At 28.4% G+C, this 115,343-nt stretch carries 121 protein-coding genes, 1 pseudogene and 2 riboswitches (2 of these 124 only partly in view); of the genes and pseudogenes, 15 read left to right on the top strand and 107 right to left on the bottom strand.

The window, feature by feature from the left end; all coding sequences use genetic code 11:
- The 3 genes from ACI48P_RS03615 to ACI48P_RS03625 all read right to left on the bottom strand — a co-directional run.
- Nucleotides 1-547: the 5' portion of a class I SAM-dependent methyltransferase gene (locus ACI48P_RS03615; RefSeq protein WP_475213536.1), read on the bottom strand. Its footprint begins 224 nt before the window's first position; 547 of the gene's 771 nt are visible here — the first part of the coding sequence; the start codon lies at nt 545-547; the stop codon falls past the left edge of the window.
- Between the two features lie 405 nt (nt 548-952).
- Nucleotides 953-1,615 (bottom strand): ABC transporter ATP-binding protein, encoded by a 663-nt coding sequence (locus tag ACI48P_RS03620; protein WP_475213538.1) that lies wholly within the window; start codon nt 1,613-1,615, stop codon nt 953-955.
- Nucleotides 1,616-1,625: 10 nt separating this feature from the next.
- Nucleotides 1,626-4,196, bottom strand: a complete 2,571-nt coding sequence (locus ACI48P_RS03625) for an ABC transporter permease (protein WP_475213540.1) — start codon at nt 4,194-4,196, stop codon at nt 1,626-1,628.
- 208 nt (nt 4,197-4,404) lie between these two features.
- Between ACI48P_RS03625 and ACI48P_RS03630 the strand changes: the two genes are divergently transcribed.
- Nucleotides 4,405-5,319 carry a sensor histidine kinase gene (locus ACI48P_RS03630; protein WP_475213542.1) on the top strand — a complete coding sequence of 305 codons (915 nt, stop codon included), beginning with the start codon at nt 4,405-4,407 and terminating at the stop codon, nt 5,317-5,319.
- Nucleotides 5,320-5,390: 71 nt separating this feature from the next.
- A complete protein-coding gene (locus tag ACI48P_RS03635) occupies nt 5,391-6,128 on the top strand; it encodes a LytR/AlgR family response regulator transcription factor (protein WP_475213544.1) in 738 nt (245 codons plus the stop codon).
- Between the two features lie 134 nt (nt 6,129-6,262).
- Here ACI48P_RS03635 and ACI48P_RS03640 read toward each other — a convergent pair whose 3' ends face one another.
- The 12 genes from ACI48P_RS03640 to ACI48P_RS03695 all read right to left on the bottom strand — a co-directional run bounded on the left by ACI48P_RS03640 (nt 6,263) and on the right by ACI48P_RS03695 (nt 16,118).
- Nucleotides 6,263-7,003, bottom strand: a complete 741-nt coding sequence (locus ACI48P_RS03640) for a YfjL-like protein (RefSeq protein WP_475213546.1) — start codon at nt 7,001-7,003, stop codon at nt 6,263-6,265.
- Nucleotide 7,004: 1 nt separating this feature from the next.
- On the bottom strand, nt 7,005-7,553 hold the full coding sequence (locus tag ACI48P_RS03645) for a zf-HC2 domain-containing protein (RefSeq protein ID WP_475213548.1): 549 nt from the start codon (nt 7,551-7,553) through the stop codon (nt 7,005-7,007).
- Entirely contained in the window at nt 7,546-8,010 is a 465-nt protein-coding gene (locus ACI48P_RS03650) for an RNA polymerase sigma factor (protein WP_475213550.1), read from the bottom strand. Before ACI48P_RS03650 ends, ACI48P_RS03645 begins: the two co-directional genes overlap by 8 nt.
- Before the next feature lie 266 nt (nt 8,011-8,276).
- Nucleotides 8,277-8,591 (bottom strand): DUF3784 domain-containing protein, encoded by a 315-nt coding sequence (locus tag ACI48P_RS03655; RefSeq protein WP_475213552.1) that lies wholly within the window; start codon nt 8,589-8,591, stop codon nt 8,277-8,279.
- Nucleotides 8,592-8,962: 371 nt separating this feature from the next.
- Nucleotides 8,963-10,159 (bottom strand): sodium ion-translocating decarboxylase subunit beta, encoded by a 1,197-nt coding sequence (locus tag ACI48P_RS03660; RefSeq protein WP_475213554.1) that lies wholly within the window; start codon nt 10,157-10,159, stop codon nt 8,963-8,965.
- A 28-nt stretch (nt 10,160-10,187) separates the two neighbouring features.
- Nucleotides 10,188-10,571: a biotin/lipoyl-containing protein gene (locus tag ACI48P_RS03665; RefSeq protein ID WP_475213556.1), complete on the bottom strand. Its 384-nt coding sequence runs from the start codon at nt 10,569-10,571 to the stop codon at nt 10,188-10,190.
- Between the two features lie 86 nt (nt 10,572-10,657).
- Nucleotides 10,658-11,035 carry an OadG family protein gene (locus ACI48P_RS03670; RefSeq protein WP_475213558.1) on the bottom strand — a complete coding sequence of 126 codons (378 nt, stop codon included), beginning with the start codon at nt 11,033-11,035 and terminating at the stop codon, nt 10,658-10,660.
- Between the two features lie 13 nt (nt 11,036-11,048).
- On the bottom strand, nt 11,049-12,596 hold the full coding sequence (mmdA, locus tag ACI48P_RS03675; protein WP_475213560.1) for a methylmalonyl-CoA decarboxylase subunit alpha: 1,548 nt from the start codon (nt 12,594-12,596) through the stop codon (nt 11,049-11,051).
- Nucleotides 12,597-12,613: 17 nt separating this feature from the next.
- On the bottom strand, nt 12,614-13,024 hold the full coding sequence (mce, locus tag ACI48P_RS03680; protein WP_475213563.1) for a methylmalonyl-CoA epimerase: 411 nt from the start codon (nt 13,022-13,024) through the stop codon (nt 12,614-12,616).
- A gap of 12 nt (nt 13,025-13,036) precedes the next feature.
- The gene (gene meaB, locus ACI48P_RS03685) at nt 13,037-13,972 is read right to left on the bottom strand and encodes a methylmalonyl Co-A mutase-associated GTPase MeaB (protein WP_475213565.1); all 936 of its coding nucleotides are present in this window, start codon (nt 13,970-13,972) and stop codon (nt 13,037-13,039) included.
- A 55-nt stretch (nt 13,973-14,027) separates the two neighbouring features.
- Entirely contained in the window at nt 14,028-14,438 is a 411-nt protein-coding gene (locus tag ACI48P_RS03690; RefSeq protein ID WP_475213568.1) for a cobalamin B12-binding domain-containing protein, read from the bottom strand.
- Nucleotides 14,439-14,453: 15 nt separating this feature from the next.
- A complete protein-coding gene (locus ACI48P_RS03695) occupies nt 14,454-16,118 on the bottom strand; it encodes an acyl-CoA mutase large subunit family protein (RefSeq protein ID WP_475213570.1) in 1,665 nt (554 codons plus the stop codon).
- A gap of 490 nt (nt 16,119-16,608) precedes the next feature.
- Here ACI48P_RS03695 and ACI48P_RS03700 point away from each other — a divergent pair, with 490 nt between their 5' ends.
- Nucleotides 16,609-16,950: a DUF1622 domain-containing protein gene (locus ACI48P_RS03700; protein WP_475213572.1), complete on the top strand. Its 342-nt coding sequence runs from the start codon at nt 16,609-16,611 to the stop codon at nt 16,948-16,950.
- Between the two features lie 300 nt (nt 16,951-17,250).
- Here the strand turns inward: ACI48P_RS03700 and arsM are convergent, their stop codons facing one another.
- The 9 genes from arsM to ACI48P_RS03745 form a co-directional block, all read right to left on the bottom strand.
- Complete coding sequence (gene arsM / locus ACI48P_RS03705; protein ID WP_475213574.1) at nt 17,251-17,838, bottom strand: arsenite methyltransferase; 588 nt, start codon at nt 17,836-17,838, stop codon at nt 17,251-17,253.
- Between the two features lie 242 nt (nt 17,839-18,080).
- Nucleotides 18,081-18,449, bottom strand: coding sequence for an ArsR/SmtB family transcription factor (locus ACI48P_RS03710; RefSeq protein WP_475213576.1), 369 nt, complete (start codon nt 18,447-18,449; stop codon nt 18,081-18,083).
- Between the two features lie 154 nt (nt 18,450-18,603).
- Nucleotides 18,604-18,906, bottom strand: a complete 303-nt coding sequence (locus ACI48P_RS03715; RefSeq protein ID WP_475213578.1) for a hypothetical protein — start codon at nt 18,904-18,906, stop codon at nt 18,604-18,606.
- Between the two features lie 106 nt (nt 18,907-19,012).
- On the bottom strand, nt 19,013-20,389 hold the full coding sequence (locus ACI48P_RS03720) for a glycosyltransferase family 2 protein (protein ID WP_475213580.1): 1,377 nt from the start codon (nt 20,387-20,389) through the stop codon (nt 19,013-19,015).
- An 86-nt stretch (nt 20,390-20,475) separates the two neighbouring features.
- Complete coding sequence (locus ACI48P_RS03725) at nt 20,476-21,588, bottom strand: HEAT repeat domain-containing protein (RefSeq protein WP_475213582.1); 1,113 nt, start codon at nt 21,586-21,588, stop codon at nt 20,476-20,478.
- A 13-nt stretch (nt 21,589-21,601) separates the two neighbouring features.
- Complete coding sequence (locus ACI48P_RS03730) at nt 21,602-23,746, bottom strand: hypothetical protein (protein ID WP_475213584.1); 2,145 nt, start codon at nt 23,744-23,746, stop codon at nt 21,602-21,604.
- A 14-nt stretch (nt 23,747-23,760) separates the two neighbouring features.
- Nucleotides 23,761-25,266 (bottom strand): CotH kinase family protein, encoded by a 1,506-nt coding sequence (locus ACI48P_RS03735; RefSeq protein ID WP_475213586.1) that lies wholly within the window; start codon nt 25,264-25,266, stop codon nt 23,761-23,763.
- Between the two features lie 10 nt (nt 25,267-25,276).
- Complete coding sequence (locus tag ACI48P_RS03740) at nt 25,277-25,945, bottom strand: DUF4956 domain-containing protein (RefSeq protein WP_475213588.1); 669 nt, start codon at nt 25,943-25,945, stop codon at nt 25,277-25,279.
- Between the two features lie 15 nt (nt 25,946-25,960).
- Nucleotides 25,961-26,653, bottom strand: coding sequence for a polyphosphate polymerase domain-containing protein (locus ACI48P_RS03745; protein ID WP_475213590.1), 693 nt, complete (start codon nt 26,651-26,653; stop codon nt 25,961-25,963).
- A gap of 251 nt (nt 26,654-26,904) precedes the next feature.
- Between ACI48P_RS03745 and ACI48P_RS03750 the strand changes: the two genes are divergently transcribed.
- Entirely contained in the window at nt 26,905-27,630 is a 726-nt protein-coding gene (locus ACI48P_RS03750; protein ID WP_475213592.1) for a TraX family protein, read from the top strand.
- Nucleotides 27,631-27,794: 164 nt separating this feature from the next.
- On the opposite strand, the gene ACI48P_RS03755 is transcribed toward ACI48P_RS03750, so the two are convergent.
- Nucleotides 27,795-28,688 carry a hypothetical protein gene (locus ACI48P_RS03755; protein WP_475213594.1) on the bottom strand — a complete coding sequence of 298 codons (894 nt, stop codon included), beginning with the start codon at nt 28,686-28,688 and terminating at the stop codon, nt 27,795-27,797.
- A 281-nt stretch (nt 28,689-28,969) separates the two neighbouring features.
- On the opposite strand from ACI48P_RS03755, the gene add reads away from it, so the two are divergent.
- Nucleotides 28,970-29,965, top strand: a complete 996-nt coding sequence (add, locus tag ACI48P_RS03760) for an adenosine deaminase (protein ID WP_475213596.1) — start codon at nt 28,970-28,972, stop codon at nt 29,963-29,965.
- A 65-nt stretch (nt 29,966-30,030) separates the two neighbouring features.
- Here the strand turns inward: add and ACI48P_RS03765 are convergent, their stop codons facing one another.
- From ACI48P_RS03765 to ACI48P_RS03780, 4 genes are all read right to left on the bottom strand, one after another.
- The gene (locus tag ACI48P_RS03765; protein WP_475213598.1) at nt 30,031-30,669 is read right to left on the bottom strand and encodes a nitroreductase family protein; all 639 of its coding nucleotides are present in this window, start codon (nt 30,667-30,669) and stop codon (nt 30,031-30,033) included.
- An 84-nt stretch (nt 30,670-30,753) separates the two neighbouring features.
- Entirely contained in the window at nt 30,754-31,923 is a 1,170-nt protein-coding gene (locus tag ACI48P_RS03770; protein WP_475213600.1) for an ABC transporter permease, read from the bottom strand.
- Complete coding sequence (locus ACI48P_RS03775) at nt 31,910-33,055, bottom strand: ABC transporter permease (protein WP_475213602.1); 1,146 nt, start codon at nt 33,053-33,055, stop codon at nt 31,910-31,912. Before ACI48P_RS03775 ends, ACI48P_RS03770 begins: the two co-directional genes overlap by 14 nt.
- An 11-nt stretch (nt 33,056-33,066) precedes the next feature.
- Complete coding sequence (locus ACI48P_RS03780) at nt 33,067-33,999, bottom strand: ABC transporter ATP-binding protein (protein ID WP_475213604.1); 933 nt, start codon at nt 33,997-33,999, stop codon at nt 33,067-33,069.
- Nucleotides 34,000-34,205: 206 nt separating this feature from the next.
- Between ACI48P_RS03780 and ACI48P_RS03785 the strand changes: the two genes are divergently transcribed.
- Nucleotides 34,206-35,270 carry a sensor histidine kinase gene (locus ACI48P_RS03785; RefSeq protein ID WP_475213606.1) on the top strand — a complete coding sequence of 355 codons (1,065 nt, stop codon included), beginning with the start codon at nt 34,206-34,208 and terminating at the stop codon, nt 35,268-35,270.
- Between the two features lie 29 nt (nt 35,271-35,299).
- Nucleotides 35,300-35,914, top strand: a complete 615-nt coding sequence (locus tag ACI48P_RS03790; protein ID WP_475213608.1) for a response regulator transcription factor — start codon at nt 35,300-35,302, stop codon at nt 35,912-35,914.
- Between the two features lie 56 nt (nt 35,915-35,970).
- On the opposite strand, the gene ACI48P_RS03795 is transcribed toward ACI48P_RS03790, so the two are convergent.
- The 6 genes from ACI48P_RS03795 to nhaA form a co-directional block, all read right to left on the bottom strand.
- Nucleotides 35,971-36,825 (bottom strand): hypothetical protein, encoded by an 855-nt coding sequence (locus ACI48P_RS03795; RefSeq protein ID WP_475213610.1) that lies wholly within the window; start codon nt 36,823-36,825, stop codon nt 35,971-35,973.
- A 71-nt stretch (nt 36,826-36,896) separates the two neighbouring features.
- Nucleotides 36,897-37,655: an AAA family ATPase gene (locus ACI48P_RS03800; protein ID WP_475213613.1), complete on the bottom strand. Its 759-nt coding sequence runs from the start codon at nt 37,653-37,655 to the stop codon at nt 36,897-36,899.
- 213 nt (nt 37,656-37,868) lie between these two features.
- The gene (locus tag ACI48P_RS03805) at nt 37,869-38,207 is read right to left on the bottom strand and encodes a rhodanese-like domain-containing protein (protein ID WP_475213615.1); all 339 of its coding nucleotides are present in this window, start codon (nt 38,205-38,207) and stop codon (nt 37,869-37,871) included.
- 32 nt (nt 38,208-38,239) lie between these two features.
- Nucleotides 38,240-38,602 carry a C-GCAxxG-C-C family (seleno)protein gene (locus ACI48P_RS03810; RefSeq protein ID WP_475213616.1) on the bottom strand — a complete coding sequence of 121 codons (363 nt, stop codon included), beginning with the start codon at nt 38,600-38,602 and terminating at the stop codon, nt 38,240-38,242.
- Between the two features lie 280 nt (nt 38,603-38,882).
- On the bottom strand, nt 38,883-41,378 hold the full coding sequence (cdr, locus tag ACI48P_RS03815; RefSeq protein WP_475213618.1) for a CoA-disulfide reductase: 2,496 nt from the start codon (nt 41,376-41,378) through the stop codon (nt 38,883-38,885).
- Nucleotides 41,379-41,610: 232 nt separating this feature from the next.
- A complete protein-coding gene (gene nhaA / locus ACI48P_RS03820) occupies nt 41,611-42,801 on the bottom strand; it encodes a Na+/H+ antiporter NhaA (protein ID WP_475213620.1) in 1,191 nt (396 codons plus the stop codon).
- Between the two features lie 155 nt (nt 42,802-42,956).
- Here nhaA and ACI48P_RS03825 point away from each other — a divergent pair, with 155 nt between their 5' ends.
- A complete protein-coding gene (locus ACI48P_RS03825) occupies nt 42,957-43,631 on the top strand; it encodes a Crp/Fnr family transcriptional regulator (protein ID WP_475213622.1) in 675 nt (224 codons plus the stop codon).
- A gap of 194 nt (nt 43,632-43,825) precedes the next feature.
- Here ACI48P_RS03825 and ACI48P_RS03830 read toward each other — a convergent pair whose 3' ends face one another.
- The 26 genes from ACI48P_RS03830 to ACI48P_RS03955 all read right to left on the bottom strand — a co-directional run bounded on the left by ACI48P_RS03830 (nt 43,826) and on the right by ACI48P_RS03955 (nt 66,812).
- Entirely contained in the window at nt 43,826-44,572 is a 747-nt protein-coding gene (locus ACI48P_RS03830) for an ABC transporter permease (protein WP_475213624.1), read from the bottom strand.
- Entirely contained in the window at nt 44,572-45,228 is a 657-nt protein-coding gene (locus tag ACI48P_RS03835) for an ABC transporter ATP-binding protein (protein WP_475213626.1), read from the bottom strand. Before ACI48P_RS03835 ends, ACI48P_RS03830 begins: the two co-directional genes overlap by 1 nt.
- A gap of 20 nt (nt 45,229-45,248) precedes the next feature.
- On the bottom strand, nt 45,249-45,749 hold the full coding sequence (locus ACI48P_RS03840) for a nitroreductase family protein (RefSeq protein ID WP_475213628.1): 501 nt from the start codon (nt 45,747-45,749) through the stop codon (nt 45,249-45,251).
- A 106-nt stretch (nt 45,750-45,855) separates the two neighbouring features.
- The gene (locus ACI48P_RS03845; protein ID WP_475213630.1) at nt 45,856-46,167 is read right to left on the bottom strand and encodes a PadR family transcriptional regulator; all 312 of its coding nucleotides are present in this window, start codon (nt 46,165-46,167) and stop codon (nt 45,856-45,858) included.
- A 209-nt stretch (nt 46,168-46,376) separates the two neighbouring features.
- Nucleotides 46,377-46,763, bottom strand: coding sequence for a DUF1667 domain-containing protein (locus tag ACI48P_RS03850; protein ID WP_475213632.1), 387 nt, complete (start codon nt 46,761-46,763; stop codon nt 46,377-46,379).
- 1 nt (nt 46,764) lies between these two features.
- Complete coding sequence (locus ACI48P_RS03855) at nt 46,765-48,009, bottom strand: NAD(P)/FAD-dependent oxidoreductase (RefSeq protein ID WP_475213634.1); 1,245 nt, start codon at nt 48,007-48,009, stop codon at nt 46,765-46,767.
- Entirely contained in the window at nt 47,999-49,459 is a 1,461-nt protein-coding gene (locus ACI48P_RS03860; protein WP_475213636.1) for an FAD-dependent oxidoreductase, read from the bottom strand. The genes ACI48P_RS03855 and ACI48P_RS03860 overlap by 11 nt, the downstream gene beginning before the upstream one ends.
- Nucleotides 49,460-49,670: 211 nt before the next feature.
- The gene (gene glpK / locus ACI48P_RS03865; RefSeq protein ID WP_475213638.1) at nt 49,671-51,209 is read right to left on the bottom strand and encodes a glycerol kinase GlpK; all 1,539 of its coding nucleotides are present in this window, start codon (nt 51,207-51,209) and stop codon (nt 49,671-49,673) included.
- Nucleotides 51,210-51,401: 192 nt separating this feature from the next.
- Complete coding sequence (locus ACI48P_RS03870) at nt 51,402-52,205, bottom strand: MIP/aquaporin family protein (protein ID WP_475213640.1); 804 nt, start codon at nt 52,203-52,205, stop codon at nt 51,402-51,404.
- Between the two features lie 177 nt (nt 52,206-52,382).
- A complete protein-coding gene (locus ACI48P_RS03875) occupies nt 52,383-52,934 on the bottom strand; it encodes a glycerol-3-phosphate responsive antiterminator (protein WP_475213642.1) in 552 nt (183 codons plus the stop codon).
- A 212-nt stretch (nt 52,935-53,146) separates the two neighbouring features.
- Nucleotides 53,147-53,443, bottom strand: a complete 297-nt coding sequence (locus ACI48P_RS03880) for a YciI family protein (protein WP_475213644.1) — start codon at nt 53,441-53,443, stop codon at nt 53,147-53,149.
- Nucleotides 53,444-53,588: 145 nt separating this feature from the next.
- On the bottom strand, nt 53,589-53,993 hold the full coding sequence (locus ACI48P_RS03885; RefSeq protein WP_475213647.1) for a hypothetical protein: 405 nt from the start codon (nt 53,991-53,993) through the stop codon (nt 53,589-53,591).
- Between the two features lie 105 nt (nt 53,994-54,098).
- Nucleotides 54,099-54,965 carry a hypothetical protein gene (locus tag ACI48P_RS03890; RefSeq protein WP_475213649.1) on the bottom strand — a complete coding sequence of 289 codons (867 nt, stop codon included), beginning with the start codon at nt 54,963-54,965 and terminating at the stop codon, nt 54,099-54,101.
- 234 nt (nt 54,966-55,199) lie between these two features.
- Nucleotides 55,200-55,382, bottom strand: a complete 183-nt coding sequence (locus ACI48P_RS03895; RefSeq protein WP_475213651.1) for a (2Fe-2S)-binding protein — start codon at nt 55,380-55,382, stop codon at nt 55,200-55,202.
- A gap of 11 nt (nt 55,383-55,393) precedes the next feature.
- Nucleotides 55,394-55,711, bottom strand: a complete 318-nt coding sequence (locus ACI48P_RS03900; RefSeq protein WP_475213653.1) for a DUF1540 domain-containing protein — start codon at nt 55,709-55,711, stop codon at nt 55,394-55,396.
- A 29-nt stretch (nt 55,712-55,740) separates the two neighbouring features.
- Nucleotides 55,741-56,286 carry an NADH peroxidase gene (locus ACI48P_RS03905; protein WP_475213655.1) on the bottom strand — a complete coding sequence of 182 codons (546 nt, stop codon included), beginning with the start codon at nt 56,284-56,286 and terminating at the stop codon, nt 55,741-55,743.
- 302 nt (nt 56,287-56,588) lie between these two features.
- Entirely contained in the window at nt 56,589-57,911 is a 1,323-nt protein-coding gene (locus ACI48P_RS03910; RefSeq protein ID WP_475213657.1) for a D-alanyl-D-alanine carboxypeptidase family protein, read from the bottom strand.
- A 152-nt stretch (nt 57,912-58,063) separates the two neighbouring features.
- Entirely contained in the window at nt 58,064-58,375 is a 312-nt protein-coding gene (locus tag ACI48P_RS03915; protein WP_475213659.1) for a hypothetical protein, read from the bottom strand.
- 25 nt (nt 58,376-58,400) lie between these two features.
- Nucleotides 58,401-58,646: a hypothetical protein gene (locus ACI48P_RS03920; protein ID WP_475213660.1), complete on the bottom strand. Its 246-nt coding sequence runs from the start codon at nt 58,644-58,646 to the stop codon at nt 58,401-58,403.
- A gap of 105 nt (nt 58,647-58,751) precedes the next feature.
- Nucleotides 58,752-59,267 carry a hypothetical protein gene (locus ACI48P_RS03925; protein WP_475213662.1) on the bottom strand — a complete coding sequence of 172 codons (516 nt, stop codon included), beginning with the start codon at nt 59,265-59,267 and terminating at the stop codon, nt 58,752-58,754.
- A 157-nt stretch (nt 59,268-59,424) separates the two neighbouring features.
- A complete protein-coding gene (locus ACI48P_RS03930; RefSeq protein ID WP_475213663.1) occupies nt 59,425-60,252 on the bottom strand; it encodes a metal ABC transporter permease in 828 nt (275 codons plus the stop codon).
- A gap of 18 nt (nt 60,253-60,270) precedes the next feature.
- Entirely contained in the window at nt 60,271-60,990 is a 720-nt protein-coding gene (locus ACI48P_RS03935) for a metal ABC transporter ATP-binding protein (protein WP_475213665.1), read from the bottom strand.
- Nucleotides 60,991-60,999: 9 nt separating this feature from the next.
- Nucleotides 61,000-61,971 (bottom strand): metal ABC transporter solute-binding protein, Zn/Mn family, encoded by a 972-nt coding sequence (locus tag ACI48P_RS03940; RefSeq protein WP_475213667.1) that lies wholly within the window; start codon nt 61,969-61,971, stop codon nt 61,000-61,002.
- A gap of 273 nt (nt 61,972-62,244) precedes the next feature.
- Nucleotides 62,245-63,708, bottom strand: a complete 1,464-nt coding sequence (locus ACI48P_RS03945; RefSeq protein WP_475213669.1) for a SulP family inorganic anion transporter — start codon at nt 63,706-63,708, stop codon at nt 62,245-62,247.
- 203 nt (nt 63,709-63,911) lie between these two features.
- Nucleotides 63,912-63,995: riboswitch (cyclic di-GMP riboswitch) on the bottom strand.
- 217 nt (nt 63,996-64,212) lie between these two features.
- Nucleotides 64,213-65,022: a response regulator gene (locus ACI48P_RS03950; RefSeq protein WP_475213671.1), complete on the bottom strand. Its 810-nt coding sequence runs from the start codon at nt 65,020-65,022 to the stop codon at nt 64,213-64,215.
- The gene (locus ACI48P_RS03955; protein ID WP_475213673.1) at nt 65,019-66,812 is read right to left on the bottom strand and encodes a sensor histidine kinase; all 1,794 of its coding nucleotides are present in this window, start codon (nt 66,810-66,812) and stop codon (nt 65,019-65,021) included. Before ACI48P_RS03955 ends, ACI48P_RS03950 begins: the two co-directional genes overlap by 4 nt.
- Before the next feature lie 207 nt (nt 66,813-67,019).
- Between ACI48P_RS03955 and srtB the strand changes: the two genes are divergently transcribed.
- The gene (gene srtB / locus ACI48P_RS03960; RefSeq protein ID WP_475213675.1) at nt 67,020-67,715 is read left to right on the top strand and encodes a class B sortase; all 696 of its coding nucleotides are present in this window, start codon (nt 67,020-67,022) and stop codon (nt 67,713-67,715) included.
- 111 nt (nt 67,716-67,826) lie between these two features.
- On the opposite strand, the gene ACI48P_RS03965 is transcribed toward srtB, so the two are convergent.
- The 8 genes from ACI48P_RS03965 to ACI48P_RS04000 all read right to left on the bottom strand — a co-directional run bounded on the left by ACI48P_RS03965 (nt 67,827) and on the right by ACI48P_RS04000 (nt 76,679).
- Entirely contained in the window at nt 67,827-67,979 is a 153-nt protein-coding gene (locus ACI48P_RS03965) for a hypothetical protein (protein ID WP_475213677.1), read from the bottom strand.
- A 20-nt stretch (nt 67,980-67,999) separates the two neighbouring features.
- On the bottom strand, nt 68,000-69,973 hold the full coding sequence (feoB, locus tag ACI48P_RS03970) for a ferrous iron transporter B (RefSeq protein ID WP_475213679.1): 1,974 nt from the start codon (nt 69,971-69,973) through the stop codon (nt 68,000-68,002).
- 21 nt (nt 69,974-69,994) lie between these two features.
- A complete protein-coding gene (locus tag ACI48P_RS03975; RefSeq protein WP_475213681.1) occupies nt 69,995-70,207 on the bottom strand; it encodes a FeoA family protein in 213 nt (70 codons plus the stop codon).
- A gap of 312 nt (nt 70,208-70,519) precedes the next feature.
- Nucleotides 70,520-71,620 carry a M24 family metallopeptidase gene (locus tag ACI48P_RS03980; RefSeq protein ID WP_475213683.1) on the bottom strand — a complete coding sequence of 367 codons (1,101 nt, stop codon included), beginning with the start codon at nt 71,618-71,620 and terminating at the stop codon, nt 70,520-70,522.
- A gap of 21 nt (nt 71,621-71,641) precedes the next feature.
- Nucleotides 71,642-73,015: a peptide MFS transporter gene (locus tag ACI48P_RS03985; protein WP_475213685.1), complete on the bottom strand. Its 1,374-nt coding sequence runs from the start codon at nt 73,013-73,015 to the stop codon at nt 71,642-71,644.
- Between the two features lie 306 nt (nt 73,016-73,321).
- Complete coding sequence (locus ACI48P_RS03990; RefSeq protein WP_475213688.1) at nt 73,322-75,271, bottom strand: sensor histidine kinase; 1,950 nt, start codon at nt 75,269-75,271, stop codon at nt 73,322-73,324.
- Nucleotides 75,243-75,941 (bottom strand): response regulator transcription factor, encoded by a 699-nt coding sequence (locus ACI48P_RS03995; protein ID WP_475213690.1) that lies wholly within the window; start codon nt 75,939-75,941, stop codon nt 75,243-75,245. Before ACI48P_RS03995 ends, ACI48P_RS03990 begins: the two co-directional genes overlap by 29 nt.
- Nucleotides 75,942-76,133: 192 nt before the next feature.
- Complete coding sequence (locus ACI48P_RS04000; protein ID WP_475213692.1) at nt 76,134-76,679, bottom strand: NADH peroxidase; 546 nt, start codon at nt 76,677-76,679, stop codon at nt 76,134-76,136.
- A gap of 300 nt (nt 76,680-76,979) precedes the next feature.
- On the opposite strand from ACI48P_RS04000, the gene ACI48P_RS04005 reads away from it, so the two are divergent.
- Nucleotides 76,980-78,164, top strand: coding sequence for a dicarboxylate/amino acid:cation symporter (locus ACI48P_RS04005; protein ID WP_475213694.1), 1,185 nt, complete (start codon nt 76,980-76,982; stop codon nt 78,162-78,164).
- An 80-nt stretch (nt 78,165-78,244) separates the two neighbouring features.
- Here ACI48P_RS04005 and ACI48P_RS04010 read toward each other — a convergent pair whose 3' ends face one another.
- The 5 genes from ACI48P_RS04010 to nhaC form a co-directional block, all read right to left on the bottom strand.
- Nucleotides 78,245-78,790, bottom strand: coding sequence for an NADH peroxidase (locus ACI48P_RS04010; protein ID WP_475213696.1), 546 nt, complete (start codon nt 78,788-78,790; stop codon nt 78,245-78,247).
- A 175-nt stretch (nt 78,791-78,965) separates the two neighbouring features.
- Nucleotides 78,966-79,622 carry a pentapeptide repeat-containing protein gene (locus ACI48P_RS04015; protein ID WP_475213698.1) on the bottom strand — a complete coding sequence of 219 codons (657 nt, stop codon included), beginning with the start codon at nt 79,620-79,622 and terminating at the stop codon, nt 78,966-78,968.
- Between the two features lie 154 nt (nt 79,623-79,776).
- Nucleotides 79,777-80,412, bottom strand: coding sequence for a hypothetical protein (locus ACI48P_RS04020; RefSeq protein WP_475213700.1), 636 nt, complete (start codon nt 80,410-80,412; stop codon nt 79,777-79,779).
- A 321-nt stretch (nt 80,413-80,733) separates the two neighbouring features.
- Nucleotides 80,734-81,744 (bottom strand): asparaginase, encoded by a 1,011-nt coding sequence (locus ACI48P_RS04025; RefSeq protein WP_475213703.1) that lies wholly within the window; start codon nt 81,742-81,744, stop codon nt 80,734-80,736.
- Nucleotides 81,745-81,788: 44 nt separating this feature from the next.
- Entirely contained in the window at nt 81,789-83,201 is a 1,413-nt protein-coding gene (gene nhaC / locus ACI48P_RS04030) for a Na+/H+ antiporter NhaC (RefSeq protein WP_475213706.1), read from the bottom strand.
- Between the two features lie 229 nt (nt 83,202-83,430).
- On the opposite strand from nhaC, the gene ACI48P_RS04035 reads away from it, so the two are divergent.
- Nucleotides 83,431-84,243, top strand: coding sequence for a MurR/RpiR family transcriptional regulator (locus ACI48P_RS04035; RefSeq protein WP_475213708.1), 813 nt, complete (start codon nt 83,431-83,433; stop codon nt 84,241-84,243).
- A gap of 104 nt (nt 84,244-84,347) precedes the next feature.
- Here the strand turns inward: ACI48P_RS04035 and ACI48P_RS04040 are convergent, their stop codons facing one another.
- Nucleotides 84,348-87,494, bottom strand: coding sequence for a DUF3427 domain-containing protein (locus ACI48P_RS04040; RefSeq protein WP_475213710.1), 3,147 nt, complete (start codon nt 87,492-87,494; stop codon nt 84,348-84,350).
- A 196-nt stretch (nt 87,495-87,690) separates the two neighbouring features.
- On the opposite strand from ACI48P_RS04040, the gene ACI48P_RS04045 reads away from it, so the two are divergent.
- Nucleotides 87,691-88,425, top strand: coding sequence for a DUF5714 domain-containing protein (locus ACI48P_RS04045; RefSeq protein WP_475213712.1), 735 nt, complete (start codon nt 87,691-87,693; stop codon nt 88,423-88,425).
- 74 nt (nt 88,426-88,499) lie between these two features.
- Here ACI48P_RS04045 and ACI48P_RS04050 read toward each other — a convergent pair whose 3' ends face one another.
- The 22 genes and pseudogenes from ACI48P_RS04050 to ACI48P_RS04155 all read right to left on the bottom strand — a co-directional run bounded on the left by ACI48P_RS04050 (nt 88,500) and on the right by ACI48P_RS04155 (nt 104,153).
- Nucleotides 88,500-88,838 (bottom strand): hypothetical protein, encoded by a 339-nt coding sequence (locus ACI48P_RS04050; protein WP_475213714.1) that lies wholly within the window; start codon nt 88,836-88,838, stop codon nt 88,500-88,502.
- A 290-nt stretch (nt 88,839-89,128) separates the two neighbouring features.
- Complete coding sequence (locus tag ACI48P_RS04055) at nt 89,129-90,193, bottom strand: DUF4097 family beta strand repeat-containing protein (RefSeq protein WP_475213716.1); 1,065 nt, start codon at nt 90,191-90,193, stop codon at nt 89,129-89,131.
- Nucleotides 90,194-90,805: 612 nt separating this feature from the next.
- Nucleotides 90,806-90,989: pseudogene (locus ACI48P_RS04060) on the bottom strand (DUF1700 domain-containing protein); the annotation flags it as partial.
- A gap of 14 nt (nt 90,990-91,003) precedes the next feature.
- Nucleotides 91,004-91,312 (bottom strand): PadR family transcriptional regulator, encoded by a 309-nt coding sequence (locus tag ACI48P_RS04065; protein ID WP_475213718.1) that lies wholly within the window; start codon nt 91,310-91,312, stop codon nt 91,004-91,006.
- Between the two features lie 239 nt (nt 91,313-91,551).
- A complete protein-coding gene (locus ACI48P_RS04070; RefSeq protein WP_475213720.1) occupies nt 91,552-91,869 on the bottom strand; it encodes a Fe-S cluster assembly protein HesB in 318 nt (105 codons plus the stop codon).
- A 229-nt stretch (nt 91,870-92,098) separates the two neighbouring features.
- Nucleotides 92,099-92,674, bottom strand: coding sequence for a hypothetical protein (locus ACI48P_RS04075; RefSeq protein ID WP_475213722.1), 576 nt, complete (start codon nt 92,672-92,674; stop codon nt 92,099-92,101).
- Between the two features lie 164 nt (nt 92,675-92,838).
- Nucleotides 92,839-93,078 (bottom strand): hypothetical protein, encoded by a 240-nt coding sequence (locus tag ACI48P_RS04080; protein ID WP_475213724.1) that lies wholly within the window; start codon nt 93,076-93,078, stop codon nt 92,839-92,841.
- Between the two features lie 40 nt (nt 93,079-93,118).
- Nucleotides 93,119-94,348, bottom strand: coding sequence for a hypothetical protein (locus ACI48P_RS04085; RefSeq protein ID WP_475213726.1), 1,230 nt, complete (start codon nt 94,346-94,348; stop codon nt 93,119-93,121).
- A gap of 29 nt (nt 94,349-94,377) precedes the next feature.
- Nucleotides 94,378-94,809 (bottom strand): hypothetical protein, encoded by a 432-nt coding sequence (locus ACI48P_RS04090; RefSeq protein ID WP_475213728.1) that lies wholly within the window; start codon nt 94,807-94,809, stop codon nt 94,378-94,380.
- A gap of 87 nt (nt 94,810-94,896) precedes the next feature.
- On the bottom strand, nt 94,897-95,439 hold the full coding sequence (locus tag ACI48P_RS04095) for a GNAT family N-acetyltransferase (protein WP_475213730.1): 543 nt from the start codon (nt 95,437-95,439) through the stop codon (nt 94,897-94,899).
- Nucleotides 95,420-96,514 (bottom strand): radical SAM family protein, encoded by a 1,095-nt coding sequence (locus ACI48P_RS04100; RefSeq protein WP_475213732.1) that lies wholly within the window; start codon nt 96,512-96,514, stop codon nt 95,420-95,422. The genes ACI48P_RS04095 and ACI48P_RS04100 overlap by 20 nt, the downstream gene beginning before the upstream one ends.
- Nucleotides 96,515-96,633: 119 nt before the next feature.
- A complete protein-coding gene (locus ACI48P_RS04105) occupies nt 96,634-97,515 on the bottom strand; it encodes an aminoglycoside 6-adenylyltransferase (RefSeq protein ID WP_475213734.1) in 882 nt (293 codons plus the stop codon).
- A gap of 61 nt (nt 97,516-97,576) precedes the next feature.
- On the bottom strand, nt 97,577-97,834 hold the full coding sequence (locus ACI48P_RS04110) for a hypothetical protein (protein ID WP_475213736.1): 258 nt from the start codon (nt 97,832-97,834) through the stop codon (nt 97,577-97,579).
- Nucleotides 97,835-97,903: 69 nt separating this feature from the next.
- Entirely contained in the window at nt 97,904-98,551 is a 648-nt protein-coding gene (locus ACI48P_RS04115; RefSeq protein WP_475213738.1) for a hypothetical protein, read from the bottom strand.
- Nucleotides 98,552-99,143: 592 nt separating this feature from the next.
- Complete coding sequence (locus ACI48P_RS04120; protein WP_475213740.1) at nt 99,144-99,320, bottom strand: hypothetical protein; 177 nt, start codon at nt 99,318-99,320, stop codon at nt 99,144-99,146.
- A 110-nt stretch (nt 99,321-99,430) separates the two neighbouring features.
- Complete coding sequence (locus ACI48P_RS04125) at nt 99,431-99,952, bottom strand: LURP-one-related family protein (protein WP_475213742.1); 522 nt, start codon at nt 99,950-99,952, stop codon at nt 99,431-99,433.
- 186 nt (nt 99,953-100,138) lie between these two features.
- On the bottom strand, nt 100,139-101,014 hold the full coding sequence (locus ACI48P_RS04130) for a DUF4346 domain-containing protein (protein WP_475214147.1): 876 nt from the start codon (nt 101,012-101,014) through the stop codon (nt 100,139-100,141).
- Nucleotides 101,015-101,044: 30 nt separating this feature from the next.
- On the bottom strand, nt 101,045-101,251 hold the full coding sequence (locus tag ACI48P_RS04135; protein ID WP_475213744.1) for a hypothetical protein: 207 nt from the start codon (nt 101,249-101,251) through the stop codon (nt 101,045-101,047).
- 243 nt (nt 101,252-101,494) lie between these two features.
- Nucleotides 101,495-102,550, bottom strand: a complete 1,056-nt coding sequence (locus tag ACI48P_RS04140) for a DUF4179 domain-containing protein (RefSeq protein ID WP_475213746.1) — start codon at nt 102,548-102,550, stop codon at nt 101,495-101,497.
- On the bottom strand, nt 102,543-103,115 hold the full coding sequence (locus ACI48P_RS04145) for a sigma-70 family RNA polymerase sigma factor (protein WP_475213747.1): 573 nt from the start codon (nt 103,113-103,115) through the stop codon (nt 102,543-102,545). Before ACI48P_RS04145 ends, ACI48P_RS04140 begins: the two co-directional genes overlap by 8 nt.
- A gap of 278 nt (nt 103,116-103,393) precedes the next feature.
- Nucleotides 103,394-103,675 carry an Rpo12/RPC10 RNA polymerase subunit family protein gene (locus tag ACI48P_RS04150; RefSeq protein WP_475213749.1) on the bottom strand — a complete coding sequence of 94 codons (282 nt, stop codon included), beginning with the start codon at nt 103,673-103,675 and terminating at the stop codon, nt 103,394-103,396.
- A gap of 52 nt (nt 103,676-103,727) precedes the next feature.
- Nucleotides 103,728-104,153 (bottom strand): hypothetical protein, encoded by a 426-nt coding sequence (locus tag ACI48P_RS04155; RefSeq protein WP_475213751.1) that lies wholly within the window; start codon nt 104,151-104,153, stop codon nt 103,728-103,730.
- Between the two features lie 399 nt (nt 104,154-104,552).
- On the opposite strand from ACI48P_RS04155, the gene ACI48P_RS04160 reads away from it, so the two are divergent.
- Nucleotides 104,553-104,825 carry a hypothetical protein gene (locus tag ACI48P_RS04160; protein ID WP_475213753.1) on the top strand — a complete coding sequence of 91 codons (273 nt, stop codon included), beginning with the start codon at nt 104,553-104,555 and terminating at the stop codon, nt 104,823-104,825.
- A gap of 118 nt (nt 104,826-104,943) precedes the next feature.
- On the opposite strand, the gene ACI48P_RS04165 is transcribed toward ACI48P_RS04160, so the two are convergent.
- Nucleotides 104,944-106,167, bottom strand: a complete 1,224-nt coding sequence (locus tag ACI48P_RS04165) for a voltage-gated chloride channel family protein (protein ID WP_475213755.1) — start codon at nt 106,165-106,167, stop codon at nt 104,944-104,946.
- A 99-nt stretch (nt 106,168-106,266) separates the two neighbouring features.
- Nucleotides 106,267-106,327, bottom strand: a riboswitch (Fluoride riboswitch).
- A gap of 126 nt (nt 106,328-106,453) precedes the next feature.
- On the opposite strand from ACI48P_RS04165, the gene ACI48P_RS04170 reads away from it, so the two are divergent.
- Entirely contained in the window at nt 106,454-107,134 is a 681-nt protein-coding gene (locus ACI48P_RS04170; protein ID WP_475213757.1) for a hypothetical protein, read from the top strand.
- 201 nt (nt 107,135-107,335) lie between these two features.
- On the opposite strand, the gene ACI48P_RS04175 is transcribed toward ACI48P_RS04170, so the two are convergent.
- The 4 genes from ACI48P_RS04175 to ACI48P_RS04190 all read right to left on the bottom strand — a co-directional run bounded on the left by ACI48P_RS04175 (nt 107,336) and on the right by ACI48P_RS04190 (nt 109,975).
- The gene (locus tag ACI48P_RS04175) at nt 107,336-107,704 is read right to left on the bottom strand and encodes a hypothetical protein (RefSeq protein ID WP_475213759.1); all 369 of its coding nucleotides are present in this window, start codon (nt 107,702-107,704) and stop codon (nt 107,336-107,338) included.
- Between the two features lie 22 nt (nt 107,705-107,726).
- A complete protein-coding gene (locus tag ACI48P_RS04180; protein WP_475213761.1) occupies nt 107,727-108,686 on the bottom strand; it encodes an anti sigma factor C-terminal domain-containing protein in 960 nt (319 codons plus the stop codon).
- Nucleotides 108,676-109,185, bottom strand: a complete 510-nt coding sequence (locus tag ACI48P_RS04185; protein WP_475213763.1) for an RNA polymerase sigma factor — start codon at nt 109,183-109,185, stop codon at nt 108,676-108,678. Before ACI48P_RS04185 ends, ACI48P_RS04180 begins: the two co-directional genes overlap by 11 nt.
- Before the next feature lie 133 nt (nt 109,186-109,318).
- Nucleotides 109,319-109,975, bottom strand: a complete 657-nt coding sequence (locus tag ACI48P_RS04190) for a TIGR00266 family protein (protein ID WP_475213765.1) — start codon at nt 109,973-109,975, stop codon at nt 109,319-109,321.
- Nucleotides 109,976-110,657: 682 nt separating this feature from the next.
- Between ACI48P_RS04190 and ACI48P_RS04195 the strand changes: the two genes are divergently transcribed.
- Nucleotides 110,658-111,776, top strand: coding sequence for a sensor histidine kinase (locus tag ACI48P_RS04195; protein ID WP_475213767.1), 1,119 nt, complete (start codon nt 110,658-110,660; stop codon nt 111,774-111,776).
- Between the two features lie 166 nt (nt 111,777-111,942).
- Here ACI48P_RS04195 and ACI48P_RS04200 read toward each other — a convergent pair whose 3' ends face one another.
- The 5 genes from ACI48P_RS04200 to ACI48P_RS04220 all read right to left on the bottom strand — a co-directional run.
- The gene (locus ACI48P_RS04200) at nt 111,943-112,293 is read right to left on the bottom strand and encodes a hypothetical protein (RefSeq protein WP_475213769.1); all 351 of its coding nucleotides are present in this window, start codon (nt 112,291-112,293) and stop codon (nt 111,943-111,945) included.
- Nucleotides 112,280-113,554, bottom strand: a complete 1,275-nt coding sequence (locus ACI48P_RS04205) for an MFS transporter (protein ID WP_475213770.1) — start codon at nt 113,552-113,554, stop codon at nt 112,280-112,282. Before ACI48P_RS04205 ends, ACI48P_RS04200 begins: the two co-directional genes overlap by 14 nt.
- 104 nt (nt 113,555-113,658) lie before the next feature.
- Entirely contained in the window at nt 113,659-114,315 is a 657-nt protein-coding gene (locus tag ACI48P_RS04210; protein WP_475213772.1) for a TetR/AcrR family transcriptional regulator, read from the bottom strand.
- A gap of 102 nt (nt 114,316-114,417) precedes the next feature.
- Complete coding sequence (locus ACI48P_RS04215) at nt 114,418-114,933, bottom strand: helix-turn-helix domain-containing protein (RefSeq protein WP_475213774.1); 516 nt, start codon at nt 114,931-114,933, stop codon at nt 114,418-114,420.
- A 229-nt stretch (nt 114,934-115,162) separates the two neighbouring features.
- Nucleotides 115,163-115,343: the 3' portion of a hypothetical protein gene (locus tag ACI48P_RS04220; protein ID WP_475213776.1), read on the bottom strand. Its footprint extends 89 nt past the window's final position; the window shows 181 of its 270 coding nt (coding positions 90-270); its start codon lies beyond the right edge, outside the window — the gene reads right to left on this strand; the stop codon is at nt 115,163-115,165.

Consider the following 115,343-nt stretch of genomic DNA (forward strand, 5'->3'; position numbering starts at 1 on the left):
TTTTTACTACTAATTGATTATTTTTTTCCCACTCATATAAATCAAATATGTATGTAAGTGGATTGCAAAAACCTGATATTAAAGTTCCACCATGCTTTAATACTCTATAACATTCTTTCCATACTTTCTCTACATTATCAATAAATAAATTTGATACTGGATGGAATATAAAATCAAAGTATTCATCTTCAAATCTTGATAAATCTCTCATATCACCTTGTTCTATATTTATTAATAAGTTGTCTCTTTCTGATACTATCTTATCTTTTGAAAGTTGTTCACTGCTGTTATCAAATACTGTTACTTCTGCTCCTAGTGCTGAAAATATTGGACCTTGTTGACCTCCTCCAGAAGCAAGGCATAATACGTTTTTGCCTTTTATATCTCCTATCCAACCTTTAGGTACATCCTTTGTTGGAGTAAGCAATAGTTTATATTCTCCGTGTCTTGCCAAGTCTACTTCTTCTGAACTAACAGGAACTGTCCATTTATTTCCCGATTTCACTTCATTATCCCAAGCCTTTTCATTATGCTTTCTTATATCCATATCTCTATTCCCCCTATGAAACAAAATACTATATAGTAAATTGTATCATAATCATAAATAATTTCTTTAATATATTATTTATATCCACGCCATATTCCTTTTTAAGCATATTTTTAGAATTCAAATATCTAAAACTTTTTTAACTTAATTACGGTCTAACATGTAAAGCATAGAATAATTGTCTTATTTTAATTACAATAATGCAATTATTCTATGATAAAGGTGAGGGTTATATTTATGAAAAAATTTATATTTACTCTATGTTTAATTTTACTAACACTCATTACATCTACATGTTCTAGTCAAAATATCCATGAGTACAATTACAGCACAATATTAAAATAGACTATATGCCATTCTACATTTTGTAGCTATGGTATATAGTCTATTTTATTTCTATTTATATTATTTTAAATTACCATCAACTATGGTTATTATTCTATTAGCCTTTTTTGCTATATTTTCATTATGAGTTATCATAATTAATGTTTGGTTATATTTTTTAATTGATTCTTTAAGTAGCTCCATAACTTCCTCAGTTGTTTTTGTATCTAAATTTCCTGTAGGTTCATCTGCAAGAATAATACTAGGCTTTGCTGATAATGCCCTTGCTATAGCTACTCTTTGTTGTTGACCACCTGATAATTGATTAGGAAGATGATCTTTCCTATCATATATACCTAGTAATTTCATAAGGTCATTTATGTAACTTTCATCTACTTTTTCATTATCTAGTTTTAATGGAAGCTCAACATTTTCTTTAACATTTAAAACGGGTATTAAGTTATATTGTTGAAATACAAAGCCAACTTTTTGTCTTCTATATCTAGCTAATTCTTTGTCACTTAGACAACATATATCTTTTCCATCTACTTTTATTGTTCCACTACTTGGTCTTTCTAGGCCTCCTACCAGATGAAGAAATGTACTTTTACCACTTCCACTAGGTCCAACTATTGCTACAAATTCCCCTTTATTTATTTTTAAGTTTGCATCTTTTAGTGCATTTACGCTTGTTTCTTTTTTACCATATATTTTACCTAAGTTTATAGTCTCAAGTATTACCATAATCTCCACCCTATTCTATTATATTTATAGCTTCTACTATATTACTTTCTTTTATTTTTCTTGCCGGAATATATGTTGATATTATCCCTATTAGTATGTTTGTAATTGTTATTAGTAAGTAATATCCATATGATATTGTAAACTCCATACCATATCCTTCAAATCCAAAAGTATCATACATTCTAATTTGCAATAAAATACCTAAAATAAGGACTATTACACTTGATACTATTCCGTACAATATACCTTCATAAACTATCATATTTTTAAAATCCTCATCAGTTATACCAACGGCTCTTAATATCCCAAACTCACTAGTTCTTGATGATATATTATAGCTTACATTGTTGAATATATTAAATGCACTAATTATAAATATAACTAATACAACACCATAGCTAATCATAAGCCTTTGATCATTCATCTTTTCAGTAGCAATTTTTTCTTCAACCATATCTGTAGTTATAGTTCCCGGAATTTCACTTCCTATTTTGCCCAACTCTTTATTTATTAACTTGTGATCTGCACCTTCTTTTATATCTGCAAATACTAAATTATAGGTATCTATTCCTGTTGTATTTTTTAAATATTCACTACTTGCTATAACATCTATTCCTGTATTATAAGAATATGTAGCATCATCAGCATATGAGTAATTAACTATTCCCCCCACCTTAAATTCATAATACTCATAGTCATAATCATCCTTATCTCTCATTTCCCAATAAGTTTCTACATCTACTTTTTCTTTTGGTATTTTTACCTTCACAGTATCTCCTACCTTTATATCTACTACTGGTTCTCCTCCTCCAACAACCACATCTCTATGGCCTTCATATTCATCATAAGTATGAGGCACATATAATATTGCTGTATTGGTATTTTTCATTTTATCTATATCTATTTCTCCGCTAACTAAATACTCATTTAGAGAGTTTAACATCTCTTCATTATAGCCTTTTAATTGTTGCTTTACTGTGTATCCATCTATATGATTGCTTTCTATTATTTCATAGCCTCTATCGTTATGTTTATTTTTCTCATTAAGTTGTTCATAGTAGTCTATATCTAACATTTTTTCTTTTGGTATATCCATTCTGGTTCTTAGAATACTTGTAGTTTTTACGGTTTCTATTCCATCTATTTTTTTTACAGCATTTATTTGTTCATCTGTCATCACATTCTCACCACTATAGTATCCATTATTCATCATAATGAAATCCCCATTGCTATAAGTTTCTCTCTTCAAACTTTTGAACATTTCATCTCCTACTGAGAATCCATAACTAGTCTTAATGACCATAATCCCACCTATACTCATAGATGCAATAATCATAATAAAACCTTTTTTACTTCTAAGCATATTTTTCATAGAAATACTTTTTGTTATATTTATATAACTAGCCAATCTATTTACTAAAAAGTTATTTTTATTTATTTTTTTACTTGTTCCTATGTTTCTTCTTATAGCATCCATAGGTGCTAATTTTCTTATTTTTATGTAAGTAAAAATACTTATTATTAAAGCCACTAATAAAGTACAAACTATTGCCAGTATTATTATATTAGTAGGTATTACAAATGGTGTTTCTATACCTTGAATCTCACCACTCATATTTCCTACAAGTTTATTTAAGATTTGAGCCCCTCCCATCCCAATAATAATACCTACAGGAAGCGCTACTACACTTAAAATTAATAACTCATACAACATAAGATTAAAAATTTTAAAATTAGTACTACCTAATGCTTTTAAAACACCATACTCTCTTATTCTTTGATATACTGATATGCTATATATACTATACATTACAAGTCCTGCAAAAAAACTCATTGTTAAAGCTGTTACCTTACTTTCTATATCCAATCTACCATTTGCCATAACCGAATCTATAAGCATATTGTTTCTTCTAATATTATCTTTTCTATTTAAATTTGCTGTTTCTGCTATTTCATCTATATTTTTATCTATTTCACTGCCTTCATTAAACTCTACATATGCATCGAATTTATTAAGCTTTTCTTCATCGAAATTTAAAAACATTTCACATATGCCTGATCCTTTTTCTCTATACCTATCGCTAAGTATACCTACTACTTTAAAAGTTTCTGGCTCTTCTTTTTCATATAATTTAAATGTTATTTCTTGATTTAGATTAGGTTCTAATCCCATACTATTTAAAACCCATTCTTCAACCACTACTTCCTTACTTTCTTTTGGGTATCTCCCTTTTATAAGTTCTGAAGATTCCTCTAAGTAATTTTTTGTTGCATAGTTTATATTTATTGGTAATTTTTCCCCAATATCAGTTGAAGCATAATAGGATGTTATTCTTAAATCCTTTATGTCATTTCCATTTTTAACTACTTCTAACTGTTCTTTGTTTATATCCTTAAAATTCACATGATGTGTCCCAAGGTCTCTCTTCATCATTTCTAAATCGGCCTGCTGAGCACTTCTTGACATGGTCCCTACTCCAACTATAAGTGCCGTACCTAATACTACACTAAGTACTATTGCCAATGATCTTGCTTTATAGCTTTTTATATATTTTAATACTATAGTAAAGTCATTTTTCATAATTCCCACTTCCTTCCTTTTGAATAACTTAATTATACATTCATTAAAAAAATGTATCAAATTGCACTTTTTCAAGTTTTTAGTGGTTGTTTGCATAAAATCATGATCCTTAATTCAAAATTATACTTCCTTTATGCAATTTTCCACTTTTTACATATTTTTTTATGAATGTTATAATAATCCTATGATATTTATGTAGGGGTGAATTATGGAATATGTTTTAATAATATTTATAGGTCTTAATTTTTTTCTTAATAGATTTATGTTTTGGGGTAAATTATCATTAACAAAAAAAAGTATAATTACAATACTATTATCCATCATGCTTTCATTGTTCTTAGATAAAAGTTTATATTTTATATTAAGTAAGCTTGATTCTAATTTGCTATACAAAGGATTATTTAAAGTCCTATTATCTTTTTTATGGATTACTATATGTTTTTATATAGGCTATGTCTTACTTAAGTTAATAGATAATAGAAATTTAAACGAAATAGAAATTAAAAATCAAAATAGTAAAATTGAACACAAAGACAATATAATAGCAAAGTTAAGAAGCCAAAAGCATGATTATTTAAAACACTTGCAGGTTGTATATTCTCTACTTAACACAGGGCTTAATGATGATGCTAAAAATTATATAACCAATATATCTAACAGCTTTAGATCTAAAACTTCTAGATATAGTAAAGTCTCTTATTTAGACGCTATTGCTTCTTTGAAATATGAAGAGTGTCTTATGAAAAACATATCTTTTGATGTTTATATACAAGATTTTATAGATAACTTAGTAATTGAGCCTAATGAAATGAGTTCTGTTTTACTTAATATAATAGACAATGGTATTGAATCTTTATCTTCTATTAATAAAGATAATAAGTATATAAAACTATTTGTATATGAAGATGAATTCCAGTATGTTATATCTATAAAAAATAACGGTCCAAGGATATACTATACTGAAACTATTTTTGATGAGGGCTATTCTACTAAAGCTGGTGATAACCGAGGCTATGGTCTTTATTTAGTTAAAAATATTTTAGATAAATATGGATATCATATATTTGCAAGTAGTGATGAGTTTATAACTGAGTTTACAATTTTAATACCAAAGTACTGTTAATTAACCTATTTTCACTGGGGTAGGAAGATATTTGGTATAGTATATTATAATTTTATGGAGAGATTTTGACTATGATAAAAATTTTAATTTGTGATGATGATAAAGCTGTAAGAGATGATATTGAAAAAATCATTAAAGACTGTGGTTTTGTTGATTGTGTAAAAAAAGTTAATAATGGTGTAGAAGCCATTGAATTTATAAAAAAAGAAAAAATAGATTTACTTATTATAGATATTGATATGCCTTATAAAAATGGGATTGAATGCGCCAAAGAAATAAGTGGCATTGATAAAGATGTTCATATAATCTTTGTGACTGGTTTTGCTGATTATAGCTTGGAGAGTTTTAAAGTTCATCCTGTAGATTTTATTGTTAAGCCATTTACTTCTGATAAGATTTTAAGCTCTTTAAATATCGCTATTGACCATATTAATTCTCACAAATTAGCTAATAAGAATTTTATTGAAGATACACTATTTTTATATAAAATAAGAAAGCAAACTCATATGATAAATTTCGATGATATTGTTATGTTTGAGAAAAATTCTAGAGCAGTTAATTTATATACGAAAGATCATGATGTTATTAAGTTTTATGAGAACTTTGAGGATCTGGAAAAAAGGCTTCCTCCTAATTTTTTTGCTTCTCATAAAAGTTATATAGTTAATTTAAAACTTATTCATAAGGTAATTCCTATAAGCAAATCATCACTACAAATTAAGTTTATTAACTTTCAAGAAAGTGCGACTCTTAGTAAATCCTTAGAGAAGGATTTTCTTTATAGATTTTATAGAACTAAAAAGTTTTAGATTAATTTATTTTAGTTATTCAATAAATAGCAAATTAAAAGCCTAATTAAGTATATTAGTAATATACACTTAATTAGGCTTCTTTATTTTCAAATGAAAGTACTTTTCTCCTGTCTTCAAAATGGAGTTTATATCTATTTTTCCTTCTCTTTTTCTCCCTCTGCAATAGATACGCTTCTGTTTATATCATCTGCTGATTTTATTTTATCTTTCATATTGGTTTTGAATCTGTAATTGGAATTTCCGTCTTCTCTATAAGAATATATTTCAATATTATCAAAGTTATAGTTTGTACCTTCAAGTACTTTAACAATATTATATACATCTTTACTAAAATCATCTTTATTTTTATAAAGTGCTACGTCTTTATTAGGGTCATGTTTTTCATCATAAGAAATAGATGGATGTAACTGCATCTGTAAATTAATAGCCTCTTCTCCTGAGTATTTGTCATTTAATTTGTACTTAAATTCTTCTATATTTATAGACGGATCTATATTCATATTACTTCTATCTAAATTTGTACCTTGGTTTATTAATGATTCTAGAGTATTTCTAACTTCATCTTCCATCTTAATTTTTACATCAAACTGATATCCATCATTAATATATCCGGTATTGTAGTACTCAATATATGAAGAATATCTATTATCATTTTCGTAATTTACAATAGCACTATATCCATTAGTTTTAAAGCTATAAAACAATCGTTGAATTTCTAATTTATTATCATAATTTTTATCTATATAAGAACTTATTTCATTTTTAGCTTTTATATATGATATGGGATTTCCAAAGGTTGAACTATATGCAATTACTGATATTACTACTAATACCCCGCTTATTATTAATTTGGTTATATTTTTACGATTCATATTATTTCTCCTCCTTAATTGCTTTTACTGACCATCCAAACCATGCACCTGAAATTACTGCTACTAACAATAATGGAGTTGAAATTATACCTAATTCTATGTTTTCTGTTGCTAAAGCTAATATTATATTTGCACATATAGCAGTTATTAATATTACCTTAGTTTCTTTAAAGAATAAATTTAGCATAAAAGGAATTATGATTATTAAGGGTATTGTACTCATGAAGCCTTTGCTTAACCAAGTGTTGCTTACAGCTACAATCATTGCAAATATTACAAATGTATATTTAATTCTATCTTGATATCTTTTAATCTCTGTTACTAATTTTTCTCCACCTTTATCTAATTCACTTTTATCAATATTTATTGTAAAATTATTTTCTATATTTTCATTTTCACCCATTGATTTCATATATTTAGAGCAGCCATCGCATTTATCTAAATGATTTTCTACTATTACTTTTGACTCCTCGCTAACTAAATCATCTAAATATAGCGGTATTAAGTCTTTTACTATGCAACAATCTACATTTAAGTTTATATCACTCACTTTTTAGCACCTCCCATAATTTTTGCTTTTCCCTAAAAAATGTAACTCTACAATAGTTCTCACTTCTGTCTACTATGCTACCTATTTCTTTAAAAGAAAGCTCATTTATTAACCTTAATATTACTATTTGTTTTTGAGGCTCTTGTAGTTTTTGAACTTCTTCCATAATACTTATATGAGTTTCTCTTTTATCTTGGTTATATGATATTTCCCCTATTTCTTCTAGCTGTATATTTATAGGATTTTTTCTTATGTATGTATAATATTCATTCTTAGCAATACCAAGAAGCCAGGTTTTTACTGAAGAGTTGCCTTTAAATGTTTTTAGACTTTTTATTGCACTTACAAAAGTATTTTGCATAATATCTTCAGATGCTTCATGATTTAGGGTAAGAGAGATTACAAATTTATATATGTCTTTTGAGTATAAGTCGTAAAGCTTTCTAATATCCTCCAACCTCACCCCTCCTTATTTGTTTCTACATATATAAGTGTATTTTATTTAGTATTTCGTTACAAACTTTTTCAAATTATTTTTTAGTGTGATGTAGTTACATTTAGTAAATATACAAATTAAGATATTATAAAAGCTGATATCATTTTTAGATATCAGCTTTTTTGTTACTCCTATACAATTTAAAACTAATTATTATACTTTTTTCCTCTTCCCTAAGATTTCCACCTTAATCTTTAAAGCTTATTTATATTTTATATCTTTAATTTTTACTTATTTATTGAGTTTTTTATTGAAACTGTAAATGTATAGATAACAGTAATAAATAAAATCACCATTGCAATTTTTACAGTCCCTTTAACATCAAATATATATCCAAATGACATAACTGCAACAGCAATTGATAATAATAGATATGTTTTTGCCATAAAATGATATTCCTTTTTGGTTTTCATTTTAGCACGTTCCTCTGCATTTGCAATATAGTACATAGTTGTTAATAATGGCCCCTTTTGATTAAATGCAAATATTGAATAAACAAAAAATACAACTGAAATAATTAAACATATAATTCCTTCTAACATAAATAGCCCCCCTACTTTCTTTACATTATTATATCACTTGTTATATATAGAGCATAAGAAAAAGTGAGCATTTGCATAACATACAGAAAAAGCATCATAATGTATAGAATTCATGTTAGGTATAGTATTTCTATAACAATTTATTCTGTGACTTTCATAATTTTTTATAAAATAAAACCTTCGGTTAAATATAAAATTTAAATAGATTTTCCCATGTGGCTAACGCCATTTTTTGGGATAATACCTTGATTTCACAATATAACCAGCGAAGGGGGGAGTATGTGGTCAATGGTCATTTGCAGGCGCGATTTTTACCTGCATGACGCTGAACACATACTCCCCCCGAAGCGGTATATATCCGAAATCATCAATTATCCAAATAAACTAAGTAGTATTCCAGCTGCTACTGCTGAACCTATAACTCCAGCTACATTAGGCCCCATAGCATGCATCAACACAAAGTTTCCTGGACACTCTTGTTGTGCAACCTTTTGAGATACTCTTGCTGCCATAGGTACTGCTGAAACCCCTGCAGAACCTATTAATGGATTTATCTTATCTTTACATACTAAGTTCATTATTTTTGCAAATATTATTCCTGCAGCTGTTCCCACTGCAAAAGCAAGTATTCCAAGTCCAAATATCATAAGTGTTTGAGCACTTAAGAATATTTCAGCCTCTGCAGATGCACCAACTGATATTCCTAAGAATATTGTTACTATATTCATAAGAGTATTAGATGCTGTATCTGATAATCTATCTGTAACTCCACTTTCCTTAAGTAAGTTACCAAACATAAGCATACCTATAAGTGTAGCTGCTGCTGGTAGTATTAATGATACAACTATTGTAACTACTATTGGGAATACTATCTTCGCCTTCTTTGATACTGGCTTAGATTGATTCATTACTATACTTCTTTCTTCTTTTGTAGTTAAAGCTTTCATTATAGGTGGCTGTATTATTGGAACTAAAGCCATGTATGAATAAGCTGCTACTGCTATTGGTGCAAGTAGTTCTGGTGCAAGTTTTGTAGCTAAATATATAGCGGTCGGACCATCTGCTCCACCTATTATACCTATAGCTGAAGCTGCTTGAGCTCCAAATCCTAATAATAATGCACCTAAAAATGTTGTAAATATGCCAAATTGAGCTGCTGCTCCTAATAATATACTTTTTGGATTTGCTATTAATGGACCGAAATCTGTCATGGCTCCTACCCCTAAGAAAATCAGTGGTGGGAATATTCCAAGTTCATCTCCCATAAATAGATAATATAAAAGTCCCCCTGGTTGTGCTGTACCAATGTGTGCTGTACCTTCCTTGAAGGCTTCTGCTCCTTCTTTGCTTATCATTGATATAGAAGATACTGCTTCATTCATAACTCCTGTTAAAGGAAGATTTGAAAGTAACATACCAAAGGCTATTGGTATTAATAGTAGTGGTTCAAATCCTTTTGCTATAGCCAAATATAACAATAAACAAGATACAGTTATCATTACAGCTTGTTGCCATGTTATATTAACGATCCCCATAGTTTGAATAAAATCTAAAATAACCTCTCCCACGGGTGGTTCCCCCTTTTTCTGTATTTACTTATCCTAGTGTAACTAGTGGATCTCCTGAACTTACAGAAGCACCTTTTGAAACATGTATGTGAGAAACTACTCCATCATGAGGAGCCATTATTTCATTTTCCATTTTCATAGCTTCAAGTATTAAAAGTACATCTCCTTTTTTAACTTGTTGCCCAACATTTGCTTTTACTTCAAATATTGTTCCTGGCATTGGAGCACTTACGTCCCCTCCTCCACTTGGAGCAGGTGCACTAGCAGGTTGTTGAGCTTGTTTAGGTTGTGGAGATGGTGCTGCAGTTTGGATAGGTGCCGTTCTAGTATTGTTAGATGCTACTGCTCCTACTTCTTCAACTTCAACTTCATATGTATTTCCATTAACTGTTATGTTATATTTTTTTATCATATTTGCTACCTCCTAATTGACTTTAATATTTTTAAAGTTAACTCTAATCTATATATTTTTATTAATTAATAGCTTCTATTAACTTATTAGTTTGACGTTTTTTCCCAGTTACTTTTGTTATTATTTGTTCTAGTTATTCTTCTCACCACTATATTTTTTCCACTTGCGGCTACTATAGCTCCTGTTATTGCAGCTATTAGCTCTGTGTTATTTGAAAGATCTTCTTCTGCTTTTTGTGCTATTGCTTCTCTAATAGCATCATCTTCTTTAGTAGTATTTGAAGCTTGCGCGTCTTCTTTAGGCTGAGTATTTATAACTCTTATCATTAAAGATATTAATACTAGTATTGTGAAAACAACAAGCATTGATAGTAATGCTGTTGCAAGGCCTCCTAGCAATATATCTCCCATACTCATAGTGTCTATGTTAGTCTTTAAATTCTCTAATAATCCACTAATATTCATTTAGGTCACCTTCCTATAAAGGTATATTTCCATGTTTTTTATACGGTCTAGTTTCTCTCTTAGAAGCTAACATATCAAAGGCATCAGCTAATCTTATTCTAGTTAAAGATGGCTCGATTACATCATCAACGTATCCTCTTTCCGCTGCTTTATATGGAGTTGCGAATTCATCTGTATACTCTTTTATTTTTTCTGCTCTCATAGCATTTTGATCTTCTGCTTGAGATATTTCTTTCTTAAATATTATGTTTGCTGCACCTTGTGGTCCCATAACTGCTACTTCTGCAGTAGGCCAAGCAAGAACTACATCTGCACCTAAGTCTTTTGAACACATTGCAAGGTAAGATCCACCATAAGCTTTTCTTGTTATAAGTGTTACCTTTGGAACAGTTGCTTCACTATATGCATAAAGCATCTTAGCTCCATGTCTTATTATTCCTCCGTATTCTTGAGATGTTCCTGGTAAGAATCCTGGTACATCTACTAAGCTTAATATTGGAATATTGTAGCAGTCACATGTTCTTATAAATCTTGATGCTTTATCTGAAGCATTTATATCTAAACTTCCAGCCATTACCTTTGGTTGGTTAGCTATTATTCCTATACTTTCTCCGTTGATTCTTCCAAATCCAACTATCATATTTCTAGCAAAGAAAGGTTGAACTTCGTAAAAATCACCATTATCAACTATTTTAGTTATAATATCTTTCATATCGTAGGCTTTATTAGAGCCATCAGGTATAATTTCATCAAATTCTATAATTTCTTCATTTACAGAATCCTCACATTCAACTAATGGAGTTTTTTCTGTGTTGTTTGATGGTAAAAAACTTAATAATTTTCTTATTTGAGCTATACAATCTTCATCATTTGCAGCCATAAAATGAGCAACTCCTGATGTTGTATTATGAGTAGAAGCACCACCTAAATCTTCAGCACTTATTTCTTCTCCAGTAACTGTTTTTATTACTTGAGGCCCAGTTATAAACATTTGGCTTGTTTTATCAACCATGTATATAAAATCTGTAAGAGCCGGCGAATAAACTGCACCACCTGCACAAGGTCCCATTATAGCACTTATTTGAGGTATTACCCCTGATGCTATAGTGTTTTTATAGAAGATTTCTCCATATCCTGCAAGAGCATCAACACCTTCTTGAATTCTTGCACCTCCAGAATCATTAAGCCCTACTACTGGAGCTCCCATCTTCATCGCTAAATCCATTATTTTACCCATTTTCTTAGCATGCATCTCTCCTAAAGATCCACCAAGAACAGTAAAATCTTGCGCAAAAGCGTATACTAGTCTTCCCTCTACTTTTCCATAACCACATACTACACCTTCACCTGGAGCTTCACTTTTCTCCATACCAAAGTTTGTGCATCTATGCTTTACAAAAGCATCAACTTCTACAAATGTACTTTCATCGAATAAAAGGTTTAATCTTTCTCTACAAGTAAGCTTGCCAGATTTATGTTGCTTATCAATTCTAGCTTGCCCTCCTCCAAGTTCTATTTTTTCTCTTTTTTGCTTAAGTAAATTTAACTTTTCTACAGACATCTCATTTCCCCCAAGTCTTATATTCTTTCACTTAGTTCTATAAGTATTCCATTAGTACTCTTTGGATGGCAGAATGCAATACTTGCGTTTCCTGCGCCATATCTTGGCTTTTCATCTATCATTTTGTATCCTTTTGACTTTATTTCTTCTATTGCATCTTCTATGTTGTCTACTCTTAGAGCTATATGTTGGATTCCACCTCTACCGCCATTTTTTTCAATAAACTTCGCTATTGGTCCATCTTCGCTTGTTGATTCTAGTAGTTCAAGTTCTGTATCACCTACTGGTAAAAATGCTACCTTAACTTTTTGTTCTTCTACTACTTCAGTCCCTTGGCACTTAAACCCAAGTACTTCTTCATAAAATCGTAAAGCTTCTTCTAAATTTGGTACCGCTAAGCCTATGTGGTCCACGTTTTTAATATCCATGGTACATCCCCCTTATTTTATTACACTTTCATATATAGTTTCCCCTATTGTATAAGGGTCACTTTCCCTTGTAATTGTTTGTGATAGTAAATGGTCTACTTCTTTAGTCGACTCTACTTTCATTACCACCTTTTCTATTTTTCTGTGAACAATTTCTTTTACTTCAAGCTTTGTTCTCTCAAGTCTTTTATTGTACAGTTCTTTACTTTCTTCTAAATATTTTCTGTGATTAGAAATACTTTCAAAAGCTTCTTCTATTCCCTTACCTGTTTCTGATATTACAAGATTTACAGGTGGTCTAAAATCCCAATCCTTTTTAAAGTCTAGCATCATATCTATTTCTAAAGATGTTTTTTTAGCACCATCTTTATCAGCTTTATTTACTACAAATACATCTGCAATCTCCATAACTCCTGCTTTTATTGCTTGTATATCATCACCAAGACCTGGCACCATAACAATTACTGTAGTATCGGCAGTTTTTACTATATCAACTTCTGATTGACCTACTCCAACTGTTTCTATAAAAATATAATCACAACCATAAGCATCAAGTACTTTTATTGCAGATGAGGTAGAATTTGAAAGACCCCCAAGACTACCTCTAGTTCCCATTGAACGAATAAATACATTTTTATCTACACTTAAATCGTTCATTCTAATTCTATCTCCAAGTATTGCCCCTTTTGTAAAAGGACTTGTTGGGTCAATTGCTATTATCCCAACTTTTTTATTCATACTTCTCAGGTGTTTTACCATCTTATCAGTAAAAGTAGATTTACCAGCACCAGGAGGTCCTGTTACACCTACCACATATGCATTTCCTGTATGTTTATATATTTCTTTTAAAAGTTCTTCATAGCCATCAAGCTCGTTTTCTATCATTGTAATAAGCTTTGCACAGGCTCTTTTATTTCCTTCTAAAAGTTTTTCTACTATATTATCCATAATTTCTCCTATGCATTTTTAAATTTACTTACCTTGAACTTAAATAAAAATCCTTCTATGCTTGAGACTCTTGTCTTTTAAGGTTCGCTTTTATAAATTCTATAGTTACAGTTGTTGGAGTTCCTGGAGTAAATATTTCTGCTACTCCTCTTTCCTTTAAGAATGGTATATCTTCATCTGGAATAACCCCTCCACCTATTACTAATACATCTTCATAAGCACCTTCTTCTTTAAGAAGTTCTACAACCTTAGGTAATAAATAATTGTGAGCTCCCGATAATATACTCATAGCTACTACATCAACGTCTTCTTGAATAGCCGCTTGAACTATTTGATCTGGTGTTTGTCTAAGACCTGTATATATAACTTCCATACCTGCATCTCTAAGTGCTCTAGCTATTACCTTTGCACCTCTATCATGTCCATCAAGACCTGGCTTTGCAACTAATACTCTTATTGGCTTCATAATCTTTCCCCCACTTTATATCATTACAGTTTGTTTGTATTCTCCAAATACTTCTCTCATAACACCACATACTTCTCCTAACGTTGAATAACTTTCTACTGCTTCTATTATGTATGGCATTACATTTTCATCAGATTCACAAGCTTTTCTTAAAGATTCTAAAGTAACTTTTACTTTTTCATTATCTCTTCTTTCTTTAAGTTCACCTATCTTACCTTTTTGTCTTTCTCCAACCTCAGGGTCAACTCTTAATAATCCCTTCATTGGTTCCTCTTCTATCTTAAACTTGTTAACTCCAACGATTACTCTTTCTTCATTTTCTATTTCTTTTTGATACTTGTAAGCACTATCCATTATTTCTTGTTGGATGTATCCTTTTTCTATTGCTAGTGGAGCTCCTCCAAGTTCATCTATTTTGTTTATTAATTTTAGTGCTTCCTCTTCTATTTGGTTAGTTAATCTTTCTATATAGAATGATCCTGCTAATGGGTCTATAGAATCAGCTACACCACTTTCATATCCTACTATTTGTTGAGTTCTTAAAGCTGTTCTCACAGAATCTTCTGTTGGAAGAGCTAGTGCCTCATCCTTTGAGTTAGTATGTAGTGATTGTGTTCCACCAAGTACCGCAGCTAATGTTTGTATCGCAACTCTTACTATATTGTTTTCTGGTTGTTGAGCTGTTAGTGTACATCCAGCAGTTTGAGTATGGAATTTTAATGCTTGTGACTTTGGATCTTTTGCATCAAATCTATCTCGCATAACGTTTGCCCATATTCTCCTTGCAGCCCTAAACTTAGCAATCTCCTCTAATAAGTTGTTATGTGCATTGAAGAAGAATGATAATCTTGGTGCAAATTCATCAATATTAAGACCTGCTTTTAACGCTGCTTCAACATAGGCTATACCATCAGCTAAAGTAAATGCTACTTCTTGAACAGCATTAGCTCCTGCTTCTCTTATATGGTAACCAGATATACTTATTGTGTTCCACTTAGGTACTTCTTTTGAACAGAAGTCAAATATATCAGTTATAAGTCTCATTGATGGCTTAACTGGGAATATGTATGTTCCTCTTGCTACATATTCTTTTAATATATCATTTTGAATAGTTCCTCTTATTTTATCTAAAGTTACACCTTGCTTTTTAGCAACTGCTATGTACATTGCAAGTAATACTGATGCTGGTGCATTTATAGTCATTGATGTAGATACTTTATCTAGTGGTATTCCATCAAATAATATTTCCATATCTGCTAATGAATCTATAGCAACCCCAACTTTTCCTACTTCACCTTGAGCTATATCATCATCTGAGTCATAACCCATTTGTGTTGGTAAGTCGAAAGCTACTGATAATCCCATCGAACCTTGTTCTATAAGGTATTTATATCTTTGGTTAGACTCTTCAGCCGTAGCAAAGCCAGCGTACATTCTCATTGTCCAAAGTTTACCTCTATACATTGTAGGTTGTACACCTCTTGTAAATGGAAATTGACCTGGGTATCCTAGATCATTTTCATAATCTATATGAGCATCTAGTGGAGTATATAATCTTTTAACTTCTTCACCAGTGTCAAATTTAAATTCTTCTTTTCTTTCTGGAAATCTTGCTAGACTTTTGTTTACTTTGTTTTCTTCCCATTTCTGATATGACTCTTTAATAGTAGTTTTTTCCATAAGTTTTCCCCCTTAACTTTACGTATGCTTATACTCACTTCGTTAATATATTCAACTTAAGCCTAAAATATTTGCTTATGTTGTTGAAACTTAATTAATTATTACTATAAATTATGTATTTTGCTTTATGTCTTATAACTCCTTTTTTTATGCTTGTCTGATATGATTTATGTTAAGTTTTTTAAGAAATCTAATTTATTTTTTAAGTTTAATAAAGTTGTAGACGATAGTCTACACACTTGAATTGTAGCAGATTTTAGTATATTTCGCCTTAATATTTCATAAATGACTGTAGAATTTTAGTTCTTTCATATTTGACTTTATAAGAAAAAATTTTTATATAAATTTAATACAATAATGAAATATTTTAAGTATTATATTTCAGTTTTTTGAGCTTTAAGCTGTTAAAAATTTATTCTCCCAAAATATATAGTTTAGAATTTCTTGCACATAATATTAATTAATTGATTTATTCTAGGAGGATTATATTATGGAGCATTTTATAAATATTATAATACCCGTTTTAGTTCATATACTTGAGTTAATGGGTATTATTGTAATCACTATGGGATCATTTAAAGCTTTTTATCATATATGTATGCAAGCATTGTTTAAAAGAAATTATGAAGTTAAGCACCAGTTTGCAACTGCTTTAGCTACTGGTCTTGAATTTAAGTTAGCGGCTGAGATATTAAAAACTGTTTTAATAAGAACTTTAGATGAATTAGTTATACTTGGAGCGGTATTTTTATTAAGGGTTCTTATGACTATTGTTATAGATTGGGAAATTAAGCAAGGAAGTAATTTAGATATTCAGACAGAAAAAAAGTAAATAAACCATTGTATTTTTTTGAATGCAAAAATAAGCCTTCCGTTAAAATACTAAGTAAGGCTTATTTTTATGATATCTATAATATTCATATTTTTAATTATTATATTTTTTATTAGTATGACGCCTGTTTTATTTATTAGCAGTTACTGAAGCAGACATAATATATTCACCTACATTTAGATTATGTCCCCATTTTTCTTCATACTCTTTTGATACAGGTTTTACATCAATATTTATATTTTTAAATCCTGATTTAGATAAATAAGCTTCTAACTCTTCAACTGAAGAGGCACCTGTAACTCAGCCACAGTATAGTTTTTCATCTTGCTTCATCTCTTGAGTTAAATCTTTCATAAGTACTATATCAGATATAGATAATCTACCACCTGATTTTAATACACGATATGCTTCATCATAAACTCTTTGCTTATTAGGCGATAAATTTATTACACAGTTAGATATTATTACATCTACTAGATTGTCCCCTACAGGTAGGTTTTCTATTTCTCCAAGTCTAAAGTCTACATTTTGGTAGTTATTACTTACAGCATTATTTCTTGCTTGGCTTAACATTTCTGGAGTCATATCAACACCTATAACTAGTCCATTTTTTCCTACTTTTTTTGATGCTAAAAAACAGTCAAACCCTGCTCCACTACCTAAGTCTAGTACAGTTTCCCCTTCTATAATATTTGCTACTAAATGAGGATTTCCACACCCTAAACCTAAATTTGAATTTTCTGGAACTGTATTCATATCCTCGTTAGTATATCCTATACTTTTAGATATTTCTTCTCCACAACAGCTAAGTTTTTCCTCTTCTGTTACAATTTTTTTATAGCTATCTCTAACTATGTTCTTTATATTTCCATTAGTAATGTCCTTCATTAATTTCCACTCTCTCTCTTATAATTCTTGTAAAACAATTTAGTAATATATTATTTTCTTCTATTTCAATCATTACTTCTTTTTCACCATTAGAATTTTTTTCAGATACTCATTAATTAACCCTACTACTTACATGAACAAATCTTATTGTTTTACTTATTTAATTTTAGAATAGCTTCTTCTGATAAATTTCATAACTATACTCTATCTTATCCTTCATAAAGTTTGTAAGTAATTACTGACTATTTAGTTGTTACTTTTGATTTTTCTATATATTCACAAGAAAAACCATCTTCCTTAGATGACTTAGTATTTAAATAATCTTCTCTATATCGATCATATTTATCTAATTCATTATCTAATAGTTCTTTCACAAATGGATGTGATACTAGTGTTTCCTGATCTAATTTGTAATAAACGTATTTCGCATCTTTATAGTAAGTAACTAACTTTACATTCATTAATTTATTTAAATGTCTTGATGCATTTGATTGACTTAGTTGAAGAATTTCCTCTATTTCACAAACACATAATGCCCCAAATCTAAGTATACTTAGTATTCTTAGTCGATTTTCATCAGCTAATGCTTTTATTATTTGTACTAACTCCAAATAATCACCTCCATGAAATTATATCAATATTTATATTAACATATTCAATTATACTCATATGATAATTCATTTCTTTTTATTTGTAAATTATTTTCATAAATTACATAAAATAAAGCTACACAACCATATCTTGTTAGTTGCATAGCTTTGATTTTTAAGCAGCCTTCTTCTTATCTTTAATTTTACTTGAAATAGTTGTATAAGCCCATAAGTAAATTATACTTAAACCTCCAACTACAACCTCTCCTATAAAAATTAACGATTGATTATTAATAAAATACACCACTGCATAAGGTATGTATGTCCAAGGAAGCAATTTATCTATATTTTTATATATAAAAAGTTCAAAAGCACTAAGCCTATCCATTGGAAGTTTTTTCTTAGTGTTTGCTTCAAAGTACCTTATGTTATCAAATGATATGTGCAATAATACCCCAATAACCATAATAAGTGCCATATCTATTCCCCCTACGAAAAATTTCTGACATATATATCCTACCATTGTATGTTGAGTACATCAATATCTCTCACTGTATATTTTTTTGTTTTCAATATATATTTAGTTATATTGTAGAAACACCCTTAGCTTCCTTCTCTTCTGTTCCATCTTTTATATCATCAATATCATAAACTGTATTTTGTTTTTTTCTACTAATTTTACTCCATTGATGCTTTCTTTTTTTATATCCAATGAATCCTGTTATTCTAAAATACGAAGATAATTGTCTATATCCAAAGCTCTCAAGTATTGAAAATATCATTAGTTTAATCATTGTCCATGGGCTTGTCTTGTATTTAAATACATAATTTTCAAGGACAATAGAGGTTACTGATATTACTATTCCATAAAAAATATATATTAGTAAAAATGTAACTAAAAAGTCTACATTTAAAAATCCTAGGAAATAAGACAATATTATCATTCCTAATCCTAGTATATCTATTAAACAAGAGAATAGCTCATATACTACAAAGTATAAAAATGAGAATATACCTACTATACCATATTTAGGATTCAAGAAAATGTATTTGTGAGTGAATAAACTACTCATAAGACCTATATGCCAACGTCTTCTTTGACCTTTTAAATCCTTTAATTTTTCTGGAACTTGGGACCAACATATAGCATCATGAACATACTGAATTTTGTATGGTATTTTATTTTTTCTATAGAAAGAATGTAGCTTAACTACAAGCTCCATATCTTCACCTATAGTATTGGTATCATATCCTCCAATATTTACTACAGAGCTTTTCTTAAATAACCCGAAAGCCCCTGAGATTATTAAATTTCCATTAAACTTGTTAAACCAAACTCTTGTAGTTAAAAATACTCTATAATACTCTATAGCTTGAAAAATTACTAATAGCTTCTTTGTAGGTAATACTTTTACAACTTCACCCTTATCTAAAACAACTTGATTGGCTACTTTTATATTTCCTCCAGCAGCAATAGTTGTACTGTCTTCATTAAAAGGCATTACTATTCTTTTTAATGAATCTTTTTGAAGTATCGAATCTGCATCAAGTGATGTAAATAAAGGATAACTGGAAAGATTTATTCCCATATTTAAAGCGTCAGCTTTTCCACCATTTTCTTTTCTTACTAATGTAAGCTTTACATCATTTTCTAGTATTCTTTCATATATAAATTCTTCTTTATTACTTTTTACTAATTTTCTTATTGGCCTATCTATCTTTTTTAAGTTAAACTCATCTATTACTATTTTTGAAGTATTATCCGTTGATCCATCATCTATTACTATTATTTCATAATTAGGATAGTCTAAGTATAATAAAGAATTTATACAATCAGTAACAGTTTCTTCTTCGTTATATGCCGGAACCAAAACAGATATAGGGGTAAGATTTTGCTCATCTTCTAAATTTGTAGTAGTATAAAATCGTTCTTTCTTCTTACGTTCATCTAATTCTAACATTGCAAATATCGTTGAAATAAAAAATATCACTGCATATATAAAGACGTAATACATAAAAAATATATTTAGATAATCAATTAGTAATTCTAACATAGGTTCTGTACTTTCGCCTTTCTATTTTTTTGATTTGTATTCATAACATAAGTTAATATGTCTTTTGAATATTTATCATCTTTTTCTAGGACTTTTTGTATAATATTATTATCATTAAAGCTTAATAATGATAGTGCCGAATTATATCTTACATGCCAATTTTTATCACTGATGCTTTTTAAAAGTGCATTAATACTTTCTTCATCATCATAGTTTTTTAGTGCAGTTGCAGATATTGCTCTAAAGTCCCAGTCTTCTGTTTCTATAATATTTATTATTTCAGACTTTGCATCTTGATACTTTACTCTTATAAAGTACCTTATTATACTTATTTTAACTTCTTTATGTGTTTTTTCATCTTTTAGTAGTCTTAATAGCTTTTCTTTGGCTGATTCTATTCTATCATGGCTCAAGTCTTCTACTATTGATTTTTGAATCTCAACATTTAAATCACTAAATACATCTAACAATTTATCACTTAAAAAATTTCTATCTCCATAAAATTGGCTTAAAATATCTTTCAATACCTTATTATTTATATACTTATCCTCCGACGATAAATACTTTATACCATTTACTAGATTATTAGCATTACCGATTTTAGATAGCGCTCTTAATGATATAGTTCTTAAATCTAAATTCTTACTTTTAAGATTATTTAATAAAAATTCATTTACTTCAAAGTTATCAACCTTATATTCACCTAGATACATTGCAATATATCCTTTAGATATATTATCTTTTAGTTTTCCATACTTTGTATTAAGATGTATGAATTCTTCAAAGTTACTCATATATTCTCTTGTTATTATATAATTTTCTGTATCTTTATTAAAAATTGATATGCTTTCATTAAATACTCTAATATATTGTCTTTTTTTTACTCTTCCTTTTATATAATTAATATCTAAAGTTGATATATTTTCATCTGATTTTAAAGAATTCAGCTGCTTTAATACTTCTTTTCCAAAAGTACTTCGTAACTTTTCTGCTTTTTTATCAAACATTTTTATACACATATCTTTGTATATTAAGTAAAGGATAGAACAAGCAATTATATATATAAAGAATATTAACATCATAAAAATACCGCTTATATTCTTCATAGTACCTTCCCCTTTAATTTTTATTTAATTCTTCTTTAATAACAAAGTAAGATTTCTTTAGCCTCTCATGATATGTTGGCATTATCCATCCATCTAAATCATATGGTCTACTGGTTAATCTACTAGTGTTTTCATTATTCTCTTTTACAGTCACCCCAACTTTAATATCGTTAATAGCTATAGGTACAGTATCCAATACTTCATAAAAATCATCCTGTATTGCTTTTGTTGATGGATCCATAAAATTTAATATACCATAAGGTATTCTTATTTCTAGATAGTTATCTCCCACATAATAATCTGATGTAGATTTATAATCTTGGTTACTTGGATTACCATTTCCATGAACTAACTTACCTGTTTCATATATTAGCTTTTCTGCAAACTTATTTAATGATTCTATATACATTTTAGGTCTTGCCTCAATATATATCGGTGAAAAATTATCCATATCTTTAGTATGACTCATTAAATCTGGTCTTTTTAGATTCTGTGATTTATTTTCATAGAAACTAAATCTATTGTAGTATTCATGAACTAATACTGAAGCATCATTTTTATTATTAACTTTTATAATAAAGTCGATTGGGCTATCAAATTCTAAGTTGAACTGAGAACTTATACTTGAGCCTGACTTTGGTGTTATATCTAAATCAACATATATGTCTTGATTTTCTAAGTTTATATTATTTTTTGATTTAATCATAAAATAAAGATATTTTTCATCACTTTTCATAGATAAGCTATAGTCATCATTATTGGATAAAATATCTTTATCACTCCACTCATCAATACTACTATCAGGGTAACTAACACTTTTTCCTTCACCTGGATCAAATGCCATAAGCCCAAAGTTTTGTCCATAGGTTTGTGCATCACTCCAGTATGGTGTTCTATCTAATATTTTACTATCCTTAGTATTAAAAGATGAATTGTGCCATCCATCTGTAAACTCAAAGATAAAGCTTCCTGCACATCCTGAATTTTCTATAGCGTTATATGCGCTAACCAAAGCTTGTCCTTGTTCTTCTTCTGTTATATATCCTTTTTCATTACTACTATTAAAATCTCCAACAGTCCTTGATGAAGGCACTCCAAACTCTCCAATAACCACAGGGATTTTATGGTATCCATTTATTTGTTCAAAATAACTTTGCATATCATCTTCATATTCTTTAATATTAGAATAAGATGGATATACATTGTAGGAGACAAATATACCTGTTTTAAAACTATTTTTTAATTTTATATTTTCAATATCTATATAATCTTTAAGGCTACTTTTGTATAGATTTTCATTGTTGCCAGTATTTTCATCTTCTATTGTTTCTACATTAGAATTTAGTTTCGCATTATTGTTTTGCTCTGGCTTTGTATTACTTACTATCTTGTAATGAGAAGAACCCACAAAGCCAATAATTTTTTGAGTATTATACTCTTCCATTTCGTAATCTGCTAAGTAATCCCCTAACATAGCTAAATATGATTCAAAAGAAGATGCTTCTTCATTTGTGTATAGATATTTTCCTTTATAAGGATTTTCTTTGTTTATTATTTCTGTATAAATAATATCATTTGAACCAAACTCTATACCTAGTGTATATCCAATTACATAATCTGATATATCAATTTTGTATTGATTAGATAAATCAATATTATTAGAATTTAGTGGATTTCCGTGAACAGAATCTACTATATATTTAATATTTTCTTTGTATAAATCTTCAAGCTTTGCAGATTTTGCATCATATCCATCTTTTAAAAGTACTTCATCAAAATATACACCTTGAATTAAATACATTGGTTCTTCTTTATCCTTATTAAACTTCTCAAGAGCATCATAAAACTCATGTCCCATAAGATTAGGTACTTTTATACAGTTTGCTCCCATTTGATATATATAACTTAAATATCTTAAATATTCTTCTTCCTCTACTTTATATTCACTAGGAAAATAGCCCGGTTTTGAAGAAGTTAAATTGACACCAATTAAGTCTATATTTTTCCATTTTCCATCTTTTGAAATATAAAAATCCTTATCTTCAACTTTAGAAAAATAAGTGTCATTTAATGGTGCTAATTTATTAGTCGTAATATCAATCACGTAATTTATTATAAATAAAAATCCTATGATTGCTACAATTATTACTTTTTTCAAGTTTATCACTCCTACTATTTTGCCCAGTTTGTAAGACTGTCTATATTCTCATCCATCCATTGCCCTCTTTGAATAATAAAATCTTTCATACGAGTTATTTCTTCCTCATATGAAGTAGATCTTCCATTTGTACTCCTTAAAAATTCAGGGTTTTGTTGTAGATATTTATCTAGTGCTTGAGGATTATTTTCATATTGTTTAAATATTCCTTTACTTACTTTAAACATGTCTGGTTGATTACACATGTATATAGGCCAAGTAGTAAAATTACGCTCAATAGCATCTCCTAAATGTAATACCGTTTCATCAATTAAATCTATTAAAAATTCATCACTTAAGTATGTTTTTCTTAGGTACTTATATCTTTCTTCAACATTTTTAGCAAAAGTTATATCTTCCATAAGTCTTCCAAACCATGTTTTCTCTATCATATAAAATCCCGTATAATCAAATGCTGGTCCTATGAGTTTACTATGATTTCCTAAAGAACTATTAAAGTCCCAAACGGGTCCAGCTTTTATTTTTTCATTATAATCTTTGTATATATTTGTACTTAATATTCCAGCATCAGTATTTTTAAAGAATTCATTTATGATATAATAATCTACAAAAGTGTCCACATCTATATATTTATTATATCCCTCATATGGATCATTAAATTTGTAAGAATAAAGAACTCTCTCAAACTCGCTTATATGCTTATTAATATATTCATATTTTTCTTTTGTCAAATTTTTAGTAGGATATTCAATATTTATTCCATAATCATATAAGCTTGTTTCATATCCATAGTTACCTAAAGTAATGTCTCCTTCTTTTTGAGAATTTTTTGAGACTATAAAGCTGGTCTCATCATTGGCACTTTGAGATTTCGAAATATCGACTCTATTTTCGCCTCTTTTAATTTTTTCAATTAATATATAAACACCTTTATAATGAGACTTTTTTATAGTATCACTCCCATCATCGATTACTATCACTTCACAAAATTTAGCATCTGAAGCATACTCCATTATATTTCTTGATGTTTTATAAACTAAATAATTCCTCATAAGAGACTTATCTGCAAAAGGTCCATTTAAAACCCAGTCTGACTCTTTATTCATTCCAAGCAATTTTTCTTTTCTTTCTTGATTATTTTTTTTGGCTAGTTCAATACTATATTGTTTTTTTGGAAATGCTCTAGTAGAATTCCCTCTTATCTTAATATTTATATCGCTAGTTATTACAGGGTCATCCGCTATATAGTTAAGCTTATTTTCTGAGTCATATACTTGCAAATAAGCTTTTAGCTTTTCTGAATCACTTACTTTGTTACCTTTAGTGTCTATTATTAATAGTGGAAGATTAAAACCAAAATCATGTGACCCATCATCATAGTTCTTGCTCATTTCTTCTTTTTTCTTAGCTTTAGCTTCTTCCTTTGCACCACTTTTCATATCATGTAAAATTGAAGCACATAATAGTGAAATAAATACAAAACTTATTGCTATAATAGACTTTAGAATATCTTTATTCATATATTCTCACCTATCCTATTGTTTCTCCATTTTGAGCAACTATATTTACAGCGTTTACGCCTTCTATTTTGTACAAGCTATCAAGTATATTTTTATCGTCACTATTTTTTATTTTTATTTGATAAATTATTTCTAAATTATCTCCAACTGAATTTTTAGCTCTTAATTGACATCCTTTAAATACATTAAATACGCATCTCATTATTTCTTCTTCTCTATTTTTCTTACCTCTTATTATAAGAATGTATCTTTCTTCTCTACCAAATCCACTAAAGCTAAACATAGCTAGTACAACAAATAAGAATAAAGAACCAACAGTAGCAATCATGTAGTTTCCACTACCAACACTTAGCCCTATCGCTATACACCAGAATATATATCCTGTATCCCTTGGATCTTTTATTGCTGTTCTAAAACGAACTATAGATAATGCCCCTACCATACCTAGAGATAAGGCTATGTCACTACCTATAACTATCATTACCATTGTAGTTACTAATGTTAGCATTACTAATGATACATTGAACTTTCTATTGTACATAACTCCACTAAAAGTGATTTTATAAGTCCAAAATATTATCATTGATAACAATAATGCCATAGTCATCATTTCTAGTGCAGAAAAAACTGTAATTGTTCCATTTGGTGCTGTTAAATATTGATATAATACTTCTTTCAAAATAAAACTTCCTTTCTATAACATATAATTTTCAAAAAATCGTCTAGAACTACAATATTTACTTAATGACTGATTAGTAGTATCTAATCCTGTTAGAGCTTGAGATATCCAACAGAATAACTCTCCATCAAACTTAACTTCTAAGAGAGCATTATAATAATCTACTATAGGAGTCATAAGAACATCATCACTAAACATATCAAAATCAAATTCATTTGATCTAATATCACTATCTAAAGTAACTCTAATGTTATTTTCGTTGTGAATATATGCCTTTCTATAGTAGTCTACTAATACTACCGGTCTGTACTGTCCAGTAGTCATTATGTTGTAAGCTGATTTAGCTGTATTGTTGTCATATTTTAATAAAACGCTGTAGTCTTTGTTTATTAGTTTTATTGCATCCTCTTTGGTTATTGTTATTGTTTCTTTGATTTGATTTATATTAATTTTTCTTTTTATTTCTAGTTTTACTGAATTGTTTTTTGTATCATAGATTCTAAGTCTTATCTTCTTCCTAATTTCTTCTCCATCCATTTTTGAATGATAGTCATCATTGTTTAATCCATCAAAGTATAAGCTTCTTATTTTATAGCCATATTCTTTGTTGTTTTTATCCGAAGTTAAAACTTGTTTGAATAGATTATCTACTTTATAGTAGTCTTGCTCCCCTATGAGGTATTTAAGCTCTCTTCTTGTTACAATCATTTTTTCCCTCCCCATAACTATCCATATATTTTGATACCCACATAATCTGATTTCAAACCATTAGTGTTCAATATTATAGTCGAAATACGTCGAATAATCAATACATATAGTGTGTATTATTAGTTTACATCGTAAATTTTTCACTAGCTCTATCTTACAAATATGTAATCTAGTTGTAATGCAAATAGATGGTTATTGTATTAGTTCAGTTTTATAATTAGATCATAGTTAATTGAGGAGAATAAAATTTTATGAAAAAATTAAATGCGTTTCAAATAAAATGTTTTGCACTATTTATTATGTTATTGGATCACTTGTTCTTTGCATTTCCACAAGTTTTCCCACTATGGTTACACCCATTATCTAGACTGGTATCACCTATATTTGCTTATCTAATGGTAGAAGGATTTTATCATACTAGAAATAGATTAAAATATAATGGCAGATTATTTGGTTGGGCAATATTTATGCAGGCTGGTAATTATTTATTAAATATGACTTTGGCTTCAAAAGATGTTTCCGTTCACAATAATATATTTATGACTTTAGCATTTGGACTTGCTATAATAAACTTATTTGAATATAGTAAGAAGAAGATAGGCATTCCTAAGATATTATTAATAGTAATAGGTATATTATCAATACCTGTTGGGTTAATGTTTGAAGGTGGACAGGTTGTTATACTAGTTATATTAGTATCTTATTTCTTTAGAGAAAAACTAAAATTACAAGGTATAATCTATGTTACATTCTCTATAATATTATTATTTATGAGTTATGTACCATATGAAACTATTGACATGACTATTAATATGTTAGTGTACAACTGTGATTTCTTATTTATATTCTTCTTCCCATTTGTACTTATGTACAATGGTGAAAGAGGTATGAACAACAAGTTTAGTAAGTATTTATTCTATGTATTTTACCCAATGCACTTATGGTTACTTGCTGTAAGTGAATTTATGCTAAAATAAAAAATAATTTATTTTTAGGCTATTTTTATAACTTTATAATAAATGTGCATTACAAATAACTGTATCTTTATTATTTCAATACTTTGAATTATAAGATACAGTTATTTGTTAAACTTTACATCAGTTAGTTCCTAATATATTATAGATAATACAATCTATATTTATTACTTATTCCTTACAACATGTAATAGCTTATCTACATATATTTTATCCATTTGTACATACTCTGAGCCTTTTTCACTAGAATCCTTTTTAGCTCCACTATTCATAATATATTTATCTATATCAACATACTCTTGCCATGAGTCATCATTATATTTTTCTGAAGGCTGAGCCATAGATGGATGTGCTAATTTTAACTTCATACCATTTTTTAGCTCAATATTATAGAAAAATTCACCCTTATTTTTCCCACTATCATCGAACCCAGTATTTACATAATCTACATCATTAAAGCTATATTTATTTCCCTTTAAGTTGTAAAAACTATAATCATAAATACCCTCTTCTGTAACTACCACTACACTAGTTATTATTATGTATACAAGTGGAATTATTGTTAGTATAAGATATTTATCAACCCTTGACCTCTGAAATAAACTTTTCTTCTTATATGAAAATATTTCTTCTCTTGTAAATATCATTCCTATTCTGCTAGCTACTATTATCAGTATTACAAATAATAAATATGAATATGGACTTTTTATAAGATAAATTAAATATTCCCCTTTTATAAATAGTTTTTGTTGTATAAATGCAATTCCTATATAGAATCCTATAAAAGCGATTACCATTACTGCTATTAATAAAATATACAGAATAAAAGATACTATGTGGCTTAGAAGTTCTAAGGTAACATTACTTTTTTTGTTGTATACCTTTAAATAATTTCTGAGATTGTAGAATACTAAAGTTATTCCAAGTATAACAAAAGCTATGTTAAATACTATAGATTCATAATTTTTATGGTATATATTTATGAATAGCCATAGTATTGGACCTAAAGCTATAAGTATGGATGATAATAATCCATATTTAATATATTTAATATCTTTCATGTATATTTCCCCCCTTAAAATTTAATGATTTAAATTGATTTAGAAATTTATGATATAAATAAACTATAAAATTAGTTTTCAACATATAGCAATTATGAAATTTAATTATATCATACATAATATTGTAAATATATTCCAATTATAATTTTATTTCACTTACCAAATTTGATTATAACTATTTTCCTATTATTCATTAATTTGTATTTATCTATCTAATAAATCATTTTTTAATGAAATATAGAATATAAGTAAGTAACATATGAATTATGAGGTGATATTGTATGTATAATATTAAAACACTTCCTAAAATTGATTTACACTGCCATTTAGATGGAAGTGTTAGACCTAGTACTATAGTTGATATTGCTATTAAAGATAGTATAAAGCTCCCATCTTATGATATTAATGTTATTTCAAAACTTGTAAAAGTTGATGAAAATACTACTTCTCTTAATGACTATTTGACCAAATTTGAAATACCAATAAAAGTAATGCAAAACGAAGAAAGTTTAGAAAGAATAGCGTTCGAGGTTTATGAAGATGCCGCCCTTGAAAATATAAAATATATGGAAGTTAGATTTGCACCTGTTTTTCACACTAAAAATGGATTATCTCTCAATAAAATAATTAGTAGTGTTCTAAAAGGTATAAAAAGAGCCGAATGTACTTATCCAATTAAAGGTAATTTGATATTAACTTGTCTTAGAAATATGCCACAGGAGGCAGGTTATGAAGTAATAGAAGCTGGTAGGACTTTTTTAAACAATGGTGTTGTAGCTGTGGATTTAGCAGGTCCAGAATATGAAGGATTTGCAATTGATTATAAATGCTTAATAGATAAGGCTAGAAGTTATGGCTATAAGGTAACTATTCATGCAGGTGAGTCTGCTAGTTATCAAAATGTTATTGATGCCATATGTTTGCTTCATGCTAATAGAATCGGTCATGGGGTTAATATAAGATACTCAAAATATGCTAGAGAGTTTGTAAAAAGCAATAATATAACTCTCGAAATGTGTCCAACAAGTAATCTCCAAACAAAGTCTGTGGATAATATTTGCAATTATCCTTTATATGATTTTTATAAAGAAGGACTTCTAGTAACTATAAATACTGACAATAGAACTGTCTCAGATGCTAGTATGACTGAAGAGATAAGTTTAATATTTTGCAACTTTAACTTGAATATATGGGATTATAAAAATATTTATCTAAATTCTGTAGAAGGCGCTTTTTGTAATGATAGAATCAAAAGATGGCTAAAATGTTTAATATAAAAAACCTACCTAATAATTACTAGGTAGGTTTTTGTTATATTAACTAATGATGGTTATCATTATAATTAGTCTATAAAAGTAACTACTTCTTCTAATGGTTTACGAGGTGGTTGGTTTGGAGTATCGTCTTCTCCTACACCTAATGAAATCATAGACATTAACTCGTATCCTTCTTTGTTAAATCCTATAAGCTCTTCTATTTCAGTTTTTGCATGAGTAGGACCTGTCATGTAACAAGTGTCGTATCCCATAGCTTTTGCAGCTAATAATATATTTTCTACTGCTGCACCTATTCCTTGAGCTGCTGATTGAGGTGATACTAGTACATCTAACACTTCTTTAGGAGCGTTATTTTGCTTAAGTATCTTGTACTCTATCATTTTGTATTCGCAAGAGTATACTAATATTACTACTGGTGCATGCTTGAAGCAAGTGTAGTATTTTATTACGCTCATATGTCTCTTAAAGTCTTTTTCATCTTTAGCTAATTGACCTATTTTTTCATGGCTTTCAGTAACTATATCTGCCATTTTATTTATTATATCTCTGTTTTGTAAAACTACAAAGTGCCAGTTTTGTTGGTGCTTTGGTGATGGAGCATAAGTACCAGCTTTTATTAATTCTAAAATATCTTCTCTAGGTACTTCTATGTCTTTAAATTGTCTTACACTTTTTCTATTGTAAATAAAATCTAAGTTTGCCATTATGTTATCTCCTATAATTATTTAGTTTGATGTCGAACCAATTATATAATTTAAATTGGCTCTCAGTCAAATTTTTTCCTTATTTTAGTTACTTATACGTTTTTGTTTAATAATTACAAGAGTTACTCCAAAGATTGCTATAGAAAAACCAAGTACAATAAACATACTCATAAATATAGGTGTAAGATTTTCTTTACTATAATTAACCAAAGTTGCTATTTCATTATTTGCTTTTACATACCAGTAAGTAGGATTAAAACTAGCTATTTTAATAACAGCATCTCCTAAATATTTTTGCGGTACAAATACTCCACTTATAAAACAACTGCCCAGTGATACTACGTTTGCCGCTGCTGACATTGCATTCTTACTGTTGACTAAATTCCCAATTAAAAGGCTTATACTTAATGCTACCATTGTGAATACAAAAGAGTTTAGAAGGAGTAATAATCCATTTAGAGTAAACATATATCCTTTATACATTATAAAACTAGCAAATACCATTATAATCCAAACCCCTATAGCAAAAGTAATATTTCCTAGTATCATTTGAAAACTCATACTTCTTAAAGTTAATGCTGACGATGAATTTCTCATTTTTAGATCCTTCTTATTAAAGGTAACCATAACTGATGATACTCCTAGTATTAGTATTGCAAACATTGAATAAGCTAAATAATTATAATAATTTTTAGAATAACTGTTATAATTGTAATTATTATCATAAGTACTTACTTCTACTTCTGTATCATAGGATAAATCCTTATTTACATATTTTACAAGCTCTTCTTGAGATATATTATCTATGGATAAAGTGTACATTTTTACAGTATTTAAATATCTGTTGATGATATTATCCATATAAACTTCACTTACTGAGTTTGGTATTGTGTTTTTTTCTATATTAATATTTTTATCTCCACTTAATAGCTTACTGGTAAATTCTTTAGGTATTCTTATTATATACTCTGCTTCTCTAAAGAATAGTGCATCTTGTAATTCAGTTTTCTTATCTTCAAGTTCTATTATATTTGCACTTTTACTAATATAATTTCTCAATCCATCTACAAGCTCTGATTCTTCATCTTCATTTATAAAAGCAACATTTATTTTAGTTTCTTTAAAATCTGTGTCTTCTGGATTAGATGCAGTGTTGCCAAGGACAACAGCAAAGAATAAAAACACTCCAATATATATTAATATTTCAGCTAAATTTCTACGAATAACCTTAAAAAAAGCTTTATAAACTTGCATATTTTTGCCTCCTTAAAACCAAGTAAGTAATGACACTAAATACTATAGATAATGCACAAAGTATTTCTATATTTATAAAATATTTGGTAGTAGTGTCATAGTAATACAAGGAGTAAAATGAGTCCGCTATTAAATTTATAGGATTGATATAATTTAAAATAGGCATTTTAGAGTTTACGATGTACTTCATTTTGTCATACATCATACCTGCTAGATATGACATTGTCATTGTACTACAAATTAATATACCAATCTTTATTCCTTCTTTCTTTTTCAATATTACTCCCAAACAAGTACCATAAGTTACTCCAGTTATAACTCCTACTATACATGCTAAAATTATATCTCCTAATTGATTTGCAAAGCTTATTTTTAGTACGAAGCATATATAAGCTATCAATAATCCTATGTCAAAAAGTTGAACTGTAGTAGCAGCTGCCATAGATGCCATAGCCACTTTTAATTTGTGAACTGGTGCTACGCTAATTCTTGCTCCTTGATATGACTGATTTCCTTGTATATATGCTACCTCTTTCAAACCAAAGAATCCACCATATAAACATGCCATTGCAATAAGTGTATAAAAATAATTTGCAATTATATCAGGTGAAGCATTACTAATAGCTACTTCTTTAATGTAATTTGTTCTCTCTAATAAATTATTAATATCTATTTTTGAAGCAACTGCATGATTTTTCTCTATTATTGTTGTGATTGTGGAAATAGTTTGTTTGTATTCATCTACAAAGCTTTTTATTATAGTTTGATTTATTCCTGATTTCTTAACTACAACATTTATATCTTTATCAAAATATATATATCCTTCAATATTATTATCATCTAAAAGTTCTTGAGCCTTATCCTTGGTCGTGTTTTCTACCTTAAATAAATCGTCATCATTTTTTCCATCTGAAACTAAGTTTATGGTATCTATAAATTCTTTGTAATCATTATATTTTGAATCTTTTACTATAGCTATATTTATAGTAGAAAAGTCTTCAGCACTTGATAAATTAGTAAGAGCCAAATTAAACAGTGTCGCCAATATTATTGGAAATATTAAAGTCCAAAACATCATCTGTTTGTCTCTCACTATACATTTAATCCTATATTTATAATTATGGTAAAACACTTTACTCCCCCCTAATCCCTAAGTTCTTTCCCTGTTATTTCTAAAAATACATCATTTAATGTAGGTGGTTCTGAGTAAATCCTCCCTATATGAACATTTTTATTTTTCAGATAATCAATTAAGCTAACTAAATTATTTTTACCTTTACTAGATTTTGCTACAAGATAATTATCTTTGTACTGGGCTGATACTATATGAGGAAGATTTCTTATATCCTCTAAAACATTATTGTCTAACTTAAATACTTCTACTGTAATTTTTTCACCACAGTTTATCATTCCTTTTAATTCTTCACTACTTCCAATCGCTATTATTTTTCCTTTATCCATAATGGCAATTTTAGTACAAATCTGCTCAACTTCTTCCATATAATGAGAAGTATAAACTATTGTAGCCCCTTCTTTATTAAGCTTTTGTATTCCTTCAAGTATGTTGTTTCTACTTTGAGGATCTACTGCTACTGTTGGTTCATCTAAAATAATTAACTTTGGCTTATGAGCAATTCCGCAGGCAATATTTAATCTTCTTAATAAACCTCCACTTAGCTTTTTAGGGTAAAACTTTTTGTATTCACCAAGACCTACAAAGTCTATGGCTTCTTCTACAAGTTTTTTACGACTATTTTTATCTAAAATGTAAAGTCCACAGAAATAATCAATATTTTCATAAACTGTAAGTTCCTCAAACACTGCTACATTCTGCATTATTACTCCAATATTTCTTTTTATATCATAAGCTTCTGGTTTCATTTCTTTGCCATAAACTTCTATATTTCCCTTATCAAACTCTAGTAAGGATAAAATACAGTTTATTGCGGTACTTTTACCAGAGCCATTAGGACCTAAAAGCCCAAAAATTTCACCTTCTTTAACTTCTAGATTTAGGTGATCTAGTGCTAATAAATCATCATACCTTTTAACTAAATTTCTAACTTTTATAATCATAAAATCTCCTCCAACTAATAAAGTGTTCTATATTTTAATGGTTAATTATTTATTTCTTTATTTTTATTGTATTAAATTACATCCTTAAAATTAAGTGACTAGACTCCAAAACTGCTATGACAAATGTAACTATCTAATGCTTAAGGTTAAGTATAATGCTAAAATTAATATATAATTATTGATATAAAGTCTGAGGTGATTTAAGTATGAATGGTTTAATTGATAAGATTATTATTTTTATAATCTGTGTTGCAGTTTATATACATAATATTAAAGATAGCTATATGGTTATCCCAATTCTTATAGCTATCTTTTTAAGTTCCATACTAAGTTACAAAGAAAATAAAAAAGTTTTATTACTAGTCTTTTATGCATTTTTTAGTTTTTGCTTTTTTGAGCCAGCTTTCTTATTTTTTATTCCTCTTATATGTTATGATTTATTCTTTTATAAAATCAAATGGTTGTGGACAATGTTTCTTATACCACTTGCTATAAACTATTATGAAATATCATCGTTCTCAGTTATTTTGATAATTGCTTATATTTTAATTGGATATATATTGAAAAAGCGTAGTATCTCCTTTGAAAATGTAAAAAAGAATTATTACACAGTAAGCGATAATGCCAAGGAATTATCTATAAGATTCGAAAAAAAGAATAGAGATTTTTTAGAAAAACAAGACTATGAAATAAATCTGGCTACTTTAAGGGAGCGTAATAGAATAGCTAGAGATATTCATGATAATGTTGGTCATCTTCTTTCAAGATCTATCCTTCAAGTTGGGGCTTTGCTTTCTATTAGTAAAGATGAAAATACTTCTGAAAATCTTAGTATTATAAAAGAAACTCTTTCAGAGGCAATGGATAGTATTAGAAGTAGTGTTCACGATTTACATGAGGATGCTATTGACCTTCAAATTGAGATACAACAGTTAATAGACAACTTTAAGTTTTGTTATATTAAATTAGAGTATGATGTTGATTCTTCTCCTAAAAAGAATATAAAATATTGCTTTATGACTATAACCAAAGAAGCTTTGTCAAATATTATAAAACACTCTAATGCTACTGATGTTTTGGTTTTAGTCAGGGAACACCCTGCCCTTTTCCAACTTGTGATTAAAGATAATGGTAGTAATATAAATTATAATATTGAAAATGGAATTGGCATAAAAAATATTATTGATAGAGTTTCCTCTTTAGGTGGCAGCATTAATATCAGTAGTGATAATGGTTTTAGGATATTTATTTCTATACCTAAAATAGATTAAAAATAACTTGAAAGGATTTGTAAAATATAATGCGTGTATTGGTAATAGATGATGATAGATTGGTATGTGTTTCGCTTAAGACAATACTTGAATCAGATAGCGATATAAATGTTGTAGGTACTGGTAATAGTGGTAATGAAGCTATTAAAATGTATGAAGATTTAAAACCAGACATACTTTTAATGGATATTAGAATGGAAGGTATGACAGGGCTTGAAGCTAGCGAGGTTATTTTCAAGAAGGATAATAATGCAAAAATTCTTTTTCTGACTACTTTTTCTGATGATGATTACATAGCCAATGCCTTAAGAATAGGTGCTAAGGGATATATTATTAAGCAGAATTTTGAGTGTATAAATCCTTCTTTAAAAGCTGTATATACTGGTCAAAATGTTTTTGGTGATGATATTATTTCTAAGATACCATCATTAATTAATAATAAAACAGATTTTTCTTCTTTTGAAATTACAAACAAGGAATTAGATATTATTATTCTTGTAGCTGAAGGTCTTAGTAATAAAGAAATAGCAACTAATCTATATCTAAGCGAAGGTACTGTTAGAAATACAATCACAAATATTCTTCAGAAATTGGAACTTAGAGATAGGACTCAACTTGCAATATTTTATTATAAAAATAGGTAATAGTGAGGATAACCCTCACTATTTTTTATTTAAATTAATGATTTTAAAATTTAGTTTTATTCAAAAATAAGATTTAGCAATTTCTCTTGTTTTGCTAAGCTATCTACATCCATGCTTATATTTAGTAATGCTTCTTCTCTTCCCTCAAAATAACCTTTACTAAAGGCACCTTTCATAAAGTTTACAGTTTTTGAATTCATCAAGTCCTTTAACGATTCTGGTTCATTATTTGTCAAAAAAGAAACTCTACTAACTTTATCTTCTCCTTTTAAACAATATACTTCCATTACATCATTTCCTTTTGTAAATGTATAGTACGTAACCTCTTTTGATATAGTATCATCAAAAGTATCTTCTTTAGCAGGTTTTATATCCGTCATTTTTTCTATATCACTTATAGTTATATCTTTATTATTTCCTATATTTTTGCTTATTTTGTTATATGTGTTTAAAAGCTTAGAGCCTTTCTTATCTAACATATTAGACATTTCTTCATATAAATTTATATCGCTTACACCTCCATAAAGATAAAATCTTTGAGCTTTACTACTTGGTGTATAGGAAATAGAAGCGGACTCTAGCTCACCAATTAATAAATAATATAGCTCTAAACTTTTCTCTCCCCCATATGTAGCATCAGATATTATTAATTTTTCCTTATCCTTAGTAAAGGTGTGCATTTCATAGCCTAGGTAGCCTTTTTCATTATCCACTGTGTCACCTTTTTCATAATCATAATCCTTTAATAATTCTTTTACATACTCTACTGTTACTTCTTCCTTTTTTTCTAACTTTTTCCCAATGTTAAAGTAAGCATCTTTTAAAGACCCTACTTTTTCTTCTTTTGCGCTAGTACACCCCAATGTAAAAGCACAAATCAAAGATGCTAATAATACAATACCTTTTTTCATATATTCTCCCCTTTATATATAGATGCATTTTACATTATTAAAAAATTTTAATAGATATTTATCTATTTTATTTACCCCATTAATATATCCAAAAACTTGTCTTTATTATTTAGAAAAGACTGTGTTATTTGAAAATGCTCTGTTTCTTCATAACTCACTTCATTTAATTTTTCATCTTTAATTTCATAAATAGTAGCTCTCGGATATGCCATAAGTATTGGTGAATGAGTAGCTATTATAAATTGGCATCCTTCTTTTACTAGTTCGTCCATTCTTGTTATCATTGACATTTGTCTTGATGGTGATAATGCCGCTTCTGGTTCGTCTAAGATATATATTCCCTTAGGTCCAAAGCGATTTAAAAATATTGCAAAAAAAGATTCTCCATGTGATTGTTGGTGAAGAGATTTGCCTCCGTAAGAGTCTATAATTCTAGCTCCCATTTGTTCTGGATCTTCGTCTCTTTCATCAATGTCAGTAGCTAGGTTGTAGGTAGTTTCTGCTCTAAGGAAAAATCCATTTTGAGGTACCTTTATTCCCTTGGTTATGTTTATATAATCGTGTAAATCTGAGTGGCTATCTCTTGTTTGGAAGGTAAAATTTTTTGTTCCTCCTTCTGGGTTAAATCCGCAAGCTACTGCTATTGCTTCTAATAAAGTTGATTTGCCACTACCATTTTCTCCAACTATGAAAGTTACCTTTGGATGAAAATCTAAAGTTTCTAGATTTTTTAGAACTGGTAGATTAAATGGATATTGGCTTGGGTTATCTATTTTAACTTTGTTAAGACTTATACTTCTTATGTATTGTTTAATTTTATCTGAATCCAAGTTTTTCACTTCCTCATTATAATAATATTTTTTATCATAGTATTTCTTATATTATTATATTCCATAATTATACTTTTTGTAATGTTATAGACATTAGTTTGATAAATCTACTATAGAAAGTTTATATCACGTACTTATATTTTTCTAAAAAAAAGAGAGATTAATAATCTCTCTTTTTATAACTATATATTAGGTTCAATATTAAATAGTAAATTATTTTAATTTTCCTTTATAATTACCTATTCCACCTAGGTTATATATTTTAGTGAATCCATTTTTAGCTAAAATATTAGCTGCACTTGAACTTCTTGCCCCAGATGCACAGTAAACTATTATATCATCCTCTTTATATGATTCTAAAGTAGGTACTTTTGAGCTTAATTCTTGCACTGGTATGTTTTTCGACTTTGGAATATGACCGTTTCTAAATTCGCCTACACTTCTAACATCTAATATCAAAGCATCTTTATTACTTTTTATTATTTGTTGTAATTCTTCATTATTTATATTTTTATACTTTTTACTTCCAAACATGCTTGATAAAAATCCCATAACTTTTTCCTCCAATATTTATATAAGTCACATTATTTGTCTAGTATTTCATTTAAAGCGTCATATGAAAAATCTATTATTTCTGAACAGCTTATTTTATTCCTTTTCAAATTAGCACATATTTCTGTATCGTATTTTTCTCTTACTTTAGTCATTAATTCTCTTGCATAGCTTCTAGCTTCATTGGCTTCACTATTACTTTCTCTACCTTTTATATATCCTACTACCATTGCAGCAGCATTTACTGCTCCACATATACTTCCAACTGTTAATCCAACCCCCATACCACTACCAAGTGCAACTGGTATATCTGTGTTATGTTCTTCGTTGTATGATTTTATTATAGATTCTGCACAAGTGTATCCTTCTTTATGATGTACTGATGGCTTTGTCATTTTTAATTACCTCTCTTATATCGAAATTATGATTGATTTTTTATTAGTTATTATTACTTTCTAATTGTTTGTTGCTTCTTTTTTGTTTTTTATTAACTTATCTATGTATATATAATACTATTTTGATTAGTTATTTTCTGTAACTTTATCACACTAATTTGCTTAAAATAAGAAAATATATCGTTGATTGATTTGAAAAAGTTGGGATTATATTTTATTATAACAAAAAAAGGAAAATATAATCATTATGACTATATTTTCCCCCACTAATCAATTTATATTATATGAATAAGTTTAATCCAGAATCTTCTGTTGCACCTAAGTATGCTGCAACTCCACCTAAATCAACGCCATCAATAAATTCTTCTTTCTTTATTCCCATTAATTCCATACTCATAGAACAAGCTACTACTTTAACTCCCATATCCATAGCATTCTTTATTAATGTATCTAAATCATCAACGTTGTGCTTTTTCATTATTTGGTTTATCATCTTTGGTCCCATACCTGCCATGTTCATTTGAGATAATGGAAGTTTTCCAGTGTGAGATGGTAACATTACATCAAACATTTTTTCCATAGTATCTTTCTTAACACCTGGCTTATCTTTTCTCTTAAGTATGTTTAGTCCCCAGAATGTGAAGAACATAGTTACTTCTTTACCCATTGATGCCGCTCCTGTTGCTATTATAAATGAAGCTATAGCTTTATCTAAGTCACCACTGAATACTACCATTGTTGCTCCATTTTTATCATTTTGACTAATTGAACAACTTGGATTAGTTAATACGTTATTAGCACCTTTTCTTATTATTGCTATAAATGCTTTTTGATTTTTATCAAACTCAGCTTTTAATAAAGTATTTCCTGTTTTTTCGCACCAAGCACTTATATCTTTGCTAAATCCTGGATCACTTGCCTTAACTAATAATACTTGCCCTTCTTCCATTTTGTTTATTTCTTCAAATACTCTTCTTATTGGACCTGGACATTGAAGACCACATGCATCTAAAGTAACATGTGCATTTATTTCAGTTATATCTAAATCTTCTAATTTCATAGTTGATTCCTCACTCTTTATTTCTAATTTAGCACTACTATTTTTATTTAATTTAGCTAAGCTTTCTTCTGCTCTTTTTACAAATTGATATGTTTTTACTCCACCATCAATATTTGTGCACTTAAATCCATGTTGTTCTAATAATCTACAAGCAATATATCCTCTTAATCCAACTTGGCAAGTAGCATATAATTTTTTATCTCTTGGTATTTCATTTAATCTATCTCTTAATTGTCCAAGAGGTATATGAATAGTTCCTGGCATACCACCTGTAACTAACTCAAATTCTTCTCTAACATCTATTATTACCCCACCATTTTTAACTATGTCGTCAACTTCATGCCATTGTACAATGTCTGTCATTTCTTCTATTATATTAGAAGCATAGTATCCTAACATATTTACTGGGTCTTTAGCTGAGTTGTATGGTGGTGCATAACAAGGTTCTACGTCTTGTAAGTCAAATACTGTAAGACCTGCTTTTATAGCTGTTGCCATTACATCTATTCTTTTTTCAACTCCATCAATACCTACACCTTGAGCTCCAAATATCTTTCCTGTCTTTTTATCAAAAGTCATCTTCATAGCTATAGGGAATGAACCTGGGTAGTATCCTGCATGTGAACCTGGATGTATATGAATTACTTCATAATCTATTCCTAATCTTTTTAATGTTTTTTCATTGTTTCCTGTTGTAGCTACTGTATAATCAAATACTTTTGCTACTGAAGAACCTAATGTTCCTTTGTATTTTTCTTCTCTTCCACAGATGTTATTTGCTACTATTCTACCTTGTCTGTTTGCTGGCCAAGCAAGAGGTATCATTGTTGGCTTTTTATTTACAAAGTCCATTATCTCAACAGCATCACCTAATGCGTATATGCTTTCGTCTGATGTCTTCATATACTCATCTACTACTATTGCTCCTCTTTCATTTAGCTTTATTCCTGCGTCTTTTGCAATAGTTGTTTCTGGCTTAACTCCTATTGATAATATTATCATATCAGTGTTTATTTCTTTTCCACTTGCTAATATTACTTTTTTACCATTGTTTGCAAAAGACTTAACTCCATCTTTTAGTATTAATTCTACTCCTTTATCTATTAGATGGTCGTGTACTATACTTACCATTTCTAGATCAAGTGGTGCCATTACTTGGTCACTTGCTTCTACTAATGTAAGCTCTATTCCTCTGTCATGAAGGTTTTCTGCCATTTCAAGCCCTATAAATCCTCCACCTATTACTACTGCATGCTTTGGATTTTTGTTATCTACATATTCTTTAACCTTATCTGTATCAGGTATATTTCTTAATGTAAATAGATTATCACATTCCTTTATTCCTTCTATTGGAGGAGTTAGAGGATTTGCACCTGGAGATAAAACTAATGTGTCATAAGTTTCTTCGTATGTTTCCCCTGTTTTGTGATTTTTTACAGTTACTTTTTTAGCTTCTTTATCTATTTTTACAACTTCACTTAAGTTTCTTATATCTAAATTGAATTTTGAGCTCATAGCTTCAACAGTTTGAACTATTAGCTTTTCTCTTTCATTTATTGTTCCACCTATATAATATGGAAGCCCACAGTTTGCAAAAGATATATACTCGCCTTTTTCAAACATTATTATGTTAGCGTTCTCATCTAGTCTTCTAAGTCTTGCAGCAGTTGATGCTCCACCAGCTACTCCACCTACTATAATAATTTTCTTAGACATTTCTATTCTCCTATTCTAAATTAAAATATATTGCTATATGGATAATTAATTCTTTAACATATTTATATTATATTCATAAGTTAGCAATAGTTCTGTGACTTTGTCACGTAAGTGTTAAAATAATAATAATTTTTTTCATAAAATATTTTTAATACATTTTTTATTAATAATACAAAAAGTAGTTACCATTATTTTGGTAACTACTTTGGTTAATTATTCAGTGATTATTATATTAGTGGTGAATTATTTTTTTTAACTTAAGACATATAACACATCTTTTCTTAAGCTCTGGTAAAACCATTATTACTAAATAACTTGTGGCTATTGATATTACCGATGCTCTTAATATAGATATTTTTGCTACATTGATTAAGTTGTGATTATAACTAAATGCTAATTCCGATACAAATATAGACATAGTAAATCCAATACCAGCTAGCATTGAAACTTTAAATAAAGATCCCCAACTAACCCCCTCTGGCTTCTCTGTTATATTTAACTTAGTTGCTATATAACTAAATAGCATTACTCCTAATGGCTTACCTATTACTAGTCCAAATATAATCCCATTAACAAGTGTACCTACTTGGTTAAAGTTAATACTTGCATCTAAATTTATAGCTGTATTTGCAAATGCAAATAATGGTAATATAGCTAAATTACATATTATTGATAACTTGTGCTCTATTTTATAAGCTGTACTTTCTTCATTTAGATTTTTATATTTTGTTGGAATAGTAAATGCAAGAATTACCCCACTTATAGTTGCATGTACTCCACTTTTATAAACAAAATACCAAAGTATCATACCTAATATCATATATGGATAAATTTTTTCTACTTTTAATACTTTATTTAATACTAACAATAATCCTATTGCGCCTATAGCTAGTAAAATGTTAGTGTAATCTACATGTGATGAATATAATACTCCTATTGCAAGTATTGATATTAAGTCATCAACAACTGCAAGAGATAATAAAAATATTTTTAAAGATGGGTTTAGTTTTTTTCTAAAAATCATAAACATTGCTACTGCAAAAGCAATATCTGTAGAAATAGGAACTCCTACACCACGGGAAAACTCAGTGTTAAGATTTAAAATCAAAAATATTATAGCCGGTACAATTACTCCCCCTAATGCTGATATAACTGGAAATGAAGCTTTCTTAAGTGAAGATAAATTTCCATATAATATTTCATTTTTTATTTCTATTCCTACTACTAAAAAGAATATAGCCATAAGAAAATCATTTATTATCATGTGTAAATTAAATTCTCCTATGATATTTATTCCACTTAATAAGTGGTGATATGCATCCTCCATTGGACTATTAGCGATAATAAGTGCTATGACTGTAGCAAACATTAGTAGTATTCCTGTAGACAAATCTGATTTTAATAGCTTTCTTATATTATTCATTAGTCTCGTTCCCTTTCTATATTTTTCATTAAAATATATTACAACAATAAAAAATATCTATCTGTGATATAATCACATACTATAATATATTTATAGGCAATAATATTAATATTGCTTAAAATAAAATTTATAATTTTTGTGGGAGGGGAAAAAATATGAGCGTTTGGAATGAATTATTGGAAATATATCCATTTTTTAAAACACTAGATGAAAATACTAAAGATTTAATAAGTTCTTCACTAATAATAAAAAATTTTGAAATAGGCAATACACTAATGAATGAAGGTGCTTCCTGCCTTGGATTTTCTCTTATACTAAAAGGGGCTATAAGAGTTTATAAGTTATCTGATAAAGGAAGAGAAGTTACTTTATATAAACTTACTTCTGGAGATACTTGCTACTTATCTATGTCTTGTATGTTAAGTAATCAAAATTATCCTGCTTTTGCTGAAATTGTAGAGCCTGCAAAAGTAGCTTTTATACCTAGCAATATATTTAATAACTATGTTTATAATACTGTTGAGTTTCAAAAGTATATATTTGCTAATCTTTATAATAAATTTAATGATGTTATTGATGTTTTAGAAGAGGTTGCTTTTGAAAGTATTGATACTAGAATTGCTAAGTACTTATTACAAACTTCTCAAAACTCTAATAATAGTATGTACTTATATTTAACTCAGGAAAAAATAGCACAAGAGGTTGGTACTAGTAGAGAGGTGGTAAGTAGAATGCTTACTAACTTTAAAAATAAAGATATTTTAACTTCTGTTAGGGGAAAAATAACTATCTTAGATTTTGATAAACTAAATTCATTAACTAAGTTATAGTAACTTTATAAAAGTGACAAAGTTACATAAGATTTGTATATATGTGGTATCATATTTATAAAACATAATACATTAAATATCTTATAATAACCTTATTTGCTGGCAACTAACCGTTGCCAGTTTTTTTCATATATCGATTAAAGTATTTTTTCCTTAATCTAATAGATAATTACTTATTTTACATCCACCCACACTTAAATTGAAAGTTGATGTCTTTTATTATAAAAGCTTTTGTATGCTAAGTAAGTAGACATTAGTGTTGCTATTGATGAAGAAGATATTATCATAAATGTAACCATTATTTGGAATTTAACTGCAGTTATAGGAGATACACCTCCTAATATTAATCCTGTCATCATCCCAGGAAGTGATACTATCCCTAGGGTTTTGGCTGAGTCTATAGTTGGTGTTATGGCAACTTTAATACTTTCTCTTAATATATCTTTTGATGATTCTTTAATAGAAGCACCCAGTGATAATTTAGTTTCAATTTCTGCTCTTCTTAATTCAAAAGATGTACTTAAACTGTTGTAACTTAATGCTATCGCTACCATTGAATTACTAATTATCATTCCTGATATTGGTATTATTTCATCTGGGCTAAAGTTTATAACTCCTGAAAAAATCAAAATAGATATAGTTATAATTGATCCTGTACATATTGATACAAAAGATATAAGAAATACATTTTTTATATTTTTACCTCTTTCTATAATGTTTAGTGATGCATTTACACACATTACTAAAATTAAAATCATCATAACTATTGGATTGTTTATCCCAAATACTATATCAAGTATGTATCCAACAGCTACTAATTGAACTATTGCTCTTAATATACTTACTATTATTTCTTTTTCTAAACCTAACTTTTCCTTGCGGGATATTAATATAGGTATAATCATTAAGCATGATGCTATTATCAAAGATGTTGTACTCATTATATTATTTCCTCCATTTTGCTAAGTCGTCCTTCAGATATTACTATCCTTTTATTGAAAATAGATTTGCTTTGTTCTTCATTATGAGTTATCCATAATACTGTAACTCCATTTTTATTAAGATCTTCAATATAGTTTTCTACTATTGACGCATTTTCTTTATCTAGGGATGCTGTTGCTTCATCTAATAATAAAATTTCAGGTGTATATATTAAGTTTCTTATAAGTGCTATTCTTTGCTTTTCTCCTCCAGATAAAGAGTTTATATCTTTTTCTAAATAGCTTTCATCTAAGTTGAATTTGTTTAAAAGCATTTTTAGTCTATTTTTATCTACCTTCTCATTTCTTACTTTAAAAGGAAATTCTAAATTATCATAAACTGTGTTTCCAAATAAATATGGTATTTGAACACAGTAGCTTACAAGTTTCCTAAGCTCTATTGGGTTATAGCTTGTGTAGCATTTATCTTTGAAGTAAATTTGACCACTTGTTATAGGAATTAAGTCTGCACATAGTTTTAGTAATGTACTTTTACCACTTCCCGATTTCCCAACTATTGATATACAGTCACCTTTTTTTACATCAAAAGATATTCCTTTTAAAATTTGATCATTTCCTGAGTTATAATTTACTTCTTTTATGCTAAGTATGTTCATAATATTTCCCCCTTTCTAAATTACCATTTATTGTAATGTATTTTATTTGTGTCAACTTCTCTTAATTTTTCTTTAATATGATCATAGTATCCTATTGCTACTAAAGATATTGGAATAATGTTTTTTGGTATGTTTAATTTTTCTATTGTGTAATCTGACCTAATATTGTCAGGATATAGACCTAACCAAACAGCTCCAAGGTCTAACTCAACACATTTTAAAAGTATATTTTGAGTAGCTGATGAACAAGCCATTAGTACGTGTTTTTCTCTTTCATCACTGTTTAAATCACCGCATACAATAATTACCTTGTTGGTATTTTTTAAAATCTTCCAGTTTGCGTGTGCTTGTGAAAATTCATTAATAATATTTTTATCTTCTAATACAATAAACTGCCAAGGTTTTTTATTTTTTGATGATGGTGCTGTCATTGCAGATTCTATAATTATATTTATTTTTTCTTTTTCAACTTCTTTTTCATTGAAGTTTCTTATGCTTTGTCTATTATTTATTATGCTCATTAATTTACCTTTCTTAATTATCCATTTTCGATATCGTAATTCGATAGTATCATTTTTAATAAATTTTATCAACAAAAAAGGTTAAGTAAAATTAAATTTACTTAACCTAATTCATTGCTATATCATGAAATAGCTCTTTTAAATTGTTTTTTAATTCAAATAAAAGTCCATTTCCTTTTTCCGTAGTTTTATAATATTTTCTTATTCTACCTTTTACGTTTTTTTCTTCTTTTTCTAATAATTCTTCTTCTACCATGGATTTTAATATAGGATATAGTGTTCCAGGGCTAATATTGTATCCATGTTCTTTTAATTCTTCAATCATCCAAGATCCATAAAATGGCTCTATATTACCATGATGAAGTATATGAACATATATTAATCCGTTAAATATTTTTCTAGTAATCTGTTCTCTCAATACCGTTCACCTCTATAGTTTATAATGCTATATGAATTATAACATTAATCAATCAAATCTAACAATTGCTACTTAAATTATAGCATTAATATACGCTTATCTAAAATAAATTATGTCATTTAAAAATTTAATTTTCACAAAAAATAAACTGTTGCTTATGATTATCACAAGCAACAGTTTATTAATTTATATACAATATTAAAAATAATTTATATGCAGTGTTTTAATTCATTTTTAAAATGAATGTTTTCCATACTCTTTGCACTTACAACATCTACACCTGTACCTAAGATATTTTTTACTATTATATCTCCTACATGAACTGGTGCAGTTATTTCTATTTTATCTAAAACGTCCATTATTTCAAACATCATTCCTTTTGGTATTGAGTCTGATGTTTTTACTGGAAGTAGATTTAAGTAACTTCCTTTTAATTTAACAGTAGTAGTAATTACTCTTCTTGGATCAGTTAATTCTTCTACTCCATACTTTGCTCCTCTTTTACATGTATTACCTTCTACTTTATACTCTCCATCTATCTTTTCAACTACTAAAGAGCATCCCATTGGACATACTGTACAAGTTATATTAGCCATTTTATATCTCCTCCACGCTTATAGTTATACTATCAGTTATTTTTTCTAATAAATCTTTTCCAATTTTAATATTTTCCATTTCTGACGGTATCATATGAGGTCTTCTTTTTTCCAAAATTATTTCGTCTCCACATCTTACAACAAGCTTTTTGTTAGTGTATATGTTTCTAACTCTCATAAATAAGTTAACATCTTCACCACAGTTAGTATCAATATTTTGAGGAACTATGTATCCTATTCCTTCATTTGCTAATGTAGATACAGTAGTGTTTTTATCTAATTTATTTAAAGCATATAGTGCCGCGTTTCTTCCTGCTATTCTACTTTCTTTTGTAACAAAGTCTACTAAATCATGAACATGAACTACGTTACCACAAGCAAATACTCCATCTACATTTGTAGACATAGCGTTGTTTACTATTGGTCCACTAGTTCTGTTATCAAGCTCTACTCCAAATCCTATACTTAATTCATTTTCTGGAATAAGTCCAACTGATAATAATACAGTGTCACAAGGTATATACTCTTCTGTTCCTTTTATAGGATTTCTATTTTCATCCAGCTTACTTAAAGTAACTCCTGTTGTTCTTGTTTTTCCATGTATGTTAGTTATGCCTGTACTTAACATTAAAGGTATACCAAAGTCATCTAAGCACTGAACAATATTTCTAGTAAGTCCACTTGAGTGAGGATTTACTTCTACTACTGCCTTAACATTTGCACCTTCTAAAGTCATTCTTCTAGCCATTATTAGCCCTATATCTCCAGAACCATAGATAACTATTTCTTTTCCTACCATATATCCTTCCATGTTACTAAGTCTTTGAGCTGCACCAGCTGTATAAACTCCAGCAGGTCTATATCCAGGAATATCTATTGCTCCTCTTGTTCTTTCTCTACATCCCATTGCCAATACTATTGAATCAGCTTCTATGTTTATTAATCCATCTTCTCCTAAAGCTTCTATACTTTTATCTTTGCTTATATTAAGAACCATTGTGTTTAGCATGTAGTCTATTTTTTCTTTGTTTACCATGTCTATAAACTTGCCTGCATACTCTGGTCCAGTTAATTCTTCTTTAAACTCATGAAGTCCAAATCCATTGTGAATACATTGGTTAAGTATTCCACCTAGTTCTCTATCTCTTTCTATTATTAATATTTTCTTAGCTCCATTTTTCTTTGCTTCAACAGCAGCTCCTAGTCCAGCTGGACCTCCCCCAATAACTACAACATTATATCTCAACTGTCTCACCTCTTAATTCTTTAACTTTTCCTACTACCACTTCTGAATTTTCATAGTCCTTTAATACATCTTCAACGCTTATGTTTAGTTCTCTTGCTAAGATTTCTATTACTCTAGGTCCACAGAATCCACCTTGGCAAATTCCCATTCCTGGTCTAACTCTTCTCTTAACTCCATCTACTGTTCTTGCTCCACAAGGTCTGTTTATTGCATCAACTATTTCAGCTTCTGTTATAGTTTCGCATCTGCATATTATTTTCTTATGACCTTCATCTTGCTTTATAATATCTTTCTTTTGGTTACTAGTCATTTGGTTAAATGGCTTATTTTTCTTTCTTATTGGGTTAAAGTCTGGATTTTCTACTAATTCTAATCCTTCATTTTGTAATAACTCTACTACATATTTTGCAACACCTGGTGCTGATGCAAGACCTGGTGATTCTATACCACCTACGTTTATAAAGTTTTTACATTTTTGTGATGCAAATATCATAAAATCTCCTGTATTTGCTGTAGCTCTAAGTCCTGCGAAAGATGTTATTGTCTTTCTAAAATCTATATTTTCTATACTCTTTCTTGAGCTTTCTACTATTTCTAATATACCTTCACGAGTAGTTGATATATCTTCTTTATCTTCTACTATATTTGCATTTGGTCCTACTAATAAGTTACCATGTACTGTTTGTGTAACTAATACACCTTTTCCTTTTTCAGTTGGACATTGGAAGATAACATGGTTTGCCATCTTTCCTTCTGATTTAGCTAATACTTTGTATTCACCTTTTCTTGGTATGATGTAGTATTCATCTCCACCTACCATATTGTTTATCTTATCAGCATATACTCCAGCTGCATTTATTACATATTTAGATTTAATTACTTCATTATTTATAAGTTCTATGTTAAAGTAGTCTTCTTCTTTTTTAATATCTACTACTTCTGCTTTCAATTTTAATTCTACCTTGTTGTTTATTGCATTTTCCATAAGTGCTACATTTAGATTAAATGGACAAACGATTCCTGCCACTTCACATAAAAGTGCACTAGTTACATCTTTATTTACATTTGGCTCTATTTTTATTACTTCTTCTTTACTTAATATTTTAAGCCCATCTACATTATTTCTTATTCCTCTTTCATAAAGGTCTTTTATATGTTTTTCATCTTCTTCATTAAATGCTAAAACTAAAGATCCGTTTTGTTTAAACTCTACACTTAATTCTTTACAAAGGTTTGGATATAATTTATTTCCAAGCACATTTAACTTTGCTTTTAAGCTTCCCTCTTTTGCGTCAAATCCTCCATGTACTATTGCACTATTCGCCTTAGTAGTTCCTTGACATACTTCTACGCCTTTTTCTAGCACTATAGTTTTTAAATTATATTTTGAAAGTTCTCTGGCTATAGCACTTCCACTAATTCCAGCTCCGATTATTGCTATATCATACATAAGTTGCCCCCCAATTGTTTTAATTTTTGTAAAAAAATAGAGAGACCCCCCTATACATTGTATAGAAGGCTCTCTCATCTCTTCGCCTTAGTATTTAAATTTTCGTCTTACTTTTCTTATATCTTATCCATGTAAAGAAATCATTTTCCTTTACACTTCCATTATATTTTTCTTGGTATTTAATGTCAACTAGTTTTCAAAAGTTACTTTTTTAACTTTCTACAGACGCTAATTCCTTTTCAAATTCTTCATCATCTTTCGCCCATTCTAGTGATCTTTGTACTGCTTTTTTCCACCCTTTATATAATACTGATCTTTTTGCTTCACTCATTTCTGGTGAAAAATCTTTATCTTTTATCCATGATTTTTTGATATCTTCTTTACTATCATAGAATCCTATTGCAAGACCTGCTAAATATGCAGCTCCTAGCGCCGTTGTTTCCACAACCTTTGGTCTATTAATGTTACTTCCTAATATATCAGACTGGAATTGCATTAAGAAGTTGTTTGCACTTGCTCCTCCATCAACTCTAAGTCCTTTTAACTTAAGTCCTGAATCTTCTTCCATTGCATTAAGAACATCTTTTACTTGATATGCAATGGATTCTAATGTAGCACGAACTAAGTGTGCTCTGTTTGCTCCACGAGTAAGACCCATTACACTTCCTCTAGCATACATATCCCAATATGGTGCTCCAAGTCCAGCAAAAGCAGGTACCACATATACACCATTTGTATTATCAACACTTTGAGCATAGAACTCACTTTGCTTAGCATCATATAATATTCTAAGCTCGTCTCTTAGCCATTGTATAGCTGCACCACCTATAAATATACTTCCTTCAAGTGCATACTCTACCTTTCCATCTACACCCCAAGCTATAGTAGTTAGTAATCCATTTTTAGATTCAACCATTTTTTCTCCAGTGTTCATTAACATGAAACATCCTGTTCCGTAAGTATTTTTAGCGCTACCTTCTTCAAAACATGTTTGTCCAAATAATGCTGCTTGTTGATCTCCTGCACATCCTGCTATTGGAATTTGTGCTCCAGATAACATTCCTTCATCAGTATATCCATAAACACAGCTTGATGGTTTAACTTCTGGTAACATACTCTTTGGTATATCTAATATTTCTAGTATTTCATCATCCCATTTTAAATCTTTTATATTATAAAGCATCGTTCTAGCTGCATTTGAGTAATCAGTTACATGTACTTTACCACGAGTTAAGTTCCATATTAACCAAGTGTCTACTGTCCCAAATAATAACTCACCATTTTCTGCTTTTTCTCTTGCACCTTCAACATTATCAAGTATCCACTTAATCTTAGTACCTGAGAAATATGCATCTAGAATAAGACCTGTTTTCTCTTTTATCATATCTTTGTGACCGTTAGCTTCTATTTCATCACATATATTTGAAGTTCTTCTACATTGCCACACTATTGCATTGTATACTGGTTTACCAGTATTTTTATCCCATACTATAGTAGTTTCTCTTTGATTAGTTATACCAATAGCTGATACCTGTTCTGGTCTTATACCATTAGTTTCTAAAACTTCTCTCATTACACCACTTTGGCTTCCCCATATTTCCATTGGATTATGTTCTACCCAACTTGGTTTTGGATAAAATTGAGTAAATTCTTTTTGTGATACTGCTACTATATTTCCTTGTTTATCAAATAATATCGCTCTTGAACTTGTTGTACCTTGGTCTAGTGCCATTATATATTTCTTTTCCATGACTTATAACCCCCAATAATTTATTATTTAATATTAATAATCTAATTTAAAACTTTTTACCTTTTTGCAATTTATTACTAATTTGTAGCTAATATCATTTTTAAATTGTTACTTATATAATTCATCAAATGACTTATAGGTCATTTGTTTGTGACCTAATTATTTATAATTAATTTTATTTAATGATTTAATTTAAGCTGCTTTACTTTTATGCTCTTCTGTAGAATCTTCCATATATCTTCTTACACCTTTATCAAATACAAATCCTGCAATAACAGCTCCTATTATTGGACCAACTATTGGTACCCAGAAATACATGTTAGGACCTAGTGCGTTAGTTCCCCATCCTGCTATCATTGCAAATAATTTTGGACCAAAATCTCTTGCTGGATTCATTGCAAATCCTGTTAAAACTCCAAAGCTTCCACCTATGATTGCTATTGTTAAACCTATCATAACTGGTGCTAAGTTTGCAGCAGGTCTATTTGAATTTTTAGCTTCTCCCACTGCTAGTATTACCATAACTAAAAACATTGTTATTATAATTTCTACAAATAATGCTTGTATTGTACTTATCTCTGAATGAGGATATGTTGAGAATATCCCTGCAGTTGCAATACCATCTGCACTTGTTCTTACTATATTATTAGCTGCCTCAAAAGATATAAATAGGTTTTTGAATAAGAAGTACACTGTTGCTGCTCCTACAAAACACCCCAATATCTGTGCTACTATGTAAGGTAAAACTTTTTTCTTTGGAAAATCTCTGTGTACCATTAGTGCTATTGTTACTGCTGGGTTAATATGAGTTCCTGATACTGCTCCTGTAATATATATTGCCATAGTGACAGCTAGACCCCATATAATACTTATTTCCCATTGAGAAATATCTGCTCCGTTTAAAACTAGAGATGCTACAGAACCACATCCGATGAATATTAATATCCATGCACCAATAAATTCAGATAAACATTCTCCAAATAACGTTTTCTTCATTCTTAATTCCCCCTAATTATATTGTTTTTGAAATTTAGGCAAAAAAACAGAGAGAGCCTATAGTTAAGTACTACAGGCTCTCTCTTCTCACGCCTACCTTCTATAAACAATGTTACCATGCAAACATTTTCCGTGTCAATAAAATAGATTGTTAGATATTTAATAAACCAACTTTTCTTACCATATGTCTGATTTGGTAGTTGATACTGCCATTGCACCTGATGCTAGCACATTTATTATTTCTTCTTTTGTGTCAATAAGTCCACCACATATTATTGGAATGTTCGGGTATACATGGTTTATTCTCTTAATTACTTTTGGCATTATTCCTGGCATTATTTCTATTGCATTTGGTTTAACTTTTCTTAAGCTTTCTATAGCACTTTCAACTGACATAGAATCTATGAAGAAGAATCTTTGTACCACTTTAAGATTTAGTTCTAAAGCTCTTTTTACTATGTTGGCTTTTGTTGATATTATTCCATATACGTTTAATTCTCTTTGTAGATAGTCTACTGTTAGAGGACTTGAGGCTAATCCTGATACCATGTCTATATGGATGAATACTTTTTTATCGTGCTTTTGTAAGTATCTTACTTTTTGCGCAAGTGTTAGTATATCTCCATTAAGCATGAACACTACTTCACAATCACATTTTATAGCTTCCTCTAGTTGTTTATCATTTTTTATTGCTGCTATTATTGGATTTATCTCTAATATATCTTTCATGCTCCCCTTTTCCTCTCCTTTTTACACGTTTTTACATATCATGTTTAAGATTATAATACAATTTCTAATTATTTTCTATGTGAAATTGTTATATTTATATTAAATATATTTTTAAGCAAAAAATAAGAGTAATATTTTTATTACTCTTCATGATAAAGGGGTTATTAAGTGATTCTTTTAGAATCTGTAAATTGTATAAAATTTATTTTAAATTAATTGTTAAACCATTGACTAGGTGACTGGTTAATATAATGAGGTGAAAACTCTATGGTCTTATAATCTTGTATTTTATTTAGCTTAAATGGCTCAGAACCTAAATAACTTTCTATATCTTCAATAGATTCTGCTTTCATTATAAATACTGCTCCACTCATATCCTCTTTTAAACCAGACATTAATATTAAGCCTTTATCCATTGCCTTTTGAGAATAAGCCATGTGTTCTTTCATAATATCTTCAGTCATTAAATCTTCATTTTTAATAATACCTTCAACAATAAAATATTTCATTTTGCTATTCTCCTTTGGTTAGTATGTATTTTAACAGGCTTAACTTGTTATTAATAATAAATACCCCCTATATTAACTATTAAACATTAAAAGTTTTATTTCTTAGAATTGTATCTTTTTATTTAAACTTTCATATTAAAATATTTTATTTCATTTTTTCATATTCATCTAAATCCTTAAGGTTCATACTTTCAGAAATACCTATTTTTTCCTTAATTGTATCAAACTTCTCTTTATCAAATGGTCCAGATACTAATACATCCTTTGTGTCTATGATGTAGTAATTATCTAAATTTGTTTTTGCTACTATATATCTTTCCTTGTCATGCCCAACCTGTATTACATACTCACCGTCTTCATAATTTTTATATAATGGCACTAAAACTTTATCATAACTATAATCAGGTGAACCTATGCATATTTTCTCTGCTGATGTTCTTACTACTTTAAATCCATTTATTAGCTCAATTTCATAATCTGCCGCACCTGCACAACCTACTAGTAAAAACATAAATAGAGAAATACTTAAGAATGTTATTATCCTTTTCAATATCAAAACCTCCTATTTTAGACAGTCTTTAGGAACCATGTTAACAACCGTGTCAATTATTTACATTAGCTCCTTTATCTACTCCCCTGTAAGTTTAGCTTACTATTAATTTGTACTTACTATTATATCGTATTTATTTAATTTTATATTGTAATCTATATATACATCTTTTTTGTCTTCATTTAAAGCTACTATACTTATAGTTTTAGCTTTCATATCTTCAAGATTTCCTGTTGATGGTCCAAAACATTCAGCATTTGAACTCGTATCTCCTGGAAGTAATGTATCAAATGATGTTAGATAAGTTGTTTCTCCATTATCTAATTCAAACTCAATACTTACACTTGTTATAGGTAATTTTGAGTTATTTTTAAATTGAGTTTTAAAATATACGTTTCCTATTGAATCTGGATCTAAAACTGTAGGATTTACAAACTCTAATTCTTTTACCGCTACTGGTGATACTTCTTTATTTTCTTCATATTTTGTTTCTAGAACATCATATTTATCTAATTTTATATCGTAATCTATATAATATTGCTTATTCTTATCTATAACTACTATGTTTATAACTTTCACTTTCATGTCTTCAAGATTTCCTGTTGATGGTCCAAAGCATTGAGTTTTTGCACTAGTATCTCCTGGTTTTATAACATCATGTGATGATAAATATGTTGTTTCCCCATTGTCTAGTTCTAGTTCTATGTTTATATTTGTTATTATTTTATCAGAGTTATTTTTAAACTTTGTTACATAGTATCTCGTTCCTATGGAGTCTGGCTCAAGCATTTGATTATCTACAAATTCTAATTCTTTTATTAATACTGGTGCTTCTTTATCTTCTTTAACTATTTGAGTATTGTTTTTATTTTCTGTTGATGTATTATTTTCCTCTGAACTACATCCTACTAATGCCCCTGTGCTTAATATCGCTATTACCGCTATATTCACCATTTTTTTCTTTAATAACATGCCTTATACTCCCCTAACTAATTGATGTCTTTTTGCTACAGGGAGTATTATATATTATTATCTTTGCATAATTTGTCGAAACCTATCATATACATTATTTACCTAAACTTTATCAAATAAATAGCCAAAAGAAGGCAGTAAGCAAAACGCTTACTGCCTTCTTAATAAAAGGTTGGTATAAATGTGTATCTTAATTTTATCCATCTAAGATTTATTTATACATGTTTTTAAAATTTATTTATTTGCATTTATTAATTCTTCAACTTTACCTTTACATCTATGACCTTTACATGCTCCACCTGTAGCTCCAGTTTTTTCTTTAACTGCTTCTACTGTATTAGCTCCTTCTTTTATAGCTTTAACTATACTTTCTTCACTTATATTATTACATAAACATACTATATTATCTTTACTCATATTTATGCTCCTTACTTTGTTTTAAAAGTTTCACAGTTTGTTTCTGTGTAAATATTAACATTGTTTCCTGATACTGATATAGCATCTGCACTACATAATTTATTGTTATTGTAGCTACAGCTAATAACTTCACATACTAAACAATCACAAGCACCTTTAGAATTAGTATTATTTGTAAGAGTTGAATAGTGTTCTTTATCTAGGAAAGAACCACAGCAAGTATCACATGCTGACTTTGCTCCTTTTCCTCCTATATTAACACGGTTTGCATAGCAAGTTCCACTATTGTTATGAGAACAGTTATTTACACCACAATCTATTTTATTCATTTTAATTCCTCCTTTATATATGTAATCTCTTATTTAGAAAAATATCTATCTAGTAATCCTTTAAATGCTTTACCATGTCTTGCTTCATCTTTACACATTTCATGAACAGTGTCATGTATTGCATCTAAGTTGTGTTTTTTAGCAAGCCCAGCTAAATCTTTTTTACCAGCACAAGCTCCATATTCAGCTTCAACTCTAGCAGATAAATTAGACTTAGTATCATTAACTACTACTTCTCCTAATAACTCTGCAAATTTAGCAGCATGTTCAGCTTCTTCAAAGGCTATTCTTTTGTATGCTTCTGCCACTTCTGGGTATCCTTCTCTGTCAGCTTGACGACTCATAGCTAAGTACATTCCTACTTCTGTACATTCACCCATAAAGTTTGCTCTTAATCCGTCTATTATCTCTGGGTCTATATCTTTAGCTATTCCTATTCTGTGCTCATCAGCCCAAGTAAGATCTCCCTTTAATTCGTCAAATTTGTCTGCTCCAACTTTACATACTGGACAAACTTCAGGAGGTTCATTTCCTTCATGTATGTATCCACATACTGTACAAACATATTTCTTCATTTCTTATCTCCTTTTTATTGCGATAATAATTTTTAATACATAGTTATTATGTGGAAACTATTTATTTATATTCACTAAAAAAATGTTGTAGTTGCTTTTTTGAATGGTTAAATTTTTGTAAGTTGTATGATTAAAAGTTAGGTATTAATATTTTTTTGATTTAAAAGTCATACATAAAAAATAGCAACTATATTAGATAATTTTTTATATCTAACATAATTGCTATAATTGGATTTCTTACTTTAAAGATTTATTTTCGACTAAGTTACTTTTTATTATTAGTGATACTTTTTTACAATAAATTAAAAAGGTCTTCTATTTCTTTTTCTTCTTCTATTCGTAGTGTTTATTCTATTTCTTCTGTTTCGCCTATTTCTTCTATTAATAAATCTAATAATATAAGCTAAAGCTGCTACTGCTGCAATAATTCCTACAATAGTAATTGCGTAAAGTGCTATATTTGCTTTAATTAAATCAAATACTGATAAGTCTACTTTACCAGATGTTTTTATCTTATAATTTTGTATTGAAAAAGTTAGTTCAATATCCTTATTAGCTAATTTCCATGCACTTTTGTCATTTTCATTAGATTCTATTTTTACGTTTTTATCATTGATATCATTTTTGTAGTACATTATATCTTCTGATGCTAAAACAGGAACTTCTACACTCTTTTTAGGTCCAAATAATCCAAATGCTTTGTACTCTAGATTAAGTTTGCTAATCTCTTCGCCTTCTTTTTTAAATACTTGCTTTTTAGAATCATATCCGTAGTCTGCAATCTTTTGTGTATCATTAAATACATTTGTACCATCTGCTCCATATTGAGATTTAAGAGCTACAGTAACTAAATTTCTACCATCTCTTTCAAAGAAACCAACAAAGCAATGACCTGCTTTAACTTCGTTTCCTGTCTTTCCACCTATGTTACCATATTGACCAATTATTTTATTTCTTGATTCAACTAAAATAGGTGTTCCTTCTATCTTAATAGATGTATTTTTGTATTTATCTGAAATAATTTCTTTAATCCATTCATTTTTATAAGCTTCTTTTGCGATTATTGCTATATCATATGCACTAGATAAGTTAATTTCTTTATTGTCTGGGTTTAAAGCATCGTTTTCTAATCCACATGGATTTACTATATGTGTATTTTTTAAACCAAGTGAATTTACTTTATCGTTCATCATCTTTACGAAATCATTAGTATTTCCAGCTACAGAGTCTGCCATTAAGTATGCTGCATCATTAGCTGAAAAAATCAAAACTGCTTTCATAAGATCATTACTTGAAATTTTATCTCCTGGATTAATATTTTTAAAGTTGTTTAATGCTGTTTGAGTAGTTTTAAGTGCATCTTCAGTAAAAGGTATCATTGCTGTTTTTGAAGTATTTTCTGCAAAAATTAATGATGTTAATAATTTAATTGTACTTGCTACAGGACGTTGTTCATCTGCATTTTTTGATGCTATAATTTCCCCTGTATCTATGTCCATTACTATTGCTGATTCTGCTATTAATCCTGGGATTTGACCTGCGTTATCTTGTGCTCTTACTACACTGTTAACAGATGTTAATGTTATTATTAAAATTGTTAAAATTAGTGATTTGAAAAATTTCATTTTTCTTGTTTAAAACCTCTTTTCTTGCCTTTATTATCAATAGTTATGATTAGCGTTTTTATTATATTCTTTCATATTATATCATTTTAAGTAAAAAAAAACATTGATAAAATTATCAATGCCATAATAAGTTGATGTAACCACTTATATAATTACTGTTTTTTTGCGACCTCATTTTTATAAATTTCTATGAAAGTATCTCTAAAGCACATATTCTTGATTGAAAATAATAGTCCCAAAATCAAGCCTTCTACTCCCTCACTTAAAGTAAATCTAGTAATTCCTAGCATTATTGCTAGACCTAATATATTAATATTTCTTTTATATTTGCGTCTATTTTCTTCATTCAAATGTTCTATTTTTCTTTGTATTGGCTCAAATATACCGTAGATACTATAGTTTATTTTATAAAATAAAAAATCGAATGTTATTACCCACAAACAACATGATAAAACTAATATCATATTTCTTCCTCCCTAATCCTTAGTGTTACCTTTGACCTATAATAGCTTGATATATAATAATGGTTGTCAGTATTAAAAATATAGATGGGTAATAAATAGTTTTAACTACCACTTTCTTTGAGCTTTTGTATTCATCTAAAGATATGTATGCTCCTTCAGCAAAATGTAAATATAATCCTAAAGATATAATATCTCCTCTTTTTAATAAAATACCAGCTATCATAAATATTGCACTCAATATTGAAATTGAGTATAAAAAAAACTTTTTCAAAATAACACCTCTTTTTACAAATATTAAACTTTGTAAAAACACAAAACCATAATTTTATTGCTTTGTGTTTTATGAAATCCTAATTATTAATCGTTATTTTTTTATTTAATTTTTGTCTAAATCTTCATCTAAATCTTCATCTAAATTTTCATCTAAATTTTCATCTAGTACGAAATCAACTTGAAAAACAAATACATCTGAGTCAGATTCATTTAAGAGAATATAATATACTGCATTTTCATCAAAATTTCCTCTTCTTTTAACTTGGAATTTAAAATCATTAGAATTTGTTTTGTCTAAATTATAGGTTTCTCTTTCAATTACTCCTCTATTATCTTCAAGTACGTTATAGTAATCTTCTCCAATAGTTAGCTTATCTAAGTTACTTTCTATTAATTTAACGTTTAGAAGGTTCTCAAGTTCTGATGTTTGAATAACTGGTAGTTCCTCATAATTAAAGTCAAAACCTTCAGGATAATAATTAGGTTCTATTATTTTATTAGTTCCTTCTACGCTTATTTCTATTCTTGGAATTTCTTTTTCTTGAGATGTTTTTGAATAGTAGCTATACCCTACCCCTACTAATAATACACCTATAATTATTATAATTTTTTTCTCCACTAATCCTCCCTCTTTTATGTAATACATAATCCCCATAAGTAAGTATAGCATAACTTGAATTATCATCTGCTATAAGTATACTTCACACATATTAATTTAAATCTATTTTCTCAACTAAAAAAACTCACCTTCATATTTAAAGGCAAGTTTTTTATGTTTAATAGTTTAATCTCATTTTTATCCTATTCTTTTCAGAAACTTTTTTTACTATACTTACTATTAAAAGCTCTAAAATACTTATAATAACTATTGTTCCTCCTGGAGCAAAGTCTAAGTAGAAAGATGCAATAACTCCACCAATAGTAGCTATTTCTCCAAAAATTATAGCGTAGACTACTGATTGCTTAAAGCTTTTTGCTATTTTTAAACTTGTTGCAACAGGTATTGCTATTAATGATGATACTAATAACACACCTACTACTCTTAAAGTAATAGTGATACTAGCTGCTGCTAAAATCATAAATATACCGTTTATTAATTTAACTGGTATTTTAGAGAACTTAGCATTTTCTTCATCAAAAGTTATATAAACAAGCTCTTTAAAAAATATAGATATAAAACCAATAATTGCTATAGCTGTAATAATTATTATTGCTATGTCTTCTTTATTTACCGTGGCTATACTTCCATACATAAATGAAAATAAGTCAAAATTCACATTTGATGCACTTATTAATATACCTGAAATAGCAACACCTAAAGCCATTATTATTGCAATTGATAAGTCTGCATATTCCTTTAGGGTTACCCTTAGCCTATCAATTACTAAAGCTGCAATACTTGATGCTACTAATGAGCCTAGTATTGGATTTATATTTAATAAAGTTGCTCCTGCTATTCCTGATAAAGCTATATGGGATAAGCTATCTCCTATAAGTGAAAGCCTTTTAAGAACTATAAATATTCCCATAAGAGGGCAAATTAGACCTACTACACTTGATGCAATAAGTGCTCTTGTCATAAAATCATACTGAAAAATCTCCAAATCTATCCCTCCATTACACTAGCTTAAAAGCTCTAATATCATATTTTTACTTATTTCATTATTTTCATTTTCTATTACTTTTACACTTTTATCTTTTATTAAAGCTATTTTTTTCACTTCTTCTTTTACTATAAATAAGTCATGAGAGACTATTACTATAGTAAGGTTTAAGCTTTCATTTAATTCTTTTAGTATCTTGTAAAATTCTTTTTGACCATTTACATCAATACCTACAGTAGGCTCGTCTAAAAATAATATGCTCGGCTTTTTTAATAATTCTCTAGCTATAAATACTTTTTGTTGTTGCCCCCCAGATAAGCTTCCTATTAACTTATCCTTGTAATCATAAATGCCTACTAATTTTAATACTTCATCTACTTCTTCTAAATCTTTTTTCTTAATTCTTTTAAAAAGACCTACTCTTGAACATAAATTCATTGCAACTACTTCTTTTACTGTTGCAGGAAAGGAAGAGGAAAAAGAGTTAGACTTTTGATTTACATATCCTATATGTTGCCAATCATTAAAGTCATTTATATTTTTTCCTTCTATATATATACTTCCTTTTATAGCTTTTATCTGATTTATCATTAGCTTTAATAAGGTACTTTTCCCTGCTCCATTTGGTCCTATTATGCCTATATAATCTCCATCTTTTATGTTTAAGTTTATATTTTCAAATACTGTATTTTGTTCATATCCAAAACTTACATCTTCAAACTTTATGGCTTCACTCATCTTTAACCCCTACTTTAATACTAATTTTAATGTTTCTAAGTTTTTGTTCATTAATGATATATAATCTTCATTATTATCAAAATCAGTTTTATTTACTCCATCTATAGAATATAATACTGCTGTCTCTATTTTTGCTTCACTTGCAATAGTTTTGGCTACCTTTGGATTAACTAAACCATCAAATAATACAAATCCTATTTTATGCTCTTTTGCATAATTTGAGATTTCTGTTATCTTACTTAGAGAGGGTTCTTGATTTGGGCTAATCCCTGTTATTGATAGTTGATTTAGGTTGTATTTTTCACATAAGTATCCATAAGCATCATGTGCTACTATTAATTGATTTTGTTTTAAATCTTTTAGACCTTCATCATAATTTACTTTTAATTCTTCTAATTTTTTTATATATTCATTGTAGTTATTTTCATAGTAATCTTTGTTTTTTCCATCAACTTTTACAAGTGCATTTTTTATATTTTCACATTGCTTCATTGCTAAATCAATGTCTAACCAAACATGAGGGTCATATTCTCCATGACTATGTTCATCATGTTCATCAATATCATCGTCATGAGATTTAGCTTCACTGTCATGATCTTCTTCATGATCGTGATCTTCTTCTTCATATTTTAAAGGAGTAATTCCATTAGTTGCTTCTACTATTAATAAATCTGACTCACTTTCTATTTTGTCAGCAAAAGTGTCCATACCTAATCCATTTTTTATTAGTAAATCTGCATTTTGTATGTCTTTTAGTGTTTTTGGTGTTATTTCATAATCATGTGGTTCTGTACCTGGTGGTACTATGTAATTTAAGTCAACTTTATCTTTTCCTATATTTCTTGCAAAGTCATACACTGGAAATACTGTTGTGTATACTACTGTTTTATCTTCTGAATTTTTTGTTTCTACTTTTTTTGAACATCCTACTATATTAAGACCTATTACTAGACTTATCATTGCTAACCATAGTTTTTTCATAATTTTATCCTTTCACATTTTATTTGTGCCTTTTATAATATTTCCCATTTAAGTTATTCTTAAAACATTTCTTTATTAATTGATATTAATTATCAAACTCATTATATATTATACATTATGTACCTGTATATTAGTCAATAGCTAAATAAAAAAATTCGCTTCGCTTGAGCGGCTACGTCTGCGAACTACTTCACATTCCGTTGCTCAAGTTTAAAGCGGTGGGGATTATAAAAAAACTCTAAAGTATATCTATACTTTAGAGTTTTATATATTTTAATGACCTGAAGCCATTTCTAATCCACCTGGCTTGTTATGATATGCCATATTATCTATTAATGCCAAACATGAATCACTTAATCCTATTAAATTGGTGCTAACACCATTTTGATGGTATTTAATAACTACTTTATCTATAGAATCAACAGCAGATTCATCCCAAACTTTGACCTTTGTAAAATCAATATCTATTGAATATAGTTTTTCATTATAATCAAAGCTATTTATAAATTTAGTAGTTGAAGCGAAAAATAATTGACCTTGGACTTCATATTTAACATATCCATGTACTTCATGTCTATCAACACTTATCTCAGATATTTTAGATGCAAAAGCTATTGCACTTGTTATTATTCCAACAATAACTCCATAAGCTAAGTTGTGAGTTAATATAACTACTAAAACTGTAGCTAGCATTACTACTGTATCTGATTTTGGAACTTTTGAAATTCTTTTTATTGAAGCCCAGTTAAATGTAGTTATAGATACAACTACCATAACTGCAGCTAAAGATACTACTGGAATTTGAACTACAAACTTATTTAATAATATTATAGAAAATAACATAGCCGTTCCTGCTGTAAGAGTAGATAATCTACCTCTACCACCATAGCTATTATTTATAATAGTTTGTCCTATCATTCCACATCCTGCTATACCGCCAAAGAAACCTGCTACTACATTTGCAAGACCTTGACCTATACACTCTTTATTTTTGTCACTTGGAGTATTTGTTAAGTCATCAACTAATTGAGATGTAAGTAGTGACTCAACGATTCCAACTAATGAAACTGATAATGCATATGGCAATATTATCATTAATGTTTCCATATTAAATGGAACATTTGGTATTAAAAATTTTGGTAATTCACTAGTTATTTCGCCCATGTCTCCTAAAGTCTTAACATCTATATTAAATATGCTTACTATTATTGTAATAGTTATTATTGCTATTATTGGAGATGGTATTGCTTTTGTTAACTTAGGTAATAAGTAAATAATTACTATTCCTATTGCTCCTAATAATAATAATATCGGTGCCCCTTTAAAATGATCAATCTGAGATTGGAACATTAATATACCAAGAGCATTTACGAAACCGATCATAACTGGCTTTGGTATAAATTTCATTAGGTTGCCTATTTTTAAATATCCAAGTATTACTTGTATAATTCCCGTAAGTATTGTTGCTGCAAGCAAATACTCTATTCCATAATCTCTTACTAAACTAGCAAGCACTAATGCTGTAGCTCCTGCAGCTGCAGAAATAAGACCTGGTCTACCACCAAATATTGATGTAATTAAAGATATACAAAATGATGCATATACTCCAACCATAGGGTCAACTCCTGCTACTATGGAAAATCCTATTGCCTCTGGTATAAGCGCCATACACACTACAATACCTGCTAATAAATCTCCTTTAGCATTTCCTAACCATTCTTCTTTCCTTTGCCTCATAAAATTCCTTCTTTCTTTATTAAATTTTTAGTTAACCATTATTAATACCGTTATTATAAAGGCTTTTACTTTTATTTGCTTTTTTACAACGCTTCTACTTTAACTTATCTAATATATTATTAATCTTTTTGGATATGAAAGTCTAAATTTAAATTTATATGATTACAGAAAAAAAGACTATATTATATATAGCAAATTGCTCTATATAATATAGTCGCTTGCACTACTATCTCCATATGCTTCTAGTGCCCAAATACGAAGCATACTTCATCGATACTGACTCTTATTACATTTAGGTTCATGTATTACATTGGGTATATCTGTTAATTTAGGTTTATGTATTACATTAGGTTTATGGAAGATACTTAGATTTTAGCAATATAACTGCAACAGAAGTGCAACAAATAACTTAAATTATAAAAAATTTAAGTTTTTTTATTTTCGTATTAATTTATGTACTTCTTTTTATATCAAATCATTGGAATAAGTAATATCTAAACCAATTTAAAATCTATATATTTGTTTATTTAAATATTCTACAGTAAATTCTGACCAGCTATATTGTGTCATATACTCTCCACAGTAGGAATTTATCGCTTGAATATCTCCATTTATAAACTTATAATAATCACAGTCTATAATTTCTATATTTAGAGCTAATTCGCCTCTACTTTTTATTATAATATCATCTATGCCAGCAGATTTAAATGAACTTATAAGGTCTGACACTAGATTTCTTAAATTACTTTGTATAGATGTAGTCTCTGGACTGTCTTCCCATAATACTGCCATAATCTCTCTAAGAGTTACATTTGCTCCACGCTTATTAACTAAATAAGCAAAAAGTTCTTTGGTTCTATTTCTTGAAAACTTTAAAGGCTTATTGTCTACAAATACTTCAAAGTTTCCAAAGGTTTGAACTCTTACTCTTTTTTTATTTTGGCTTGGAGATTTTATATCTTTAATATGATCTATTTCTAATTTTAATTCTTCCCTGGATGCTGGCTTCATAATATAACCTGAGGCATGTACCTTAAAAGCATCAAGAGCATATTCACTATAACCAGTTAAAAATATTATAGGTATATCCTTATCTATTTCCTTAATATTTTTTGCCAAAACTAATCCACTCATTTTTTTCATATTTATATCTAAAATAGCAATATCAATTTTACCTTCATCATTAGATAAATATTCTAAAGCTTTACCTGGAAATCTAAATTTTATTATTTCTACATTTTCATATAAATCCTTTATCATAAATTCAGTACGTTGAAGAGCTATTTGTTCATCATCTACTAATAATATTCTCATATATCTCCCACCTTTTTTGGTATTATTACTTTAGCAACTGTACCTTCTCCTATTTTACTTTCTATTATTAATTCACCACTACACATAGATTTTAATCTTTCCTTAGTGTTTTTTATTCCTATATGACTTCTGTCATCTTCTTTTTCTTTTGCAGTATCAAATCCAATTCCATTGTCAGTAATTTTTACATACCAATTATATTCATCTTCATAGGTTTTAATTAATACTTCTCCACCTTCTTCAGAATCCATTAATCCATGCTTTATTGCATTTTCTACTAAAGGCTGTACTGTTAAAGCTGGTAAGAAAAACTCTGTTGTATTTATATCATAAACCACTTTTATATCTGGAAATCTTATTTCTTCTATGGCAAGATAACACTTTAAATGTTCTAACTCTTGAACAAAGGTTATGGTGTTCTTTCTAGTTATAGAATCAAGATTTCCTCTTAAATATTTAGCAAACTTTTCAGTAATAGAAGATGCTACCTTTGGACTTGTTTCACAAAGATAACAAATAGTGTTTAAGGTGTTATATAAAAAGTGAGGCTGAATCTGACTAAACATAATACTAATCTTTGCTTGTACAAGTTCAGTTTCCATATGTTGTAGCCTTTTTTCTTCATTTACTGTATTTTGAACACTTTTAATAAACTGTCTAAATAAGACTACACAAGTTAAAATAATACTACCTTTTATAACATAGCTTACCAAACCAAGGTAAGGCCAATAAGATGTTATTTCTAAAAAAGAACCAATTAGTAGTGGATATAGACCTATAAAAAGTTCTGTGTATTCTCTATTTTTTACTACTACAACTTCATAACATGAACATATAAAAATTATCATAGATACTATTATATTTATAAAAATAAATATTGGTAAAAAACTTGCCATATCATACATACCAGTAATTTGTATTGTAAAAGTAAAAATTAAAAATAGCGAAAATACCATTGTGCATATTCTATAAATTTTTTGTACTAATTCTCTAGTGTACGAGCTAAACACCATAATAACTGATATTGGTAAAACATATGCCACAAGAATATCTAAAAGATTAAGATATTCTGGATTTCTTATAATCAATGGCATTAAATCAAAGCAAGCATCCATAATTATATAAGATCCAACTACGAAAATCATAAAGGATATTGCCATACTACGATCCATATATTTACGCTTATATAAAAATGATACAAAGGAATAAACAAATAGACCTATTCCTATCATTGAAAAGGCAAAAGCAAATAATAGTGTTGAGCCATGCTCTGATATAAGCTGTTGATATAAGAAGTATGAGTATCCACTTTGTAAATCATTAAAGAATATTGAAAATACAGGAGTTGCCATGTTTTCATAAACATTTTCTAAAATAATTTCTATTTCATCTTCTGTAGTTATTCCCTTGGAAATATAATTTCGCCATGTTATCCCAGGAGATTCAAAAATACTATCATTATCTTCACCAAAAGTTAAAACAGTCTCGTCATTTATTTTAAAAGTTATTTTTAGATTGCATAGGTGAAACAATATTTCCTCATATGGTGGTATTTTCCTTGAAAAATGCCCTTTGATTACCACATTATGAGCCTTTGAATCATCAAGTACCTTATAATCTGTTAAGGGCTTTTCATCTGAATTATCTATTGAATAGGTTCCAATAATGTTCAAATGCTTTGTTGCTTTATATCTATAAGAAAATTGATTACTAGTAATAGCACAGCCAAGAACATAAAAAAATAGAGCTATTGCTACGGTAACTGTAATATAGTAAGATGTTTTTTTCATTTTATGTAATTCCTTTATATATTTTCTCTTTTTATATTTTTCTTTATGTAAGTTATTTCCCAATTATTAGGTTAATATTATCATAGGGATATATAAAATACAATAAATCTAACCTATGGACAATATGTATTTATGTCTTTATAATATACTTAAATTTTTAAATTATAATATTAAATTTATTATTTATCATATATTTGGGGGAATATTATGAAGAGGTTTTTTAGAAATACGATTAATATAGTATTAATCCTTTTGCTATGTTTTATCTTATATCAAATTTTTTTAAAGTCCACTGATTACAAGAAAGCATCAGATATTTATGAAGAAATCTTGGTAGAAAAGGAAGATAATTATAACAATCTTGTACATATTAATCCTGACTTTAAGTTTTGGATTGAAGTAGAAAATACAAATATTAATTATCCGGTTTTACAGTCTGATAACAATGAGTTTTATTTAAGTAGGGATATTTATAAAAATGATTTAAGCTCTGGTAGTATTTTTATGGACTATAGAAATGACTTTGAGAAAGATCCCAATGTTATTATTTATGGTCATAATATGAAAAACAATACTATGTTTGAAAACTTGAATAAATTCAAGGATGAGGGCTTTTTCTATGATGGCAATAAAATTAAGATAATTACTAGCGATAAAGAATATGTTTATGAGGTATTTTCTGCTTATTATATTGATGCAAGTTATGATTATCTTGTTCCTAGATTTGATAGTGATATGGACTTTGAAAAATACTTAGAGGAAATTAAAAAACTTTCTATTTGTGATAGCAGTACTCAGGTTAGTAGCTCTGATAAAATAATTACTTTATCTACTTGTAGCTACGAAGGGGAAAATACTCGTACTGTGGTTCATGGTAAGTTGATTTCTTCTCATAATAAGTAAAACTTTTTATGAAATAAATAAAAAAACCTATAAAGTAAGCTTAATTAAACTATACTTTATAGGTATTTTTTTATCTTTTATTAATCTATGTTTTTAACTATATAATTAGCTTTACTCCTTACTACATCCCTTGCAATTAGAGTGATTTGAACATTTGTAACAACCATAATCTTCACTGCCTTTTTCCTTGTGGTATTTAATTATGGGCCTAATAGCCATTACTAATACTAAAGTTACCACCACTATTACTATTAAATTTCCCATATAAAATCTCCTTTAATAAATTATTGTACCACTACTTTAGATACTATCTTTTGTTCTTCTTTACTATTAGCTTTTATTTTATATCCTATGAATAGTATAGCCCCAAGTAATATTATAACTGCAGGCACAAATCCTTCTCCTAATTGCTTGTAAGCTACTATTGTACCTACTTGATAAACTACCATTGATACTAAGTATCCTACACTTATTTGAAGTAATATAGTATTTCTTAGCCAAGTCTTTGATTTCATTTCTGATCTCATAGCACCTATAGCTGCAAAGCAAGGAGGTGTAAGTAAGTTGAATAACATAAATGAAAAGGCAGATACTGCTGTTATTCCCATAACCTCTTGAACCATCATTCCATTAACTAATTCAAAGTCTCCATTTATAGCACTACTCATTGAGTAAACTACTGCTAAAGTACCAACAACTTCTTCCTTAGCTATAAATCCTGTTATAGCTGCTGCTGCAAGTTGCCATACCCCTATTCCTATAGGTATAAGTAATAATGCAAATGGTGCTGCTATAGTAGCTAATATAGATGCATCTACTGCATCTCCTACTAACTGTAATCTAAAGTTAAATGAAGACATTATAAATATTACTGTATTACAAACTATTATAATAGTAGCAGCTCTACTTACAAAGTCTTTACCTGTTTCTATCATTTTGAAAAATGCTCTTTTTAAACTAGGTATACGATATTGTGGTAATTCTATTATAAAGTAATTTTTCATATTTTTTGTTCCTGTTGCTTTCTTTAAAAGTAAGCCTACACCTATTATAACTCCAAATGTTATAAGGTAAGTAAGAGGAAACATAAATGCTTGATTTGGGAAAAATGCCGCTGTAAATAATGCTATTATTGGTATTTTTGCACCACATGGAACAAATGGTGTAAGCATTGCTGTAAGACGACGTTGTTTTTCATCTTTTATAGTTCTAGTTGCCATTATTCCAGGTATAGAGCATCCATAACCTACTATCATTGGTATTATAGATTTTCCTGATAATCCAACTTTTCTAAATAATGGGTCAAATATAAGAGCTATACGAGCCATGAATCCACTGTCTTCTACTAATGATAATAAGAACATTAATACCATTACTAAAGGAACAAATCCAACTACCGCTCCAACTCCACCTATTATACCATCAGTTAATAATGCGTTTAGGAAGTCATTAGTTCCCATATTTGCTAACTGATCTGCTACTGTACCTTGGAAAGATTCTATTAATCCAACTAAAGTATCTGCAACTAATGGACCTAAGGTATTTATTGCTAAATTAAATATGATTGCCATTACTAAAACAAAAAGTCCTGTCCCTATTATAGGGTTAGTTACAAACTTATCTACTTTATCTTCTAAAGTTTCTTCATAAGTCTGGATTATTCTTTTTTCAACTTGAGATATTATGTTATTAACTATTTTAAATCTTTCTTTATCTTGCTTTTCTTCATTGTTTATATTTGATAATTTTTCAAATGAATTCTTTTGTATATTTAATTTTGATGACTCTACTGATTGAGCTATTAAATTATGTAATCCTTCGTTTTTTGCTGCTGATAATTCTACAACCTTACAATTTAAAAGACTTTCTAATTTTTTTATATTTATTTCTGTCATAGACTTTGATATATCTATTTTATTTAATGCTACAACTACTGGTATTCCTATTTCTAATAATTGTGTAGTAAAGAATAAACTTCTATTTAAGTTTGTTGAGTCTACTACATTTATTATAACGTCTGGATTTTCTTTTTTTATAAAGTCTGTAGTTATACTTTCTTCACTTGTGTATGGTCTTATTGAGTATGCCCCTGGTAAATCTATAATATCTATTTCTTTTCCTAAGCTACTTTTTAATTTTGCCTCTTTTTTGCTAACTGTAACTCCTGCCCAGTTACCAACGTATTCTTGCTTTCCTGTTAGGGCATTGTATAGTGTTGTTTTACCACTATTTGGATTCCCTGTTAAAGCTATTTTCATGATCTCATCTCCTTTATACCTTTAATAAATTTCTATAACCTCTGCTAGGTCTGTGTCTATGCCGTATCTTCCGCCCTTTATGTTAATTATCAAGTTTGAGTACATTTTTTTTACTATGCTTATTGTTTCCCCTTCGAAACATCCTAAAGTAAATAAGAATTTTTTTATTTCTTCATCCCCATTTATTGATTTTATTTTATATAAATTACATGTTTTACCTTCTGGTAATTTCATATTAAACACCTCTTCCCTAATATTGCATATTATTTGTAATTAATGTTGATAATTATTATCACTAATATCAGTTTATTAGATTTAATAGTGTTTGTCAATTAAAACTTATTCTCAATTTAAAAGTTTGTTTACTGGGTTTGGTTTGATGATTTTTGGTATTGATTGAATTATAAATTTTCTTGAAATAGATATTGGCTGTTTTGAGAATTGAAGAAATTAAAAAGTGCATATCTTCCTTGGGGTATTATAGTTTTTACTTTACCCCCAAAGAAAATACACACTTTATTTTACATCTTCTAAATTTACTCTCTATTAATTACATTTTACACTAGCCTCTTGTTTATCTAATATCATTAAGTCTTTAGGGAACTTAGTCAACATTTCATTCCCTTCTTTAGTTATAAGAACTGTATCTTCAATTCTAATACCGCCCCAACCTGGGAAGTATACATCAGGCTCAATAGTTATTATACAACCTTCTTCCATAATTCTAGTACCATAGTTACCTAGGAATGGTTCTTCATGAAGATCACGCCCTACTCCATGTCCAATCCCTCTATAGTAGTATTCTTCGTATTCTTTTATTATCTCTCTTATTTTTGCATCAGGAGTTGTAGCATGTGCTCCTGATTTCATATTATCAATACCCACTTGTTGAGCTTCTTTTATTAAATCATACAATTCAATTTGTTTTTCACTAGCATTTCCTATTATAAAGGTTCTTGTAGTATCAGATATATACCCTTTATACTTTGCTCCATAGTCGATAATTAATAAATCACCATTTTCAAGTTCTTTATCACTTGGTTTTCCATGAAGAAGTGAAGACTTATTCCCAGAAATAAGTATAGTATCAAATCCTATTTCGGCACCTTGCATTCTTATAAAGTATTCAAGTTTAGCTGCTAATTCATTTTCCTTAACACCTATTTTTATGTAAGGCATTAACTCTTCTAAAGCTTTATCAGCTATTTTACAAGCCATTCTTGTACATTCTACTTCTTCTTTACTCTTAACATATCTTAGCTCTTCTATAATACCTTCTGAAGGTATAAAGTTTATATTTTCTAAATCTAATTCATTTTTTATACTATTATATTCATCAAATACAATATGATTTTTTTCAAATCCAATATTTTTTAAGTTCGCTTTTAAACAAATACTTTTTATAGCTTTAGCTATACTTCTATCAAATAAATGCCAGTTTATAATTCCATAACCCTTGCATACGTTTTCTGCAAGTTCAACAAATCTTGAATCAGTTATTATAAAGTTACCATTCTTTGATATTAGTGCAAAAGCAGCTTCATCAGTATATCCACTTATATAATTTACATTAGATTCTTTTGTTAAATATATTGCATCTAAGTTTCTTTTCTCTAATAACTTTATTACTTTCTCTACTCTATCCATATTCCACCCCTTATGAGAATATTATTTTGCCATCTCTTCTAATTTTTTATTAAGTAGCATCAATAAAACACCTATACAAACTAAAAAACCAGGTATTGCGATAAACACTTGAATCATGCCAAGCTTGTCTATAATTAGCTGAACATATCCAGATAATTTATTCGCAAAGAATGTTGATGCAAACCATACACCCATTAATAGTGAAGCATATTTTTCTGGTGCAAGTTTATTTACCATACCATATCCAACAGGAGCAAAACACATTTCACCAACCGCTTGGAAAGTTAAGAATCCTATAAGCCATAATAAACTAGCTTTTTGTACTGCAGTCTCTCCATATCCACTTTGCATAACTGCTCCAAGCATAAATAAGAAAGCCGAAGCTAAGAAAACAAATCCTAAACTCATTTTTAAAGGAATGCTTAAGTCTCCTTTTTTAGTTTTAGATAATTTTATCCAAATAGCTGCCATTACAGGCCCTAGTATTACACATAAAAGTCCATTATAAGAGTCTATCCAAGAAGTTGGGACAGTGAAGTTTCCAATAGATGTATTAACATATTCCTGAGTATATAATGCTATAGACATAGATGCTTGATTGTAAGCCATCCAGAAGAATATTGTGAAGAATGCTAAGGTAAGAATAACCATCATTCTTGCTTTTTCTTTTTTAGTAAGAGGCATTTTAGATAAAGCTTTTTTATGCTCTAGGGCAGCTTTGAAGTCTTCTTTACTTGATGTGTCACTTTGTTTACAGTACTTCTTTTGTCCTATTGTAAAGAGAATAAATGCTATAAACATAGTAATTGCTGATAATAAAAAAACATGTTTGTATCCGAAAGTTAATATTTCTGCACCATTTTTCTCTGCGAACCATTGATTCGCTACCATACCACCTAATAATGGACCAAAGAAAACACCTATATTTGTAAAAGTATAAGCTATTGAGAATGCACCATCTTTTCTAGGGTCATCATTAGAATATAAATTTCCTACTAAAGTTTGTAGATTCCCTTTGTAAAAACCAGGTCCTATTACACAAAGAGTTATCATTACGTAAACCATCAATTTACTATTAATAAAGTATCCTACAAAGTAACCTATCGAAGTGATTAAAAGACCTAGACTGACACTTTTTTTAGGACCTAAATATCTATCACTTATCCATCCCCCTGCAATTGGCGACAAATATGACCATGCCATAAGAGATGCCATAATTATAGTTGACTCCGATGAACTTAAACCTAGCCCCCCTTTGGCTGGTTGTTCGGCTAAAAATAATAGCAGTACAAGTTTCATTGCATAGTATGAAAATCCTGTAAAGCTAAGCATTGACCCACAAAAATATAGGTCTTTAGGCTGTTTTAGTTTTTCTGCCTTTGTTAAATTTCCCATAGTATAATCCCCCTAAAATCCTTTTTGATAATAACATTTTGCAAAAGTTACTATTAATTTAGATTGTAGCTAAAAAATTTTAGTATAGCAATAAAATTGTTAATTTTTTCTCTTAGTTTTTATATAATTATGAAAATTTTTCACTATTTCAACAATTCGATTATGAATTCCCTTTATACCTATGCTTAGATTTACCTTAAGTTAAGGCTAGTATTTTATTGTGGATTAATTTTTTATTTTACCTAAGTAAAAGTTCATTATTATAAAAAAAGTACCCCTGGTATAACCTTAAGGAGTACTTATAACTTATCTTTTTATTAAATTAAACTGTATATTAACAATAAATAAATCTCCAATTATATCTACTTTTAACTCTCCATCTTGAGCTTCTACAAATCCTTTAGCTATGGCTAGTCCTAGACCTGAACCATCTGTATTTCTAGATAAATCTCCTCTAGTAAATCTTTCAGTTATTTCATCAGGGTCAAAGTTAAGCTGATAATTAGATACATTTTTAAAGCTTATATATACCTTGTCGTCTTCTTCTTCTAAATCAATATATACTCTAGTTCTTTCCATTGAGTATTTTAGTATATTGCATACTATATTTTCAAAAACTCTGTAAGTCTTTTTCCCATCAGCTAATATATAAACTTCATTTTGTGGCACATTTACTATAAAATCAAGCTTTGATTCGTCTATATATTCTTCCATTTCTACTAGTGTTTGAGTAAGTAACTGATTTATATCATTTTCTTCTAAATCTAATTCTATATTATTACTTCTAATTTTTGATGCTTCAAATAAGTCTTCTATTAGTATTCTTAACCTTTGAGATCTTTTGTCTAAGACTTGTACATAATCTTTTATGTAATCTGGCTGAATATCTTCTTTTTTCATAAGACTTATGTAGTTTATCATTGCTGTAAGAGGAGTTTTTAAATCATGAGATACGTTGGTGATAAGCTCATTTTTCATTCTCTCACTTTTTAATCTGTCTTCTACTGCTATGTTTATGGTTTCTCCTATTTCATTTATATCACTTACCATGTCATCAAGTATGCTATCTTTTTTTATTTTTATTTCATAGTCAAGATTACCTTTTTTGATTTCTGATATTCCTTCTTTTATTTTTTCTATATTATTAATTTTATTTGTTATTATTCTTATAGCTTTAATATTCACTACTATTAAAACTACTATTATTATAATATAAAGATAATCAAGGTAGTAATATTGTGACATAGATACCATAAGGTAAGTAATGAATAATAATGGGTTAGCTAATACGATTAATATAGATCCCAGTTTATATCTTGGTATACCGGATCTATCTATATTTTTTCTTTTAAGCTCATGTAAGTCTTCTAGAATTGGTAATTTTTCATATAATACCCCTTCTTTTTTATATTGTAATAATAAATTACAAAAATAATAAATTAAGAATATGAGCACTGTGTTAATTATCACATATGAATAGCCTCCCATATATTGCATTGAAAACATAGTGGAGAAGACAAATCCTAGTGCTACTAATGATGTTGTATTTAATATATTTTTTAATAATAATTTTCTATTTTTATCTTTATTTTTGTATATATATAAACCTAAGTATGATAATAAAATTATTCCTGCTATTACTTTAGAACCTATAAATATTAATGTGTATGTATAATTGATTCTATATTCTTCATAACTTAAATATAATGGCTCATAGTCATTGACTGTTTTCATTTTTCTTATAGTGGCGCTATGAGGTATTGCTATATATGTAGTAACATTTTCTTTTTTGTTTTGAGCTAAGTTTCCATAATTTCTTGTTGATATTCTTATTTTTTCACCATCTCTTAATAAATACATGGTGTTTCGTTTATAGTCTATTTCACATACAAATGGATAGTATTTTACTGTTTCCATATACTTATCAAAGTCAAATATGTCATTTGAATATACTTCATCGCTGTTATTATTTTTTACAAAGATTTGTGCAAGTGTGTTCTCAGAAACATAAGCACGACTTTGTTTTCTACGCTCAAGCATTTCTTCACTGGCATTATCTCCTACTACTGTGTATACTGAGCTGTCTGATATATACTGCATGAATCCTTCTAAAGGATAACTATTATAGAAATCCCAATTTATAAATTCTTTATAATAGTAATATGCATCCTCAAGGCTAAAACTAATAACACTTATACAAAAGCATATAAGTAGGGCTATTAGTTTTTTACTCTTTATCAATTTTATATCCAACACCCCACACCACCTTTATATATTTTGGATCCTTTGGATTTATTTCTACTTTTTCTCTTATTCTTCTTATGTGAACTGCCACTGTTCTGTCGCAGTTGTATCCTGGTTCTTCCCATATACTTTCATATATTTGTCTTGAAGAAAATACTCGCCCTTGATTTTTTAGTAGTAGTTCTAATATTTTGTATTCTATTGGAGTTAGTTTTACTGGCTCTCCATCTACTGTTGCTTCTTTACTGACATTATCAATTACTAGTTCTCCATTTTTTAATTCTTCTAGTTCATCTTCCATGAAGTTCCCTAGCTTTATGTAGCGTCTTAGGTTTGATTTTACTCTTGCTACTAGTTCTAGTGGGTTAAATGGTTTTGTTATGTAGTCGTCTGCCCCCATGTTTAGCCCTATTATTTTGTCTGTATCTTGTGTTTTTGCTGATACTAATATTATTGGTATGTTGTTCTTTTCTCTTATTTTTAATGTAGCACTTAGTCCGTCCATTTTTGGCATCATTATATCCATTATGATTATGTGAATTTCTTCTTTTTCTAGTATTTCTAATGCTTGTATTCCATCGTATGCTTTATATACATATAATCCTTCGTTTTTTAAATGTATTTCCATAGAGTCTACTATGTCTTTATCATCATCAACTAATAATACGTTTCCTTTTATCATTGTCTTCACCCCAGTTTTTATTTTACCATTTTAAATATTTTTTTAAAGTTTAAAATGTTTACATTTTAGTATCTGTAATCTTTTTTAAGATATTCGAACTGATTTTTTAAGATTTTTATAACGCCAAAATAGGGTATTGATTTTTATCAATACCCTTTAAAACAAATTATATCTACTATATATTACTATAATTTATTTTGTGAAATGTCTTTCTAATAATCCTAAGAATGCCTTACCATGTCTAGCTTCATCTTTACACATTTCATGAACTGTATCATGTATAGCATCTAATCCTAATTCTTTAGCTCTCTTAGCTATTTTTAATTTTCCTTCAGTAGCTCCGTATTCAGCTTCTACTCTAGCTTCTAAGTTAGCTTTAGTGTCTGCAACTACTACTTCTCCTAATAATTCAGCAAATTTAGCAGCATGTTCTGCTTCTTCAAATGCTATTCTCTTATATGCTTCAGCAACTTCTGGGTATCCTTCTCTATCAGCTTGACGGCTCATAGCTAAGTACATACCAACTTCTGTACATTCTCCAGTAAAGTTAGCTCTTAATCCTTCTAATATTTCTTCATCTACACCTTTAGCAGAACCTATTCTGTGCTCATCGGCCCAAACCATTTCTCCGCTCATTTCCTCGAACTTGTCAGCTCCTACTTTACAAACTGGACAAAGCTCTGGTGCTGTTTCTCCTTCGTGTATATATCCACATACTGTACAAACAAATTTCTTCATAATTAATTCCTCCCCATATTTTATATCTTTTAATATTTAATTTATACCCGGCAAAACTACCTTTAAACAATTTATTTTCATTATATACCTTTTTTAAATATAAAAAAAATAATATAGAAAAAAACAATAATACATATTGAAAATATAGAAATAAAGTATAGTATTTGGAAATCATTTACATATCACTAAGAAACTCATATAATTGGAGATGTAATGACTTGCAAGTACATTAATTTTCTAGAAAAAATAATATATGATCATATAACTAATAAAAAAGACAGTAATATCAGGGGGAAAATAATGAAAAAATTATTTGATAGTCTAATATTTAAACTCATATTAGCCGTAGTTATAGGGTTGTTAATAGGTTTCTATGCACCTAGCTCATTTATGAATGTAATCGTAACATTAAAGTATATTTTGGGGCAAGTAATCTTCTTTGCTGTGCCACTAATAATAATTGGATTTATCGCTCCATCTATATCCAAGTTAAAGAATAACGCTTCTCAATTATTAGGATATGCAATAACATTTGCTTACCTATCTTCTGTTGGTGCTGCTGCATTTTCTGCAGTATTCGGTTATTTATTAATACCAAAATTATCAATAGCATCTACAACAGAAGCTCTAAGAGAATTACCAGAATTAATATTCCAATTAGATATACCTCAAATAATACCTGTTATGAGTGCCTTATTCTTAGCTATAATAATAGGTCTTGCTACAACTTGGACAAATGCTAATTTAATAGAAAAAGTATTAGATGAATTCCAAAATATTGTATTAAGTATTGTAAAAAAAGTTATTATACCACTATTACCATTTTTTATCGCTACTACATTTGCTACATTAGCATATAAAGGAACTATCACTAACCATTTACCTGTATTCTTAAAGGTTATATTAATAGTAATAATCGGACACTTCATCTGGTTAGCTCTATTATATGGAATAGGCGGATTAATATCAGGTAAAAATCCAATAGATGTTATCAAACATTATGGTCCAGCATATTTTACAGCTATAGGAAGTATGTCTTCTGCAGCTTCTTTACCAGTTGCATTAGAATGTGCTAATAAATCTAAAGCCTTAAGAAAAGATATTTTAAACTTTTCTATACCACTTTGTTCAAATATACATCTTTGTGGTTCTGTTTTAACAGAGGTTTTCTTTGTAATGGTTGTATCTCAAATTCTTTATGGTAAGCTTCCTGATGTTTCTTCTATGATATTATTTATAGTGTTACTAGGAATCTTTGCAATAGGTGCTCCTGGTGTTCCTGGGGGAACAGTAATGGCATCACTTGGATTAATAACAAGTGTTTTAGGTTTTGATGAAACTGGTACAGCTTTAATATTAACAATATTTGCTCTACAAGATAGCTTTGGTACTGCTTGTAACATTACGGGGGATGGTGCATTAGCATTGATGCTTACTGGAGTTGCAAATAAGAAGAAAATTAAAGAAGAGGAAGTTGTTTCTTAATAAAATAAAAAAGAGTGTAGAAAACTTTATATTTTCTACACTCTTTATTTATATTTAACAAATATTATTCGACATATATCTTAGTTTTTGAAATGTCTTTCTAATAATCCTAAGAATGCTTTACCATGTCTAGCTTCATCTTTACACATTTCATGAACTGTATCATGTATAGCATCTAATCCTAATTGCTTAGCTTTTTTAGCTATTTTTAATTTTCCTTCTGTAGCTCCGTATTCAGCTTCTACTCTAGCTTCTAAGTTAGCTTTAGTATCTGCAACTACTACTTCACCTAATAATTCAGCAAATTTAGCAGCATGTTCTGCTTCTTCAAATGCTATTCTTTGGTAAGCTTCTGCTACTTCTGGGTATCCTTCTCTATCAGCTTGACGACTCATCGCTAAGTACATTCCTACTTCTGTACATTCACCAACGAAGTTAGCTCTTAATCCTTCTAATATTTCTTCATCTATTCCTTGAGCAACACCTATTCTGTGTTCATCAGCCCAAACCATTTCTCCACTCATTTCGTCGAACTTTTCAGCTCCTACTTTACATACTGGACAAAGCTCTGGTGCTTTCTCTCCTTCGTGTATATATCCACATACTGTACAAACAAATTTTTTCATTTTAACTACCTCCCAATACTTTATTATCTTTTAATATTTAATTTATACCCGTCAAAATTGGCTTTAAACATTTTATTTTTAGAAATTTTAAAAAATAAAAAAGAATTGGGCAAGTATATACAAGTAACTAAAGATAATCACTCTACATCATGGTACCAAGCTTAAAGAGTTTAGATTATAATAGACCTTGATTTTTATATACTTCTAAGTTTTTAATTATATAACTTAATGTACAAAACTCTTTGTCCATTTTCTCTCCTATTAGTACAAGTCCATCTATTAATTGCTTTTCTTTAAAGTTTTCTAAAAGTGACATTATACTTATTGAATTTATTTCACCATCTTTAGTATCTAGTGTTCTTGATTTTTTTACAAATTCATTTTCCATTGCAAACTTTATAGATTTTTCTAATCTTTCACTTATCTCTAGTTTTGGCATATTTTCAAATATTTTTATTCCAGGTGAATTTACATTTAGGTTTTGAGCTTTTGTTACATCTGTATTTACAAATATTACGTTTTTAAACTTAGCACCTGTAAAATCTACTTCTTCTAAATTTACTCCATCAAATACTGTGTTTTCAAATCTTGCATTTTTAAACTTACTTCTTTTTAGGTTTGCACCTATTATTTCTGATGATTTGAAGCTACATCCGTAGAAGTTACATGACTTAAAGTGTGCTCCTCTTAAAGATGTACAGTTAAAGTTTGAGTTTGAAAAATCTGTATTGTAGCAATTACTTCTTTTTAAGTCTTGGTACATAAAGTTTTTTTCCATCTTTTTAGCTTTGTTATATTTTAATCCCGTTTCTGTTTTTGGTTTATTGTTCATTTTTCCTCCGTATTTTTGTTTTTTTCGTTCTTATCAGTATTACTTATGTTAACACAGAAGCCTTCCTATAACAAGGGATTAGTGTTAGCTATAGCTTTTTTCTTTTTTGGTAAAAAAAAAGAATCAGATATTATCTGATTCTTAATATTTAAGTTTATCTATTATAAAGATATAATGCTAAGTCATGATCTTTCATATCAATTCCTAAATAATAAATAACATTTCCTTCTAATAAATAGTATACGTATCTTGATGTGTCTAAACTAGCCTTGCCTTGACAGATAGTATATAAATTAGTTCTAAAGATTTGGCTAGCTCCAAACTTTCTATAAAGAGTAAATCCTCTTTTAAACTTTTTATCTAATATAGTATTAGTATTTTTAAATGCTTTTATAAAAGGAACTTCATTTATTACTTCTTCACCTATATAAATACATTTTAAATCAAAGTCTTCACTTTTACCATTAGCTAAAGATTCCCATAAGTTAAGTAAAGAGCTATCTTTAAGTAACTCTAACCCAATAGTAGGGGGAACCACGATTAAGTCAGCTACTGCTTCAACAGTTTCATTATTATCCGCCCATGTTATGCTTAGTTCTTCTCCGTCTATAAAAGATACAATTCCGATTTTTGTTGAGTCAGTCTTATATGCTACTATATCTCCAACATTAAATTCTTCTTTGAATGTAGTGTTTTCATCAAATTCTAAAGTTCCGTTATTTATTTTGAACTTTGATACTAGTTCTTTCTTTTCTGTTTCTTCTTTTGTTATAAAGTTTATATAGTTCATATAATTCCTCCTGAAAATTTCCTATTCTTAATATACTACTTTATTTTAAAACAAGCAAATTATAAGAATGTAAAATTTTGTTGTTTTGATAAATTTTGAGACAATTAAAGGTTATTAATTTAAAAATATATTAATATAATAACCGCTAGAAGAAGTTAAATGCATTACTATATATTTTTATATATTCAGTTTTTATAAACCTAATGAAAATTTTTTAATATGGTCAATCTCTGTATTTTCAAAATATAGAGGAAAACAAATTATTTATTAACATATATTTGCTCAGATATCTTTAGTACCTATTTTATAACTTAATATCTCTTACTTAGAATGATTTTTTAACTTAAATGCTGGTTTACTTTCTCCTACTAACTCTTTTTTATGATTATAAACTCTTGGATTATATTCATCCATAAAATAATCTAAATCCTCTTTAGGTATAAGGCCAAGCTGATGTAGTAGCTCTACAAGTACAATATCTCTCATAGGAGATAGTCCATCGTAAGTCTTAATAGCAAACCCTATTCCCTTATCTATTATTGCTCCACCAAAATATCCATTAGCACCTGATTTTACAACTACCTTGTTTGGATATTTAGTCATTATTTTATTATCTATTCTATCAGAACCTGAAGTATATACTGGATTATTCATAACAGCATTTACTACTCTAGTTACAGGCTCTTTATATTTTTCCTCTAAAGTATCCGGCTTTGCCATACGAGCCATTCCCTGTGCAAACTTCTTTAAAGGTAGTGCATGAACTGGCACTCCACATCCATCTAATCCTATTATTATTTCATCTGGACTATAGTCACAAAGCTCACCTATCATATTTATTATTCGTATTTGGTGAGGATGATCTACCTTATAGTATGTATCTAAATCTTCATTAAGATGCTTTACTGTTGCTAACATTCCGGCATGTTTTCCACTACAGTTGTTGTGAATACTTAATGGCTCTTCACCTTTTTCCTTCATCTCTTTTGCAACATCCACTTTAAAAGGATAGTGTTCTCCACACTGCAAGTAATCTTCATTAAGATTTATTTTTTCTAAAATACTTCTTACTGTATCAACATGGAAATTTTCACCTGAGTGTGATGCACATATTTGTGAAATTTCTTTATCATTTATTTTATAAGCATCTACTGCTCCATATAAAACAGGTACTACTGCCTGCATTAATTTTGCAGATGAACGTGCATAAGACACTTCATTAGGATCTCCATCTGAATATAATAAGTTACCTTTATAATCTACAACTGCTATTGAGCCCATTGTAAAAAGGTCTGCTATACCACCTCTATATGTATTTACTAATATTTCCATTATATATCTCCTTTTTATATAGCTAATTATATTTTAATTTATAATTAGTTAGCTAATTGTAAATCTAATTCTTCTTGTTCTTCTTCAGTATATCTTGCCATACCTATTCCTGTTATACCACATAATAATGAGAATAAAGGACATAAGTAACATAAAAATGCATAAGGAAGATATTCTGCATAAGCAACATTTAAGGTATTCATTATAAATACTGCTGTAACTCCCCATGGAATTATTGTTACACCTATAGTCCCACAGTCTTCACATATTCTAGAAACGTTTTCTGGTTTAAGTCCTTTTAACATAAATAAATCTTTCATAGTAGACTGTACCATTATTGCTGAGAAAGTATGTGAACCAGTAAGTCCTATTGATAAATAACTTATACTCATAGCACTTGCTACTAAACCAGCTGTTGATTTTATTTTTTTAGCAAATGTTGAAACAAGTACATTTATGATACCTATTTCTCTTATCATACCTCCAACACCACTAGTGAATATTACAGCTTGAACTGTACTGTTCATACTATTCATACCACCACGGTTTAAAAGAGTTGCTAAAAATTCTAATTCAAATTCTTGGTAAAATCCTTTATAGAAACTATCAAAGACTAACTTTGGCTCAAATCCTTGATAGAATATTGCTATAACTATACCTGCGATAACACCAGATAATATTGATTGTGCTGGTGATTTCTTTTGAAGTAACATTATTATAACTATTACCATAGGTAAAAGTGTTACCATACCTAATTTAAAGTTATCATCTAATCCTGTAGATATTTGATTTATAAGACTAAAGTCTGCTGTTCCAGATACTTTAAATCCTAAGAATAGGAAAAGTATAGCAGATACTATAAGTGAAGGTACTGTAGTATAAAGCATATGCTTTACATGTGTCATTACGTTAACGTTCATAACACCTGCTGCAAAGTTAGTTGTATCTGATAATGGAGATAGCTTATCACCAAACCAAGAACCACTTATAATAGCTCCAGCTGTCATTCCTGCTGGTATTCCAAGACCTGTCCCTACTCCAAGAAGCGCTACACCTACAGTCCCCATAGTTCCCCATGATGTTCCTGTACACATAGAAACTATTGCACATAAGAAAAGTGATGTAACTAAGAAATACTTTGCGTTTATTATTTTCATTCCATAGAATATTATAGTTGGTACTGTTCCTGATGCTATCCAAACCCCTATTAATGCACCAACTGCAAGCATTATAACTACGGCTTGTAAACTGTTTCTAACTGTATCTAATGCCTTTGTTTCTAAATCTGAATATGTATAGCCTAACTTTAAAGCTAATACATTAATTAACATCCAAGCTAAAAACATAGTAACATTTAGGTGAGCCCCGAATACCCTAATTCCTAAAACCATAAATATAGCCAGACTTAACAGTGTAAATAATGAATAAGAAAATGACGGTGTTTGCTTTTCTTTCATAATATGTTTTCTCCCCTTTTGAATTATTATCTACTTTACTTTTATAAAGGCCACTATCTTTACTTATTATAGTAGTTGACTTATAATTAATATAATTACCTTTATATAAAGACAAGTTTTTAAAGTATTTACTTTAATTTTAACATATGAATTATTTTTTTTAAAGTAAATCAGTAAAATTTGTCAGAAAATAAATTCAATATAGAATATTTAGGAGTTTATATATAAAATGAATATTATAGAAATTATACAAAGTAAATATGATTCTTTAACAAGTAAACAAAAAACTGTTGCAGACTACTTAATTGATAAACCATCGGATATATGTTATGTTTCACTATCCACATTAAGTAAAAGTATAGGTTGTTCAGAAGTTACTATATTAAATTTTTGCCAAAAGATTGGATTAGAAAATTTTATAAGTTTAAAAGAGGAATTTAGAAACTATAATGATAGTTTAGTTAGTAAACACTCTGTTTCATCATATTCTATTCCATCTGAAATAACGGACAATGACTCTAAGTTAAGTTATCTTAAAGGTATTTGTAATGATGAATTAGACAAGATTTTAGGATTTTATAATTCTATTGATTTAGAAAATATATTATCTATTGCAACCCTTGTAAGTAAAAAACGTGTTATCTACATATTTGCACACGATGCTTCTAAGTCACTTGCTCATTTTCTTAAGTTAAGACTAGAATTATTAAATCTAAACGTTGTTTTAGTGGATTTATCTGATATGAATGAGATTGAGTATATAATAAAGCAGATTACTACTGATGATGTAGCTATATTCTTTAGTTTCCCTAATTATTATTATACTGTTAAAAGTATTGCTGAGAGTGTTAAGAAACGCCAGTGTGATATTGTTTTAATTACTGATAGTATGGATTGCCCTGTGGTAGATTGTACAAGCAATATTTTATTGTGTCGTACTAGGACTAAGATTTTTTATAATTCGTGGATATTACCTGTTGCTCTGGTTAATATGCTTACCTCTAGTTTGGCTATGTTAATAAAAGATGGGAATGATTTTTAATTTGAATTTGGATAAAAAAATAATGTAGGTAGGTTTGTATTTACACAAACCTACCTACAGTTATTAATCTAACTATTTTATTTTTTGCTTATATACTACTTCATCTATAATGCTTTTTCGGCCTTCACTGCTATATTTGCAGGCATCTTCTCTCTCAGCTTCCATACTATATTTATAGGCTTGCTTCCACTATGACTTACAATATCCGCTACCCCTAAATATGTGTATGGAGAAGTAACACCTTCTTCACTTTTATTTTCCCTTACAAATAAAAGTATATTGTTTCCTGTATCTCTGTGATTTACATATCTTTGTCCTGTAGGTGAATCTATACTTGTCCTACTTTGACTTTGCCAGTTAAATAATTCATCATTTATAGCGTAATCCTCATACATAGTAGATGGTGAGAAGTGCTTTTCTACTTTATTTAACGTTATTAAGAATATATCTGTTTTCTTGTCTTCTATATATAATACTCCTTCTCTTAAAGGATACTGCTTTTCTATAGTATTTTTACCAAGTGCTGCTAATATCTGTTCCTTTGTATATGTAGCATGTACTTCTAAATGTGTATCATAATTTAAATTATCATTTAATGTTTTCATTTTTATATGACTTAGCTTGTATTCAAGTAATTCTATTATTTCTTCATAGATTACTTTGTTTGAGTATAGTCTATGTAAGAATTCACTTACACTGTTTATACCTAATTCCTTAGGAGCTTTTGTAAATAATGTGTAGTGTAACATAAGTAACATTTTTTCTTCACTATCATTAAAACTTGTTATGTTATTAGTTTTAAAGTTTTCTAATGTGTTTATCCAAAATCTAAGTAGTCTTACAGAATCAGTATTCGTTAGCCTTAGCATACCACTAGCTAATGTACTTTCATCTGTATCATTAAAATCTTCTATTGCTTTTGCATTTACGCACAATCTGTAGAAGCTATTTTTAGTTTTGTAGATTTCTCTTAATTGTATATTATAAAAATCTATGAAGTTTGCTAAGTTTAGCTTTTTGCCACTTTCTATTTCAAAGGTTTTGATTTTATTTGTTATTGTTGTTTTATTATTTATAAATGAATTTATATTTCTTAATATATATTCCTTAGCTTGCTTTTCCATATGTAGATGACAACCTTTTGGTAATGTAATAAATCCACTTTCTATTTCCTCTTTTAGTAATTTTCCTTTTTTCTTTGCTATTGCTGAAAACTTTTCATAGAAGTTGTAGTTTTTATGTGCTTGCCCTACATAGTCAAGTACTGTTAAACATTCTTTGTTGTCACTAAGTCTTAGACCTCTTCCCAATTGTTGCAAGAATACTGTTAAACTGTCTGTTGGTCTTAAAAATAATATTGTGTTTATCTCTGGTATGTCTACCCCTTCATTGTATAAATCTACTACAAATGCAAATTTATATTTTCCATTTATAAGTCCAGATTTTGCTTCATCTCTTTCATCTGCACTGCACCTTGAACTTATTGCTACTGATGGTATTTTCTTTTCGTTAAAATAATTTGCCATGTAATTTGCATGTTCTATACTTACACAGAATCCTAATCCTACTACTTCATCTATATCTGTAACATAATCTTCTATGCTTTTTATTATTAAATCAGCTCTTCTTTTTGCATTAATTTTATCTATAGTAAGTAGGTTTGTAAGTTCTTTGTTGTCGTATCCGCCTTTTGCCCATTTTATTTTACTTAAATCTAGTTCATCACTTACACAGAAGTATTGAAATGGTGTTAGTAGTTTTTTATCAATTGCTTCTCCTAATCTCATTTCACTACTTATTCTACCATCAAAGTATTCTAGTACATCTTTTCCATCCATTCTTTCTGGTGTTGCCGTTAATCCAAGTGGTACTTTTGGCGTAAAGTGTGATAGTAACTTTTGATAACTTGGAGCACTTGCATGGTGAAACTCATCTACTATTATAAAATCATAAAAATCTTTTGTAATATTTTCATCAAACTTCTTAGAGTTAAAAGTTTGTATTGTCATAAATACATGATCTATATTATCTGGTGTAAAATTACCTGTATATAGACCTCCAAAGTTTCTATCTCTAAGTATTGTTCTAAATGTTTTCATACTTTGCGCTAATATATCTTCTCTATGCGCTATAAATAGTAGCCTATTTACTTTTCCTTTATTATTATTTCTAAAGTTTTTATAATCAAATGCTGATATTACTGTTTTTCCTACACCTGTTGCTGCTACTACTAGATTTTTATTATGCCCTAGGACTTCTCTTTCTGCAATTAATGCATCTAATATTTCTTGTTGATAATGATATGGTCTTACATCTATATTTGCTATATCATCATTTTCATTTTTATAGTCATTACCTCTAGCTTTTTTTAGTTCTATTTTTAGTTTTTCTTCGTCAGCTTCTGTGAATGTTTTAAATTCTTCATCATTAAAGTAACTTTCAAAGGTAGCCTTAAATTTGTCTACTATGTTTTTTGAATCTTTTTCACTTACCTTCATATTCCATTCAAGACCTGTAGTCATAGCGTCTTTTGATATGTTTGATGAGCCTATGTATGCTGTTGTAAACCCTGTATTTCTATGGAACATATAACTTTTTGCGTGTAGTCTAGTCCTTTGTGTATCATAAGATATTTTTATTTCTGTGTTTGGTAGTTCTGATAAAAATTTTATAGCTCTAAATTCACTTGCTCCCATGTATGATGTCGTTATTATTCTTAGTTTTTTTGTTTTTGTGTGTTCTATCAGTTCATCTTTTATTAGCCTTAGCCCACTCCATCTTATAAATGATACTAGGATATCTATAGTATCACTACTTGATATTTCTCTTTTTAATTCGCTTATTAGGTCCGGTTCATTATTTGAGTTTGTGAACAAGTAACTTTGTGATATTGGTGTTAATGGTCTGATGTTATTGTTTTTTAGTTTTGATTTGTTTATTTTTTCTTCTATTGATAGTAGTATTTCTCCGTTTTTATGTATGTTATTTTTCTTTATTTCTTCGTCTTCTACTTGTGTTGATAGATAGTTTATTATTTCGTTACATACATCTATTTGTTTATCTATGTCCTTATTTTTTATTAAGCTTAAACTTTTTTTAGTAACTTCTTCTAAGTATTTTGCTAGTATTACTTTTGCTTCTTCTTTTTCTATTTCTTCCTTATATATATTTATTTCACTTTCTCTATTTGTTAGTTCTTCATATATTTTGTTAGATATTACTTGCTCATATATACCTTTTTTTAGCTTCATTTTATCCCTCTTATTTGAATTTTTACTCTATTTAATGTCTTCATTTTATCATAGTTTTTACTATTCCTAGAACTTAATTATTTTATATGACCAGCTCTAGTCCATAACTCTAATTCTGACGATAAATATTTCACAGCGCTTATTATTTTTATGTATAATTAATATGTAGAGATATTTAACAATTTAGGGGGAAAACATGAATAAATTCAACTGCTTAATATGTAAAGAAGAAGTCCTTTATGAAAAAGAAACCAAACCAAGAACTTGCTATTACTGCAAAGAAACCTTTGAGTCATCTATAATATGTAAAAATGGACACTACGTTTGTGATTCATGCCACAGTAGTGATGCTCTAAAAATAATAACAAACTACTGCTTAAACAGCACTAGTACAAGCCCTTTGCAAATGGCAATAGATTTAATGAAACATCCATCTGTAAACATGCATGGTCCTGAACATCATTACCTAGTTCCAGCGGTTTTAACTACTGCATTTTTAAACAAGAATAATAACAAAGAAATATTAGAAAAGCTACTTAATGAAGCACAAAAAAGATCTAAGAATGTACTAGGTGGTTTTTGCGGATTTTATGGAGCTTGTGGTGCTGGTGTTGGATGTGGAATTTATGCTAGCTTAATCCAAGAAGCAAGTCCTTTAAGCCAAAATGAATGGGGGCTATGTAATCTTATGACTTCAAAGGCTTTGGAAAATATAAGTAAGTCTGGTGGTCCTAGATGTTGTAAAAGAGATAGCTTCTTAGCTATTGAAAGTGCTATTGAATTTACTAAAGAGCATCTTAATACAGAGTTAGATATCTGCCCTGATTTAAGATGTACTTTCAGTAATATAAATAAAGAATGTTTGATTGATAAATGTAAGTTCCATCTTGTAAATAAAGTTGATACTTTAGATAAGATATATGCTTTATAAGAATATGGTTATTTAGCAATCCTTTCTAACCATTCTAATTATAATAAAACTAAGGGGTCGTGTTTCACGACCCCTTAGTTATTCCATACATAAGCATCTTTCATTATGTTTCTTTGCATTAACTCCTCAAACTCATCATTTAACTTTATAAATATTTTCGCAAACTTCACCTTCTCACTATTACTTTCTTCTAATTTATTTATTCCTGATGCTAATCTTGCCATTGATAGTCTAAAGCTTTCATAGTTTTTATCATACAGCTTATGCTTTTCATCTAGTCTTTTTAGCTTTTTAAACTCCAACTGTACTTCTTTTTCGTAAGCTTTCAGGTTATCTATTTTTATATATTCTTCTTTTTCATCATTTAAGTAATTTTCATATTCATTTATTATTTGTTGTTGGTATTTATTCATATATCATTATCTCCTTTTAATATCTCGTGTATAGTACAACACAAGACTTTATTTTTTCTATGTTTATATTTGTACCCAGTATTAATAGCTCTATTCTTAACCTATTAAACTTTCTAATTATACATATGATCCTTAACACTTACTTTTCCTAAATTCTCTGATATGGTAATCTCATATTTTGAAAAATCCCCTTTTGCTAACTAAGTTTATTATAATAAAACAAAAAGGGAAGCATTTCGCTCCCCCATTTTTAACCAAATAAGTTATGACTTGTCTTTCTACAATCCTTTTTAATCAAACCTAACTATCGCACTTTTTATATTAACATTGTATCCTGTAGGATCATCTTTAAGTTCTTCATTAATTAATCCTACAAGCTCCTTTTGCTTATATCCTTCTTCTTCACTATCATAATTATCTTCATCTTCGTTATACTTAAAGTGCTTTTCTAATATTGTACCCATATATTTTTCATAATTATAGTCATTAAAACCTATTCCTCTTGAAGTCTTTATATCAAAATTAAACTTATAATCTAATAATGGTAATTCTAACTCTACAGTAGATTTTGAATCAATAGTAAGATTTTTAGCTATTGGTGATTTAGTATTTATAGAAACATTGTCATTTTCATAATGATCATTAGTTACTGATATTTTAACACTTTCAGGTATTTTTGAATCTGCATTTGAATAGTTATCATCATTTATATATACAGAGTTAGCTTCTACATTCATATTCTCAGCACAGTATATTTCGCTAACTTGTAGTGGTATATCTGAGTCTGATTTTATATTTAGATTCTTAACCTTACTTTCTTTATTTAATGATATGCCTCCATATTGAGTATTAAAGTTTACATTATTTAATTTAATACCTTCAGTGATATATAACATACCATTGTTTGTACTTACATTTATGTCTAAATCTTCAGGTATATAAACAGTCATCTCTGAGTAATGTGGTACATACATTTTACTTACAAAATATCTAACTATATCATCTATATTCTTTGCTAATTTCCTATTGTCATTAAGTTCTTCCTTTATTGTTAATTCATTATTTTTTTCTTCAGCAGTTATATTACTTAGCCCTTTATTTCCATTTCTTTCAACTACAACATCTTTTCCGTTGTATTTTTTTATTATTACATTACTTATATTAGAATCTATATTTAACTTAGTTAAGTTTAGTTCACTTTTATATATTACTTCTTCTTTATTGTATTTTTCCTCAGCCATTTGAACATTGTTAATAACTGTTGGCATTGCGTCTATTCCTGACCATATACCTCCTATAACACCAGTTGTAAGAAGAACTACACCAATACTGGTAACTATGTGCTTTTTATTCATCTAATTCTCCTCCATCTTCCTTATCATAATCATTTTCTACTATTTCTTCATAATAGTGTTCATATTTTATATCATCTTTATCTTCTATTATTTCTTCGGCCTGGTCTTCATAATTTTCTACTTCTTCAAACTTTTCTATTTCTTCTTTTTTTATACTTCCATCTATATATAATTGGTTTGTTCTAATCCATCTTGTATATACTTTTATTGCTTTTTTTTCTAATTTTACAACTGCAATAAATAATTGCCAGATTAAAATTTCAAATCCTATATAAGCTATACATGCAAAGAATATTACCATTTTAACTTCAGGCATTACATTTGTTAGACTAACTGCAAAAGGTGTTCCAACTACAGCCAAAATTAATGATCCTATAAGTCCAAATCCTGCTCCAACTGTTGCTAAAGCTATACCAAATGCAAATGGGAATAATAATATAGTTATCAATAGTTGTAATAGTTTGATTTTCTTTCTTGATTTTACATGCTCTTTATCATTTAGATTTACTTTAAATTTATTTAAGCCCGACTTAACTTTGCCTTTTGCCTCTATATAAATACTTTCTGCTTTTCCCTTTATTTTACTTTCATTCTTAATATTACTTTGTGCTAATAAGTCATTAGCTATTTCCTTTGGAGATCCTAAAGACTGGATTATCTCCATTTCACTTTTACCTTCTATTATCCCATCTACAAAATACTCTTCATAGTCTCTTAATATATCCATTATCTCATCTTCAGAAAAACCTTTCTTAAGATAATCTTTTAATATTTCTAAAAAATCTTCTTTTTTCAATTCAATACCTCCTTTTAATCATTTAAGAATGTACTTACTGCATAAACAAAGTCATTCCATTCAGTTTTTAATCTATTTAAATTTTCCATTCCATCTGGTGTTATCTTATAATATTTCCTTGCTGGACCTTCATTTGATTCAAGTATGTAGGTTTCAAAATATCCTTCTTTTGTCAGCCTTCTAAGTATTGGATATATTGTTCCTTCATTTACTTCAATTACTTGTGATATATTTTGAACTATTTCGTATCCGTACATATCTTTTTTCGATATAAGGGTAAGAACACAAATTTCAAGTACGCCTTTTCTAAATTGAGTATTCATTCATTACTCCTTTCTTAATAATAATCACCAAGTACTGTGCGTTACACACTACTTGATATTATAATACCACGGTACTGTGTGTTGCACAATACTTTTTTATACTTTGTTGTTTTTTTAAGGTTTATTATATATACATTATTTATCTATCATAGTTTCTTTATACAAAAAAAGCACCTATAAAATAGATGCTTTACTTATGATCAAAAGCAAAGTCGCCCATTAGTTATGCTTATATTAATCTAGTGACAACCAGAGCAGGAACCACAATCTCCTCCACCCTCAGGCATGTTTTCAACACTTATAATAAATCCCTCATCAACTTGTGTTATAGTTACATCTCCGTATTTTTCATAATCCTCTTTATTCATTATAAAAATTAATCCATCTACCTCACATTCAACATCTTCCTCAATTTTTCTATCTAAGGCAATACCAAAAGAAGCACCACAGCATCCAAATCCTGCAAAGTATACTCTTATAGTACTAGGTGTATCAGTATTCTCACTTATTATTTCCTTTAGTAAATCAATTGCTGTTTGGGGTAATGTTACTTTCATATATTTAGTTTCCTCCATTTTTAGATTTAAGTCTCTTGATAAATTTTATTCACCTATGAAGGAATATATCTCTGTCTTTTAACTTATTTTACATAATTCAATACCTTTTAAATCAACATTAACTGATACTATCATAGCCTCTCCCATAATCATTATTTATCACATAAATTCATCCTTTATAACACATAAAAAAGGAGCATCTGCTCCTATTCCTTTAATTCACAATATATTATTTTAGAAAATCAACTAAAAAAACATTACTAACCCAATAAAAAATTCCAACAAAAGCCAAGTAAAACATCCCCTCTGTAGAAAAATGTCTCCCCTTTATTTCTTTAATGCCAGCTCTAACTTTCTCTACAAACTCACCATAAAAATCCATATACTTTATTTCTCTACAATCTAAAGTTATTTCTAGTAAACCATCTATAAAAACACTTTTACCAAACTCTGATAAATATACCTCATCCTCTGACACTTCAAATTTAATATTTTTTGCTTCTAAATACCCCTTAATAATATTTATTAATTCCTCTTTTTTAACATTATGTATTGAGTACCTGTGAATATTTCTTCTATAACCCCAAATAAATATTAGTAAAAATAACATACCAACTAATATTATAGTACCAATACCTGTATATCCTAATTTATATCCTTCCATCAAACTTGAAAGTGGCGTAAAGATTACAAGTAAAGACATTATTATTTGAAGATACTTAGGCTTAAACATTATTCTTACTCCACTTAATAAAATAACACTTCCTATAAATAAGATTATTATCATCAAATTAATTATTAGCATTTTTCCCCTCCTGTGTGATATTCATTTCTTTACTTAAATAATAACAGTTTTAGATATAAAAATCACTTGTTTGCATAAGACATTCACATATTACAAGCTATCATAATTTCCTGATACATAAAAAATCCAATAGCTTAAACTATTGGATCTTATATCGTATAATATTAATTCTCTTTGTCTTTTAAAATACTATTTAACAATATTAACTTTACAGAGAAATATATCATTAGTATTGCACCTATAAATGATATAATTTTACTAAATTTTAAAAATAAGTCACCTACTCTATATAATTCAAACATATAGAATACACTTGTTAGTGAATCTATAAATATTGGCAATGGAAATAATGCCAATATAGTGCTACCTAAAATACAGTATATTAATTTAATGTTTTTTTCCACCCCAAATCCCCCCATGAATTTTATAATTTCTAATCAAAATTTAATTATTATACATAGCTTGAGCTCTACTAGCATCAAAATATCTATTAACTATAAATGTATATATATCTGAAGGTACTATATACCAACTGCTTACATAACCTTCATCAACTCTAATAAATGGCTCTTCTTCACAAAGACCGACCACACTTTCCTCACTGTATCTAACATATAAATTTGGTTCTAAAGTTATATCCATATCAGTAATAAGTGACCAACTATTAGATTCTTCCTTTGTAGCTTTGTATATGCTTTTTATAATATCCTTATCTCTTATTACCACTGTTTCATTATTTTTTGTACTCTCTATCTCAATCTCTTCATAATTAAGTGCATATTCAACATTCCCATAGTCAAGCAAATACATATTACCTTTATGTGACTCAATTGGTGTATCTAAAGATGCATAGTTAACTATTCCAATAGCATCATATACACTCCAAATATCACCTAGATTTTTAATGGAATAATTCTCCTGATTTATAGAATAAAATTCCATATTTTCATAATAATCTTTATTACCTTTAAATGTCATTCTATAGGATATAGCATTGTCATATTTATCAAACTTGGCATTACTTATCATGTTAAAGAATAATTTTGCTTCATAAAAGCTTCCATATCCTCCAAAATTCCAAAATCCATCTCTATTAACAGGTAATACATGTACCTTATAGGCATTATTCTCATAGATAATATAATAAATCTTTTTATCATCTCTTAAGGTATAATTTAAATCTTTTATTTTTCCACTATTATCATATTCTAATTGCATAGACTCTATATTTGCATAATTGATATCCAATTTATTTTTTATAAGATCATATTCCTTTTCTAAGTTTTCAAATCTTATATCTTCTGCTTTAATTGTTCTTTCTCTGTATTCTGCTTTTTCGTAAAGCATACCATTTAGAGTTCCTAAAAAAATCATTATTACCCCTAAGGCTGCTGCCTTGTGTTTGATACTTGGATTAGGTCTTTCTTTTTCTTTCATGGCTAAATAATAAATAAGAAAACCTATAGGTATGGGGACTACAAGCCAATTTATTTTAAAGTTAAAATTAAATCCACCTAAAAAATAAAATCCAATAATCTTTAATGCTAGATAGTTCTCATCATCTTCTTTTTTGGTGTATTGTTTTATTAAATATATAATAATAAACAATAGTGTTACAATTGAAAATAAGTCTGATTCATTAATGAATTCTACAAATCTATAAATATACTCCATACCTTCCCCCTGCCTATTTTTTATAACGTCTATAAAAACTCAGCCCTAAAAACAAACACACCCTCATCTTCTAAATTATATTTTATATAATAAGTTGCATGATTACCTTTTATATTATCCTTTCTTTTTACAGGAAGTTGAAATTTGCCTTCAGTTGTTTTATTAAGAGTGTAAGTTTCTTTATAGCACGTGTTTCCCATATAATAGTCTTCACCAATAATAATCTCATCTACGCTGTCATCCACTAGTTTAAAGAATACAAATTCTTCATTATCTTCAACTTGTACTGCTGGTAATGCGCTATAATTAAAGTCAAACCCATATCTATACCCACTTGGCTCTATTTTATTATTTACTAGACTCACCTCTATCGCTGATGGATCATCGTATTTTCTATTTCTCATATCTTTAAGTTGATCTTTATAAATACTGACTCCACCGTATACTAATACTAATAGCAATATAACTATAAGTACTCTATTTTTTTCATTGATTTATCTCCCATTTATCAAATATAAATAATATTTGTTTAGCCTCTATAGCATATGTTAATGAAAAATCTTGCTCTTTTCCATAACTAAAAACTTAAAATTATCATCTTCAATATATTCACCGCACTTATCAAATCCAAGCTTATCAAATAAACCTAATGCCGGTTTATTAGCTTCACTCGTTTCTATATATATCCTATTAATATCCATATTATCAAATATATATTTTATCGCTACATTTACTGACTTACAAGCAATTCCACTTTTCCAACATCTCTTATCAGTTATAATAACACCCATTTCACCTTGTTTCTTAATTTTGTCTATACTAAAAAAATTAACAAACCCTATAAAAGTATCTTCATTATTTGTAATAATAAAATACTTATATTTTCTCTCTTCAATATTTTCATTCATTATTTCAATTTCAAACCTATTACAGAAATCAATACATTCATTCATTAACTCTTTACTTGTATTAGGAAGCGGTCTTGGGTCATATAAATTTAACTCTTTATCAATTCTACATGAAAATAAGTTAATAATATCATCGCTACGTATATCTCTAATTTTAATGTTTTCATCTTGGTAATAAATCATTGTACTTTTCCCCATACATACGAATATATTTTCTAATCAAATCTTCTTTAACATAAATTTTTTCTCCATTCCTATCTCCAAACTCTTCGGCCATCTTAGATATAGGAGTCTCATACATTAGCTTTAATCCTAATGGCTTATTATTAATATAGTTATCCATAACACTTTCTACACTATCACTACCTAGATTGCCTAGACACCACCATGGCATAAGTTCTCCTGCATTGCAGTAAACATCTAAATCAGAGGTTACCATCAAAGATAATATAGATGGATAATCATTTAAGCAACCATTATCATCTAACAAGATTGGAAGTAAATCTTTTTCTTTATATCCTAGCACTTCTTCCATATCTTTAACTTTAAAGTGCTTTAATATTTTATTTTTAAGATATGGTGGTATAAAGGAAAAAATATCTTCTTTTGGTCTTATATCTTCCAAATTAAAAGCTTCTCCATCAGGAGCTGGTATGTACACATATATTTCAAATTCTTTACCAATACTTCTCACTTTATTTTCTAAATCCAATTTCTCCATTATTTTAACAAAGTCAGCCAACTCATGCTTATTCTTTTCATTTAAAAATAATTGCCACCTAGGTACTATACCTTCTTCGATTAACTTTTCTGTAGCTATTAAATTATCTTTAAAGGCACCTTTCCTTCCTGCAAAATAATCTGTATTTTCCTCTAATCCAAAGAAGGTTATTTGACACTTTTCTGTCCCTATACTTTTAGTCCATTTAGTATATTCTTCATCCCTTGCTATTCTCCATATACTCATAAGCTCAAATCTTGCTACTTCATCTCCAAGCTCTTTTTCTAAGTCATATAGTTCTTTGTAATTTGGTAGATAATCTGGCTCCCTAAACCATGTATTCACTATTATTTTTTCGAAATAAGGACTATTCATATCTCCAAATTTATATTCTCTAAACTTGTTTACTATATCTTTTACCATTTTCATATCCATTTTTTTATTGTTTAGACGACCTATCCAACAGTGCTTACATCTATTGGGGCATCCCCCCATATCAAAGGTTATAGCTATATGATTATTTCTAAATCTTGGCAATGCATTCCCCTCCTAACCTTAAAGCTTATACACTATATTTAAATCTTAGCACTAGTATTAAGATTTTCTTGTCGTATCATGACATTTTTATAATAAAGAGCGTCAATTAAAACAGATGTTTATAAAACCTCTGTAGCAGATTTAGATAAAATTTTAGCATTTTTTAAAAACATAAAACTATTCATAGCCTCTGTCTTATCATAACTAAATCCAAATTCCTTACCTACAAGCTCTGAAACCTCATCAAACAATAAACACATAATAAAAATAGATTCCCACATTGGATTAATATTGGCAGTTGGATAAGTCTTCAAAAACCTTTCCCATAAATCTTGTGATACATACTTATCTAAAAACTTACCTGACTTTCCAACACTTACAGAAAAATCAGTTTTCACACCAGCATACCATATAAGCATATTTTTAAGTTCAACTCTTATAACAGAATCTAACATATCCATTACATATAAGATTTCTTCTCTCCACATTCCTTTTGCAACATTATTCAAACACCACCAAAATTCATTACAACATGCCATAAACTGTATTTCAGTTGGTCTCTTAATCCAATAATCTATATCTGAAGAACTAGGAATTGCGGGTAATAGATTATCGTTGTCTCTTAATATAACTGTAAGTTTGTCACTTACTATTTGCTCCCTAGCATAATCTAAATTCATTAAACGCAAATCCAATCTGTTACCATCTGCAAGTTGAATTAAGTAACCATAGCATTGCTCTAAATTTACATCTAATCCAAGTTCATTATCTAATTTCTCTGGTAACTGCATATAAAGTCTTTTACCAAATATATCAATCCAATTCTCATCCTTAATAAAAGATAGAGTTTCATCTACAACATAAACAATATCATAATCTTGGAAAATATCTTTAGTAATATTAGGATTAGCCCTTGAACCATTTAAGTATACTGCACGAATACGTTCATCATCTTCAGCTACTTTTAAAATCAATTCCATCATTTCTGTTTCGGTTCTCATACTTCACCTCTGCTAATTTAAATATGTATCTCGATATAATTTTTTAGAATCTTAAACATTTCTATTTATTAAAAAAATCCGTTGCTTCTTCTGTCCAATCAGTTGGTCCTTCTGATGGATTAATATATTTTCTCCAGTATCTTCCTGTAGCTGTATCTAATATTATCAAGTTTGAGTCGTTGCTTATCATTTCGTATCTACCATAATTAACTTTACTATTTTGAGTAAAATCCTTTAATGCTATAATTATAGCTCCACCCAAAATCATAAAACCTATAATAATTGATGCTCCAATTATTATTGCATTCTTTTTCTCCATATTAAGTACTCCCCCTATAACTAATCTTTTAAATTAGGCTTTGATCTTTAATTTATATAATTTTATAAATTAAATCTTCCAATATACTCCATTAGGTAGTCTACACAAATATCCCCCAAGCTTTTCTTTTATTTTTCCTGTATCTATATCTCGTATTATTACATTTTCATGATATTCTGGATCCTCATACCACTCAGAAAAATATAAGTCATTTCCATCGCGAAATAATAGGGCCTCTGTTTTTCCTATCTCTATCTTTTTATTTTCTGGCCAAAAAATCTCATATACCTCCTTATTTGCATCTCTACAAAGCATTAGAGGTGATGTTTTTAGCGTAAGATTATAGCAATCTTCAACTGTATCTAATGGTAATTCTTTAATTATTTCAAGTCTTCTCTCCTCTGGAAAATAACGACTTATCTGAATTATCTGTTCACAAAAATCAACACTTAAAAAGAATATCTTACCATCATCCCAAACTGGGCTTTCTACATATAAGTTTTCTCTATATTCAAAAGGGCTATGAACTGTCCCCTCTGGAAAATGAATTAGATGACAATTCATACCATTAAATTTTTCCCCAGCCTTAATTATTTCCTCTGCCTCATATAAATCACAAAAGCTATTTTTACTTTCTTTGCAGTAATACCACTCTGTTGTGCCTTCAATCTGTTCAGGGTAACAATCTGTTACTCCATCTATTTTTATTATATTCATCTAGCCCCTCCCATTTATGTCATATGATTTATCACTCTTTCGAAAAATCTCCTATAATCTTTACCCCTTTATAAAATCATATTTACATTTTTAACCATTAACTATACAATTATTATATATGTCATAAGGTGGTGATTCCTTGAACTTCTTAAGTAAATTTAATTTAAAAACTGTATTGATTTTTTCGTGTGTAATATATATATTTATCATGAATAGCTTAGAATCTTATCTCCTTACTAACCTATTTGGAGATACTTATACTAATAATTTTATTACTTATCATAAGTCCTATGAACTATTTACATGGTTTGTTCCTATTCAAATTTTCATACTTTACTTAGTTAAAAAAGTACAAATAAAAAAACTAAAGACTCAATTAGTATTAATGTCCTTAGGATTATGGCTATTTTTATTTGGATTTACATTCCTTTAATTATACTTTATATACTCTAGAGGTAGTAGTTTTCATATACGGTCCATCTATCTCTTTTAATATTTTTTCAATCTTTTAATATTAACTATCCTTCACTCTTATCTTTCCAAGTAATCCTTCTATCTGACTTCCATCTATAAACATAAATTTTACCATAGGCTATGTAGTGCCCCCTGCGAAGTATATAATACATCTATTTGTATTACTTAATTTACCTAAGTCACTTTGCATGGACTCAAGTACTCCACATATTTTGTAATTCAATATATGAAATAAAAAACTAAAAATTAGTTTTGAAAAAATTGTACCTATTGTCATTACCCATACACCTTCCACTTGTTTCCCCCCTAATATATAATTTATAACTATTGTGAACTTATGTTTATTGTAGCATTCACTAAATAAACACGCTATATTTTACAACGTCTAGTAATTTTTCATGTATTTTAATTATGCATAGAATTATCAATTGCTATTAATATCGATAAACATATAATTTCTTCTTCATCTTCAATAATATTAATTTTATAGCTATCCTTAAAACTAAGTAAAACTTTTTCTACTTTTGCGATATCCATATTATTTTTAGAAAAAGTAAAACTTCTAGCCATTAAATCGCCTTTAACTAAATAGCTATCATTATCTGTGATAATCGATATTTTAGGTTTAATTGAAATAATGTGTTGTTTAAATGATGCTATAATATTTTTTTCATTATAGAAATCATATTCCTCTTTAAAGAATCCAAATTTCTTTTTTATAGTTACAATCTCTTTTCCATCTAAATTTTTTATGTATAGCTTATTTCCAAATGTAAAAATAGACCCTAATAATCTATCTACCATTGTTAATAATTTATTATTACTAGTTATTTCTAGATAAGGCTCATTATTAACATCATATACATAATACTTATCATTTAAGGAAATATTTTGCTTAATATAATATGTTTTCATTTTACTTTCCATTTCTATTCCCCCCATAAATATCTTATTTGATATATAACCATTGTACGATAATAAAAATAGCGTCTCTAATAAATTCTTATTTACTATCTTAGTATAAAATTATCGTCATGAGAATTATATCTAATATTCTGTTCAATAAAAGAGCGATAGTTTAAATTTATTGTTCTAGAGGTTCACAATATAAAACTAAGCTTTATCTTGAATATACTTAAATCCTAATTTAATTGACATTTCAGCGTTTGTAAGCTCTTTACCTAAATAAGCTGAATGACTAAGTTCCGTAACCCACTCATTTTCTATGATAGCCCAATAAATATCTCTTGCATTATCCCCTTTAATGATTCGAAGTAATTTATTAGCATTACTATAATGCTCTACTAAAATTTCATTAGTATTTGGCTTAGGTACAATTACAAAATATCCTGCCTTGTCTAATTTAACTTTATTAGGATCTTTTTCTATGACATTTACGATCTCCATTGATTTACTATTCATTATAGGATGCTTTTCGTCACATCTATAATCCCATGAATGCTTGTTTAATAGTTCTTCTATCTTATTTAAAATATTATCTAAGTTTTCACATCCAATCATATCAATGATTTCAACTTGATTTCTAAATATGCTTATTTCTTCTAATGTGCTATTAGATAATATAGGTTTTCTTCCTTTACAGTTAATAACTCTCATGTTACTATCAACACCGTTATTTATAAGAGATATTAATGTATCGCCACTATAATGTCCAACTGAGTCATTACCGCAAAGAATCATATACTTAATTGAAGGCGTAGCTATTACGTTTTTTATAATTTTCTCAACACCTATATTTTCAGTTTCTGTTTTACCTACAATACTTAAACCATTTGGTTTTACCTCTGATATTTTATCAGCTAATTCTGTATTCCCTAAAGTAGATATAGCTATTGGGTATTTATAACCTAACGATAACACATGATATTCTCCTACAGCAGGTAACTTATTATCATGATTATTATCATATGTTTCTATTGAATGGATATTATCTAGTCCAGAAAAAGCGTCATCAAATGTATTTGTAATATCTGCCGACCAGCAGTGTTTACATCCAAGTCATGCATATTCTATATTCTCAAATTTATCTAATGACTTTTCTACTTCTTTTAATAATTCTAATGTATTATTTTCCTTATTATTTAAAAGTGCATTTTTTATACTTCCTAAAGATTCTTTCATACACTCACATTTTCTACACTTAGAAAGCTCCATAGATTTTTTTATAATTTTTTTAACATTTTCAAGTGATTCAGTTGTAGTCATTTTTTACCCCTCCACAAATAATTCTTTAATTTAATTATACATACCACAAAGTTTAATGTACATAATATGTAAAAGTTGTTAATTTTTTATAACTTTACATATGTATACCAAAAAAAATTTTCGTGAACACTTGAAATAGCAATATAAATTCCATCTTCCTAGTTACCATATAATATTAAGCCAGAAAGATGGAATATCCTCTACAAAATAAAAGCCTTAACCCAAATATACACTACATCAATATTATTTTTTAAGCTCAATAACCTCATCAAAGATCTGCTCTCTCCCAACTTCATCAAGTGAACCCGGTTGACCAGGTAATTCCTTCCACGTCACTTTATCAATAACAATCCTAACCTCACTATTATCCTCTGGTACTGCTAGATATGGACATATTTCCTTTTTATCTTCATCAGCAATAACTTTACCGCTAAATAACTCTTCACCATTTTTATCATATACCCTCATTTCATAGTCATTCCAATTTCCTTGTTTATACTTTGCTATAATCCTCATTTCAAATGGTGTAAGTATTACTGAGTCAATTTTTATATATTCATTTTCGACATTTTCTATCTTAATTTCTTCCTTTAATTCTTTACTCACCTTAACAGGAATATTAAATGCCCAAGTACCAGATTTTATATAGTTTTTATCATTAAGCATTACAGGTGAATTAATCACAACTTCAATCTTTGTTTTAAAATTAAATTCACTTGGTATTTCTTCTTTAATCTCGCTTAAATCATATTTTCTAATTCCTACAAATGTATACTCATCAATAAACTTACCTTCTAACCCTGCAAATCCTGAAATATTCGGCTCTTCTTTAGTAAAATCTAACTTATTATATTTTTCTTCTATTATTAACTGATTCATATCTAGCTCTTTTCCATTTTCCCAAGATGTATAAGGGAATGGCTCTTCATTTTCAACTACAAAAGTAGCATATAAATATTGTCCATCGCACACTACTTCTTTAAAAGTAATCCCTATTCCATTTGAATATGCTGTTTCATTAATTGAAGTAGCATACTGAGAGTAGTTTCCTGGGAAGTACAAATTCTCTTCTATTGATTCAAATACATTACCTATAAATGGTATTCTCGAAGCTAATGCAGGATTAACTATACCAAGAGTTATTACCCCTACTAAACCTGCAGCTGCTACTTTAAATATTTTCTTTGATTTATTGTATTTTAAATTTTTTCCCTCTGATAAAGCCTTTGATACTCCTTTTTCTATTACATCATCTATATTTAAAGGTATATTTATTTCTTCATATTTTTTATTACTCATGTACTTCACCATCCTTTAAAATATCTTTTAACTCTAATCTAGCTCTCCTCAAATGACTTTTGACAGTATTGATAGGAATCTCCATAGTATTTGCTACTTGTTCCTCTGTCATATCGTTAAAGTACTTTAGTATAATCACCATTTTGTAATTTTCCCTTAGCATATCTATTGCATCGTACAAATCTAATTTTTCTTCAATAGATATACTTTTTTCACTTTTCATTAAAAATGCTTCTTCTTCTTCTAAATAAGTTATGTTTGATTCTTTTCTAGAATAATCTATCGCTATATTGATTAAAATTCTAGTTATCCAAGTTTTAAAGTACTTAGCTTCTTTTAATTTTTTTATATTCAACAAGCCTTTGTATGTAGTATCTTGAAGTATATCAAGTGCTTTTTGCTCATCCTTAATATAGCTATAAGCTATTTTATACAAATCATTTTTATAAAGCTTAACTAATTCAGTATAAGCTTTCGAATCCCCCTTTATTGATGCCTTTGCTAGTTTTATTTTAGAAAACTCATTTCTTGTACTTGGCAAAGAAATCTTTGATACATTTAACATATACCCCTCCGTATCTATTTTTTTGTGTTATAACACATCACATTATAATGTTTTTATAAAAGCTTTAACTTTTACACCAATTAGACTTTCACGTTTCTTAAATAGTTGCAATAAATTTTTTATAAATTTTTATTTTGAATTTATTAGCTTAATTTGTTATGTATTTGAACATAAAAAATTACCTATACGTAAAAAAGCTCTATCCTAGCCATTGTAACATTTATACTAAGATAGAGTTATTAATTATAATTTATATTAAGTTAAATATGCTAACATCATTATTTGTATAAAATTTTAAAGCCACAATCTTTACAAAAGTTTGGTTCACCTTTAAAAATCAAACCTCTAACCCATATGACAGAACCACAGTTATTACATCTAATATATTTATAATTTGATACTACAGATAAAATAAATATAGCAGTTCCAATCAGTAGAAGTATGATTTTAATTGTTTCACTTTGAAAGAAAAATGATATAAAAAATGTAATCATAGCAATAAAGCAAAATATATAAACCATTCTAATTTTTATTTTTTCTATTATAACTGTATCCTCCAAAATAATCTCCCCCTTATAATATTGCATCTTACTAATCATATAATCTACTATCTTACTCACCAAACATCTCCCAAGTAGAGCCTATTCCACTACCTTTTTCACCCTTTTCAGATTCAAAAACATCAACCTGATACTCTAACTCTCTAAAATCCACACTAGTTATGGATTTTATTTTTTCCTCAATTTCCTCAACCAATATTCCATCCACCAACAAATTAGTATCAGCTCCAACCTCAAACTTACTACTCTTTATCAGCTCCTTATAAGAGCCATCACCATTAGGAATATGAGCCGATAAGTCTAAAAAATACTCTCCTATTTTGTTAAGTTCACAGTCAACATAATAAGTTACAACTCTATCATTTGAAAAGCCATAAATAGATGTAGTACCTTCACTAAAAGAAGGCGACTCTTCATATTTACTATTACATCCAACCAAAAATATTCCTAAACTCATCACCAATAATAATCTTCTCATACAATTCCCCTTCTAAATATCCACTAAATTAATAAATCAAATATCCTAATATATTTAAATACCTATCTTACTAAAAGTATAAATAACCTTCCTATCAACTCACAATATTAATTTCAAATAGTTTATATATTCATACAAATGGTAGTAAATGTATTTCAAAAATGAATATAGCTTTTAGGTTTGATACGTACAGAATTAATAGTCAGAATTAGCGTAAATTAATTAATTCATATATGAACAATATTAATCTATGTATAAAATAAGAACGGTAAAATACAGTTGCACCTGGATATTACTGGTACTATAATGAAGATATAAACAGACTTTATTTCTTAGGAATGACTAGATAGACATAAGTGTACAGAGTAAGTTAATTTAATCAGATAAGAGGGGATAAAAATGAAACTTCCAAAATATGTGTACAAATTTGAGCCAGATAACCCAATAATAAATCCACATGATTTTACAAATGAGTTAATCAAGTATTGCGAAAGAAATAATAAAAAATTATATATCAATCACGAAGGCATGGAGCCAATAGTTACCATTGATAACATCAAATACATTGGTATGCTAGAGCAACCTAAAATGATTGATATACCAATATTACCAATGTTCTACACTCAAAGTTATGGTTTCAAATGGGTTTACTTATACGAATACGGTAAGTAGTAGATAAGTAAATTCCAATTTTACAAAATAGATTTAATAAACAATATTAATATATAGATAAAAATCCAATAACTTAAGTTATTGGATTTTTATTTATACTAAACTTAAAAAACACCTCTTAAATAATAGAGTTTTTCTGAGAAGAATAAATGCCACTCTTACCAGCAAAAACATAACTTATTACACAAGCTAAGAATATAAATTTAATATTACCTCCTCCAAACAATTCAAGAGCCATAAAAAATGATGCTATAGGTGTTTTAGTTCCTCCACAAAATACACCAATCATTCCAAGAGCAGCTAAAAAAGATATTGGTAAATTCATAATCACACCTAAAACATTACCTAAAGTAGCTCCAATTACAAACAATGGAGTAACTTCCCCCCCTTGGAATCCAGTTGCTAAAGTAATAGATGTAAACAATAACTTTATGATAAAAGAGTATGATTCAACTGGTTGTTCAAAAGATTTACTTAATAAATCTAAGCTTAAACCAAGGTAACTTCTATCATTTATTACTAAAACAAAAACAATAATAATCATCCCACCTACAAATGACTTTATATAGTCCTTTGAAAGCTTTTTAGAGAAATATTTTTTTAGATAATGAGTAGCTTCAGAAAACAACTTGCTCACCAATCCAAATAATATAGCACAAATTATAACCTTTAAAAAAACAGTAGGATTATTTGCAGCTACCTCTTCCATATGATAGTGAGTGTGAGTAACCTTAAACAAAGTTGCTATACTATTTCCTATATAACTTGCAATTAGACAAGGTATAATTGCCTCATACCTCATTCTTCCAACATTACTTACCTCTAATCCAAAAATCGTACCTGCAATTGGCGTTCCAAATACAACACCAAATCCGCTACTTACACCACTAATAATTATTATTGTAGTATCCGATTTATTAAGTTTTAATAATCTACTTATTTTAGCAGAGATACTAGCCCCTATTTGAACACCAGTCCCTTCCCTTCCTGCTGAACCTCCAAACAAATGGGTAATAAATGTTCCGAAAAATACCAACGGAGCCATCCTAAAAGGAATATATCCATCTCCTTCATTAATTCTCTGTATTATTAGATTATTTCCTTTAGATGAATCCTTTCCATATTTAAAATATATATAACTTACAACCGCCCCACCAAAAGGTAACAAATAAATTAACCATCCATTTTGTTCCCTTAAGTAAGTTGCCAATTGAAGACTTTTTAAAAATGCGGATATAACCACACCTACCACACTTCCTGATAAAAGTGCTAGGAAAAACCATTTTACAAAATTTGAAAATATTAATTTGTTTTCTAATAAGTGTTTTTTTATACCACTCATAATACCACCTCCATATTATTATTTACGTAAATATATAAACTAACAACAATGCTCATGATTACATCATTTTGCCAATAAAAAAGACTCCTACCCTTATTATTAAGAGTAGGAGTCATTAGCTTCAAAGCATTTAATGGCGAACTCCATCGCCTATTATTATATATATATTTTTAATTATACCTTATTCTAACAAATAATACACCCTAAACTTATAGTGAAACATCTTCTCTTCTGATACACTTAATATACGCAAACATATTATATAAAGTTACCAGGGGGAATATTTATGAGTATAGGAGATAAAATTGCAAAAAATGATTTTATAAGAGCATCCATTATATTAGTTTTAATAGGTATCTTAATTTTCTCTAAAAACCTATTGTTAAACATTGTATCAGGAATAAGTTTCCTTATTTTTATGGTCTATATAAGCTACAAAGATAGTATCTACAAAAAAGATTTATTAAATAAAACGCGTAAAAAAAGCCAAGTTTTTATGACTTATAAAGAAAATAAAAACTCAAAAATTATCTTTTCATTTATTCTAATTATCAATGTATCACTTTGCTTGGATATGTTTATTAGAGATACAAATGAGTTTCTATCTTTCCAAAATAAAATTGGAGTTAGTGGTATTTTAGGATTTTTTAAAGTAGCAACTTCGAAAGATTTTGCTGGTATCATTTTATTTTTAGTATTGATTATAGTAGCAATTGCAGATTTTATAAAATCTTTTAAAAATGTTGCCACAATAAGTGATGATAAAATCATATTTCATGACTCAACTGTCTTAGACTTTGAACAGATTACATCTATTGAGTATGCTCATAAATATTTTGCTATTGGCAAAAACAAAAACCTTAGAATAAGAACAAAGAATTATAGTAAAAAGCTATTGGTTGATTCAAATGACTATAAGTTAAAATCATATTTAGACAAAAAAATAGCTTCTACAAGTATAGATTAAATTACAATAAATAAGAGGCTTTCTTATTCATAGACTTCCTAATATATGAATATATTAATATTCAAATTCATAAAATCTATGATATACACTAACTTAATATATAATAAAAAATATCATATAAATTAGACCTAACTTCTCTAATATACCTGATATTTTATTATAATTTCAATCTAATTTTATATAATTTCTAATTAACAAAAATTATATTATAGGTAACCATTGATAAGTTATTAATACCCAATAAACGATAAATAATATTAAAATTCCTACCATGTAACTTTCTCTTGTTTTTGTGAATTTTTTTAATATTAATCCTATTATTATTCCTATTATAAAGTCTATAAGTACTGCTAATGGGATAAATATTAATTCTGATGCTACATAACCTCCCAATGCATTTATTATTGGGTCGTATACAATAACAGTTGGAAATGCATGTATTATATCATATATATGAGCTTGACCTATTAGCATAACAGATAAAATATTTACGATCATTGATAATAATCCAAATATAATACCTGATGATAAAACCTTTTTATTTTCTATAAACTGAATAATCTTATTCATTCTTTATTCTCCTTTATTTAAATTAGTATTTATTATTTGTTACACCCATACTTGATGATTTTATTATATCCAAGCCTTTTAATTGATTTAGTCCTTCTTTATCTCCTACTACTACAGCACCCATTATTTTTATCTTATTTTTGTCTATGTTTTCATCCTTTTCTGCTAGAGATTGATATATATGTTTTATATCTTTTTTGTACTTACCACCTTTACTCATTCCAAACTTAAGATTTTCTATAAAGTCATCTACTGGATTCACTTTAGGATTACCATCTTCTCCTATTGTAGAAAATCCTACTACTTGGTTTTGTGTTAGAACTTGTGCATCTATTTTTGTTACTCCATTATCAAGTTTTTTAATCGCTTCTAATTGATCGCCTTTTATAGTATCAACCCATAACCAGTTTATACTTACACTTTTAGGAAGTATATTTTCTACTTCTTCTATAGTATATAGTTTATCAAATGATAGTCCCATTTCGATATTTTTATTAGCATCTATAATATCTATGTTTTCTAAGTCATTTGAATATTTATCGTATTCTACAAATGGATGATAAAACTCCATTATCTTATTTCCATAATATGAGTATATCCCATCGTTTTCTGTTATTAATTGATCCTCATAGTCAACTTTATTTATATCTACTGTCCCCATGTATACAGGTTTATTTCCTATAAGTTTGTATCTTATAGCTGTAGCTCCACTTTTGAATATTTTATTTTCTTCATCCCATGGCCCTATAAAAGTATTGGCGCCAACAACGTCATTATAGCTCTCTATTTCTATTATTTTATTTGTTATTATATACGGTGATAATTGCAGCTTTGAAGCAATACCAATAGTCAATACAAATACTGTAATTGCAAAACTTATAGATATTATTTTCATATAACTTCTACTTCTAGCCTTACTTATAATTTTATTTTCTTCTCTGTTTTCAAAATCAAACATTGTTTCTTCTTTCTTATCTTTCATATTTCATAACCCACTTTCTTTTAAAATCATTTCTCGCCCTATATAAATAAGTTTTTACTGTTTCTTCTTTCATATCTAGCATATTTGCAATTTGGATATAACTAAGTCCAAGATCATATTTCATCACAATTAGATTTTCATATATTGGACTTAACTCTTCTAATATTTCTTCTACTTCTAGCTTATTTTCTTTTTTTATTAAAAGGGTTTCACTATCGTCTTCTATTAGATTTGTGATTATATTTTCATCAATGACTATGACTGGATATCTTTTTTGTTTTCTACATAAGTCATAATACTTATTAAGCGATACTTTAAATAACCAAGCTGATATGTTTTTCTCATTTAGATGGATTAGATTTTCTATAGCTTTAGAAAATGTATCTTGTACTATATCTCTAGCATCTTCATCTAAACATCCGATTTTAAGCAAGTATTTATATATAATATTAGATTTTTCCATGTACAGCCGTTCTATATCAGAAATTTTATTTTTCAAAGTTTTGACTCCTTTCATCTATATAACGTTGCATCTGTAAAAAAGTATACAGTTTATTTTAGTTTTTACAAAAAATGCCCTTAAAATCTATTTATCTAGATTTTAAGGGCATAAAATTATTATAAGTATAGACCTATCCATTACTTGACATAACTATTGGTTTTCTAGTTTGTATCCAAATCTCTCCAGGTCCTCTAAACCTAGCTACTAATCCCTCTCCACTAAAGAAAGATGATGCTAGCCCTTTAGCTGCAAGTTCTGTAGAGTATTGCATATCATTATCCCATAATACTAAATGGCTTGAGTCAATTATATACTCTTGTCCTTCTTTAAGATCTATTTTATAAATTGATCCACATGAATTTACAAATAATGTACCTCTACCTTTAGTGCGTAGCCCAAATAGGCCTTCTCCACTACCAAAAATACCTTTTACTCTTGCTTTTGTCTCTAGTGTTATACTATCAGTACAAGCTAAAAAGTTTCCATTACTTATTCTAAAACTTTTACTTCCATCTAGTTCTACACTTGTTATATCTCCTGATGCTGTCGGTGCTAATAACAGTTCGCCATCATCATATGCTTTATACTCTTGAAGAAGTGCGCTTTCTCCTGACATTACTCTGCCAAACATCTTCCCTATTCCACCAGCTTTTACGTTTAAGTCAAAAGTTGGTGTCATAGCTATCATTGAACCAGCTTCTACAATAAAAGCCTCTCCTTTGTTTGCATTTATTTTAAGAACTCTACTGTCTCCTTGACATAATAGTTCAAATTTATCATTTTGCATAATATCACCCCTCTAATTGTTTTGTATATATTATATCAAATTTTAGTACTCCATAAAAAAATACTTTGTAAAACAATACTGCTCATAGATATCCATCCTTGAAATACCTTTTTTATCTACTCACTTATAATTTATGATAATTGTATATTTTTTGAAATTAAGCTGGTATTAAGGATGGTGTAGAGGGTATAAAGATTGTGTTAAGATCTATCTTTATAAAAAATTTTAGAAATCGAGTCACTATTTAATGTTTAACTAAAAAATGTAGATTATATAATCTGCATTTTTTAGTATTAAGGCAATTTTACAATAGTAAGAATTTGTACTAAAATATAGTAACTAAGGTAAGTTTAGTATATTAATAATTTGATTATAAAGGAGTTAGATCGGACAATTATGAATATAGCAATCTTAAAAAATGAAAAAAATTATTTGATACTTAATTCTAGCTACAAAATACATATTGATCACCTAAAAACAAAAGAAACCAAACTAAAAATTTGTAGACTATATTCTAATGCAAGGTGTTAAAATGATAATTAATAATATAGTTTGGATATTTTTTATCTTTCTAGAATTCATTTTAACATTACGCTTTTGTGAGAAAGTATATACACGAGAAAATGTAAGACGTTTTTCATGGCTTTTATTTGTTTCCATTACATTTTGTAATTATCTTACCATGATGCGCTATGGTATAAATTATATTTTATTAGTAGAATTAATTTTATTAACAATAACACTAGTAATTCCATTTTTAATAGAACCTAAAAGCTATTGTAAAAATGTATTTGTATCAGTAATATATTCAACTGGTATGTTTTTAGTATCAAACTTATCAGTATTTGTATGGATAACGTTATTTGACGTTCCAATAAATAATTTCATATTATTTATTATTATAGAGATACTTAAATTGATCTATATCTTTATGTTAATAAATGTAGCATCTCATATCAATTATATACCAAATAAAATATTATCCTTAATTACCTTACTATGTCTTGTAATAAGAGCTTTAATTTTAATATTAATGGCTTTTGTGAATAAATATAGTGAAAATTTAGGTTATACACTACTTTTCATTGCATTTATATTATTTATGGTATATCTACTTATAATGCTGATAATAATTAGGTTTTCAACTTACTTGGAGAAGTACTCTAAAAATTCACTTGAGAATGATAAATTCAGATATCTAGCCCAATATAGTGATACAGCCTTAAACGCCTTCGAGAATGTTAAATATTGGAATCACGATTTAAGAAATCATATGAGTATAATACTAAGCTTATTAGAATCCCAATCAGAGAAAGAAATAAGAAAATATATAAATGAATTGAATATAGAAACAAGCAAATTAGAAGGTGTAGTATATACAAACAACCTTATATTAGATTGTCTGTTAGATTCTAAGATTAACTATGCAAAAAAACAAAATATTACAGTTAATTTAGATATACATTTTAAACAACCCCTTTCTATGTATGAGCTAGATATAGTCACACTTATGTCTAATTTATTAGATAATGCAATAGAATCTTGTGAGCGAATTTCTAATGATAGATGGATTGATATTTATCTAAAAACGGAAAACAATAAATTTATTATCAAAATAAAAAATCCCACTGATGGAAATTTAGGAACATCTATTTTTAAAACTAGAAAAAAATCAGGCATTCATGGTATTGGTTTATTACAAATAGATAAAATAGTTACTAAATATAATGGACATGTAGATCGTAGCCATAATAATAATATTTTTAGTACAATTATATTGTTAATAAATAAGTCTTTATAATAAATTCTTTAAAATATCCCTTTATCATATTTTCTTTAAACTTAATATGTCATAAACATAATAATAGCCTTAACCATATAATCATAGTGACTAAGGCTATTATTTTTTTTACAATATTTATAATCAATACTTTGAATTTATATCATTACTAAATTTCTAATGCTATTTATATTATTCTAAATTTGAATGTAAAACTTTTTGTCAAATAAGTATCTAAAAAACTTAGATATGTTGGTATACATATTCTTAAAAATTTGTATAAACAATATCCTACAATAGCTATCAAGCACACAATAATAATTCTTAATATAATACTATCTACTTGAAAATCAAATGGCAAACTAGGAATTAATATTTTTAAAATTCCTAAAATACATGCTATAAAAAGAGTTAAATCTACTGCACATAATGATAAAATAACAAGCCCAATTGTTAATACCAAAGGCACTATGGCTACAATATTAAATATTCCTACTACAAGGTTGACACTTTTACATATCAAGTTATTCACTGACATGACAAACCTCACTATAAACATTGACCTCTTTCAAACTACTAAAAACCTTTTTAGACATAAGCGCTATTACTCCAGAAACTAAAACAGCCCCAAATATAATTATGTGTGTATCATTTTTAAGTGATTCAAATAAATATCCATATATAATTTGACCAATCGGTGGAGAGCACATTGTCATTGCCATACAAAATGAAATAACTTTTCCAGTAAGGTTGGTCGGTGTTTCACTTTGAATAAAAGTTAAAATTTGAATACTAAATAAAGTAGACATAGCCATAATTACAAAACAACAAATAGTAATTACAACATAAGAAATCATTGAATCTACATTAAACATAAGTACAAGACCTATTGGCATCAAGCCTAATATAGCAAGTAATAGCATTATATGGCTATGGTAAATCTTAACTTTATTTACCAAAACCCCTGTCATAATTCCACCACATAGCCCCCCAAAAGCTAACATACCTTGAGTTATTCCATAAGCTTGACTTGACATGTTTAATATTTGAGTAATAATAACTGGAATACCAATCATTATTAAAGATGTTAAGACTAAATTAAAGCAAGAAATTATTATAATAGTTTTTAAAATTACTGGCTTATCCTTAAAGATAAAGCCTAAGCTAATTGAAAAATCTTCCTTTACAATAGAAAAAGCACTTGAAGTAGTTACTTCCTTTGTATAAGGTATTTTTATAAATATCTCCATAATAGCAGATACAAAAAAGCAAATTATACTAGCTATTAAAATAGGCATCAATCCATAAAAACCATATAAAATCCCACCTATTACAGGTCCTAATAATCCTGCCAATGAATTAACTTGATTTATAACAGCATTTCCAGGTAACAAATTATCTCTATCTACTAAAAGCGGTATGCTAGCTTGAACAGTAGGTTGATAAGCACCTTGTATTCCATACAAAATCATTAGTGTGATTATTAGCATAATTATCAAATTCAACTTTCCTATGGAAAATGCAAACACCGTAATCAATAAAGCCGTTAAAAAGTCTAAAATCACCATAATATTTCTTTTGTTTGCTCTATCAGCAATAATTCCTCCAAAAGGAGTTAGTGTTATCATTGGAATTAAAGAACAAGCAGACACTGCCCCAAATAAAGCTGCTGAATCTGTTGTATCCAAAAGATAAAGTGGTAATGCAAATCTTAAAATTGAATTTCCAAACAAGGAAATTATCTGACCTATTACCATTAAGGTAAAGTCTTTTCTAAAAAATTTTGTCTTGTTACTCATATTTAACCCCCATATATATTAATTATATTTTACATACATTCATTTGGTATGTATAAAACCAAAAATTAACTGCCACATTGGGCAGTATTTTTTATACTAACTTTTTACTTTCTTCCTTGTTCAATAAGCTCCCTATATTTTTCTAATACTTCAAAAACACTATCATCTAATACAGGTATACCTAAATCCTCGAATAGCTTTCTACAGAACATAAACTTATTCTTAAATTCTTCTTCTGTAACATGGAATATAGCTGGATTTATCCATATATTCATTAAAATCATAAAAGCTTCCGCAACCTCTTTTGGACTATCACTTACTATTGACCCATCTTCTATACCTTCTCTAATAATAGGCTCCATAAGATTAGGCACTATACTTTCAATAGTATTATAAAGTTGTTGAGTTAAGAATCTAGGATTCTTCATTAAATTTGGTGCTGCCGTAGCCAATTTTTCTTGACCAGGGTTTTTTAAAGAAATAAGTAATATTTTTTTAAGCTTCTCTATCCCTGTGTAAGAAGTAGATTCTTTTATATCTAAAATTTGACTATCTGATGAATCATAAAGTCTAGGTATAACAGCTTCTATTATTTCTTCTTTAGATTTAAAATGGTGATAAATAGCCCCTTTGCTTAAATCGCCTAGAGCATCTACTATATCCTGAATAGTAGTATTATCATATCCTTTTTCTAAAAACAGATCCATAGCTGCATCTATAATACGATTTATTGTAATCTCAGGATTTTTATTTCTTGCCATTACTATTCTCCTTTACATACTTTCGTTCGGTATGTATTAAGCATATCAACTAATTTTTTCCATGTCAACAAAAACTTAAAGCAATAATCTAAACATCCTAACCTATTTTTTTATTATTTTTAATATATATCCAACGCCCATACCTATAAAACTACATGCCGTAGCCCACATAAAATCACCAGTAATCATTCCTATGGCTGTTCCAATAATTAATCCGCCAACCATTAAATTAGTATCAAAATCATCATCGTCACTATCTTCTTCATCTTCGTGGTCTTTTTTATCAAGCTTTACATTATACCACTTCACATCATTATCTGATTTAACAGACCCATATATATTTTCTTCTTCAACATTGTTTTCATCTTTAATTTCATCCATATTTTTGACATCTTCAATATTATTTTCGCCCTCAATATTATCTTGACCAATTACTAAATCATCTAAAGTAACCTTAAATATATTCCTCAATAAAACCAAATTATCTATATCAGGATAAGCTCTATTAGATTCCCATTTTGATATAGCTTGTCTAGACACATTTAATTTTTGGGCAAGCTGTTCTTGTGATAAATTATTTTCTTTTCTTAAATTCTTTATCCTATCTCCTAAATTCAATATAATCACCTCTTTTCCTATTGTATAGATTTATCTATGTTATATCAATAATCACACAGTTGCACTTTGTAAACCACTGGTTGCGTTGCTGATTATACCTGTGTTTTTAATTATTATATCAAAAAAACCGCATCACTTAATAGTAATACGGTTCTTAATCTTCACTATTAATATTTGAGTCTCAATATCTCAAATATTGTTATTATATGAAATATATTCAACTTATTTTTTACTCAAATCTACCAACCATTCTTGTAATCAATAAACTTAGAAGTACCAGAATTATACTTATAATCCAAGGCATTAATCCAAATTCATTTACTAACAAGTTAACTCCTGAAACTACTATTAATCCATAGCTAATAGTAAGTAACAATGCACTTTTAGAAACCTTGCCTGACATAAGCATT

Source organism: Romboutsia sp. LXY-2, assembly GCF_056171995.1.

Bases quoted from the DNA above. Each gene is read 5' to 3' on its own strand.
- ACI48P_RS03620 (WP_475213538.1), bottom strand. From the start codon at position 1,615: ATGGTAATACTTGAGACTATAAACTTAGGTAAAATATATGGTAAAAAA.
- ACI48P_RS03625 (WP_475213540.1), bottom strand. From the start codon at position 4,196: ATGAAAAATGACTTTACTATAGTATTAAAATATATAAAAAGCTATAAA.
- ACI48P_RS03630 (WP_475213542.1), top strand. From the start codon at position 4,405: ATGGAATATGTTTTAATAATATTTATAGGTCTTAATTTTTTTCTTAAT.
- ACI48P_RS03635 (WP_475213544.1), top strand. From the start codon at position 5,391: ATGATAAAAATTTTAATTTGTGATGATGATAAAGCTGTAAGAGATGAT.
- ACI48P_RS03640 (WP_475213546.1), bottom strand. From the start codon at position 7,003: ATGAATCGTAAAAATATAACCAAATTAATAATAAGCGGGGTATTAGTA.
- ACI48P_RS03655 (WP_475213552.1), bottom strand. From the start codon at position 8,591: ATGTTAGAAGGAATTATATGTTTAATTATTTCAGTTGTATTTTTTGTT.
- ACI48P_RS03665 (WP_475213556.1), bottom strand. From the start codon at position 10,571: ATGATAAAAAAATATAACATAACAGTTAATGGAAATACATATGAAGTT.
- ACI48P_RS03670 (WP_475213558.1), bottom strand. From the start codon at position 11,035: ATGAATATTAGTGGATTATTAGAGAATTTAAAGACTAACATAGACACT.
- mmdA (WP_475213560.1), bottom strand. From the start codon at position 12,596: ATGTCTGTAGAAAAGTTAAATTTACTTAAGCAAAAAAGAGAAAAAATA.
- mce (WP_475213563.1), bottom strand. From the start codon at position 13,024: ATGGATATTAAAAACGTGGACCACATAGGCTTAGCGGTACCAAATTTA.
- meaB (WP_475213565.1), bottom strand. From the start codon at position 13,972: ATGGATAATATAGTAGAAAAACTTTTAGAAGGAAATAAAAGAGCCTGT.
- ACI48P_RS03690 (WP_475213568.1), bottom strand. From the start codon at position 14,438: ATGAAGCCAATAAGAGTATTAGTTGCAAAGCCAGGTCTTGATGGACAT.
- ACI48P_RS03695 (WP_475213570.1), bottom strand. From the start codon at position 16,118: ATGGAAAAAACTACTATTAAAGAGTCATATCAGAAATGGGAAGAAAAC.
- ACI48P_RS03700 (WP_475213572.1), top strand. From the start codon at position 16,609: ATGGAGCATTTTATAAATATTATAATACCCGTTTTAGTTCATATACTT.
- arsM (WP_475213574.1), bottom strand. From the start codon at position 17,838: ATGAAGGACATTACTAATGGAAATATAAAGAACATAGTTAGAGATAGC.
- ACI48P_RS03715 (WP_475213578.1), bottom strand. From the start codon at position 18,906: ATGGCACTTATTATGGTTATTGGGGTATTATTGCACATATCATTTGAT.
- ACI48P_RS03720 (WP_475213580.1), bottom strand. From the start codon at position 20,389: ATGTTAGAATTAGATGAACGTAAGAAGAAAGAACGATTTTATACTACT.
- ACI48P_RS03725 (WP_475213582.1), bottom strand. From the start codon at position 21,588: ATGAAGAATATAAGCGGTATTTTTATGATGTTAATATTCTTTATATAT.
- ACI48P_RS03735 (WP_475213586.1), bottom strand. From the start codon at position 25,266: ATGAATAAAGATATTCTAAAGTCTATTATAGCAATAAGTTTTGTATTT.
- ACI48P_RS03745 (WP_475213590.1), bottom strand. From the start codon at position 26,653: ATGATTGTAACAAGAAGAGAGCTTAAATACCTCATAGGGGAGCAAGAC.
- ACI48P_RS03750 (WP_475213592.1), top strand. From the start codon at position 26,905: ATGAAAAAATTAAATGCGTTTCAAATAAAATGTTTTGCACTATTTATT.
- ACI48P_RS03755 (WP_475213594.1), bottom strand. From the start codon at position 28,688: ATGAAAGATATTAAATATATTAAATATGGATTATTATCATCCATACTT.
- add (WP_475213596.1), top strand. From the start codon at position 28,970: ATGTATAATATTAAAACACTTCCTAAAATTGATTTACACTGCCATTTA.
- ACI48P_RS03765 (WP_475213598.1), bottom strand. From the start codon at position 30,669: ATGGCAAACTTAGATTTTATTTACAATAGAAAAAGTGTAAGACAATTT.
- ACI48P_RS03770 (WP_475213600.1), bottom strand. From the start codon at position 31,923: ATGCAAGTTTATAAAGCTTTTTTTAAGGTTATTCGTAGAAATTTAGCT.
- ACI48P_RS03780 (WP_475213604.1), bottom strand. From the start codon at position 33,999: ATGATTATAAAAGTTAGAAATTTAGTTAAAAGGTATGATGATTTATTA.
- ACI48P_RS03785 (WP_475213606.1), top strand. From the start codon at position 34,206: ATGAATGGTTTAATTGATAAGATTATTATTTTTATAATCTGTGTTGCA.
- ACI48P_RS03790 (WP_475213608.1), top strand. From the start codon at position 35,300: ATGCGTGTATTGGTAATAGATGATGATAGATTGGTATGTGTTTCGCTT.
- ACI48P_RS03795 (WP_475213610.1), bottom strand. From the start codon at position 36,825: ATGAAAAAAGGTATTGTATTATTAGCATCTTTGATTTGTGCTTTTACA.
- ACI48P_RS03805 (WP_475213615.1), bottom strand. From the start codon at position 38,207: ATGGGATTTTTATCAAGCATGTTTGGAAGTAAAAAGTATAAAAATATA.
- ACI48P_RS03810 (WP_475213616.1), bottom strand. From the start codon at position 38,602: ATGACAAAGCCATCAGTACATCATAAAGAAGGATACACTTGTGCAGAA.
- cdr (WP_475213618.1), bottom strand. From the start codon at position 41,378: ATGTCTAAGAAAATTATTATAGTAGGTGGAGTAGCTGGTGGAGCATCA.
- nhaA (WP_475213620.1), bottom strand. From the start codon at position 42,801: ATGAATAATATAAGAAAGCTATTAAAATCAGATTTGTCTACAGGAATA.
- ACI48P_RS03825 (WP_475213622.1), top strand. From the start codon at position 42,957: ATGAGCGTTTGGAATGAATTATTGGAAATATATCCATTTTTTAAAACA.
- ACI48P_RS03830 (WP_475213624.1), bottom strand. From the start codon at position 44,572: ATGAGTACAACATCTTTGATAATAGCATCATGCTTAATGATTATACCT.
- ACI48P_RS03835 (WP_475213626.1), bottom strand. From the start codon at position 45,228: ATGAACATACTTAGCATAAAAGAAGTAAATTATAACTCAGGAAATGAT.
- ACI48P_RS03840 (WP_475213628.1), bottom strand. From the start codon at position 45,749: ATGAGCATAATAAATAATAGACAAAGCATAAGAAACTTCAATGAAAAA.
- ACI48P_RS03850 (WP_475213632.1), bottom strand. From the start codon at position 46,763: ATGGCTAATATAACTTGTACAGTATGTCCAATGGGATGCTCTTTAGTA.
- ACI48P_RS03860 (WP_475213636.1), bottom strand. From the start codon at position 49,459: ATGTATGATATAGCAATAATCGGAGCTGGAATTAGTGGAAGTGCTATA.
- glpK (WP_475213638.1), bottom strand. From the start codon at position 51,209: ATGGAAAAGAAATATATAATGGCACTAGACCAAGGTACAACAAGTTCA.
- ACI48P_RS03870 (WP_475213640.1), bottom strand. From the start codon at position 52,205: ATGAAGAAAACGTTATTTGGAGAATGTTTATCTGAATTTATTGGTGCA.
- ACI48P_RS03875 (WP_475213642.1), bottom strand. From the start codon at position 52,934: ATGAAAGATATATTAGAGATAAATCCAATAATAGCAGCAATAAAAAAT.
- ACI48P_RS03880 (WP_475213644.1), bottom strand. From the start codon at position 53,443: ATGAAATATTTTATTGTTGAAGGTATTATTAAAAATGAAGATTTAATG.
- ACI48P_RS03890 (WP_475213649.1), bottom strand. From the start codon at position 54,965: ATGTTATTAAAGAAAAAAATGGTGAATATAGCGGTAATAGCGATATTA.
- ACI48P_RS03895 (WP_475213651.1), bottom strand. From the start codon at position 55,382: ATGAGTAAAGATAATATAGTATGTTTATGTAATAATATAAGTGAAGAA.
- ACI48P_RS03900 (WP_475213653.1), bottom strand. From the start codon at position 55,711: ATGAATAAAATAGATTGTGGTGTAAATAACTGTTCTCATAACAATAGT.
- ACI48P_RS03905 (WP_475213655.1), bottom strand. From the start codon at position 56,286: ATGAAGAAATATGTTTGTACAGTATGTGGATACATACATGAAGGAAAT.
- ACI48P_RS03910 (WP_475213657.1), bottom strand. From the start codon at position 57,911: ATGAAATTTTTCAAATCACTAATTTTAACAATTTTAATAATAACATTA.
- ACI48P_RS03915 (WP_475213659.1), bottom strand. From the start codon at position 58,375: ATGATATTAGTTTTATCATGTTGTTTGTGGGTAATAACATTCGATTTT.
- ACI48P_RS03935 (WP_475213665.1), bottom strand. From the start codon at position 60,990: ATGAGTGAAGCCATAAAGTTTGAAGATGTAAGTTTTGGATATGAACAA.
- ACI48P_RS03940 (WP_475213667.1), bottom strand. From the start codon at position 61,971: ATGAAAAAACTATGGTTAGCAATGATAAGTCTAGTAATAGGTCTTAAT.
- ACI48P_RS03945 (WP_475213669.1), bottom strand. From the start codon at position 63,708: ATGAGGCAAAGGAAAGAAGAATGGTTAGGAAATGCTAAAGGAGATTTA.
- ACI48P_RS03950 (WP_475213671.1), bottom strand. From the start codon at position 65,022: ATGAGAATATTATTAGTAGATGATGAACAAATAGCTCTTCAACGTACT.
- ACI48P_RS03955 (WP_475213673.1), bottom strand. From the start codon at position 66,812: ATGAAAAAAACATCTTACTATATTACAGTTACCGTAGCAATAGCTCTA.
- srtB (WP_475213675.1), top strand. From the start codon at position 67,020: ATGAAGAGGTTTTTTAGAAATACGATTAATATAGTATTAATCCTTTTG.
- ACI48P_RS03965 (WP_475213677.1), bottom strand. From the start codon at position 67,979: ATGGGAAATTTAATAGTAATAGTGGTGGTAACTTTAGTATTAGTAATG.
- feoB (WP_475213679.1), bottom strand. From the start codon at position 69,973: ATGAAAATAGCTTTAACAGGGAATCCAAATAGTGGTAAAACAACACTA.
- ACI48P_RS03975 (WP_475213681.1), bottom strand. From the start codon at position 70,207: ATGAAATTACCAGAAGGTAAAACATGTAATTTATATAAAATAAAATCA.
- ACI48P_RS03980 (WP_475213683.1), bottom strand. From the start codon at position 71,620: ATGGATAGAGTAGAGAAAGTAATAAAGTTATTAGAGAAAAGAAACTTA.
- ACI48P_RS03985 (WP_475213685.1), bottom strand. From the start codon at position 73,015: ATGGGAAATTTAACAAAGGCAGAAAAACTAAAACAGCCTAAAGACCTA.
- ACI48P_RS03995 (WP_475213690.1), bottom strand. From the start codon at position 75,941: ATGATAAAAGGAAACGTATTATTAGTTGATGATGATAAAGACATAGTA.
- ACI48P_RS04000 (WP_475213692.1), bottom strand. From the start codon at position 76,679: ATGAAGAAATTTGTTTGTACAGTATGTGGATATATACACGAAGGAGAA.
- ACI48P_RS04005 (WP_475213694.1), top strand. From the start codon at position 76,980: ATGAAAAAATTATTTGATAGTCTAATATTTAAACTCATATTAGCCGTA.
- ACI48P_RS04010 (WP_475213696.1), bottom strand. From the start codon at position 78,790: ATGAAAAAATTTGTTTGTACAGTATGTGGATATATACACGAAGGAGAG.
- ACI48P_RS04015 (WP_475213698.1), bottom strand. From the start codon at position 79,622: ATGAACAATAAACCAAAAACAGAAACGGGATTAAAATATAACAAAGCT.
- ACI48P_RS04020 (WP_475213700.1), bottom strand. From the start codon at position 80,412: ATGAACTATATAAACTTTATAACAAAAGAAGAAACAGAAAAGAAAGAA.
- ACI48P_RS04025 (WP_475213703.1), bottom strand. From the start codon at position 81,744: ATGGAAATATTAGTAAATACATATAGAGGTGGTATAGCAGACCTTTTT.
- nhaC (WP_475213706.1), bottom strand. From the start codon at position 83,201: ATGAAAGAAAAGCAAACACCGTCATTTTCTTATTCATTATTTACACTG.
- ACI48P_RS04035 (WP_475213708.1), top strand. From the start codon at position 83,431: ATGAATATTATAGAAATTATACAAAGTAAATATGATTCTTTAACAAGT.
- ACI48P_RS04040 (WP_475213710.1), bottom strand. From the start codon at position 87,494: ATGAAGCTAAAAAAAGGTATATATGAGCAAGTAATATCTAACAAAATA.
- ACI48P_RS04045 (WP_475213712.1), top strand. From the start codon at position 87,691: ATGAATAAATTCAACTGCTTAATATGTAAAGAAGAAGTCCTTTATGAA.
- ACI48P_RS04050 (WP_475213714.1), bottom strand. From the start codon at position 88,838: ATGAATAAATACCAACAACAAATAATAAATGAATATGAAAATTACTTA.
- ACI48P_RS04055 (WP_475213716.1), bottom strand. From the start codon at position 90,193: ATGAATAAAAAGCACATAGTTACCAGTATTGGTGTAGTTCTTCTTACA.
- ACI48P_RS04065 (WP_475213718.1), bottom strand. From the start codon at position 91,312: ATGAATACTCAATTTAGAAAAGGCGTACTTGAAATTTGTGTTCTTACC.
- ACI48P_RS04070 (WP_475213720.1), bottom strand. From the start codon at position 91,869: ATGAAAGTAACATTACCCCAAACAGCAATTGATTTACTAAAGGAAATA.
- ACI48P_RS04075 (WP_475213722.1), bottom strand. From the start codon at position 92,674: ATGCTAATAATTAATTTGATGATAATAATCTTATTTATAGGAAGTGTT.
- ACI48P_RS04085 (WP_475213726.1), bottom strand. From the start codon at position 94,348: ATGGAGTATATTTATAGATTTGTAGAATTCATTAATGAATCAGACTTA.
- ACI48P_RS04095 (WP_475213730.1), bottom strand. From the start codon at position 95,439: ATGATTTATTACCAAGATGAAAACATTAAAATTAGAGATATACGTAGC.
- ACI48P_RS04105 (WP_475213734.1), bottom strand. From the start codon at position 97,515: ATGAGAACCGAAACAGAAATGATGGAATTGATTTTAAAAGTAGCTGAA.
- ACI48P_RS04110 (WP_475213736.1), bottom strand. From the start codon at position 97,834: ATGGAGAAAAAGAATGCAATAATAATTGGAGCATCAATTATTATAGGT.
- ACI48P_RS04115 (WP_475213738.1), bottom strand. From the start codon at position 98,551: ATGAATATAATAAAAATAGATGGAGTAACAGATTGTTACCCTGAACAG.
- ACI48P_RS04125 (WP_475213742.1), bottom strand. From the start codon at position 99,952: ATGGAAAGTAAAATGAAAACATATTATATTAAGCAAAATATTTCCTTA.
- ACI48P_RS04135 (WP_475213744.1), bottom strand. From the start codon at position 101,251: ATGACTACAACTGAATCACTTGAAAATGTTAAAAAAATTATAAAAAAA.
- ACI48P_RS04140 (WP_475213746.1), bottom strand. From the start codon at position 102,550: ATGAGTAATAAAAAATATGAAGAAATAAATATACCTTTAAATATAGAT.
- ACI48P_RS04145 (WP_475213747.1), bottom strand. From the start codon at position 103,115: ATGTTAAATGTATCAAAGATTTCTTTGCCAAGTACAAGAAATGAGTTT.
- ACI48P_RS04155 (WP_475213751.1), bottom strand. From the start codon at position 104,153: ATGAGAAGATTATTATTGGTGATGAGTTTAGGAATATTTTTGGTTGGA.
- ACI48P_RS04160 (WP_475213753.1), top strand. From the start codon at position 104,553: ATGAAACTTCCAAAATATGTGTACAAATTTGAGCCAGATAACCCAATA.
- ACI48P_RS04165 (WP_475213755.1), bottom strand. From the start codon at position 106,167: ATGAGTGGTATAAAAAAACACTTATTAGAAAACAAATTAATATTTTCA.
- ACI48P_RS04170 (WP_475213757.1), top strand. From the start codon at position 106,454: ATGAGTATAGGAGATAAAATTGCAAAAAATGATTTTATAAGAGCATCC.
- ACI48P_RS04175 (WP_475213759.1), bottom strand. From the start codon at position 107,704: ATGAATAAGATTATTCAGTTTATAGAAAATAAAAAGGTTTTATCATCA.
- ACI48P_RS04180 (WP_475213761.1), bottom strand. From the start codon at position 108,686: ATGAAAGATAAGAAAGAAGAAACAATGTTTGATTTTGAAAACAGAGAA.
- ACI48P_RS04190 (WP_475213765.1), bottom strand. From the start codon at position 109,975: ATGCAAAATGATAAATTTGAACTATTATGTCAAGGAGACAGTAGAGTT.
- ACI48P_RS04195 (WP_475213767.1), top strand. From the start codon at position 110,658: ATGATGCGCTATGGTATAAATTATATTTTATTAGTAGAATTAATTTTA.
- ACI48P_RS04200 (WP_475213769.1), bottom strand. From the start codon at position 112,293: ATGTCAGTGAATAACTTGATATGTAAAAGTGTCAACCTTGTAGTAGGA.
- ACI48P_RS04205 (WP_475213770.1), bottom strand. From the start codon at position 113,554: ATGAGTAACAAGACAAAATTTTTTAGAAAAGACTTTACCTTAATGGTA.
- ACI48P_RS04210 (WP_475213772.1), bottom strand. From the start codon at position 114,315: ATGGCAAGAAATAAAAATCCTGAGATTACAATAAATCGTATTATAGAT.